We start from the raw sequence: 115,343 nt of genomic DNA on the forward strand, positions 1-115,343 counted from the left end.
TAGTCTTAGGAATTTGTATCAAATTATATGGGATTGTAGGACTTGCCTTTTTCTTTTTTTCAAAAAAACCACTTCGCTTGGCAGGATATTTGATTTTTTGGATGTTGTTGGTCTTATTTATTCCCATGATTTTAGGAGGCTGGGATTATGGAATGTCGACCTACCAAGGTTGGAGAGAGGTGTTGACGCACAAAAATGAGTTAAATATAGACATCCGCAACTTACGTACAGATGTCTGCGTGATGGGAATGTTTCGTCGCTGGACAGGGGATAGCACTTTATCTAATTTATGGTTTTTGATTCCATCGATGGCATTGAATGTATTTGTCTTTTTTCAGGTGAAAAAATGGAAGGATTTATCATTTCAATTAAGAATGCTGGCTTTTGTGAGCATTTATTTGATGTTGGCGAGTACAGGAACAGAGTCACCAACCTTGATCATGGCCTTTCCTGGAGTAGGGATTTGGTTTGTATTAGGGGAGAAATCGAGAGCTCGGTGGGTATTGTTATTGATTACATTAATCATTTCTAGCTTTTCACCAACAGATTTATTTCCAAAATGGCTTAGAAATGAATGGATTAATCCATTGGGACTGATGATTTTACCCCTGTTTATAGTGTGGTTAGCTATAGCTTGGGACCTAGTGAAAAAATCACCTACAGAAACACCACATCCTTAATTAAATCAGTTTTTGCGTGTTTGTTGATTAGGTCAATCATTTTCTGTTTAGCCATCATCAGTTCTTTTTTTAAAGGAGCAGAATTGATTTGTAAAAACAGCTTTTGCTGGTGTACATACACTTTCTGGGTACGGGCAGCAATGGGTTTTCCCATGATTTCTTCCCAATGTGCACTCACAAAAGTTTCATCGTATTTTCCCTGTATTTGATACACTTTGAGCATGGCCTCGATTACCTCCTTTAAAGAATGGCTAGATTCTTTGCGAGTGGAGGGTTTAATCCGTTTTGGATAAAAGGGAGAATCCATGTGATAAAAGGTTGTTTTGGAGTTTAAAGTTAGAATTTTTAAGGGGGACTTTCGTCGATTTAGCGGTTTAAATTAATTTTTTTTCATTTTTTTTTAATTTTTTAATTCTCGAAAAAGTACCTAATAAAGGGACATATTTAGATTAAAATATCAGGATAGTACAATAGGCCTACATGTGATATGAAAAAAATGAGAACTTTTTAGATAAACCCGTGTAAAAATTAATTAAGAATTGCATTACTTTTGCCTTTACTGAAAAAAACAGCGGACGCTTAGAAATCTATGAAAACTGCTACGTTGTATTTTCGCGAGTTTTATTTTTAAATAATTCTTTAACCCCAAATTACCAAACTAATGAGTACACAACAACCAAAGCCAGCTGCTAAGCCAGCTGCACCCGAAAAAAAATCTGGCGGAATTTCTGCAGGTTTAATTCTTGTCATTCTATTCGTCATTGCATTATTGATTTTCCAATTCATTATGGGTGATGGCTCTCACTTCGAAGGTGGAACCAATGAAGGTCACCCAATTCCAGGCGATTACTTTGGTATCGTGTACAAAGGTGGTGTGATTGTGCCCGTGTTAATGACTTGTTTCTTGACAGCTTTAACATTCTCAATTGAGCGTTTAGTTACAATTGGTAAAGCAAAAGGAACTGGTGATGTTAACGCATTCGTTCGTGGTATCCAAGCTGCTTTAGACAAAGATGATGTTGAAGGCGCATTGAAAGCTTGCGAAAAGCAAAAAGGTTCAGTAGGAAACGTAACTCTTTCTGCTGTTAAAAAGTATAAGCAATTGATTTCTGATGGTTCTTTAGATAAAGAGCAAAAATTATCAGCATTAAGTAAAGAAGTTGAAGAAGCTACTTCATTGGAATTACCAATGTTGGAGAAAAACTTGACTATCATTGCAACTTTAGCGTCAGTATCAACTTTATTGGGTCTATTAGGAACAGTAGTTGGTATGATCAAGGCGTTCTCTGCATTAGGTAACTCAGGAGGATCAACAGATGCATCTGCTTTAGCAAATGGTATCTCTGAGGCTCTTGTAAATACAGCATTAGGTATTGGTACTTCAGCTATCTGTATCATCGCTTACAACGTTTTCACATCTAAAATTGATGAGTTGACTTACAGCATTGATGAGATTGGTTTGAGCGTTAACCAAAACTATGCTACGCATCACAATTAATATTTGAACCCATGCGGAATGAGTTTTTCATTCTGATTTATTATTTTTTTCACCGTTCAAAATAAAAATTGTTATGCCAAAAGTTAAAGCCAAACGACATAGTGTTTCACTCGATATGACAGCGATGTGTGACGTGGCTTTTCTTCTGCTTACGTTCTTCATGTTAACAGCGAAGTTCCGTCCAGAAGAGGCAGTTACGATTACACCACCATCATCTATTTCAGAGAAAGCTTTGAATACGAAAGATGGTATGTTAACCATCAGTGTTTCCAATGAGGGAGGGGTTTATTTGGCAACTGATGATCAAATGGCTAGGGAATTTATGTTAGAGCGCATGGCTAATCGCTATGGTGTAGCTTTAACAGGCGAAATGAAGAAGAACTACATGAGTTCTGAAATCGTCGGATACCCTGCTGGTGCGATGCGTCAGGTGTTGAATATGAAACCTTCGGAAGCTAAGGATAAAGGATTTGTAAAAGGTATACCTATTGATTCATCTAACAATGAATTATCCTATTGGGTAGGTTATGCCAAATTATCCAATCCCGAGTTGAAGGTTGCAATCAAAGGAGATCAAAATTCGAGCTACAAAGTATTTGCTGATGTAATCGGTACATTACAAGCTCAGAATATTAACATCTTCCAGTTGATTACAGCTCCTGAGAATAAACCAAAATAATTTACATTCTAATTCGAAAAAGAAATGGCAGAAATAGATAGCTCCGGTGGGGGTAAGAAAGGCGGGAAGAAGCGAAGTAAAAAAATGTCAACCAAAATTGACATGACACCAATGGTGGACTTAGGCTTTCTTCTTATCACTTTCTTTATGTTGACGACTACGTTGGCAAAGCCCGTTACCATGCAATTAAACATGCCTGATAAAACGGATACAAAGGAAACTTCACCTGTTAAATTGTCGGAAACACTTACCGTGTGTCCAGATGAGAACAAGGTGTATTACTACCAAGGTATCCCAACTGAAGCAGGCACCAAGTTAGAGGTGACCGATTATTCTGACACGGGAATCCGTAAAGTTATCACGGATTTGAAGGCTAAAGTTGGAAGCAACTTTACTCTGGTAATTAAGCCAACTAAAAAAGCAAAATACCGTAACATGGTAGATATGTTGGATGAATGTGCAATTACTAATAACAAGCGTTATGCATTATTAGAAATTGATCCAGATACAGAAGCCTTAATTAAACGTTCAGGAAAGTAATTTGGTCAAAAGCCTTTTAAATTAATTTTTAAATAACATAAACTATGTCACAAGTAATAAGCCAAGATGCTACATTAGATGACATTATCTTTAAAGATAAGAACCGTGAGTATGGTGCTTTTCTTTTAAGGACAACGTATCCTAAGGTCATCAAGCGGTCTGTATTACTAGGCTCAGCACTTTTTGTTGGTGCATTGTTATTGGCAGCATTCTGGAAACAGTTAACTGCCTCTAATACTGAGAAAACAGAGGTGACAGCCGAAGTAATGAAATTGGACACTCCTCCTCCACAGAAGAAGGTTGAGTTGCCACCGCCACCACCGCCGCCACCACCAAAAGAAATTCCTAAGGTGACGACAACTAAATTCTTACCTCCTGAAATCAAGCATGATGAAGAGGTGACTAAGCCTGAGCCACCACCAGAAGAGGTACGTGGTAATACAGCTAGTGAAACGGTTAAAGGTGAAACGGAGAATTACGAACCTCCTGTAGATCCAGATGCTAAAGGAAAAGAAGAGCCAGTTGAGCCACCAAAACCTGCTGAAGAGGAAATCTTTACAGCGGTAGAGCAACAAGCAGAATTCCCTGGTGGACCTGCGGCTTTCGGACGTTTCTTGCAGAAAAACTTGAAGTATCCATCTGCTGCTCAACGTGCAAACGTAGGCGGTAAAGTATATGTTCAATTCGTAGTAAATACGGATGGATCTATCCAAGATGTTACTGTATTGAAATCTGTAGGATTTGGTTGCGACGAAGAAGCGATGCGTGTAATTAAGTCTGTACCAAAATGGACTCCTGGTAAACAATCAGGTCGTGCGGTACGTTCTCGATTCACTCAGCCGATTACTTTCGTACTTTCCGAATAATCGATTTACTCTTTATTTTTCAGACCTGCTAAGTTTTTAATTTGGCAGGTCTGATTGTTTAACCATTTTCCGTTTTATAACATGGCACGTCCAGTTGCAGTTTGGATTAACGTTTTTTTTCGTTTTTTTGCCGCAATAGCTTATTTCTTGTTAGGCTATTACATTGGATTCTGGTCAGAATTTCAACTCGGTATGTTGATGGACATGCCAACTACTTTTTGGCTTGGGATTTTGTTTATGCTGTACGGTTTATTTCGTATTTGGCGTGCTTTTTTATATGTTAGTGAAACAAAAGATCCAGATTATGGCAATTATGAAGATTAAATATGTAGGGCTAAGCTTGTTATTATTAGCCAGTATTATTTCTTGTAGCAAATCCAAGGACAGTAAATTTTCCGATGGACCAGCACAGGGAGAAATTTCAGTAGCTGTTGATGAATCTTTTCAGCCCTTGTTATTAGCTGAAAAATCCGCCTTTGAAAATAATTATCATTTTGCTAAAATCAATTTTGATTTTCATGCAGAAAATGAAGCTATTGCCGACTTACTAAATGAAAAAGTCCGAGCAGTGGTGGTCACGCGTGATTTGACCGAAAAAGAAAAGGAAATTTTTACGAGAGAAAAAGTGACCTATCGCAGTTATAATTTTGCTGCTGATGGCTTAGCTCTATTGGTTCATCCCCAAAATGTGGATACGCTTTTGTCTTTACCTTCTTTGAAGTCCTTATTAACTGGAAAGAATACAACCTGGGAGTCCTTAGGTGCTAAAAGTCTTCGTGGTGAGGTGGCACTGGTGGTGGATAAAGCGAATTCTAGTAACATTAAATTCTTGGTTGATAAATTTGGCCTTGATATCAATAAACCACTACCAATTTTCGCTGCTGGTTCTAATAAGGCTGTGATTGAATACGTAAAAACACATAAAAATGCCTTAGGTTTAATTGGCTCTAATTGGATTAGTGATGGGGATAATCCAACATCTTTGGGTTTTATTCGTTCTGTTCATGTGATGTCTGTCAGTGAAAAAGATAGCCAATCTGCCACTGATTTTTATCAACCTTTTGGTTATAATTTGGCATTGAAGAAATACCCATTGCGTCGAGATGTCAAGATTATTCTGAAAGAATCACACATGGGTTTGGGTACTGGATTTGTGAATTATGTGTGTGGAGATATGGGACAATTGGTCGTTTTGAAAGCTGGACTAATTCCTCTGACCCGCCCTATCACGATTAGGCAGTATCAAATTAGCCAATAGGCCATATTTAATTGGCATTGTCTAATAAAATATTGAAGAATTATAATTAATTTTGTAGTTCGTAAAAAACTAAACTTTTACGATATTTAATTGAATTATTTCAATTTAAGGCCTGAGAATTATTAAGAATCGCAATTAATTTAAAATTACAATGAAGAAAATGAAATCGTGGATACTGGGTTTGGGATTATTAGTATCCAATGTGGCCTTCGGGCAAACAATCCAAGATGGTTTGCATTTTTTAGATCGTCATCAGCCAAGTAGAGCAAAACAAGTATTTGAATCTTTGGTAGCTGCTGCTCCAACAGGTGAGAATTACTATTTTCTTGGTTATTACTACTTGAATCTACGTGATTGGGATAATGCCAAAGCGGCCTTTGAAAAAGGTAAAGCAGCAGATCCTAAAAACTATTTAAATCAAGTAGGTTTAGCATCTATTTTGGTTGGTCAAAACAATGTTTCAGCTGCCAAAGCTGAATTTGATCGTATCATTAAAGAAACGAAAGAGAAAAATCCTGATGTATTACACCGTATCGCAGAAGCATATGAGATGTTTTATGTTTTAGGTAAAGAAGATAGCTTCAATGCTAACAACAATGATCCAGGTGAGGCTATTCGTTTGATTGATTTAATTCAAGAAAAAACAAAGAAGGTTCCTAATGCAGCTCAGTACATTGTTAAAGGAGATGCATTCTTGATTAAGAATGATGGTGGTAACGCGGTAACCGCTTATGAGCAAGCTTTATTACAAGATCCTAGAAATGTAAAGGCGAAAGTGAAAATCGGTATTGTGTATTTACGTGGTAAAAACTACAAAGAAACACAAGCTCGTTACAAAGAAGCTATTGACTTAGATTCTAACTATGCTCCAGCACATCGTCGTTATGGTGAATACTTAATTGTAGGAAATCAATACAAAAATGCAGCTCGTTATTTCAGAAAATATTTAGAGAAAGCAGAAGCTACTCCTGAAGTGACTTTGGAAACAGCTAAATTATTATTCTTGTCGAAGGATTACGAAGGCGCTATGAAGTTTACTGATGAAGCAGACAAGAAAGGCGTTAAAGATAATGACATCTACCGTATGCGTGGATATGCCAACGTAGAAATGGGTAATTTCCAACAAGGGATTGAAAACCTTGATGGTATGGTGAAAAAAGGTGTAAAGCCATATTTCATGGATGATTTGTACTTTGGAAAAGGATATCAAGGTTTAGGAAAAGATTCAATTGCCTTACTTTACTTGGAAAGAGCTGCCCCTTTAGATACCAACAATAACGTATATTCTATTATTCATGACGTACGTTACAAGCAAAAAAGATATGCTGATGCAGCGAAAGCAGGTATTGGAAGTATCGATTGGAAAAAGAAGAAAAATCAAACAGTAGGTTCAGGTGATTATTTCAAAGTAGCTATGGACTATTATTTAACTTCTGCTTATATGGATCGTGCGGATACCTTAGGTCGTCCAGCAATGGCTATGAGAGCTGATTCTATGTTTGCTAAAGCCATTGAGATTAATGACAAATGGCCTCCATTCTACATTAACCGTGCTCGTGCGAATAACTTCATTGATTATACCGGTACAAAATGGTTAGGAGCTCCTTACTATGAGAAGTTCTTGGCTTCTGTAGAGCAACAAAAAGCAGAAAAAAGTACTCAGTATAAAGAAGATAAAAACCAGTTATTTGAGGCACTTAAGTTCTTAGGTGGTTATCATTTATCTGTGACAAAGGATGAAGCTAAAGTAAAAGAATTATTTACCAAAGCTCAGGAAATTAAGCCAGACGATCCAGATATCAAGGCTTATTTCAATCCAGCTCCAGCTGCTCCAGCTGCGGCTCCAAAAAAATAAATTGAATAAAAAGCTGCTTTATGCAGCTTTTTATTTTTAACTCGATCAACAATCAATTTAGATACATCATGTCATACGCTATCGTAACCGGTGCTAGTAAAGGAATAGGAAAAGAAATAGCTTTAGAATTAGCAGCCAGGGGATATAATTTATTTCTAGTAGCACGCAATGCGCAAGAATTACATCAAGTAAGCGATGAAATCAAATCACACTTTTCATTGGAAGTAGATTATTTACCCTTAGATCTCTCCCAGCCTGGAGCTGTTACTCAGTTATATGAATGGGTCGTGGAAAAACAAGTGGATGTTAGAATATTAGTGAATAATGCGGGTTATGGATTAGTGGGTGCTTTTGAATCATATTCTTGGGAGGAAAACCAACAAATGATGCAAGTTAATATGAATGCATTGGCCGAGGCCTGTCATCGTTTCTTCCCCTTGTTGCAGGGAAAGGGCCAGTCATATATTTTAAATATAGCTAGTTCTACTGCCTATCAGGCTATTCCTTTGATGAGTTTATATGCAGCCAGTAAAGTATTTGTTTTGAATTTTTCTCGTGGCTTATACCATGAATGGAAATCAAATGGAATACAAGTTACTGTAGTAAGTCCAGGTGCAACTTCTACTAATTTCAATGATCGTGCTAATTTGCAAGATAAGGCTAGAAGAGCCGCAGAGAAAGTAGTCATGACACCCAAAGCGGTAGCCCGCTTGGCGGTGGAAGGTTTATTTGCACACAAACCAGAAGTTATTACTGGATTGATTAATAAACTTGGAGCTACGCTTGCTTGGTTAATGCCTAAATCTCTTAGTGAGAAAGTAGCTAAAGGCATTTATGAATAAATGACACTTCGGAAATAAGTTTTGAAGGGCCTATTTGGCCCTTTTTTTATTTGATTTTATTCTATTTATTTTTCGAAAAATGATTCATCTCAACCTATGGGCTTATGATGATTATTTTCTCTTTGATATAGTTCGGAGCAATGATTTTTAAAATATATGTTCCAGCCGGAATTGGAGGTAATTGTAAGCTGATGGGAACTGAACTTGAAGGTAATTTATAATAGACTATTTCATTTCCTAAAAAGTCAAATACTTTAGCCTCTGCCTCGGCTATATCTTCTAAAAGTTCAAGATGCAATATGCCATTTTTAGAAGGATTTGGGTAAATGGAAATACCTTTCATGTTCTCAGGAATCGACATGCTTATCTTCTGGTAAGAAGAAAAGCATATTAAACTTGGTGCTTGAAATAGGTCGTACTGTTTTCTTGCTCGGACTTCAAAAAGGCCCATTTCCTTAGCTTTAATTAATGCCTGATTTTCATTCAACCTTTGATTGTCTTTTTTCCATTCGTATTCATCTGGCTGATCTAAACTGATGGCTTCTAGGAAATATATTCCTGATTTTCTAATGGCTGGAGTTAAAGGGTTCTCTCGTCGATATGTGACCATTTCTTCACTTCTTTTAGACCAACAACCATACTGATTTTGAGTTTTAAGCCAATGGCTTCCAGAATCAATAATGGGAATATTAGGCTCTGTTGAGCCATTTTTCCATAAGTAAGCATAGGCTTTACTTGCCTGTAATTGTATGATTTCACCAGAACAAAACTGCCTAGATGGAATGGCTTTAAGAATGGGAGTGGGTTCTTCTGGATAAAGATAGGTTAGAACGGAATCACTTGAGACGGACCAACAACCATATTGATTTTGTACTTTCAATCCATACCATCCTATCTTTTTTATGACGTTTGTTTGCCTTGTCTCTCCATTATTCCAAAGATATCCTTGGTAGTTGGAAGTTGCTTTTAATTGTATAGAATCACCTTCACAAAAACCAAGTGCAGGCCAAGCTATAATAGTCGCTTGTTTTGGGTTTTCATGAACTTGAATTGTAAAAGGTTCTGACCAATCAGACCAACACTGATTGTCTTGGCTAACCTGAGCTTGGAATTTAAAAAGACCAGGCTGGAAGGCTTTATACTCGATATGTGGATTATTTTCGCCTGTTTTCCATCGGACAAATGGGTATGGTTTGTCCATTTGAAGAAGTGTGCTATCGAGCAGACAAAGTGATTTTTTGGTGGCTATGATGGAAGAAACGGTAGGGGCAATGCGTACCTCAATATACAGAATTTCACTTCGGTAGAAACAAGTATTTTGTTGAATGATGGCTTGGTATTGCCCGGCTTCCAGTGTTTGGTGTAAAATAAATGCTTCAGAAAAAAAATGTCCATCTTTTTCCCATCCCACAAATTGATTTTTATAAAGATGATCTAATTCAATTTGAGCAATTTGATCTTGGCAAATATAACGATCAAAGTTTTTGATAATGGTGAAATTAGGTCTTTTTAATACAGGGATTGTTAAATTAATTACATTACTATTCGGATCTGAGCACCGTATTTGTACAAATAATTCAAAGCTTGCATCTACAATCCATTCTGAGCCTTGAGCTCTTAGGTGTTCGGGCCCATATTGGTTGAAATACATGACATTTCCTGGACAACCTTGTACTTGAATTTTATAGGCATTTTGTTGGCATAAGGGTTCCATCGTATAACTCATTTCATGCCAAGTAGGAACCGGCTTCTCTGGAGTACCTTCTTCCAAGGCATCATTATTCTGAGGAATAGGCGCACCTTCATCAGGTCCAATTTCTGGTAAACTTACCAATGTAGTATCCTTGGGTAAACTAGGTGTTTGGACACTATCTTGGGGATTCAGTAAGACCTGATTTTCCCATTGAATATATATTGAATCTTTAGCAATGCAATTGGATTGATCTTTAACCAAGAGTTTGATATAGGTAGAGGATCGAAATGGACCAATACTCGGGTTGCTAGCTTGATTGTCAGTAATGGGTGTATTGTTGGAGCTCGTCCAAATATAACTATAAGGAGGATTACCTCTAATGGCTGTCGTATACAGTGTGGTATGATATAATTCATCTCCCTTCAGTTGCTTATTTTCTCCGGCATCGGCCAAAAGGGAGGGATAAACAGTTACTCGAATGGCTGTTTTAGGACTTTCACACTCATTGATTTTCTGAGAAACCCATCGGGTAATTTCTAGGGCATCTTGACTCAAATTAGTGGTTTGACTAACATTTATGGAGGTAGCTGTACTGATGGTCGTTTTATCGCTTGAATTAAGATACCATAAATTATTACTTCCTCCTGAAGCCTTAAAGGTGATAACAGAACCACTACATACTTGCGCTGGTGTGCCTGTGTTGCTAGGAGCAGCTGGTACAGGGAATGCCTGAGCCGAAGTGCCAGTAGATGGAAGGCTCTCACACCCATTTTTGAAGCAAGTGGCTTTAAAAAGAAGAGCTGAGGCATCAGATAAGTTGACCGTTAAACGGGCTCCTTCACCAATCTTTTGTCCTTGGGCATCATACCAATAAGTGCTATATGGAGAACAGCCGGTGGAATTTATGGCAATTGGGCTATCCATGCATCCTTTATAAAGGGAGGAAGCATGACTTGGTATTGGGGTGTTTTTTATTTGTAAACTTACTTCAGAAGAAGTTCTTGGGCAGGTGCTTGACTGATTTTCATTGTTTAATGAGCCTTCATTGTCATTGTTTGAACTTATGGAGAAATTGATTCTCACTTTGATTTTTTGACTATTCAATCCCATCATCGCTTGGGAGATAATTAATTCCTTGCTCTTTGTTCCACTAAAATTGGCATCATCTACTAAATCTTCAAAAGGGCCACCATTGATGGACCTTGTCCATTGGTAAGTTTGAACTTGTGCCAAAGACGTACTTGGAATTTGAGGAATTAAAGTGCCAGAACCTCGCTCACAGATGCTCGGATTTAGAATGGATGTAATACTATGTAAAGTAATACTAGCTTCTTGCGAATACACTTGGCAGGCATTTTTACTAAGCTTTACTCGGTATAAAGTACCCGAGGGATGTAGCGTTCCTCCGCTGGGATATATTTGATATTGGGGACTGCTTGCTCCTGAAATAGGACTGAATTGACTATCGCTTGGTCTTTTCTTCTCCCATTGATATTGATCAGCATCACTTGTAACGATCATTCGTATACTATTTCCATCACAATCTGATTGTGAGGAAGGCTGAGATTGAATGATTGGACATTGTCCATGAATTTCCCAGACAATACAAAGAAGAAGTAAATGGAAATATGGCCTTTTCATTTTGAACTCATGGAATGTGAGTTCAAATCAGAAAAAAAAGTTTGTTACCAAGAAGCATAGTCTGCCCGAACAAGCTTACTTATAAACTTCTTGGCAAAAAAAATACGCAAGCAATTGTAAGTCAATAGCTTGCGTATTTATCAAGTTTTTGGCAATTATATATCGCAGATCTTAACAGCTTGCTCTAAAGATGCCATTTTATCAGCTCGGGCAGGAATGAATTCCTGTCCAATAAAGCCCTTGTAGCCTGTATCATATATAGCTTTAATAATCGCTGCATAATTCAACTCTTGGCTTTCATCAATTTCATTTCTACCTGGAACACCGCCAGTATGGTAATGAGAAATATATTGATGATGTTTTTTAATAGTAGCGATTACGTCCCCTTCCATGATTTGCATGTGGTAGATATCGTATAGCAATTTAAATTTGTCAGAACCGACCATTTCACACAATACAGCACCCCATTCTGTGTGATCAGCTTGATAATCTTTGTGATTTACCTTAGAGTTGAGTAATTCCATGGAAATCGTTACATCATGACGCTCTGCTGTTTTCATGATGCGCTGTAGGCCTTTTTTACAATTTAATAAGCCTTGTTCGTCACTCATGCCATCGCGGTTACCCGAAAAAGTAATTAAATTTTTCACACCCACTTTAGCTGCTCTTGGGATTAAATCCTCATAAAATGCAACCAATTGATCATGGTTTTTGACTTTATTGAAGAAATTGGGAAGCCCCATTCCTTCTGGATATTTGCCCCAACCAATAGCGGCAGTCATATCATGCTTTTTTAAAATATCCCACTCTTCGGGACCCGTTAATTCAATGGATTGTAAACCAATTTTTTTGGCATTGATGACGAGGTCTTCAAAAGGAATTGCCTGATAACACCAGCGACATGCCGAGTGGTTTACTTTACCTTTTAAATCAAATCCAGCTTGCTTATCAGCTTCTGTAAAACGGTGTTCCATGGAATTACCTAAGAAACCTAGCCCCGCCAATCCTGCGGAGTTTTTTATGACATCTCTTCTTGTAAATGTAGTTTTCATCGTAATGGTTTTTCTTAATTAAATAGTATTAACCTTGCCAAGTTCCAATTAACATACCGGTTTCTTCCAATACTTTTAAATTATATTTCAAGGCAATTTTTTTGTATTTGACTAAATCGATAATCGTACCAATCAACAGAAATCCTCCAGTAAAAAAATAGAGAAGACCTAATCCAATTCGATTGGTGACAAATCGCTGAATACCAGCAAATCCTACAAAACCCATGAGCGTACACAATAGAATTAATAATGTATCTCTTCTTCTAGCTAGGTAAATACCTAAAAATTGCTCTTGTTGACTATCACTTAAGTCATGCAATTTTTGTTTCACGGCAATCATTTCCTCCATTTCTAATTGTGAAATTAAGGGCAAAAATCTAGGGTTCATAAGCCTGATATTAATGTAGGGTTGTCAAGAAGTTGGACACAAAGTATTTGGACCAATCCAAGATTAATTGTGGTAATATACCGAAAAGGATGCTTAATATACCAAGACTGAACAAACTAAATATTTCTAAGCGATTTAAATCGGGTAATTTCCAATCAGAATTAAATACCTGGGTCTTACCTAAATAGACTTTTTGGAAGGTCCATAAAAAATATCCAGCACCTAATAAAATACCAAATGCTCCTAAAACGGCCCAAGCTGGATGAATGTAGGGACTAGTAAATGCTCCTAATAGACTGAAAAACTCGCCGATAAAACCGGAAAAACCTGGTAAACCTAAAGAGGCAAAAATGGCTATTCCTGAAATTAAGGTAAATCGGGGCATTAATGTTGCAATACCTGAATAGTGGTCTATTTGTCGATCGTGCGTTCTTTCATACAATACCCCAACTACTAAAAATAACAAGGAAGAAAGTATACCATGCGATACTAATTGGTAAATTGCCCCTTGCCAACCTTCGGCATGGAAAGAAGCAATTCCCAATAACACAAATCCCATATGGGAAACGGAGGAATAGGCTACTAATTTTTTCAAGTCGCTCATAGCTAGAGCATTATATGCTCCATATATGATGGAGATGGCGCCGAGTGCCGCCATGATATTAGCAGATTCCAAGGCCTCTTTAGGGAAAAACGGTATCGCTGTTCTTAACCAACCATAAGCTCCAATTTTTAATAAAACACCTGCTAATAAAACAGAAATAGGTGTGGGGGCTTCAACGTGTGCGTCTGGTAACCATGTATGTAGGGGAACCATGGGTAATTTGATGGCAAATCCTATAAATAGTAGCCAAAATCCCCACATTCGGGCACTCATCCCATTGAGCAACCAACCCGAATTAGGATGTAAAATACTAGTTGTTTGACAATTATTGACATCACTTAATGCCTGCATGTCAAAGCTATGTACTAAATCGTAGTTGGCAATTTCTTTATTTGCAATGGCAGTTTGAATGTTTTTCAGTGCTTCCAAATCAAAGTTTTGCCCCTCTTGAATTAAACCTAAATGCTTAGCTGTTTCATAAGGATCAATGTAGGCTAAACTAATGCCTAACATGACTATGAGAATAAAAAGCGAGCCAATTAGGGTATATAAGAAGAACTTGATGGACGCATAGTTTTTCCTTGGTCCTCCCCAAATACCAATGAGAAAATACATGGGCAGGAGCATAAACTCAAAGAATACATAAAAAAGAAATAGGTCTCTAGATAAAAAGCAACCCATTAAAGCAGCATTTAACAATAGGACTAAAGAGAAATAGGCCCCTTTTTTTTCCTGTATGCTATGGGAGTTTATGATGGCTAAAAAGGAAATAAAACCCGTTAAAGCAATAAGTAAAAAGCTTAAACCATCTATTCCTAAGGAATATTTGATGACAAATTCTCCAAGTGAACCAAGAGGTAATTGTATCCATTGCAATTCCTCTTTCCATTGGAAGCTAGTGGCAGACTGGTCAAATTCCGTTCCAGCATAGATTAAGGCGAACAATTGAATGACTGAAATTCCAGTTGCCCAATGTTTGATTCCATTTTCCCATTTCACTATAGCGGCCACAAGGGAGCCAATTAATGGTAAAAGAATAATACATGATAGTAGCGGTAAACCCATTATTTCATTTTAAAGGATTTTTACATCCATATGTAAAGTAAAAATAGACCAAATGTTAAAAATACCAATATCCAATATTGCTGAACTTTTCCTGATTGCCATTTACTTAGTAATTGGCCAGAGAATTGGCTCATTCTTGTGCTGAACCCTACCAGAATTCCATCCACCAAGGATTGGTCTATCCATGCAATGATATGACCAGTGACCACTTGTAATTGTGCTAAGCAAATCAAAAACCGATCTAATAAAAGACTGTCAATAATATTTGTCCAACGGGCTTTCCAAGGGATGAATTGGAATATGCTAGGCCAAAAAGCTGGCCAGAACTGGTAATTTTTTGATGGTACCCAATGTCTGCTTAACCAGGTTAAAGTGATACCCATTACCCAACCACAAACTGTTATGACTAACCAAAAGCCAGGAACATCAATTATTTTTATTTGAAACCAATGTAATAGCCAAGAATCTTCGGCATGTAAGACCTGGGTGCTGGTCCAGAAAAACAAACTGAATAAAGCCAAGAAAAGCACAGGGACATGTTGGGCAATATCCTGTTTTTCAGGTTTTTCTAAATCTAGTTGGGCTCGATTTTTACCCAAGAAAATCAGGTAGAATTGTCGACTGATATACCAATTACTTAAGAACATACCTACCCCTAAACAGGCAAGTAAAGTCCAATAGATGGGATAAAATGGACTGTTTTGTGCATTTTCCCAAAGGAATCCAGCTAAATTCTCTTTACTGTAAAATCCGTTAGTGAATGGTAAGCCCATGAGTCCTGCGGCAAAAACACCATATCCAAGAGCCGTCCAAGGTAGTACTTTTCTTAGTCCACCCATCTGGTTTAAACTTTGGGCATCCAGGTGATGGCTAGATTTTTGATGGTGTAAATAATGAATAACCGAGCCAGCTGAGAGAAATAAGCCTGCTTTGAAAATACCGTGCACCACTAAATGTAACAAGGAAGCGTCAGAACCCATACCCATCCACATCAGGCCCAATTGAGAAATGGTTGAGTAAGCTAATGCTTTTTTTATGTCATTTTGGAACAGGGCAAAAACGGCGCCACTGACTAGAGAAATGGCCCCAAAGGCTGCCATAAAAAGGTGGGTATCTTCACCCGTTATCGGATAAATTTTAATTCCTAAATAAACTCCGGCAGCCACCATAGTAGCGGCATGAATTAATGCCGAAGCAGGTGTCGGTCCTTCCATAGCATCCGGAAGCCAAGACATCAATGGGAATTGGGCTGATTTTCCAATGGCGCCGGCTAATAAGGCGATTCCAATGGCAATTGGGGCTGGGCCTACTGAACCAATCTGCATACCAGAAAATTCCATGGTATTAAAATGAATCGACAATCCTATTAAGCCAATGAGTAAACCAATATCCCCAAAACGATTTAATAAAAAAGCTTTTTTAGCAGCTTGTATGGACACATTCTTTTGATACCAAAAGCTGATTAACAAGTAGGAACAAGCTCCAACCATTTCCCAGGAGGCATAAAATATCCATATTTGATCAGCAAATAACAAGCCAAACATAGCGGCTGCAAAAAGGTGCAAATACAAATAATATCGGGCTAAATTAGCTTCATCCTTTAGGTAAGAACTGGAGAAAATTTGTACAAAAAAGGCTACTAGTGCCACCAATAAAGCTACCAATTGGGCGGAGGAACTAGCTTCAAAACTTGCCCTAAATACAGTATCTCCTAAAGTAAACCAATCGATATGAATGGATGCTTGATTTCCATTTGATTGAAAAACAAAATAAGCTAATCCAATGAATTGGACTAGAGATAAAAGAATAGAAAAAGTAGCAATTAAGCTTTTGGGAATGTTAGAAATAATGGCGATGAGCATGGCCGAAATCCAAGGAAAAAGGAGGAGGCCAATAAATAAGGGGGTTAAGCCCATCGGGTTACACGAGTTTAATGTGCAAATATACAGTTCTTTGTTGTTTAACCGCCACTCACTGGTGGAATTAGGGCAATTTCCATGCCTTCTTGTAAGATAAAATTAGCTTCTGGAAAATGATGTTCAGCGGCAATACGTAAAGAAGGAAGATTGGCTAAGGATGGATAGTTGGATTTTAACTGGTCTAAAAGCTGAGAGGCAGTTAGTATTTTATCGGTACTTACCACAATTTCTTTATTTTGAAGCAAATCCCTAGTTAAACCAAAAAGGAGAATTCGATAGTTTGGCATTCGTTTGAGGTCGATTTTGTACCTTTGTGTATAATACAAATATATTGGATATTTCTCAAAGCTTACCTTCATCCCGCCCTATTCTCTATGATAATCATGGGAGAGAAATGACCTATCTGCGATTGGCCGTTACGGATCGATGTAATTTGCGTTGCTTTTATTGCATGCCTGAGGATGGAATTCATTATTTGCCTGAGAAACAATTGTTGACTTGGGAAGAAATGTTGCGTATTGTGCAACAATTGTATGTCCTTGGATTAAGAAAAGTTAGAATTACCGGAGGGGAGCCATTGATAAGACAAGGGATTATGGAATTCCTTGAAAAGCTTAGTCGGCTTGAGGGATTAGAAGTTTGTTTGACTAGCAATGGTGTTTTGTTGGATAAACATATACCCCAATTGCAAGCATTAGGTATACGGTCCATCAATTTGAGTTTGGATTCATTGGATAGGCAACGCTTTCATCAAATTACACGTCGAGATGATTTTGATGTCGTTTATTCCGCTATGATGCGATTAATTGAAGCTGATTTTAAGGTGAAAATTAATGCTGTGGTGATGGAAGGAAAAAATGATCAGGACATTATTCCATTAGCTCAATTAACTGAAAAATATCCTATTTCAGTTCGGTTTATAGAGGAAATGCCCTTCAATGGATCAGGGAAAGGTCCTGCCGTGTTAAAATGGGATTTTATCAAAATTGCGGACCATTTGAAAGCGCATTTTGGAAATATGCCAGTCATGGATGCAGCTTATGGGGAAACGGCATTGCGATATCAAATACCAGGATTTAAAGGAGATGTAGGGGTCATTGCGGCGTTTAGTCGGACTTTTTGTGGCACATGCAATCGAATCAGGTTGACTGCTATGGGAGAGGTAAAAACCTGCTTGTATGATGATGGGGTTTTTGATTTAAAAGCATTTATTCGACAAGGTGTTAGCGACGAAGAAATTAGACAAACTTTCATTACTTTATTTGGGAATAGACCCAAAGATGGTTTTGAGGCAGAAAAAAATAGAAAAGGAATTATAAACGAGTCTATGACGAGTATTGGGGGTTAGTTATGAAAACAGTAAACGATATTTTCAAAGGTTTTGATCAATTGCAGGTATTGGTCATTGGTGATTTAATGATCGATGCTTACACTTGGGGAAAGGTGAGTCGCATTTCTCCAGAAGCTCCAGTGCCTGTAGTTCAAGTTATTAAGAAAGAAGCTAGATTGGGTGGAGCAGGAAATGTGGTGATGAACATCGCAAGTTTAGGAGCTAAACCTTGGGTAGTTTCTGTAGTGGGTGATGATGAAGCAGGAGCACAATTAAAATCCTTATTGGAGAAGGAAGGGATTTCATTAAGTGGGATTGTGGAAGAAAAAGGAAGGACTACTTCCATTAAAGAAAGAATTATAGCTGGTTCTCAGCAATTATTACGTGTTGATTCAGAAACAGATAAGTCTGTTCAATTGGAGAGTTCAAAGGCCCTTTTAGAGAAGGTAAAAGCGTGTATCAAGGAAGTAGATGTTATCATTTTTGAAGATTATGACAAGGGGGTGTTGAATGAGCCATTCATACAAGAAGTGATTACTTTGGCTAGAAAGCAAGGGATTCCTACCGTGGTAGATCCCAAGAAGCGCAACTTTTTTAATTACCGAGGAGCAACCTTATTTAAGCCAAATTTGCATGAATTACGCGATGGTTTAGGCCTGTTTCCGGAAGATTTGGAAGGTCAAAAATTAGTAGAAACAGTTCATCAGTTTAAAGAAAGTCAAGGTTTTGATGGGGTATTTGTCACGCTTTCTGAAAAAGGAGTCTTGATGGATTTAGCACAAGAGCAAGTACGAATACCAGCTCACATTAGAAAAATTGCAGATGTGTCTGGTGCTGGTGATACAGTGATTTCTATTGCTGCTTGTGCCTTGGCTTTGGGATTACCAGCAAGACAAATAGCTTCCTTAGCCAATTTGGGTGGAGGCCTAGTTTGTGAGTCCTTAGGGGTAGTCCCTATTGATAAAGAATTATTGAAAAAAGAGGCAGAAAGCCACTTGATGTAAAGCTGCTTTTTTACAACGCTGTCAAGGTTTCAAACCTTGACAGCGTTTGTCAAACGGAGTGTTTTTTGAATTATTGTATCAAGAAACTTATAAGTTTATTCTTTAACCCAAGCGGTGAATTCTATTTCCACTTTATACTGCGGCGCAATTAATGCCGAGATTTCATAAATGCCAGTGGTGGGTTTTACTGCTCCAAAGAAATGAGCATGTGCCTTGGCAATATCTAAGTTTTTGGAAATATCTGTGGTGAAAATACGTGTTCTCACTACATCATTGATGGAAGAACCCGCTTCTTCTAAGACTACCGCGATTCGTTCGATGATATTATAGGTTTGTGCATATAAATCATCCTCTTTTACTTTGTCGCCATCAATCAAGGCTACTGTACCCGAGATTTCTAATAAATTTCCTGTTTTTACTGCACGACAGTAACCAAATACGTCTTCAAATGGAGAGCCACTTGATATTGAAATTCTATTGCTCATTTTTTTTAATTAGGTGAGATACTTTTTCCCAAATATCTTTCTTGGCATGTCGAACAACCTCGCCAATAATAATAACTGCGGGATTGCGAAGGTCTTCATTTTTGGCCAAATTTTCAAGTTCTCCAGCGATGCCAAGACCTACTTTTTGTTGGGACATAGTACCATTCTGAACAATAGCTGCAGATACGTGTGCTTTCCCAGCCTCTTGACAAATTTTCGAAATTTCAGCCAATCGATGCATACCCATCAATATAATGATGGTAGCAGTTGATTGTAAACCAAGCTGTAAATCATTACTTAATGAACCATCCGATTTTGTGCCAGTCATGACCCAAAAACTTTCATTTACTCCTCTGATTGTCAATGGAATATCGGCTGCACCAGCGGCCGCATAGGATGAGCTAATACCTGGGATATAGGCCGTTATTAGACCAAATTGCTTGGCATATTCTATTTCTTCTTGCCCTCTTCCAAAGACAAAAGGGTCACCTCCTTTTAAGCGAACAACATGCCCTAGTTCATATGCCTTTTTAACGATGAGCGCATTTATCGCATCTTGCGAATGACTTTCTCCTGCTTTTTTTCCAACAAATATTTTTTCACAGCCCTCAGAACAATGCTCCAATAAGCTAGTATCTACTAATGCATCAAATAAAACTACTTGAGCACTTTGTAAAGCTTTGATAGCTTTTAAAGTAATCAATTCAGGGTCACCAGGGCCTGCCCCTACTACGCTGAGTTTAGGTTGCGGTTCTAATGATTTAAATCGACTTAATTGTTGGATCATCTTAATTACTTGCGATAGATTGGCGGAATAAACTGGCAGTTTCTAAAAAGCTCAAAGCTTGCTGTGCATAGGCTTTAGCAAATGCTTCGCTAGGTTCATGTTGGTTGATCTGAAGCACTAATGCAGCAAAGCTTTCAGCTTGTAAATCAAAATCACCTGTTTGTACATAGTGTTCATCGAATTTGGTAATGACGGCATTCTGGGTAGAAACTTGTACACTCTTATCTAATAATAAAGCTTTGGCAGCAGAAACAAATACACTGTATGCATGATAAATAGCATCTGCCCAGCGCTTATCTTCTAAGGCATTTTTACACCAGTCATATTTTTCTTCGGATTCAAATAACAAAGTCGCTACTAAATCAATGATCACACTGGCACATTCACCCACGCCGATTTCTGTATGAAAAGCTTCTGCCGCACCCCAATCAATAAAATCGTCATCAACCAATGTTTGTAAATCAGCGATTGGCTTCAACAAGGTGTAGAAATATTTTTCTCCCTGACGGTCATAGTATTGGTGGAAATATTCCCCTTCTAAAGCATTTTCTTCATAGTTGTTTAGGACTACGCGTAACACTTCAGGCCCTCTTTTTGATGGTACTTTAATCACTTTATCAGCAATTTTACCTTCTCCATTTCCTAAAGTGGCTCCTCCTAAAAGAACCTGAAGTGCAGGAAGTACTCGCTTATCAGGAGCTTTTAATGATGATCCATGAAATCCAATACTGGCCATACTGTGTTGTCCACAAGCATTCATACAACCAGAAATTTTGATTTTCATTTGGCTGTCATGAATTAACTCAGGAAAATCTTGCGAGATAACTTCTTCTAATTTGGACGTAATATTGGTAGAATCTGAAATGGCCAAATTACATGTATCTGTACCTGGGCAAGCTGTTATATTCGCTACGGAATTGGCTCCAGGAGAAGCTAAGCCATGCTCTTTTAAGACTTGGTATACATATGCCAAATTTTGTTGAGGAACAAATTTGAACAATAAACCTTGATTAATTGTGATGCGAACATCATCTCCAATATATCCTTCCAAAGCTTGCATGATACTTCTGGAAGTATCACTGGAAATATTACCATTTAGAATGCGAACATACACACCAAAATAGCCGGCTTGTTTTTGTTCAAAGGTATTGGAACTTAACCAAGTCTGGTACTCAGCAGAACCATCCTCGGTATGGTCTGATAATTTTGTTGGAATAGAAACTTCCCAAACACCATCCTTAGGGATTTCTACTATTTGATTCTTTAATGCTTTCGTTTCCGCATTGACTAAATCCATGAATGCCTCAAATCCAATCTTTTGAATTAAAAACTTCATACGAGCTTTATGACGAGAGTTTCTTTCTCCATGACGGTCAAAAACCCGCAATACAGCTTCCATGAATGGAATGATTTTATTCTCAGCTAAAAACTCATAGGCAGTATAAGCTAACATCGGTTGAGCACCTAAGCCTCCACCTACGACCACTTTAAATCCCTTTTCACCTTGTTGGATTTTAGGGATAAAGCCCATATCATGCAAATATGCTAGGGAAGTATCTTCGTCGGTATTAGAAAAAGAAATTTTCACTTTTCTTCCCATTTCTTGACAGATCGGGTTTCTTAGTAAATAACGGAAAGCCGTATCAGCATGAGCACTTACATCAAATAGTTCCAATGGATCTATTCCCGAGGTAGGAGAGGCTGTGATATTTCTAACAGTATTGCCACAGGCTTCACGTAATGTAATATCGTCTTGTTCTAATTTAGCCCATAATTCAGGAGTGCGATCTAAAGAAACAAAGTGAATTTGAATATCTTGACGCGTTGTTAAATGCAAATTTCCAGTAGAATATTCGTCCGAAATAGCAGCAATACGTCTCCATTGATTAAACTTGATTTTACCATAAGGAAGTTTAATGCGGACCATTTGTACCCCTTGTTGTCTCTGGCCATAAACACCACGAGCCAATCGTAAGCTACGGAATTTCTCTTCATGAATCTCGCCAGCTCTGAATTGAGCAATTTTGTTAGCAAGGTCAATGATGTCTTTTTCTACTATAGGATTCTCTATTTCTGAGCGGAAGCTTTGCATAATGGCATTTGTTTAATCTGATATACTCTATATAATATATAGATTTTAGGCAAAATTACAAATTCAACGCTATTCGACCAAAGATTTTTCAATCGAATGTAAAAAACTTTTACCGAGTAAACTTTGAAAGTAATCGACTATTTGGTGTTTAACATTGCTGTTGATGTAAAGAATTTTCCATTTCTGAAATTCATGTTGCTTGCAGGTATAAATCATTTCTAGAAGTGTCGTCAATTTAACTTGAATTCAGAATAAAATAGAAAGGATGTGATTGCCTACTTCCATTCTTCAAAAGAATTGATTAGTTTTGCCCTCCCAAACAGAGGGGTGTCCGAGTGGTTGAAGGAGCACGCCTGGAAAGTGTGTATAGGTCTCAAGCTTATCGAGGGTTCGAATCCCTTCCCCTCTGCTAAAAAGGCAAATCTAATTCAGATTTGTCTTTTTTTATTTTCATAAAGTCCACCCTTCACTTGAAATGAATACATTTGTTCCGTTAAATCCGCTGAACAATGTATATCCAGCCAATCAATCAGGTAACAGATTTAGGTGAAATCGTCGACTTCATTCAAAGATTTAGTTTTGGAACGATCATTTCCGTGGTAAATGGTCGACAGGTAGCCACTCACTTGCCTTTTATTTCTCATTTGAACAATAATAAGATTGTTTTACGAGCTCATTTTGCCAAAGCGAATGAACAATGGAAGCACTTAGAAGCACAAGAGAGTTTGGTGATTTTTCAAGAGCCTCATGCCTATATCTCACCCAAATATTACGAAAAAGAGCAGAATGTTCCGACTTGGAATTACATGACAGTACATCTATATGGTCAGGCCAGATTAATAGAAACCTTGGAAGAAACAAAAGCCATTTTAGAAGAAAGCATCAATTTCTTTGAGCAAGAATATAAAAAGCAATGGGATGGTTTATCAGAAGCGTATAAATTGAACATGATGCAGGGAATCGTCGCGTTTGACATGGAAATTTCTGAAATTCAAGCCAAAAAGAAAATAAGTCAGAATAGATCTGAGAAAGAAAAAGCGCAAATTGCTCAAGCCTTGTCGCAAAGTACTTCTACCCATGAACAGCTAATTGGGGAGTATATGAAGAAGTAAGTAATAGAAATTAGCATAGGGTTTTATTTTCAATTCCTAGTTCATGAAGAGTCAAGTGAAAATATTATTGGTGGAAGATGATCCTCGGATTTGTCAGAATATCCACGACTATTTTTTTCAAGAGGGTTACTTAGTGGAAATAGCTAGAGAAGGTTTGACCGCTCAGAAATTGATGGAAGAAAAGGTTTATGATGCTATTGTTTTGGATATAAATTTACCCTATAAAGATGGATTAACACTTTGCAGGGAATTTAGACAAGTTAATTCGCATACACCTATTTTGATGTTAACGGCATTTGACGACCTTGATGATAAAATGCATGGATTTGAGGTAGGGGCTGATGACTATTTAACTAAACCATTTTTTATGCGGGAGGTGATGGCCCGAATCAAAGCCTTATTGAAACGTTCAAAAAATCAGCCAATTCCTGAATCAGTCAGTATCATTCAGATGGAGGATTTAACTATTGATTTGGGGACACAGTCGGTCAGTCGAGGAAAAACCCCTATAAACCTGACACCCAGAGAGTTTAATTTATTACTTAAATTGGCAAATGCCAAAGGTAAATTAGTCACAAAAAGAGAATTGAATCGAGATATTTGGGGAGGCTCTTTGGATGAAAACAACAATACCATTGAAGTGTATATTAACTTTCTTAGGAAGAAAATAGACAAACCATTTGCGACTAACTTAATCAAAACCAAAGTGGGTTTTGGATATTACTTAAGTTCACATGAGCATTAGACAAAGGATCTTAATCTACTTTTCTGTTTTATCTATCACAGTGGTAGGTGTTACATTTCTATTGCTTTTTACGGTATTCAAAAATTATCGAAAAGAAGAGTTTCAGCAGCGAGTAAAAGATCATATTTTCTCTACCATGGGAATCTTAGCCGAAGTAAGGGAACTAGATCAGGATATCATTCAATCCATGGGAGAATTGACAGTTAATAAATTATTTAGAGAAAAGACCTTACTTTTTGATGCTCAAAAAAAACTAATTTATTCTAGTATTGACGATACCAAAATCGAGTTTTCTACTGAATTATTAAATGAATTAAATTCCAAGAGACCAATCATAGAAACTGTCGAAGGAGATTTAGATGTAGTTGGAGTTACTTTTAGAATTCGAGGAAAGCAATTTTATGGAATTTCTAAGGCCTACGATAAATTCGGTCATTCAAAATTGGACTTCTTAAAAAATATCTTGTGGGTATTCTTTGTATTAATATCTGCTTTAATCTTAATCAGTTCCTTTATCCTATCTAAACAGATAACACAGCCTATTATTCAAATGGCAGCGGCGTTGAAAATCATCAACATGGAAACGCCTCAGAGTTTATTACCCATTCCTGAAAACAAAGATGAGATCTATTTATTGGCACAAAGGTTTAATGAGCTAATGCGTCGTTTGCAAAATTCTTTTGCTTTTCAAAAACATGCGGTACACCATATTTCACACGAATTAAAAACTCCTATTGCTATTTTGGTCAGTAATTTGGAAAACTTGGAAAAGGAAAAGGATCCAGCTCTATTGTTAAAAGGGATTCAAAACCAAAAAGAAGACACCCAGCTTTTGGGTGAAATGATTAATGCCTTGTTAGAAATAGCAAAAGTTGAAACTCATGCGAATTTAAGCTTTCAGCGAATCCGTTTAGATGAAATAGTATTTGATGCATGTTCGGAAGCCAAAAAGTTATATCCTCAGTTTAAGTTTGATATAAACATTCATCCTGAAATTGAGCAAGAAGACAAATTGCTCATCGAAGGAAATGTTCGTTTGATTCAAATGGCCGTTCAAAACCTTTTATTAAATTGTATTCATTATTCCACGACGAATAAAGCTGAAATTATGTTTCAGTTTCAATACGGCGAACTGAAAATTCTCTTTTCTAATGAAGGGCCCTCCATCTCATCTTCCGAAGTCCCTTTCTTATTTCAACATTTTTTTCGAGGTACCAATAGTCAAGGAAAACGAGGTTTTGGATTGGGCTTGGTATTAGTGAATAAAATCATGCAATTGCATGGGGGTAAAATAGATTATCAAGTAGATGCGAATTCTCGCAATGTATTTTCACTTCACTTTCCTGTAAAATTAAATTCATAAATAATTGATATCCAGCTAATTGTCTGTTTAATTTTCGTTTTAAGTTCATTTTAAGTCTAATCTTTTCAGTTTTGTGGACATAAAAGATTAGCTATGTCCTACTTTAAAATTAACAGCCTTTTTTTGATGCTTTTGCTGGCTTATAGCGGTAAGGCACAATCAGATACTTTGTCGATCTCCATAGCTCAAGCTGATAAGGTTTTTTTAAGTACGAATTATCAACTATTGGCTACTTCCTTGAACATAGACGTTCAAAAGGCTCAGGTGCTACAAGCATCCTTATACCCCAATCCAGTTTTAACCCTCGACATGAATGCCATTGATCCGGAAAACAATAAGATTTTCCATTTGGGTAATTCAGGTCAACAAAGTATTCAATTGGAGCAATTGATTTTATTGGGAGGGAAAAGGAAAGCACAAATTGATTTGGCAAAAACCAATGTAGAAATGGCTGAGTTCGCTTTTCAGGATTTGATACGTCAATTGAAATTTGAATTACACACGGGCCTCTATTTATTGAATCAACAGCAAATCTTGATCGGTAAGTACAGTAAGCAAATGGCCATGGTGGATAATATAATTAGCACCTATGAATATCAGGCACATAAAGGAAATATTCCTTTAAAAGATGTCGTCCGTTTAAAAGGTGTTTATTTAAATCTAAGCAATGAACGCGCTTCTATTTATGGTGATTATTTTCATCAATTATCTAAAGTTCAGACATTACTTCAAACCAAAAGCATTGTAGTTCCCAAAGTAACCGACGCGGATATTCAAAGTTTTATTCAGCCATTTGATGTACAATTATTAATTGATCAAGCATTGGAAAATAGACCCGATTTATTATTGGGTAAAAAAGATGCTGTTTTTGCTGAACAGTATTTTACCCTTCAAAAGAAATTGGCGAAACCCGATATCACCTTGTTTTCTTCTTATGACCAAAGAGGTGGCGCTTTTCAACGCCAAGTGAATTTGGGGCTGGCTATTCCTTTGATGTTTTGGAATAAAAATCAAGGAAATATCAAATCGGCTGAGACGCAAATCAAAGCGAAACATTTGTTTGTCGAAGGGCTTAAAAGCCAAGTAATTGCCGAGGTTCAAAATACCTATTGGCAGTATAAACAAACGGTAGCTGAGTATTTAAAAAATAATAAATTATACGATGAGGACTTTGAAATAACGCTGAAAGGTATGACTGAAAACTTCCAAAAGGGGAATGTAAGTTTGATTGAATTTGTGGATTTTTTCGAATCCTACAATAATGCCCTTTCTGAAATCTCCCGGATTAAAATGCAATTGGCTACTTCAGCCGAACAAATAAAATTAAGTACAGGTAAAGAATTATTCTAGATATGAAAAATGTAGTATTGATGGCTATTGCAGCCACTTTTCTGATGCTTTCTTGCAATAAAGAAAATACAGAATCTGATAAAGCCGTGGCATTTCGCTTGAGTGATACCATGATGGCCCGATGCGAATTTTATACCGCTGATTTCCAAGAGGTGAAAAATGAAATTCGATTGTTTGGGAAAATTCAGGCAGACAATAACAAACTCGCTCAAATTTATTCCATTGTGGGAGGTAATGTTATTAAAATCAATGCTGAACTAGGGGATTATGTGAAGAAAGGTCAAGTGTTGGCTGTTATTCGAAGTGGTGAAGTAGCAGGTTATGAGCGTGATCGATTGGATGCTTTAGGAGACGTGGCTGTGGCGGAGAAAAATCTTCAGGTGGCTCGCGACTTGTATAAAAGTAAATTGTCTTCCGAAAAAGACGTGGTTTCAGCAGAGCGGGAATTGGATCGACAAAAGGCAGAATTGGTTCGTATCAATGAAGTTTTCAGTATTTATAATTTGAAAAAAGGCTCTATTTACAATGTGACGGCTTCTATGAGTGGTTTTATTGTTCAAAAGGAGATTAGCCCAAATGAGCAGATTCGTCCTGATAAATCGGATGCTTTGTTTTCGATAGCTGAGATCAACGAGGTTTGGGCTATGGCCAATGTCAATGAAAGTGATATTCCTAAGGTTCAAGTAGGATATGAGGCGGATGTGCGCACCTTGAGTTACGCGGATGAGGTGTATAAAGGGAAGATTGATAAAATATTTTCGGCCATTGATCCTGAAACGAAAGCCATGAAAGTGCGCGTTAGAATTCCCAACGCGACCTACAAATTAAAGCCAGAAATGAATGCCATGGTGGATGTTCGATATTCTGAACATGATCAAATGATTGCTGTACCTTCTTCTTCGGTCATTTTTGATAAGAGTAAAAATTGGGTGATGATTTTTAAAGATCGGGCCAACATTGAAACTCGTCAAGTAGAAGTATACCGTCAGTTAGGTAATATTTCCTACATACAGCATGGATTGCAAAAAGGAGAAAAAGTGATTTCTAAGAATGGAATGCTCATCTATGATGCATTGAACGATTAAGTTTTTGCAGATAAGAAATGCGAATTAGCACCATCGTTTTATTGGTTTTTTCTGTTGGGACCCGCATATTGGCTCAATCGGATTCTACACAGAGGAAAATGAGTCTACATTTTCAGCAAACAGCTGTATATCAGTATCATGCCGCTTTTGATGCTTTGTATTCGGGAGAAAATAGCTTACAAAATAGAGAAGAAGGGGCTCTGTCCTTAACCTCCACCTTGTTTTTGGATGTTCCATTATGGAAAGGAGCCAGTTTTACCTTTAATCCAGAATTGTCGGGAGGAAAAGGACTTTCCCAAGCAAAAGGTTTGGGAGGTTTCACCAATGGGGAAACATTTAGAATAGGAAATCCAGAGCCAGTGGTTTATGTGGCAAGATTGCTTTTGGAACAGAATTTTGAACTAGCTCATCTTCGAAATTTGAAATTAGTGATTGGGAAATATGGCTTGTCGGATTATTTTGATTTTAACGCTTACTCGCATGACCCAAGAGCTCATTTTATGAATTGGTCTTTAATGAATCAAGGAAGTTGGGATTATGCGGCTAATACCCGCGGCTATACTTCAGGAATTTATGCAGCCTATACAACTCCGAATTGGGAAGCGCGCGCCTCATTTTCTGCTGTACCTACTTCCGCCAATGGTCCTGATTTGGATTATCAATTCGATAAGGCCAATGGAATCAACGTAGAATTGACCAAGCCCTTTCAAATGACATCATCTTGGACTGGTATTTTTCGGGTGCTTGGATACCGTAATCAGGCAGCTATGGGAAATTATGATCTGGCCAATATGCGCTTTGGAATGCCCGATATTACTTCGACAAGAAGTCCTTTCAGGACTAAATATGGTTTTGGTTTAAATGCTGAATTAAGCTATTCAGATGTATTGGGAGTATTTGCACGTTACGGATGGAGTGATGGGAAAAATGAGACTTGGGCCTTTACCGAAATTGATGAATCCATTTCTTTGGGTTTTCATTTTTGGGGTAAATCATGGAATAGGAAACAGGATTTTGCTGGAATTGCCTGGGTGGCCAATGGTCTTTCTACTTCACATCAAAAATATCAGGAATTGGGAGGTAATGGTTTTATGATTGGGGATGGGAAGTTGAATTATGGTCTTGAAAATATTTTGGAAGCATTTTACAGTTTTCAAGTTCCGCATAGTCCGTTTACCCTTTCACCAGATTTTCAATGGGTGATTAACCCTGGATATAACATTGATCGTGGTCCACTGACTGTTTGGGGACTTCGAGTACATACTGAATTATAATATCATAAGCTTATGAACAAGTTCATTAAAAATATACTGGCATTCTCTTTAAAGAATCGTTTTTTTACCTTTTTCTGGGTTAGTCTTTTAACCTTAGGGGGTGTGGTCTCGTACTTAAATATCCCAATTGAAGCCTTTCCTGATGTGACCAACACCCAAATTATTGTGGTAACGGAATGGAATGGTAGAAGTGCAGAGGAGGTAGAACGCTTCGTGACAACTCCCATTGAAATATCAATGAATAGTGTTCAAAGAAAGACCAATGTACGGAGTATCACCATGTTTGGTTTGTCTGTAATAAAAGTCATATTTGAAGATGATGTAGACGATTTTTTTGCACGCCAACAAGTCAATAATTTACTGAGAACAGTCAAGCTCCCTGACGACGTAGAGCCTGATGTGCAACCTCCCTATGGTCCAACAGGTGAAATTTTTCGCTACACCTTGCAAAGCAAGGATCGTGATTCGAGGGAATTGCTGACTCTTCAAAATTGGACGATTGACCGGCAATTAAGAGCTGTACCCGGAGTTGCTGACATTGTCGCTTTTGGAGGTAGAGAGAAAACGTACGAGATAGCGATTGATCCGGTAAAACTGCAAAAATATGATTTGACGCCCTTGGAATTATTCAATGCCGTATCCAAGTCGAATCTTAATGTAGGGGGTGATGTCATTGAAAAAAATGGCCAAGCCTTTGTAGTGCGAGGCATAGGTCTATTAAAAACGACAGCAGATATTGAGAATACCATTGTTGATAATAATAATGGGAATCCCCTTTTGGTAAAAAATGTGGCATCCGTTATTGAGAGTAATATGCCTAGAGTAGGTCAAGTGGGTTTAAATGACAATGATGATGTGGTGGAGGGAATAGTGGTTATGAGAAAAGGTGAGAATCCCTCAGAAGTGTTGGCACGTTTAAAATTTAAAATTGATGAGCTGAATTCCCGCGTTTTACCATCCGATGTAAAGATGGTCACATTTTATGATCGCGATAATTTAATGGCTTATTGTACCAAAACCGTGATGCATAATTTATTGGAGGGGATTATTTTAGTGACGGTGATTGTATTTGTTTTTATGGCTGATTGGCGAACTACACTGATTGTCTCCATCATCATTCCTTTGGCTTTATTATTTGCATTTTTCTGTTTGAAATTAAAAGGAATGAGTGCCAATTTATTATCTCTGGGTGCTGTCGATTTTGGTATCATCATTGATGGGGCTGTGGTGATGGTGGAGGGATTATTTGTAGCATTAGATCATCGAGCTCAAAAGATAGGAATGCCAGCTTTTAATCGATTGGCTAAGATGAGCTTGATAAAGAAAACCGGTACAGAATTAGGAAAGGCTATTTTCTTTTCAAAACTAATTATCATATCCGCCTTACTTCCCATTTTTTCATTCCAAAAAGTTGAGGGTAAAATGTTTTCACCTTTGGCATATACGTTAGGTTTTGCTTTATTGGGCGCATTGATTTTTACTTTGACATTGGTCCCTGTTTTGAGCTCGGTATTGTTAAATAAAAATGTTAGAGAAAAGCATAATTTCTTCATTGATTTTATCAATAAAATAGTTGGTAAGGCCTTTCATTGGACTTTTACTCATAAAAAAATCACTTACTTATTAGCAGGTTCATTATTTGCCTTGTCAATATTTTCTACCAGGTGGTTGGGGTCTGAGTTTTTACCTCCATTAAATGAAGGCGCCTTATGGGTGGAGGCTAAATTGCCCATGAGTTCATCTTTGCCAGAAACCGTAAAAATGGTTACGACGTTGCGCAATGAACTTCGAAAATTTCCAGAAGTGAATGGGGTATTGTCTCAAGTTGGGCGAAGTAATGATGGTACAGATCCGAGTGGGTTTTATTATGTACAAATGCAAGTGAATTTGAAGCCTAAAGAAGAGTGGGGAAGAAAGTTGACAGTAGATGGCTTGGTGAATGAAATGGATAAGCAATTGAAAAATTTCCAAGGGATTAATTATAATTATTCTCAACCAATTATCGATAATGTAGCGGAGGCAGTTGCCGGTATGAATGCTTCCAATGCTGTTAAAATTTATGGAGATGATTTAGGAAAATTGGATGAGTTGGCGAATCAGGTATTGGACCAAATCAAAGATGTGGAAGGGGTGAAGGATGTGGGAATATTGAGAAATGTTGGTCAGCCAGAAATCAGTATATTATTGGATGAAGAAAAAATGGCCATTTATGGCGTAACGAAAGCTGATGCTCAAGCCGTAATTGAGATGGCGATAGGAGGTAAGACGGCCTCTTCAAAATATGAAGGAGAAAAGAAGTTTGATATCCGAATTCGTTTTTCAAAAGAATACCGTAAAAACGAAAATGACATCATGTATTTGATGATTCCTACAATCAAAGGGACTAAAATTCCTTTGAAGGAAATAGCGGTGCTAGAGAATTCCACTGGCCCTGCCTTTATTTATCGAGATAATACCAAGCGATTTATAGGAGTTAAGTTTTCAGTAAGAGATAGAGACTTGGGGAGTACCATTGCTGAAGCTCAGAAAAATGTCTTGAAAAATGTGAAATTACCTGTTGGGTATACCATCGGTTGGGCGGGCGAATTTGAAAATCAAGTGCGTGCCACAACCCGATTGGGGCAAGTAGTTCCTATTAGCTTAATTTTGATTTTTGTCCTATTATTCATCATGTTTGGCAATGCCAAAGACGCAGGCTATGTCCTGATTAATGTGCCTTTTGCAGTCATTGGAGGGATTTTTGCCTTGCACATCACAGGTATTAATTTTGGTATTTCGGCAGGAGTGGGTTTTATTGCCTTGTTTGGTATTTGTATACAAAATGGGGTGATTTTGATTTCAGAGATTAACCAACAAGCCAAAGAGCTTCCAGACTTGGCAATAGCCATTCAACTATCAGTTCGAGCGCGTACACGCCCCGTCGTGATGACGGCTTTAATGGCTGCCATAGGATTATTACCAGCAGCTTTGAGCACAGGTATAGGATCAGAAAGTCAAAAGCCTTTAGCCGTTGTTATCATAGGAGGACTAGTTACTGCTACGCTATTCATTCTTTTGGTATTTCCATTGATTTATCATTCGGCTTTGAGAAAACGCCATTATGTTAGATCAACGAAGTCGAACCTGAAATCAATTTAAGTGCAGACAAATAAGGTTTTTTATTTGGTGAAATTCGTTTACATTTATGCCAATTAATTAACCTATTTGAAAATGAAAAATAAGCATAACGATGGCTTAAATCGGAGGGATTTTCTTTCGAAAGCCAGTTTGGCCTTTGGATCAATCATGATTGTTCCAAGGCATGTGCTAGGAGGTAAACGACCAGATGGAAGTTCTTATCTAGCTCCTAGCGATGTACTTAATTTAGGATTTATCGGTACCGGTAAACAAGGACGTGGATTGTCGAACTCCTTTTTGTCCACAGGACAAGTGAGAATAAGCGCAATAAGCGAGGTTTATCAAGCAAAGGCCAATTTATTCTTGGACCGAGTTAAAGAAAATTATGCCAAGAATCCTACTTGGGGAGCCTATTCTACCATTCCAGTTTATCAGGATTATCGTGAATTATTAGCTTCTAAAAATGTGGATGCTGTTGTAATTGCAACTCCAGACCATTGGCATGCAGCTATGGCCGTTCGAGCTGCGGAAGCTGGGAAAGATATCTATTGTGAAAAACCTTTGTCTCTCACAGTGAAGGAAGGTAGAGCCATGGTAAATGCAGCTCGCAAGCATAAGCGTGTATTTCAAACCGGTAGTATGCAGCGTTCTTGGCCGGAGTTTCGTCAGGCAGTAGAATTAATACGTAATGGCTATATTGGAGAAATAAAATCCATCAAGGTGAATGTAGGACCTCCACCTGAAGCCTATCGTTTGCCTGCACAATCCATTCCCGAAGGATTGGATTTTGAAAAATGGCTTGGACCCAATGAGGCTGTTGCATTTAATTCAGAACTAGCTCCACCGATTACACAAGATGTATTTCCTAATTGGAGAAAATACAAGGAGTTTGGAGGAGGCGGTATGACAGATTGGGGGGCACATATGTTTGATATCGTTCAATGGGCTTTAGACATGGATCAATCTGGACCTGTTAAAGTAAGTGCACCCAATGGGAAAGATCAACCCTATTTAACTTATACCTATGCCAATGGAATAACGATGACACATCAAACTTGGGAATGGAATAGTGGTGTAGAGTTTGTGGGTACAGAAGGTACTTTACGCAGCGCTAGAAAGAAACTAGAAACGTCTAAGCCAGAGTTGAAAGACCGGGTTATTGGACCAAATGAAAAGCATGTGTACAAAAGTGAAAACCATTACATTGACTTTATTCAAGCCATCCGCAATAGAACTATGCCAATTTGTGATGTGGAAGTAGGTCATCGTACAGCTTCGGTATGTAATATTGGAAACATTGCCTATGCGGTAAATAAATCATTGGAATGGAATCCGAAAACGGAAAAATTCAATGATGCAGAAGCCAATGCTTTATTGGGTAGAAAATTGAACAAAACTTGGGGAATAAAATTATAAACTATGAAAATGAAAAAGATTGTATTGACCGTATTGTTAGGCCTATTGGCTTGTCAGGTAGGATTTTCTCAAAAAGGGAAATGGGTTGAATTATTTGATGGCAAAACCTTGGATGGATGGAAGGCCAGCGAAAGACCGGAGTCCTTCCGAGTAGAGGATGGAAATTTGGTGGTGGAAGGGCAGCGTGCCCATTTGTATTATGATGGGGCTTTTAATAATCACGATTTTAAAGATTTTGAGGTTCAAGCTCGCATTATGACCTTCCCGGGAGCTAATTCTGGATTGTATGTTCATACCGATTTTTTACCCGGAGATTGGCCAAAACAAGGTTATGAAATTCAAGTAAATAATTCCCATACTGATTGGAGAAGATCAGCTAGTTTGTATAATGTAGTTGATTGCGCCGAAGTGTATGTGAAAGATAATGAGTGGTATGATATGGTAGTTACTGTTAAGGGAAATAGAATTGTAACTAAACTCAACGGAATCACTGTGGTGGATTATACTCAGCCAGCTGTTCCTTTAAGAAATAAAGGTCAGGAATTGAGACTAATAAAAAATGGGACCATCGCTATACAAGCACATGATCCCAAATCTAAAGTAATGTATAAGTCGATTAAAGTTCGACTACTATAAATCTACTGCTTCACCATAGGCCGCTTCTGTTGCACCTTTAAATGCTTCAGAAATGGTCGGGTGAGGGTGTACTGACTTCATGATTTCATAAGCAGTACTTTCTAATTTACGAACGACAACCGCTTCAGCTATCATTTCGGTTACGTTGTAACCAATCATGTGCGCACCAAGCAATTCACCGTATTTAGCATCATAGATCACTTTCACAAAGCCATCGCGAGCACCAGCTGCGGTGGCTTTTCCTGAAGCTACAAATGGGAATTTTCCTACTTTGATATCGTATCCAGCTTCCTTTGCTTTCTTTTCTGTCATACCTACTGAAGCAATTTCTGGAGTACAATAGGTACATCCAGGGATATTGGTATAATCTAATGCTTCTGTTTTGTGACCTGCAATTTTTTCTACACAGATGATACCTTCGGCAGAAGCTACGTGAGCTAAAGCAGGACCAGGAGTAACATCACCAATAGCAAAATAACCTGGCATGTTGGTTTCATACCATGCATTTACAGGGATTTTGCCTTTGTCAACGATGATACCAACTTCTTCTAAACCAATGTTTTCTAAGTTCGAAATTACACCAGCTGCAGATAACACGATATCACATTCGATTTCTTGATTTCCGGTTGGGGTTTTAATGGAAACTTTGCAACCCTTTCCTTTGGTATCTACTTTCTCTACACTTGAATTAGTCAAGATGTCGATACCCATTTTTTTGTATTGTTTAGCCAATTCTTTGGAAACATCCTCATCTTCTACTGGAACTACATTAGGAAGGAATTCCACGATGGTTACTTTAGTCCCCATGGCTGCATATACATAAGCAAATTCAACTCCAATAGCTCCAGAACCAATGATTACCATAGAATCAGGTCTTTTGCTAAGGCTCATTGCTTTGCGGTATTCAATTACTTTTTCTCCGTCAATGGGGATGTTAGGTAAAGCTCTAGCTCGTGCACCGGTAGCAATCATCACGTTTTTAGCTTCGTAAATAGTGGACTTACCATCCGCATCTGTTACTTCTACTTTCTTTCCAGGCTTGATTTTTCCAAAACCCATGATTACATCGATTTTGTTTTTCTTCATCAAAAACTGAACGCCTTTACTCATGCTATCGGCAACTCCGCGTGAGCGTTGAATAACTGCCGTAAAATCAGCTTCAGCACCTTTTACGGTGATACCATAATCAGCAGCATGTTTGATGTATTCAAAAACTTGAGCAGATTTTAAAAGAGCTTTCGTAGGTATGCAACCCCAGTTTAGACAGATTCCGCCTAGAGATTCTTTTTCCACGACTGCACATTTTAAGCCTAATTGAGAAGCTCGTATCGCGGCTACATACCCTCCCGGGCCTGATCCTACCACGATTAAATCGTATTGTTGCGCCATTGTATTGCTTGAATTAAATGAATTTGTCCGCAATTTAGCACAAAAGCGGGTATATTTGTAGCTTAATTACACATTTAGGTATGACAAAAGACAGGTTCAATGACCTGAAAGCCAGAATAGAGGCTTTAAGGAGGTATCTTTGACTACGATCACAAAAAATATTTGATTTCGGAACTGGAAACAGTGACCATGGATCCCGAGTTTTGGAATAATCCAGAGAAAGCAGAAAGTACCATGCGAGAAATGCGGGGCTTGAAATTTTGGACGGAAGGTTTCGATAAGCTCAATACTTCTATGGAAGATTTAGAAACCATTTGGGAGTTTTATGAATCTGGCGATGCAACAGAGGTTGAGGTTGATCATGAAGGGGCCAAATTAGAAGAAAAACTAGAAGCTTTAGAGTTTCGTAAAATGATGTCGGAAGAAGGTGATCAAATGAGCGCCGTCTTAGAAATCAATGCTGGAGCTGGAGGAACTGAATCACAGGATTGGGCCAGCATGCTCTTGCGTATGTATACCATGTGGGCAGAAAAGAACGGATTCAAAGTTCGCTTGGTGGATTCCAATGATGGAGATGTAGCAGGTTTAAAATCTGTAACTATTGAAATTGAAGGCGAGTTTGCCTATGGAAATTTAAGGTCTGAAAATGGAGTTCATCGTTTGGTTCGTATTTCCCCATTTGATTCCAATGCTCGCCGACATACATCCTTTGCTTCCGTGTATGTTTACCCATTGGCTGACGATTCTATTGAGATTGATGTGAATCCAGCAGATATCGATTGGGATACATTTCGGTCAGGAGGTGCCGGAGGTCAGAATGTCAATAAAGTAGAAACGGCTGTTCGTTTAACTCACCGCCCTTCTGGAATTATTATTGCTTGTCAGCAAGAAAGGTCACAACTGCAAAATAAAGAAGTGGCTTTACGTTTGTTGAAATCGAAATTATATCAGATTGAGATTGATAAGCGAAATGCGGCTAGGGCAGAAGTAGAGGCAGGCAAGAAAAAAATTGAATGGGGTTCTCAAATTCGAAGTTATGTGTTGGATGATCGACGGGTGAAGGACCACAGGACCAATTACCAAACTTCCAATACGGATGCTGTTCTAGACGGCGAGATTAATGAGTTTATTAAATCTTTCTTGATGGGGAATTAACTAGAGGAGTTTTTGAGAAATTCGACTTATTGATTTGATATTTTGATTTGGCATATAGATTTGACATTTAGATTTGACAACTTTTAAAAAGTTGTCAAATCTTATGAATCTTATGATTAAACCTTACAGCCAAATCTTTTAGCCAAATCCAATTGTCAATTAAAATTACCAATTGGCCTTATTTTTCAGATCTAACTTCTTGGTTATTTTCTTCAAGTTGCTGAAGAAATTCAACTAACTTATCTTTTGCTAAAGAAAGAGCTAATGCTATCGCATAAGATTTAATAGCCCCGCCAATGAATGAACCACCTTCTTTAGCTTCTGATTTAGTTTTTTTCTCTGAGCCAGATAATAGTGAATACAATAAGTAGGAACCTAGTAAAACTCCACCTATGATTAAGGCTTGACTGCCTTTTTCTTTGATTTGTTGTTTAATTTCACCCACCTCTACTGAAAGTTCTTTTTCATAGATCTCTGCTTGGGCGATTAAATCTTCTTTTTTACTTTTTGCTCGGCTCATGATTCGATCTCTTCTTCGGTTGCTTGGGTGTCATCTTCTTCAACTTCTTTCTTTTTCTGTTTTTTGAGATTGCTCAATAAAATTAAACTGACAATCGTACTGAAGCCAGCCACTATCAGATAACCTATATATGCACTTTTTAACCAATCGTTTAAAAAGTTTGCCAAGCCCATTAAGGCAAAAAACAAGGTAATTAACACCGCAAATGCGGTCAAGAAAAAAGTGAATATTCGAGTCAATAGTTCTTCGATTCGTTCTTGGATGTCTAATTTCACCAATTCGAATTGTGTCTTGAGGTAATTACTCAAGAGGTCGATTAACCTATTGTTATCGAAAAATCCCATTTACTTTTGTTTTAGTTTAGCCTCAATCGAATGTTGCGTATGAGGTACTAAACGCAATCTTTCTTTGGAAATTAATTTTCCACTTTCCACACAAATGCCATAAGTACCATTTTTAATTCGCATAAGTGCCTTTTCTAGGTTACCTGCAAACTTTTGCTGACGAACAGCCAATTGGTTCATATTCTCTTTTTCAGCAGTATCGGCGCCATCTTCCATTACTTTAGAATTGCCTGCTGTATCATCTGTGCCAGGATCATTTTTTTTACTTAACGTTTCTCTCAGATACGTCAACTCGGCTTTTGTTTCTTCTAGTTTTTTAAGGATAATATCTTCAAACTCCTTTAATTCTTCTGCTGAATACCGTTGCTTTTCTTCGTTTCCCATGTTCTAAATAATGCTTAATCTGAATGTTGAATAAATATTTTGCTGTTGCAAGTATTTGTTAATCAGTGATTTAGTTTCGTTTCTTTTAATGGTAGCACAAATATAAATTTATCTAATTGAAATAGATAATTATTATATAAAATTGAATTAAATTTTTAAGATAGTAGATTCTTTTTCCATTGGTTTAGTCCTCTGATAGCCAGGAAGATAAACAAGATATATAGCACGCCGGTTCCCCATAATGCTTTCTGAAAATACATCAAAACATAGATGATGTCAATGATGATCCAAAGAATCCAATTTTCTATTTTTTTATTTATAGCTAACCAAGTTCCAAAAATACTTAGGCCTGTTAGTGTGGCATCTAAATAAGCAAAAGAAACTAAATTGCTTAGACGAGAATGTAGAAAGCCAACCACCAAGCCATAGGTTAAGGCAAATAGGACTCCGCCAAAAATTAGGCGATTACTGCTTTTTTCAGCTTTCCAATTTTGCTCTTCTTTTCTCCATTGAAAAAAGCCATAAATTCCCATAACTATAAAAAAGCCTTGTAATTCCATATCGGAATACAAGCCATTTTGGTAAAATAGTATACCAAAAAGCAGAGATCCTAAAATGTTCCAAATCCAAGCTGATAAATGCTGTTGAATGGAAAAATAGACTCCTAATATCGAGCAAAAAATTCCGCTAAATTCCCAGATATTGTCTTGAATCCATTGAATGATCATATTTTAGGCTTATTTTTTTCAAAGTAGGCACAAAAATGGCTGATCTGGCAAGTAGGGCACATAGGTTTTCTTGCCAAACAAATGTATCGACCATGTAAGATTAACCAATGGTGAGCGCGTGCAATGACTTCATCGGGTAAGTTTTTAACTAAGATTTGTTCCACTTTTAGTGGGGTGGTCGCAGTTTGTGGTACCAAACCTAATCTTCTGGATACTCGATAAACATGCGTATCTACGGCCATTGCGGGTTGGTTGTATATCACTGAAGCGATGACATTGGCTGTTTTTCGTCCTACTCCTGGTAGGGTCTGTAGATCTTCTAAAGATTCAGGGACCTCTCCTTGGAAAGAATCCATTAATTTTTGTCCCAAACCCAATAAATGTTTGGCCTTATTATTGGGATATGATACTGATCTGATGTAGTTGAATATTTCATCTACACTAGACTCTGCCAATTCTTTAGGACTTGGAAATCGATTAAATAAAGCTGGCGTGACTTGATTGATGCGTTTGTCAGTACATTGTGCAGACAATACTACCGCTACTAATAATTCGTAGGGATTACTGTAATGTAATTCTGTTTCTGCTTCTGGAAAAGAGCTCGAAAAATGATCTACAAATGCTTGAAATCGTTCTTTTCTTTGCATGAAAATGGCTTTCTACAAAGGTAAGAAAAATTTTAAGGCAGGATGCCCATCCATTAGGATTGAATGGGCATCTGATGCTTTGAGTAAGCTAAAATAGCTTCGATGGTTCTACTAGGGGGTTCTAGTAATGCATTGTCTAGTGACAATTTGACCTTTTGGAGGGAAGCCAATTCCGATTGGTCTTCCAAGCTTAAAACGGTTGAAAACCCTGGCTGGGGTTCGTAAAGGGTTTTGACTAGGTCATTTGGGGTAAAGTTTTGCGTCATAGGCATTCTCTTGTTTTTCTAGCATTTTTCTTAGGTTGATTAATGCATATCGCATTCTACCTAAGGCCGTATTGATGCTAACTTGAGTTTGTGCCGCTATTTCTTGGAAACTTAATTCTTCGTAATGACGCATCACAAGGACCTCTCGTTGTTCATCAGGCAGTTTTTTAATTAATTCTCTGATATTAACGATTTGATCCTCTTTTAATTGTATCTCCTCTGCAGAATCTTCTGCAAACTCAAAACTATTGAATACTTTTGATCCATCTTCTAAGACAATTGTCGGATACCTCTTATCTCTTCTGAAATAGTCGATGGCCAAGTTATGGGCTATTCTTACTACCCAGGGCAGAAATTTACCCTCTTCATTGTAGCGGCCCGACTTCAACACGTCGATTGCTTTAATATACGTTTCTTGCATAAGATCTTCTGCGATGTAGCGATCTTTAACAATTAAATAGAGGGTCGTGTAAACTTTTGATTTGCTTCTTTTAACCAACGTTTCAAACGCTTGGTCGTCGCCTTGGATGTACGCTGATACCAACGCTGCATCGTTAACTTGATTTTTGATCATAAAAATTCAAAATTGTTAACGTAGAGTTTTATCTCATGCAGGGTCTCCTATTGTTTGGTTGGCGAATTGATTTCGCTTCAAAAGTAAATAAAAGTTTTATAATTCAAAATCCTTCAAGCAAATTGATATAAAATTTTTAATATTAATTTTTCTCATTTCAAGGTTAAAAGAGTTATGCAAGCATCATTTTTTTAGTAGATTTGTCAAACAAACCAAAATGTAAACCCAATGAAAAAATTAAAAAATATTGCCATAGGACTATCGTTGGCATTTTTTGCTTTTACAGCTAATGCGCAGACTGCTGTTACCGATTATGCTGGTAATTATAAATTACAAGATAATCCATATGTGAAGTCAGTGAAATTGACATCTAAAGACGGAAAATTAGTCATGTCTGCAGAAGGTTTTCCAGATACTGAATTAGCAGCAGGTAAAAAAGCTGACGAATTTATTTTAGAAAGCATGGGTGCAACCATCACATTTGAACGTGTGAATGGTCAAGTGAGTGTAATTAAAATTGACGCACAAGGACAGGTTTTAGCTGGTCAAAAAGAAGCGGCAAAATCAGCAGGAGATGAATATGCTGGTTCTTTTAAAATGGCAGAAAATGAGTATGTAAAGAAAATTTTGATCGCAGCTAAGGAAGGAAAATTATTTTTATCTTCTGATTCAGGTGGTGCTGAACCAGCCGAATTAAAGCCATCTAAAGATGCTGATGTATATACAGCAACCATCCAAGGTTATGATGCAGATATTATCTTCTCTAGAACCGATGGAAAAGTAGCTGCCATCAAATTATCTGTTGGAGGTGGTGCAGTTGTATTGACTGGACAAAGAGACTAATTGAGATTTATTTCTCATCAAAAAGGGCAATCCATCGATTGCCCTTTTTTTATTGTCAGCCTGGCAGCTATATCTTGTAGCGTTTTCGATTAATACCTTGATAGCCAATAAATTAATTCGATTCTATCTTAGAAAATTGATATATCTCAATTTTATTTCTTGATGTAACGCAAGATGATTTCCCTTAAATATCCTCAATTTTGTATCACAAGGAACAGGAAATCAGCAAAGGCTGATTAGCTGATGATTAGCTAGGTGTTCTTACGAATGCCTAACCGCTTTTAATCGAGAATGATGAATTTTTTGGGTTCAATCATTTTAAAAGGATGTTTTTGTTGTTTAAGGGACGCTTTAAATAACAGAAATATCCTGAATCAATTGTCTTTTATATAGTTGAATCGTGTTTTCTAATCCATAATACAAGGCATCACTAATTAAAGCATGCCCAATGGACACTTCATCCAAGGGTTGAACATTGGCTTTAAAAAATGCTAAATTTTCCAAGCTTAAATCATGACCTGCATTAACTCCCAAGCCTACTTGATGGGCTCGAAAAGCAGCTTTTCGATAGGATGCAACAGATTGAGTAGGGTTATTAGGGAATTCTTCTGCAAAAGGTTCCGTATATAACTCTATTCGATCAGCCCCCGTGGTTTTTGCCGCCTCTACCATTTCTATAATTGGATCAACAAAAATCGAAGTGCGAATGCCTGCTGCCTTAAATGGAGCAATTAATTGAATCAATAAATCTTGATGTTTGACCGTGTCCCAGCCATGATTGGAAGTAATCTGACCCAGGGCATCGGGAACTAAGGTGACTTGCTCAGGTTTAACAGCAAGCACTAATTCAACGAACTTTGCTTCCAAAGGATTGCCCTCAATATTGAATTCCGTTTGAATGACTTTTTTTAAGGCATAAACATCGGCATATCGAATGTGTCTTTCATCAGGTCTTGGATGTACCGTAATTCCCTCAGCTCCGAATCGCTCACAATCTAAAGCCACCTGAATTAAATCCGGATTGTTACCTCCCCGAGAATTTCGGAGAGTAGCGATTTTATTAATATTTACGCTTAGTCTAGTCATGACATAAAAAAGGCCGGATAAACCGGCCATTTTATTAAATTAATTGATGCTTGGCCAAATATTCTGCAATCTGCACGGCATTGGTCGCTGCTCCTTTTCTTAAATTATCAGCCACAATCCAAAGATTTAAAGTATTAGGCTGGGTCTCATCACGTCGAATTCGTCCAACGAAAACTTCATCCTTTCCATGAGCCGTGATTGGCATAGGATATAAGAAGTTTTTAGGATCATCTTGTACAATCACTCCTTCTTCTTGTGCCAATAAACTTCTCACTTCATCTAAATCAAAATCGTTTTCGAATTCAATATTGACAGATTCTGAGTGACCACCAATGGTAGGAATACGAACAGTAGTAGCCGTTACCTGAATGGAGTCATCCATCATAATTTTTTTGGTCTCATTGACCATTTTCATTTCTTCTTTGGTATAACCATTATCCAAAAACACGTCGATATGCGGTAATACGTTTAAGTCTATTTTGTGTGGATAAACCTTGTCATATTCTGTTTTACCAGCACGCTCATTGAATAATTGATCCACGGCAGCTTTACCTGTACCAGTCACGGATTGGTAAGTAGAAACGACTACACGCTTGATTTTATATTTCTTGTGCAAAGGATTCATCACCACTACCATTTGAATGGTCGAGCAATTTGGGTTTGCAATGATTTTATCCTCTGGTGTTAATGTCGATGCATTAATTTCAGGAACCACCAATTTCTTGCTTGGGTCCATTCTCCATGCCGAAGAATTATCTACAACAGTAATTCCGGCTTCAGCGAATTTCGGTGCAATAGCTAGTGATGTACCTCCGCCAGCTGAGAAAATTGCTACGTTGGGTTTCATGGCAATAGCTGTGTCATAACCAACAACCTCATACTCTTTACCTTTGAAACTTACTTTTTTGCCGATTGAGCGCTCCGAAGCTACCGGAATTAATTCGCTAACCGGGAAATTTCTTTCCGCCAATACTTTCAAGATTTCGCCGCCAACTAAGCCTGTGGCGCCCACTACTGCAACTTTCATTGTATAATCGTTAAAATTGATAATTCCATGCTAATCCCATTGAAGCCCCTGAGCTTCCATGAGAATTGATTTGCAAACTGATTTTACTATCTGCTTGCGCTAATTCATTGTAGCGTTTCAAAGCTTTCTTGAAATGCTTAATGCTCACTGTACCCAAGTATAAGTTAAGGACAGCTGCACTTCCAACTACTGACCAATAAAAGCCATCAGATACCTGTCCTTTACTCAAAAAAGTGTACACAGAAAATCCTGTGGTAAAAGCAGAAATAATTTCTACACTTCTTTTTTGACGTTTATAAGTCAAAAATTCATAACTCACTTCTGGGTCTCTTGCTTCCAATAAGGGAATTTGCAAGGCCAGTGGACTTTCAATGATTTGCCTTTTATAGGTAAATTTTTTATTCCATCCTCCTTCTGTCTGTTCTATAGGATATAAATGAGGTTTTACTTCTTCTTGCCCAAATAATGTCAGGGTCAATAAACAAAAGGAAAACGACAGTAAAAGCCTGATTTTCACAGAAAAAAGTTTAAAGGAACGCAAAATTAGGGCTTATATCTCGAACAAGAAAGGATTTTTTGGACTAATTCAATGAATGGTATAAACTCTATCAGAGCTAATGACCACATCCAAAGGAATATCAAAAGCATGTAGGTCATCGATTTGCTCAACAGGTCCTTCCAAGCTTAGTCCAATTTTCAAACAATCAGGTGAACATTGTGCTAAAAATCGATCATAAAAACCTTTTCCAAATCCGACACGATGTCCTTGCAAATCAAAGCCCAAAAGCGGTACTAGTATGACTTCAATCGCTGAAGGTTTGACTTTTTCAGCAGATTTAGGATCGGGTTCCTTGATTCCCCAAGCAGATGAAATCCAAGAGGTCGAATCATTCACTAAATAAGCGCTCATTTTTCCATCTCCTTCCACTCTAGGGAAGGCCAATTGAAATTCATATGGAGCTTGGATAATCGTTTCATGAATTACTTGTGTATCCACCTCACGCTTTCCTTTAATGGATTGAAAACTAAGAACTAAAGTCCCCTTAGCAATGGATGAAAGGTAGTTAAGTACACGTTCATGCAATTGTTCATTACGCGTTTTCCATTCTTCCTGAGTCAAGGATTTTCGAAGGGCAAGGTGATTATTTCTTATTTCAAGTTTTTTCATATATCGACAAGAAACAAATTAGGAGAATAATGGCTTAAAATCAAAAGAAAAGCGCCAGCTAAATAAATCAGATTAATTGGATCGGGAAGGTGATGACATTACGATTTCAGCCCAAATTTTACTATTTTTGCCTCAATTTTGCCTAGCATATACTATTAAATCCCCTTTATACGTGAAATTCAAGGAATACAAAAATTTAGATTACGCGCAAGTTGCCGATGAGATTTTAAATTTCTGGAATCAAGAACAGATTTTTGAGAAGTCGATTTCCACACGTGCTGGTCATCCAAGCTTTACTTTTTATGAAGGTCCTCCTTCTGCTAATGGTACTCCTGGGATTCACCATGTCATGGCGCGCGCTATCAAAGATATTTTTTGTCGATACCAAACACTGAAGGGTAAACAAGTAAAACGCAAAGGCGGTTGGGATACCCATGGTTTGCCTGTGGAATTGCAAGTAGAGAAGGAATTAGGTATAACCAAAGAAGATATAGGTAAGAAAATCAGCGTCGAAGAATACAACCAAAAGTGCCGTGAAACAGTCATGAAATTTACGGGACAATGGAATGATTTGACTGAAAAGATGGGCTATTGGGTGGACCTTGAAAATCCTTATGTAACCTATCAGACGCCTTATATAGAGAGTGTTTGGAATTTGTTAAAGCGCCTGTACGACAAAGGCTTGCTTTATAAAGGCTACACCATCCAGCCATATTCACCTGCAGCAGGAACAGGCTTGTCCTCTCACGAATTGAATCAACCTGGTTGCTACCGTGATGTGAAAGACACCTCTTTGACAGCTCAGTTTAAGGCCATTCAGAATCAAAAATCACAATTTTTGTTTGAATTAAGTCAAGGTAATCCGGTCTATTTATTGGCTTGGACTACTACTCCTTGGACTTTACCTTCTAACTCAGCTTTGACTGCTGGGAAAGGGATAACTTATGTCCTTGTTAATACTTTTAATCCATATACTTTTTTACCTGTTCATGTGGTTTTAGCCAAAGATTTGGTAAAAAACTATTTTAATGCAACAGCTGAAAATGGGGATTTTGAAGCCTATGTAGCTGCTGAGAAAAAACCTCAAGCTATACCTTATCAAATCATAGGAGAATGTAAGGGAGCGGATTTAGAAGGAATAGAATACGAGCAATTAATGCCTTATGTACAACCTGCTACTCCAGCTTTCCGAGTTATTTTAGGGGATTTTGTGACCACTGAAGATGGAACTGGTATGGTTCATACAGCTCCGACTTTTGGTGCAGATGACTTCCGAGTTGCTCAGCAAAACGGTATTCCTGCCATCATGGTTTTGGATGCCAATGGCAAAGAAGTGCCTTTGGTGAATCGTCAGGGACAATTTGTAGAAGAAGTAAGTGATTATGCATTGGAGCCTGTTAAAGAAGCCTATCTGACAGAGGAAGAAAAGGAACAAGCAAGAATCAAACAAGGAAGAGATAAGTATTTATCCGTGGATGAGCGTATCGCCATTCAATTAAAAACGGAAAACAAAGCATTTAACGTACAAAAATTTGATCACCCATATCCACATTGCTGGAGAACGGATAAGCCTGTTTTATACTATCCTTTAGATTCTTGGTTTATCAAAACCACCGCTGTAAAAGATAAATTGATTGCTTTAAATCAAACCATTCAGTGGAAACCTGAATCCACCGGGACAGGCCGCTTTGGGAATTGGTTAGAAAATTTAGTGGATTGGAATTTATCGCGTTCGCGTTATTGGGGTACACCATTGCCGATTTGGAGAACGGAAGATGGTTCTGAAGAAATTTGTATTGGTTCTTTGGAGCAATTGACTTCTGAATTGGAAAAGGCTTTAAGCTCAGGAAAATTAAATGCTGATCAAGTCAAAGGAAACCAAGACTTTTTAGCTGCCATTCAAGCCGGCACAGCAGATCTTCACCGACCTTTTGTGGATCAAGTATATTTAGTGAGTGCTTCTGGTGCGGTATTATCTCGTGAATTAGATTTGATCGATGTCTGGTTTGATTCAGGTGCTATGCCCTTTGCTCAATGGCATTATCCATTTGAGAATCAAGAAGTATTTAAAGAATCTTATCCTGCTGATTTCATTTCGGAAGGGGTGGATCAAACCCGTGGTTGGTTCTTTACTTTACATGCTATTTCTAGCATGGTAGAAGATTCCGTGGCCTTTAAAAATGTTGTTTCTACTGGTTTGGTATTGGATAAAAATGGAAATAAAATGTCCAAGCGTTTGGGCAATGCCATTGATCCATTTGATACCTTGAAAAAGTATGGTGCCGACCCAACTCGTTGGTATATGATTACCAATGCTCAACCTTGGGATAACTTAAAATTCGATTTGGCTGGAATTACCGAGGTAAGAAACAAGTTTTTCGGCACTTTAACCAATACGTATAATTTCTTTGCTTTATATGCTAATTTGGACGGTTTTGATCCTGAAACAAATACCTTAGACGAGGCTAATTTAACAGAACTAGATCGTTGGGTATTATCTAAATTAATGCATTTAATTCAGGAAGTCGACGAAGCCTATGCCACTTATGAGCCTACCAAGGCTGGACGTGCCATCCAGGATTTTGTTTGCGACCATTTATCCAACTGGTACGTAAGACTTTCAAGAAGAAGATTCTGGAATCCAGAATCAACCGAGAAAGGAATAAACCCAGACAAGCAAGCTGCATATCAGACTTTGTACACCTGTTTAGAAACAGTAGCTCAATTGATGTCACCCATTGCACCATTTTATGGAGACTGGTTATTCAAAAATTTAAGTAATAAAGAATCTGTACACTTAACGGATTTTGTTCCAGTAAATCCTGCTTGGGTAAATCCGGAATTAGAAGCATCCATGGACTTGGCTCAACGCATTTGTTCTTTGGTTCACTCCATCCGTAAGGTGCATAAATTGAAAGTTCGTCAGCCATTGGCCCAAGTTTTAGTGCCTGTTTTACAAGAACAAGTTCGTGATCAAATTCGTCGAGTAGAGGATTTGATTAAATCAGAAGTGAATGTCAAGCAAGTTAATTATTTGGACGATGCCGCTGGGGTATTGAGTAAAAAAGTAAAACCTAATTTTAAGGCCTTGGGTCCTAAATTTGGTAAAGACATGAAGTTAGTAGCGGAGGCGATTAGCTCCATGACGGCGGAAAATTTACACGTGTTAGAAGCTCAAGGCTCTATTTTATTGAGTAATTTTTCCATTGAATTAGCCGACGTTGAGATTTTAACGGAGGATATGCCAGGCTACTTAACAGCCAGTGAATCAGGTTTAACCATTGCTTTAGATAGCCAATTAAGCCCTTCACTCGTACGTGAAGGTATGGCCCGCGAATTTGTAAATCGTATCCAGAATCTCAGAAAGGAGTCTGGATTTGATGTGGTGGATAAAATCAATATTGACGTATTAAAAGGTGATGTAGCATGGGAAGAAAGTATTCAGGAATTTGGTTCATATATCTGTCAGGAAGTTCAGGCTTTGAGCATTAATTGGAAAGATTCTTTGGATCAAGCCTCTGAAATTTCTATGGATGATACAACTTTATCAGTCAAAGTGACGGTTCATAAATAAGAAGCTATGGTATTCAATTCCTTGCAGTTTTTAGTCTTCTTTGGAATTATTACCAGTGCTTATTTTTTATTACAACCTAAGTTTCGTTGGTTCCTACTTTTAGCGGCCTCCTGTTATTTTTATATGGCATTTGTGCCCATGTATCTAGGTATATTGGGCTTTACTATCATCATCGATTATTTTGCAGGAATATACCTAGAACGCTTTCAAGGGCTGCAAAAAAAGCTTTTTTTAGCTGTGAGTTTGGCAGCGAACATAGGTGTTTTGGCCATTTTCAAATATTATCATTTCATAGACCAAAATGTAGTTTGGCTATCCGAGCAAATGGGTACGCACGTACAGCTTCCCGTGTTGGAAATGATATTACCCATCGGTTTGTCTTTTCATACCTTTCAAGCCATGAGTTATACCATTGAGGTGTACCGTGGACATCAAAAAGCAGAAAGAAATTTTGGGATTTACAGTTTGTATGTCATGTTCTACCCTCAGCTGGTAGCTGGACCAATCGAACGGCCTCAAAATTTATTGCATCAATTTTATGAAGTACACCGCTGGGATTGGAACCGAGTAAAATCAGGTTTGCTGCAGATGGCTGCAGGTATTTTCAAGAAAGTGGTGATTGCCGACCGCTTGGCTTTATTGGTAGATCCCACCTACGCGCATCTCCAAGATCAATCTAGTGGAGCCTTGGTACTGGCAGCTGTTTTTTATTCCTTTCAAATTTACTGTGACTTTTCTGGTTATTCCGATGTGGCTATTGGTGCTGCCCGTGTCATGGGTTTTAAATTGATGGATAATTTTAATGCCCCTTATTTTGCTAAATCCTTACCTGAGTTTTGGCGCCGCTGGCATATTTCACTTTCTACTTGGTTCAAAGATTACGTGTATTTTTCTTTAGGAGGAAATCGAGTTTCTGTTCCCAAATGGTATTTCAATATCATGGTAGTATTTGTACTGTCTGGTATTTGGCATGGAGCCAGTTGGAATTTTGTGATTTGGGGAGCATTACATGGTATTTTTCAAGTCATTGGATTGAGTATCAATCGAGTATTTCCTAGTTTAGCTGCGGAAGCACAAAAGCAAGTTTGGATTCAATGGGCTTACCGATTATTCACTTTTATTTTGGTGACTTTCGCCTGGGTGTTTTTTAGATTAAACCATTTTAGTGAAGTAAAGCTATTCTTTCAAACGCTCTTACATGGTAAATCAGACAGTTTACCTCTTGACCTAAACGTACCTGAACTTGCGCTGTCCTTGGGTTTAATTATCTCTTTATGTTGGTGGGAATATAGACGAAAAATTTTAGGTCGAATTCAGAACTGGCCCTTTTTATTCCAGTTTAGTTTATTGGCATTGGCCATTTATTTTTTAGGAGTATTTAGTTTGAAACAATTTATCTACTTCCAATTCTAACATGCGCAAACTGATAGCTTTTATCGTCTTGATTTTCTGTTCCGCTGTTCTCATAATCAGCAGTTCAGAAAAAGGTATGCACATGATTACTCAAGGTAGATATGCACGAAGTGATGCTTGGGGTGCAGATAAATACCGTTTTGGGGATCTGTATGGGATTTCATACTTATCAGATTTTCGCATTGAAAAAGATACTCATTTATTGGCTTTACCTGCATTAAAGGATTCGGTATTTCGCGACTATGACTTGACCATTTTAGGAGATAGTTATTTATATAGTTCCTTTCAAGTTCAAGCTGCTTATTTCAATCGGGTGAATTCTGTTCAGTTATATCGATGGTCAGATAGTCAACAACATTTAATTCCTGCTAAGTCAAACAAAAAGCAAGTCTTATTGATCGAATGTGTGGAAAGAAATATGTGGGACCGAATGAATTTGGCTGATGCTAGATTGCGACTTGATGTCCACCAAGAAAAATTATTGCCTATTGCAAAAACTAACAAGCAAATACTCATCGATCAGTTAGACCAATTTGATGCTGGTGTAAGAAAGGCTATTTATCATCCAACTTTGGAATCAAATTTGGATTTTGTCTTGTTTAATGTTGGTTATTTGGGTTGGATCAAAGAAATCAAAGCTGATTTCACATGGAAGGTTTTGGGCAGGACCAATCCGGATGTCCAAGTTTCACAAGATGGTAAATTTCTGTATTTGTCAGAAACAATCCATCCGAATAAAAGAGGGTCATCTTTTCGTCCCATTGAGCAGAAAGAAATTGATTTAATGGTAGGACATCTTCAAGAAATTGAATCGTATTATTTGTCGCACGGGTATGATCAAGTGATTTTTTCTTTGATTCCCAATCCAGTGGCTGTCCTCGAAACGGAAGCGAAAGCCACTAATTTAGCCATACAAAAAATTGTTCAGCACCCCCAATTAAAAGTTAAAATAGTAGATCCTAGCTGGTCATTGAAACAACAAGCTTCCTTGAATTTTTACCCATCAGATTCTCACTGGAATTTACGGGGTGCACAAATTTGGTTGAATGGCTTCAACCAAGAGCTCAATAAACTGCCTTAGTTATTTCGGAAACTGATTTTTATCTAGTTTAGGTAATAAGTTCAAGGCGTTTTTATAGTACACTTTTTTCAATACTTCATCGGGTAAACCTAAGCCATAAATACGCCAAAAAGCATGTCTTTTACGGTAGTATGGAAAGTATTCATCATCTGTTTCTAATAATCTAAAATAGGTGTAATACTCAGAAGTAGCCCAAATATCCTTTCCGAATAACACGCGATCCTGGTATTGAATCATGAATTTACGGGCATTTTTAGGTTGTCTACCTAATTCATGAATTACCGCCCCAATTTCTGTGTACATGTTGGGATATGTATCTAATAAACGTCCCAATTCCGCTAAATCATTTCCTCGCCATGCTAAGTGTGCTGCAATGAATTTGGTTTTCGGGTGTTTGCGGATAATATCAGTAAGTTCATCCATCACAACTTGCCAAGAAGGATATTTTGAAGCTGGACGAGCTCTTCCTGGGAATTGTTTTAATTCTAACCAACGTTCATTGGTTTTATCATGTACATCAAAAAATGAAATTGGTTCACCCGTATGAATTAAAACGGGAATATTCAATTCACCACATTTAGCCCAAACTGGATCTAATCTAGGGTCATTGGTGGATAATCTGTTGCCTTTGGAATCTTTAACTTCTAGACCTAAATCTTTATAAATTTTTAAGCCCATGGCTCCTGCTTTCACTTCTGCTTCTAAAGCCGCCACAGTCTTGACTGTCCAATCTGGACTATCAATATTGGCAAAACTTAAATTGGTAAAAACAACGACCCTGTTATTGGTTTTTTCTCTCCCGGCGCGAGCAGATTCTGATAAATATGCCGTTCCAGCAGCTATATCAGCTCCACGTTGAGAACCTTTGCCACTAAGGTTCACCATAACCCTCATGTTCAGACTATCCATTTGTTTCAATAGATAAGCCAAATCCTGATTGGGCATGTTAAATTGGTGATTATGAATATCAATGAAGGGATATTTCGCTTGTTTAATCTGATGTTCTGGCACTTTTAATGTAGAAACGGGGTCATACTCTTCAAAACTCATGGTTTTTTCTTGAGCGAACAAAGAAGTACTTATAAGCAATGTGCAGAACAATAGGTGTTTCATGGAATCAATTATTTTAACGAATCTATTCAATTCTGCTCAAATACAGCGCATTTCATTTAAAATTTTGAAAAGGATTCGGGGTATTTCGGTATATTCGAACTTTTATGAAATACCTCTATCCCATACTTTTAGTTTGCTTGCTTTCCAATTCTCTGTTTGCTCAGGAAAATGGGAAAAAAGGTAAGAAAGAAAGCTCCGCTTTTTCTCCTTCACGAGCAGAAGAGTGGATGGCGGAAGGCATGCGCCATTATTTGAAAGAAGATTATGATGAGGCCATATTAGTATGGGAGCAGCTTTTAGCTGAAATGCCTCAAGAGGCTTCAATTTCCTTTTATTTAGCTAAATGTTATCTGGCACAAGGCAAAGCCATCAATGCTTTGAAATACGCGCAAAAGGCCAATGAGCTTTCTCCTTATTCCTTGGATTATGGATTACTTTATGGGGATTTATTATTGCAAGAAAGGAAGTCTAAAGAAGCAATTGCCTGTTTTCTGAAACTGATACAATATGATTCTATGCAGCCTGATGTGAATCTTCGATTAGCTCAGGCATACCTTTGGAATAATCAAGGAGATGAGGCTTTAAAGGCCTTGAAATCAGCAGAACCATGGATAGGTGATTTTCCTGAAATCATCCGAACGAAGCAATACATTTATTTGAAAAATGAACAATGGGAGGAGGCTATTCAGGAAGGAGTAAGTTTTGTAGCCAATAACCCAGAAGAGCCATTATTCGCTTGGGAGCAAATGGAATATTGGTGGCATTTGAGTACCTGGAAAGGAGCTAAGTCTGCCTTAGAGCAATTATCGGCAGATTTTCCTAATGATGGCCAAGTAGCATTATTGAATGCCAATGTACGTGTTCATGAAAAGAATTTTGCAGAATCACTTTCCTTTTTGGACCGTTGTTTAGCAGATTCAGACATGCATATAGAGTTGTTTAGTCAGGTTACTTTACAAACGTTTGAATTAATGTCTGGTCAGGGAGATTGGGACAAAGCTTATGCCTTTTTACAAAGAGCAGTGGCAGCTTTTCCTAAAGAACCTCGATTTGTGGCTATGCAAGGCGATTTATGGATGAGTATTTCCAAGTTTCAAGAAGGTCAAAAAGCTTATATTAAGGCAGCTAGGAATGGGGGAGGGAAGTTTGAAGTTTGGACTAGAATTATTCAATTGGATTTTGAGATGAACGCCTTGGATAGTGTTCAAGTACATGCACAAGAAGCTTTAGAAGCCTATCCGAATCAAGGCTTTTTATGGTTCCAAATGGGTTTTGCCCAATACATGCAAGGGAAGAGTAAAGAAGCTCTAGCATCATTCGAATCGGCTAATCCCTATGTTCAAGAAAAAGATACTTGGTATGTACAGTTGTTCGCTTTGATGGGAGATGCCTATCATGCCACGGGGAATTACCGCGATTCTGATATGAGTTTTGAAAAGGTATTGGCCAAAAGCCCGGAGGAAGAACATGTTTTAAATAATTACAGTTATTATTTGTCGTTAAGAAAGGAAAAACTCGACAAAGCCGCTAAAATGGCCAAATTGCTAACAGATAAATTTCCTAAAAATGGGACTTATTTAGATACTTATGCTTGGGTATTGTACCAGCAAAAAGAGTATGCCAAAGCCTTACAATATTTGGAATTAGCCCTGAAAGATGAAAAGCAAAACAGTTCCACCGTTTGGGAACATTATGGAGATATCTTGTTTCGCCTAGGGAAATCGGAGGAGGCAGTCAAGGCCTGGGAAAAAGCAAAAAGTCTAGAAGGTGCCAGTCCTAATTTATTTAAAAAGATTGAGAAGAGGCAAATTATCGAAAATTGAGATAATTTTGTGTCGTAAAAAAAATCGCATGCCATATTTAAGCCACGGGAAAAATATTTTACTTTTTGGTTTATTCATCCTTTTTCAATCTTGCGGGAAAAAAGTTGTGAATACACCTGTTGAATCCGTGGCCCTTAGTGATAGCATCATGGCTAAAGATACTTCAGTAATCGTAGAGAAAAAGCCTGAAGTAGTGGAAGAGCAGCCTGTTGTAGAGGAACCTAAAGTGGCTACTGAGGATTTGAATTTTAATTACTTAAAAGCGAAATCTAAAGTACTTTGGAAGACCAATTCCAATTCAGATACCTACACGGTAGATATTCGAATGAAGAAGGATAGTATAATCTGGATGAATATTTCGGTTTCCATGATTACAGGTGCTACGGGTCTTTTTTCTAAAGATCGAGTTCAGTTTTTTCATAAAATCAATAATGAGTATTTTAATTTGACCTACGACAGTTTAAGTACCAAAATGGGTTTTAAGATTAACTATGAAATCTTACAATCTTTAATTGTAGGAAATCAACCATTCAAGAAGAATAATTCGAGAGTCATTCGGGAAAATGAAAACTATATATTGAAACAAGATGAAGGTCGAATTCAAATTGATAATTATGTAGGGCCCAACAGAAAATTGAAAAAACTTTTAGTAAATGATGGGCCTACAGAAAATAAATTGACTTTGGATTATGAAGATTTTGCGGCAATCAACCAGTTTTTGTTTCCATTTTCGAGTCAAATAACCTTAGATGTCAAGGACAAGGACAATAAATTGGTTAAAACTCTCATTAGTATTAAGTATTCAAAAGTAGAATTGTTAGATAGTCCCTTGGAATTTCCTTTTAAAGTTCCTGCCAAATACCTCAACAAATAAATCCTAAAACCTTGAAATACATTGCTTTTCTATTCTGTTTATTGCTTACTTTTTCCTTGGATGCCCAAGTGGATAAAAGAGAGCAATTGGAGCGTCAAAAGAAGGAAAATTTAGCCAAGATTAAAGAATTAAACAGCATCATTTCTCGTACCTCCAAGAAGAAGAAAGTTTCTTTGGGGAAATTAAACGTTTTGAAAGAGCAGATTGGGGTGCAGAAAAAGCAAATTGGCATTTTGAGTGAAAATCAAAAGCTTTTGGCACAAGAAGCGAATAAACTCCGCCAAGAAAGCGACATTCTAGCTGCCAAATTGAAAAAATTAAAGCGGATGTATGCTCAAATGCTATTTGAAGCACAAAAGACGTCTACCGTTTATAATAAGTTAAGTTTCTTATTGCTTTCTTCCAACCTGGGGGAATTTACTCGCCGTTTCGACTATTTGCGCCAATTTACCAGTAACCGAAAAGCCCAAGCCCATAAGATTTTTCAAACTCGTCAGGATTTGATGTCCAAAGAGCAACAAGTGATTTTTAAGAAAACAGAAGAGAAAAAGGTGTTGGTAGAGAAGGAAAAGGAGAAAAAGAATTTGGAAGTACTCAAAACCAAAGAGGATAAAGTCGTTACTGTCTTAACACAGCAAGAAAAGAAATTACGCATTGAATTAGAGCGCAAGAAATTGGCAATTCGGAAATTGGATAATTTGATTGCGGGAATTGTGGCTAGAGAAATTCAAAAAAGTCAGGAAAGAGAAAGACGTCTGCGTTTAGCCCAGCAAGCCAGGAAATTGGAAGTTAACAAACCGTCTTTACCCACTTTGAAGGGAGATGGGACTTTACCAAAATACTCAGAGAAGTCGAGTAAGGAAGATGCCAAATCTGAGACGAGAGTAGAAACGGCTGAGGACAAAAAAGAGCTAGCCAAGGCCAAGGTGGCAGAGAAAGTTGAAGTGGCAAAAGCTGAGCCATTAGAAAAGAATATATATTATATGAATGCGGAGGAGGCCAAATTAGCTAGTTCATTTGGAGCTTTGCGCGGCAGAATGCCTTTCCCTGTACCTTCGGGTTTCATTTCCGATCACTTTGGGGTACATAAACATCCTATCTTAAAAGGTGTGATGATTAATAATAATGGTATCGATATTCAAACAGCCCCGGGATCTCCTGTACATTCTGTTTATGAAGGAATCGTTCAGTCAGTGGTGAATATACCAGGTATCAATATGGTCGTAGCTATACAGCATGGAGACTATTTCACTGTTTATTCTAAGTTGGATAATGTTTCTGTTTCCACCGGACAACGTGTTCGTACTGGACAGCGAATTGGCAGTGTGGCATCAGATGATGATGGTACAGCAGAAATCAATTTTCAAGTATGGAAAAATACCATTCGCCAGAATCCTGAGCAATGGTTGAGAAGGTAATTAACTGAATTTGTAGGCAACTCTCAACTGGATATTACGTCCTTGGTCATCTGTATAATAGCGGAACCTATTTAAGTAATCCCGATACGATTCATTTAGTGCATTGGTAATGCGTATTCCAACATCCAATTTATTGAATTGATATCCCCAATTGAGTTGCACTAATTGATATCCAGCTGGTGGCTCAACATAGTCAGATCCTGCTTCTACACGGTTTTGTCGTGATACTTGAGTTAAGCCAGCACTGATGTATTGTTTGTTATGGTTGAATTGATATCGGATCAAGTATTCAAAGCGATCAGCTGGAATGTTGACCATGTATTCTTGGTTTTTGGTATTAAAGGCTCTTACCAAACTAGTTTTATGTTGCAAGGAAATTTTGGGATTGATGTGATAGGATATTTGGCCATCTAATCCATTGAATCGCGCATTGATTTGTTCATAAGTAAAGCCAGGGAAAATTCCTCGAAGCGTTACCACATACACAGCTTGGCCATCATTCACCATGGGGCGTAAATAAATAAAATCTTGAATATGGTTGCTGTATAAACCTAATTCGATGTCCCATTTCTCTAAATTATATTGGGTATTTAGACTTAGGTTGGTTGCGGTTTCCCCTTTTAAATTAGGTTGCCCAATTTCATAGGCTGCTGCACCATGGTGAACACCATTAGAAAAAAGTTCATTGGCTCCAGGCGCTCTAAAGGCTCTAGCTAAAATGAAGTGGCTTTCTAGATTATCAGTCCAGTGGTATTTTAAGCCTGCGCTACCAGATAAGCCTGTAAAGTTCTTTATATCTCGATCAATGATGAAAGAGTAATTTTTGATAGGACGGTGGGTTACAATCTGCTTTTGATCTAATCGAAGACCTAATTCCAATTCCCATTTTTCTTTGACCATTCTTTCAATGGCAAATAATCCCAAGTTATTTTGTTCGTAATTGGGTAAAAGACTGGTAATCAAAGTAGGAGAGTTTACTCGATTACCGGAAGTGATATTGTCTTGAAGGGAGAAGGTTAGACCGAATTGCCCTTTCCATAATTGACTAGAATATGCCCCATCCAATAAAAGTTCTCCATTCCAGGTACTTAGTTGAAAGCTTAAAGTATTGATGTTTTTACCAGCACGAAGGACATCTAGCTCTAATCGCTCATCCGTTTGATGAGCCAAGGTGAATCGTAATGCGTAGTTTGGTGAAACTTGATAAAAGCTTTTAAACTTTAATAAATCATGAATGACGTCTTGGTTTGGTCGATCTATATTACGAATAAACTCAGGTGGAGTAAATTGCTCTAATGGTCTAGACAAGGCAATGGATCTTTCTAAATCATTCACGTTTCCAATATGAGAACCCAAGAAGATACCCAAAACAGTATGGAATCTACTATAGAATAGATCGGCTCCAAACTGCCGTGATTTATAGCCTATTTGACCAGAAAAATTTTGCTCTTGTACACCAGTATTGGCCAAATAATAATTAGCCGAATGAATGTTTCCTCCATTTTTGATGGTTCCTTGTACACGCCAACCCCATCCTTTGGCTCCAACGAAACCACCCTCTAGACTTCCAGAACCAACCCATTGGCGGCCATTGGTGAAGTAAATACTTTGCAGCTCACCTTTTATGCCACTGGTATCTGGGAGTGCGTTAGGTTCTAACATAACAATACCACCTATAGCATCTCCGCCATACCTTAAACCAGCAGGTCCTTTTATCACTTGAATATTTTTGCTGACAAATGGATCAACCTCAGGAGCATGTTCACTACCCCAATTTTGACCTTCTTGGCGTACACCTTGATTGAGGATGATCACCCGACTGGAGTGCATTCCGTGAATGACAGGCTTAGAAATGGTGCTACCTGTTTGCAGGCTTTGCACACCTGATATGCCCTTAAGCATTTCTCCCAAATTAAGACCATCTCTTTCTTTTCTTTCCTCTGAACTCAAGGATCCGCGCATTTGAGCGCTAGTTTCATTTCTTTTGCCACTGACCACCACCTCTTGCAAATGTTCATCATGCGTATGAAGTGCAATATTTTCCTCATGTTGATCAGTCAGATTAACTTTGATTTCTACTGGATCATAGCTACTCATCTCACAAACCAAAGTATAGGAACCTGGACAGATTTTCTTAATGGAGAAAAAACCTAAGGAATCGGTTTGAACAGCGAAATTGGTGCCTTTCAAATAGACATAAGCACCTTTTATTTTTTCACGATTTTCGATGGAGGATACTTTTCCTTGAAGTGTGCAAAAACAGTTTTTCTGCGAATAAGATTCGTGAAAAAGCAGAAGCAAGAAGAAAAATAATACTAGTGATTTTAATTTCATGCGCATACCATCTTTTTCAGATGGGGATTTAAATATACACTCATTTTATTTTTTAGCCCAATTGCATAGGTAGATAACCGATGATTGAGCTTTTTGGGACGACCATTTAGAGGGTTACAGCGATAATTTTTTTTAATAATAATTTGTTTTGTTTAATCTTTTTATAAATTTGTTAAACAAAACAAACACAACGTTTATGACAGCTCTTGAATTTACGTATCAGGTTGGAAGCTTTTCTAAGTTTTTGAAACCCTTTGCATTACGTTTAACAAAAGATCTGGATGATGCCAACGACTTGGTTCAAGATACCTTGGTGAAGGCTTATTCCAACCGTGAAAAGTATGCAGAAGGTACCAATCTAAAAGCTTGGTTGTTTACCATCATGAAAAACACATTCATTACCCAGTACCAGCGCATGGTACGTCGAAATACCTTTATTGATACCACTGAGAATTTACACTTCATCAACTCACAAGAATCTTTGCAAACCAACGGAGCTTTGTCCGAGTTTGTGCGCGAAGATTTAGAAAAAGCTTTAAACCAAACGGATGAGATGTATCGATTGCCATTTTTAATGTATTTCAGAGGTTTTAAATACCATGAAATCTCGGAAGAATTGGACTTGCCTATTGGCACAGTAAAAAATCGAATTCATATTGCTCGTAAGGAATTAAAGAAAAAATTGCACATGTACGCTTAAAATTTCAGAATTGATTAGTTTTTTGGTTAACAGAAGAAACAAGCAAAAAGTCAGATTTTATCTGGCTTTTTCTTTTAGGCATCACAGGTCTTTTCAAAAGATGGTTATATTTGTTTAGGTTCGATTAATTGGATAGGATGAAAAAGAAAAAGGTAATTGTAATTGGTGCAGGTTTTTCAGGAATTTCAGCGGCTACCGCTCTAGCTGACCGTGGATATGAAGTGGAGGTATTGGAAAAGAATGCAGAACCTGGGGGACGTGCCCGTGTTTTTAGGGAAGCTGGATTTGTTTTTGATATGGGTCCAAGCTGGTATTGGATGCCAGATATTTTTGAAACATATTTTGGAAAATTTGGCAAAAAACCTTCCGATTACTATGAGTTGAAACGATTAGACCCATCCTATTCTGTTATTTTATCAGACTCTGAGGTAATTGATATTCCAGCAGATTTGGATGGAATTAAGGCCTTGTTTGAATCATATGAAGAAGGAGCTTCCAGCCAATTGGACAAGTTTTTAAATCAAGCAGCCTATAAATATCGAGTGGGAATTCAGGATTTTGTTTGGCGTCCATCCGTTAAAATCACCGAGTTTCTAAGTGCAAAACTACTAGTTGATGCCATCCGCATGGATGTCTTTTCTTCATTTTACAAGCATATTCGTAAGTTTTTTAAGTCGAGCACCCTTTTAAAATTGATGGAATTCCCCATCCTATTTTTAGGAGCCATATCGCAAAATACACCAGCGATGTATAGTCTGATGAATTTTGCCGAAATAACCATGGGAACTTGGTATCCCATGGGAGGTATGCACCAAATTGTAAATGGAATGGTGGCTTTGGCAGAGGAAAAGAAAGTGAAATTTACTTATAACGCGGAAGTGAAGGGCTTTGAAATTGTTAACAAACATGTTCGGGCGGTAAAAACAGCGAAAGGTTTAATTGAGGCAGATATGGTGGTAGCTAGTGCAGATTACCATTGGATAGAACAATTGTTGGGGGAGGATTTTAGAAATTATTCCGAGGAGTATTGGGATAAACGTGTTATGGCTCCTTCGTCTTTGTTGTTTTATTTAGGTATTTCCAAACGTCTACCCAAACTAAAACATCATAATTTATTTTTTGATCGCGACTTTTCTGTGCATTCACATGAGATTTACACGGATCCATCCTGGCCATCAGATCCTTTATTTTATGCCAGCGCTCCTTCTATTACAGATCCATCAGTAGCGCCAGAAGGTTGTGAAAATATCTTTTTGTTGATTCCTGTTGCCCCTGATTTAGAGGATACAGAAGTATATAGAGAAAAGTATTTCCTTCAATTAATGGACCGTCTGGAAGCTTATTGTGGCGAAAATATTCGGGATTTTATTGTGTATAAACGCTCTTATGCTCACCAAGATTTTATGTCTGATTATCATGCCTTTAAGGGAAATGCTTATGGTTTGGCCAATACCTTAATGCAAACAGCTATATTAAAACCTAGTTTGAAAAATAAAAAATTGGATAATCTCTACTATACAGGTCAGTTGACCGTACCTGGACCAGGCGTTCCTCCTTCCTTAATTTCTGGTTTAGTGGTTGCTAATGAAGTAGATAAATCCCTAAGAAAATAGCATGACCCAGATAGATTTATATCAGCGTGTTTCTTTGGCTTGTTCCAAATTGTTAACTAATGCCTATTCCACTTCCTTTTCATCAGGAATTAAGACCTTATCTAGTCGCTTTCATGATCCTGTTTATGCGATTTATGGATTTGTTCGATTGGCAGATGAAATTGTAGATACCTTTCATAATCACAATAAAAAAGTCTTATTTGAGCGATTTAAACAGGACACTTATTGGGCTTTAGAAGAAAAAATAAGTTTGAATCCAATTTTGGAATCCTTTCAACGAGTTTATCATGAATACGGTATGGAGCAAGAATTAGTGGATGCATTTTTGTATTCCATGGAACTTGACCTATTTGAAACTCAATATGATGAAGCAGGATATAAACGATACATTTACGGATCGGCTGAGGTGGTAGGTTTAATGTGTTTACATGTTTTTTGTCAAGGAGATAAATCCCAATACTCCACCTTAAAATCAGATGCATGTGCCTTGGGTTCAGCATTTCAGAAAATCAATTTTTTGCGTGATATCAAATCAGATTTTGAAGAGAGGGGAAGGGTGTATTTTCCGCATATCGACTATCTGACTATGACGGAAAAGGATAAAAAGGAAATAGAAGCGGATATACAATTGGATTTTGATGCAGGATTGCGTGGAATCAATCGATTGCCAGAGGAAGCTAAAAAGGGTGTACTTTTAGCCTATTTGTATTATACCCAGTTATTTGAGAAAATAAAGAAGGCACCTCTAGAGCTAATCAAAGAAGAGCGTGTCCGTGTACCTGATATTCAAAAGTTATGGATATTTATCAAAATGAAGTTTGGTATAGAGTAATACTGGATTAGAGAATTGCTTATTAACAAAAATGTCAACCCCTAGAGGTTGACATTTTTGTTGTTCCCAAAGGGGAAATTAGTTTTTAGAACCTGTAACTGCTCCAGCCGCCTTTTTAGCATTTTGTGCTTCTTGCATTGGGTTGGCTTGTCCAGCACCATAGTTTCTAGGTTGTGCTTTAAATAATTGAACTCGCGTAGGTTGAACCGGTTCACGTGGGAATGAATTGTCGTCCGTATCAATATCTGCAATTTCATAATAAGGATCTAAGGTCCATTTAGCCACTTTCTTGCTTGTTGGGATAATCTTTTTCGCTTGAACATCATTCAAACGCCAGATTTCTGCAGGGAAACGCATTACTTCTTCGCTTCCATCTTCAAAAGTCAATTTAACAATTACTGGCATGGGTAAACCACCTTTATTTTTAAAATTAACCACATAGAAATTCTTTCCTTCAGCTACCAATTTGCGCTCTTCATCGGATAAAGATGATAGGTAATCTTGGTATTTTTTCTTCTCTGCATCCGAAGTCGCAAAACGATCATAGCTATTGTAGAAGTCCTTCATGTCAGGTTCTTTCTCCACAACTGTTTCTTTGATATCTGTTTTATTGCGGATATTCGAAATAGTCTCTCTTTTAGCTGTAAAATCTGCCTTGTCTTTTGCTTTTTTGGCAATAGGATCTTGGTTATCAATGCCATACCAATCCACTGTTTCAATCGACTGATTAACTGGCTCCGTTCCGTAGAACCATCCTCTCCAGAACCAATCCAAATCCACTCCAGAAGCATCTTCTAAGGTACGGAAGAAATCGGCAGGGTAAGGTTGCTTGAATGCCCAGCGACGAGCATATTCTTTGAAGGCATAATCAAATAATTCACGACCCATCACCGTCTCGCGCAGAATATTTAAAGCCGCGGCTGGTTTAGCATAGGCATTGTTTCCAAAGTCCATGATGTTTTCAGAATTAGCCATCACTGGAACTTGATTCTTTGAATCCAAACGCATGTAAGGGACAATACTTTGAGCTTCACCACGTCTGGCTGGGAAATTACGATCCCATTCTTGCTCCGCTAAATATTGGCAGAACGTATTTAAACCTTCATCCATCCATGACCACTGTCTTTCATCTGAATTGATGATCATTGGGAAGAAATTGTGTCCAACTTCATGAATAATAACCCCGATCATACCATTCTTAACATTTTCTGAATAGGTACCATCAGCTTCCGGACGACCACCATTGAAAGAAATCATAGGATATTCCATGCCACCACCTAGGGTAGCATGACAAGAAATAGCTACTGGATATGGATAGGCAACTGTTCTTTTAGAATAAGAACGTAAGGTATGCGCTACAACCATGGTGGAATATTTTCCCCAAAGTGGATTACCTTCTTTCGAATAATAGGACATTGCCCACACTTTTTTACCTTCTACGTCCACTTGCATTGCATCCCAAATGAATTTACGGGAAGCCGTAAAGGCAAAGTCACGTACATTGTCTGCCTTGTAAATCCAGGTTTTTTTCCCAGAAGGTTTTCCTTTTTCAGCTGCTTCAGCTTCTTCTTGATTGACGATTTCAACCGGGCGAGTGGCCGTTTTAGCTTTATCCCAACGTTTTAATTGGTTGGCGGTCATTACTTGGTTGGGATTCAACAATTCTCCACCTGCACCCACAACCATATCATTGGGTGCTGTGATAGCTACTTTATAGTTTCCAAAGTTCAAAGTAAATTCCCCTTGACCCAAAAACTGCTTGTGCTGCCAGCCATATACGTCGTTGTACACCGCCATTCTTGGGAACCAATGCGCAATGAAATAATTGGCATTGCCATCTTTAGCAAAAAACTCATATCCTGATCGACCGTAGTATTCTGTGATTAAATAATTCCAGTCAATAGCAAAGCTTACACTTGCCCCTGATTTTACGGGTGTAGGCAAGTCGATACGCATCATAGTTTGATTAATGGTGTAGCGTAAAGCATTTCCTTTGATGTCCTTTACTGCTGTGATTTTATATCCATAACTTTTTGGATCTGTTAGTTCTTTAAATGCAGAGGCTGATATACCATTTTTGATATCACCCGTTTTGGTGGTGCTCCCAGCTGCGCCTTTTTCAAAAAGGTTTTGATCTAGCTGCAACCATAAATAAGGTAATTCATCAGGCGAATTGTTGAAATATGTAATGGTCTCAGAACCAGTGATTTTTCTATTGATATCGTCTAATTCGACTTTGATGTCGTAATCTGCGCGTTGTTGCCAGTAATCTTTACCGGGTGAGCCACTTGCAGTACGGTAACTGTTGGGTGTAGGCAGAATGGATTCTAATTGTTCGAATCGATTGTTAGCATTGTAAGTTCCAGCTGCTGATTGGCCAAAAACAGGACTAGCAAAAAGTCCTAATAATAGGAAGAGGAATAGTTTTTTTGTCATTGATGAGCTCTTTTTTCTCAAAAATAGAAAAAAGATTTTACTCTTTCTTCATCAATTAGAAAGCCATCCTGGATTACTCGATAGGACGGACTAAAAAAAAAGACAGATAGCTATTTTAGTCTTGGGTAGATTTTGTAGTTTTGAAGCTTATAGATATAAATTAAACTGTTGAACCATGAGTGTGATTATAGGCCAAAAAGAATATTTCAAAGGCATCGAAAAAATTAAATTTGAAGGAGTAGACTCAGATAATCCTTTAGCATTTCGTTACTATGATGAAAATAGAATAGTAGCGGGTAAAACCATGAAGGAGCACCTTCGTTTTGCTATTGCATATTGGCACTCATTCTGCGGTGACGGTTCTGATCCGTTTGGACCAGGTACACATCATTACCCATGGGATGTAGCTTCTGATCCACGTCAACGTGCGGCGGATAAAGCAGATGCAGCATTTGAATTCATTACTAAAATAGGAGCTCCGTTTTATTGCTTCCATGATGTGGATGCCATTGATCAATCTATGGATCCAAAAGAGTTCAGCAGTCGGGTTGAATTTATCTCAGACATCTTTGCTAAGAAACAAGCAGAAAGTGGTGTACAATTACTTTGGGGAACGGCTAATTTGTTTTCTAATGAGCGCTATATGAATGGCGCTTCTACCAATCCTAACTTTGAAGTAGTAGCACATGCGGGTGCTCAATTGAAATCTGCTATAGATGCAACCATTAAATTAGGTGGTCGTGGATATGTATTCTGGGGAGGTAGAGAAGGATATATGTCTTTATTGAATACGGATATGAAACGTGAGCGTGAACATTTTGCACGTATGTTACATACTTGTGTGGAATACGCTCGTAGAAATGGATTTACAGGGAAGTTCTTCATTGAACCAAAACCATGTGAGCCAACGAAGCATCAATATGATTATGATTCTGCTACTGTGATTGGATTCTTGAGAGAGTTTGATTTATTGTCAGAATTTGGTTTAAACCTAGAAGTAAACCACGCAACTTTAGCGGGTCACACTTTTGCTCATGAATGCCAAGTGGCTTCTGATAACGGCATGTTGGCTTCTATGGATGCAAACCGTGGCGATTATCAAAATGGTTGGGATACTGATCAGTTTCCTACCGATATTTATGAGTGGGCTGAAGCCATGGCTATTGTTTTACGTCAAGGTGGATTAGCTGGCGGTGGTATCAACTTTGATGCGAAGCGTCGTAGAAATTCAACGGATGCGGCTGATTTATTCTATGCTCACGTAGGTGGAATGGATACCATTGCTCGCGCTTTATTGATTGCGGATAAAATTTTGACTCATGGAGAAATGGATCGCTTGAAAGCAGCACGCTATGCTAGCTTTGATTCGGGTAAAGGAGCAGAATTCGAGCAAGGAAAATTGAAATTGGAAGACTTATATCAAATTGCTACCGAAATTGGTGAACCAGCTTTGATATCAGGTAAACAAGAATATTTAGAAAATTTATTGGGCAGATTTGTCTAACAAAATGAAAAAAATACTCTTTTTATTGCTGTTGATATACAGCAATCTACAAGCAGCAGGGCCGAAAGACCCTGCTCTTTTTTCAAGTGCCAAGCCCTGGGCTTATTGGTGGTGGCCAGGTAATGCTGTTTCTGAAAAAGGAATTACGCATAATTTGGAAGCCTTCGCCAAAGCAGGTTTTGGAGGTTTGCACATCATTCCCATTTATGGAGCCAAAGGATATGAAAAGCAATTTTTGAATTATCTAAGTCCTGAATGGAATAATAAATTGGCCTTTGTTTTGAAGGAATCCAAAAGATTACATTTGGGTATTGATTTAACTTTAGGAACGGGATGGCCCTATGGAGGTCCTCAAATTGGTATTACTGAAGCCGCCAAAGCCTATAAAATTCAAACGCTGAATTTGTCAGCGGGCGAAACAGTGGCCAACATTTCAGCCACATTGGATAAATTCCCTAATTCCCAATTAGTGTCCATTACCGCGTATGAGGGTAGTAATTTTCAAGAAGACTTATGGCCAATATATCAACAAGGGAAACTATCTAATTGGAAAGCAAAAACATCTAACTCGGTTATTTATCTGATTTATCAAACCTTAACCCAACAAAAAGTAAAGCGTGCGGCACCTGGTGGAGAAGGATGGGTGATGGATCATTTTTCACAAGAGGCTTGGGATGTGTATAAACAACCATTTGCTTCCGTCCTAAAAAAATCACATGCACCTCTAAGAGCTATTTATACGGATTCTTATGAAGTGTATGGTGCAAATTTTAGCCCACGTATATTTGAGGAATTTAAACGAATCAATGGCTACGATCTTCGTCATTATTTACCGGTTTTAGCCTCAGCTAAAGCAGAGAATGAATTTCAAAATCAAGTGTGGGCTGATTATCACCGTACTTTGGCTGATATGTTACTCAATCAATTTACTAAACCTTGGTCCAAATGGATCAAAAGCCAAGGTTTCTTAAGTCGTGATCAGGCACATGGTTCTCCGGGAAATTTGATTGATTTATATGCTTCGGTAGATATTCCAGAGACTGAATTTTTTGGTAGCAAGCCTTATACCATTCCGGGGTATCGTATTGATCCAGATTATGATAGTGTGCGATTTGGCATACCTGATTTGAGAAATATTAAATTAGCTTCATCTGCAGCTGATATCATGGGTAAAAAGCTGGTTTCTTGCGAAACAGCTACTTGGTTAGGAAATCACTTTAAGGTTTCCTTATCCCAAGTGAAACCTATTATTGATGAAGTTTTTGTAGGTGGCGTGAACCATGTTTTTTACCATGGAGCTACTTATTCTCCTCCTGAAGTGGCTTGGCCAGGTTGGTTGTTTTATGCGAGTACCAACTTTAACCCTCAAAGTCATTTTTGGGGTGCTTTACCTGAGCTAAATAAATACATCGAAACATGTCAAAGCATGTTGCAGAAGTATCCGACAGATTCTGACTTGCTTTTGTATTTTCCCATGGAAGATATTTGGCACCAAAGAAATGCATCTGGTAAAACACATGCCTTGGATTTACATGCAAATAGTCGAGATTGGATGATTCAGACTCCTTTTGGGAAATGGTCTAATGCCTTGCAAAATCGTGGTTTTCAAGTGGATTATGTGTCTGATTATTTACTAAGTACCTTGCAGGTTGTATCCCCTAAAAAATGGAAGGCTCCTTCAGGAAATACCTATAAAATGTTGTTGATTCCTCCAAGTACGCATTTGTCTTTAGAGACAATGGAATTGCTATCAACTTGGGTAAAACAAGGAATGCCAGTGTATTTTTTAGAGCATATTCCTTCAGTGGCTAGTACTTGGAATTATACGGAGGAACAAAAAGAGCGCTGGAATAAGGCTAGAGAAAGTTTTCTCTTAAGAGTTTTATCTGATCCTGCCGATGCACTAACTCGTCATGCGGTAACAAAAGAGACTCTAGCTGAACAAGGGCTTTCTTTTATTCGTAAAAGAACAGAAAATGGTTTTGCCTATTTTGTAAGCAATTTATCGAATCAATTTACAGAGGGTAATATTTCACTGGCTAAATCTAGTGCGAGTATAGAAATTCTGAATCCTTTAACTCAAGAAGTTAAGAAAATTAAATTGCCAAAATCAAAGCTACTTTCTCTTGTGTTAGCACCTGGTGAAAGTCGGATTATCCGTACTTCAAATACGTTTAAGGGAGGAGCTCTAACTGCATTAATTGAGAAAAGTGAAGTTGTCATTCAGCCTAGTAGTAAGATTCAAGTGGATTTTGTTCAAGGTGCACCCGCTTTGCCCAAGTCTCAGCAATTGGATGAGTTGAATTATTGGACTAAAGAATCCTCCACGCATCAGTTTAGTGGAACCGCGAAGTATTCCTTTGATTTTGCAATGACAGCGGAAGAACTTAAATCAGCCAAGGTCCTTCATTTCGATCAAGTGCGTGACTGGGTCAAGGTGAAATTGAATGGAAAAGATTTGGGAATAGTTTGGTCTATTCCATTCCAAATAAGCATTCCTTCAGGAATATTGAAAGAAGAGAATCATATTGAACTGGAAGTAACGAACGTGTCAGCCAATCGAATTCGGCAATTGGATAAAGAAGGGGGTAAATGGAAGAATTTCTATGAAATTAATTTTGTGGATATTCGCTATAATCCATTTGATGCATCCAACTGGCCAATTACGGATAGTGGACTTCAAGGAAAACTATATTTCAGCAATCGATGATAGTCCCAGTAGAGCATTTAGTTCAAAAGATGTACTCACTACGTCATGAGGAGAATGCGCATTGGATGAATAAATACATGCGGGAACAATATCCCTTTATAGGTATAAAGAAACCTCAAAGGAATCAGCTATTGAAAGAATGGTATGCCCATGAAGGAAAAGGCTTAGATTGGTTTCAAGTTTCCAATGAACTATTTCGATTAAAGGAAAGAGAATTTCAATACATCGCTTTGGATTATCTTCTGTTTGAGAAAAAAAATTGGGACGAACGTATTCCTCAATTGGTAGAAGATTGGATAGGAGATCAATCTTGGTGGGATGTAGTGGATGTTTTAGGACCGCATGTGATGGGAATTTATATAATGAAACATCCAGAACAACGAGATTGTTGGATTCAGCGGTGGATGGCCTCAGGTAATTTTTGGTTGCAGCGGGTTTGTTTGTTATTCCAATTGACCTACAAAAAAAAAACGGACCTTAATTTGTTAGGGATTTTAATCCAAGACCTGTCTAAAGAGAAAGAGTTTTTTATCCAAAAAGCCATTGGCTGGTCATTAAGGCAATATGCCCGGGTGGACGGTTTTTGGGTCAAGGACTTTGTTTTATCCCATGAATTGGCACCGTTGAGTAGGAGAGAAGCGCTCAAGCATTTATAAAAAAAGCCTTGTCGAGATAGTGAGTCCGACAAGGCTTTTTATTTTTATCCATTCAAAACTTTTAAGCTTTATTCCTTTTTTTCATCAAGGCCAATTCGTGTGCAGTATCGTAATAACTACGCAAATTCGACCAATCGAAGGTGTCGGAAATACTCTCCACCCGGTTTCTTTGAGTAATTCTTTCTCTTTGAGACTGCTGTGTGAATTTGAATAAATTGTTGGCCAACTGCTCCACAGACTCTTGATATGTTTGAGACTTGCGGTTGACAACACTAACACCCCATTGTTCATAATCACGCATGATTTGCATGATATAATCCCCGAAACCTGATAAATCAGAAGTTACAGTAGGTACACCTCTAGCCATACATTCTAGTGGAGTGTAGCCCCAAGGCTCATAATAGCTTGGGAATACTCCTAAATGACAACCACGAACGAATTGACTGTAATCTAATCCAAATAAGGGGTTTGTTGAAACAATAAAATCTGGATGATAAACAATTTTAACTTTGTCATCCGGGTTATTCAATAAATTAGTTCTGTGCAAATTTCGGATGATATCATCTTCTTGTTTCAATAAGTGGGTGACCACTTTAGGCCTTGAAGTAGACTTCCAAGTTTGAACAGTTCTTCTTAAACGAAGTCGCCAGTATTCATCCACAAAATTATTTAAATCAGGCAGTTGCAAATTGTTGGAAGAAGCAGCCGCTAAAAATAATTTTTCTCCTACTTCTTTTTCTATGGCTGAGCAATTTTCTCTGATTTCATCCAAAACAGCTCTTGAATGTAATACTTCAGGGTCAATGGAATGATAAGGCTGCTTGGTCACAAAGAACATGACCACAGTCTTTTTGGAACCAGAATCCTTCATTTTTTGATTTAAGGAAGCAAGTGCATCCAATGTAAGGTCATAGCCTTTATTGCTGTATTCAAATCTACCTGAGGTAAATAAGTATAAAGTTTGATCTAGGTCAAAAGCTTGACTTTGGAAAAAATGTCCCATGACAAATTCAGAAAGATTCTGTTTGTACTTGGAATGCAAATTTTGGTGTTCGTGTAATGCCGCGAAACGTTGAATGTTTAATCCATTCGGTAGGATGAGTTCAGGAATTCGACCTAAAAAATATTGACATTCCTTGGCTGTAATGTCACTAACTGTGGTTAGAACATCTGCTTTTTGGGCAGCTTGTCTTTCAAAGCTTGCTTGTGCCTCAATGCCATAATTGACGGCCTCTTTGTACCAGTCAAAGGTGTCGATGACGTCATAGAAATTGGGTACATTGCCAGCTAAGTACCGCCCAAGCATGGTCGCATGCGTAGTGAAAACAGTTGAAATCTTAACTTTTTCTTTCTTTAAATCAGGTAAGCAAGTGGAGGCCATCCATTCATGAAAATGAACGATTAGATCTTTTTTATTTTGATTTTCCTGAGCCCATTTACTGATGAAAAGACGAATTAATTCTCCCAAGGCAATGGTTTGATTCACCAATTCTTCTACGCCTAAAGTAGAAATCTTGTGGTTTTCCCAAATTCGACCTTTGATCGCATTGATTTGATCATAGATAGAAGCTATATCAAAAAGGATGATTTTGGGTTTTCCGGTTATCAACCAATTTCCATAATGAACTTGGTAGCCTTGTTCTCTCATCCACAAAATAGCTCTTTCCATGGGAGTGTCTTCTCCTACAGGTAAAGCTTCAAATTCTGCAGCAGCCGTTTGGGGGAAATAGGGGCCTAATAATGCATAATCTTCACCCCATTTTTCTACCATCGAGGGTACTTTGGTACGTATTACGGTATATATACCTCCAACCTGATTACATGTTTCCCAAGCTACTTCAACTAAGAACTTCTTTTTAACTACGGGCTTTCTTGTTTTAACTTCGTTCGTCATAGTGAAAATGATTTAAGACATGTAAGAGGCACTTTCAATTACTTCCGTTTTACCATTTTTGGTAATAGTGAAATTAAAGCCTTTTTGGATAGCATAAGCGCCATATTCCCCTTTTTTATTCATGGCTAAATAGCCAACTTGAAATTCTTGATATTTATATCGCTTAACAATACGCATAATTGCCTCTTCGCAAGCTTGTTGTGGACTTTTACCTTGTCGCATGAATTCCACAATGAGAAATGAACCTAAGGTTTTCATAACAAATTCTCCAAGTCCTGTGGCGCAGGCTCCACCCACCTCATCGTCGCAAAATACGGCCCCACCTATGATGGGGGAGTCGCCAACCCGACCGTGCATTTTGAAAGCCATACCACTTGTGGAGCAGGCCCCTGCAATTTCGCCAGCTTTTCCTAATGCAAGTAAACCAATGGTGTCATGTCGTTCGATATTAACTTTTGGCTCATATTTGGCTTGTTTTTTCCATTCTAACCAAGCTTTCTTTGATTTTTCAGTCAATAAATCTTGCTTCTTGAATCCCTGAGATAAGGCAAATTCCAATGCTCCAGCTCCGGAGAGCATGACGTGAGGTGTTTTTTCCATTACAGCTCTAGCCACAGAAATTGGGTGCATGATATGTTCCAAAAAGGTAACTGAACCAGCATTACCTAAATGATCCATGATGCAGGCATCCAAGGTCACATGACCGTCTCGATCAGGATAACCTCCATAACCCACCGTTGTTTCATTAGGGTCAGATTCGGGTACCCACGCACCTGCTTCTACACCATCCAGCGCTTTACCTGTTTCCATGATTTTTTGGTAACCAGCTTGGGTTCCTTTTTCATTTTTCCAAGTAGCAATGATGATAGGTTCTGGGACGGTAGCTTGTTGTTCTAATAATGCCGGACTCGCTAGTCCTAACATTCCAGTAGTTTGTAAAAATGATCTTCTTTTCATTCAAATTTTATGGCCTCGCCCTCGTAAGAAATAATTTTGTTTGTTGATTGAATAACAAATGTGTAAAATTGTCTTTCCAAAGTAAAAAAAAATCTTTGAATTTTCATCTTCAAATTCGTGCCCAACGCATCAATGAGACAATTTAAATCCTTTTTCCCTTTAATCGTAACCTTGATTTGGACTTATGCACTGCATACCAATTGGGGAACCTTACCCCCGATGGGTAAATTGTTAAGTCCTTTCCATGGTTTCTGGGTCAATGCAGAGAAAGCAGATGCTTCAGAACAAACAGAAGAGAACCTACAAATCCCCGGACTAAATGAGCCAGTTCAAGTCTTGTACGATGAAATGGCGATACCTCATGTTTTTGCTAAAAACGACCATGACTTATATTTGGCACAAGGATATTTGACTGCCAAAGACCGTTTATGGCAAATGGAATTTCAAACTCATTTTGCAGGCGGCAGAATTTCTGAAATTGTGGGTTCCAAAGGAATGGCTTCCGACCAATTTCAACGCCGTATGGGAGCAGTTTATGGTGCAGAACAGTCATTAAAAGGTATGGTAGAAGATCCTTTGGCGAAAGCGTCCTTAGAGGCTTATACAGCTGGGGTGAATGCGTACATTGAAAGTTTAACGGATAGAACTTTACCTTTGGAGTACAAATTGTTGAATTACCGACCAGAAAAATGGGAGCCTTTAAAAAGTGCTTTATTTTTAAAGAATATGTCATTTGTTTTGGCATCTGGGACTGATGATTTAAGAATGACCAATATTTTAAGAAAATATGGTCGAGAAGTAGCGGAACATTTATTTCCCAATTATCCATTCGAAGAAAGTCCTATTATTCCAGAAGGAACACCATTGGATTTCAAACCATTACCTATTCCAGCTGCGCCTGCAGATTTTATTGGATTAGGAAGCACAATGAAAACTCCGGAAAAAGACCCAAACACGGGTTCGAATAACTGGGCGGTAGCTGGCAACAAAACTATTTCTGGTATGCCAATTTTGGCCAACGACCCGCACTTAACCTTGTCTTTGCCATCCATTTGGTATCAAATGCAATTGGTAGCTCCAGGGATAAATGTCTATGGTTCCACCATGCCAGGTTCACCAAATGTCATTGCTGGTTTTAACAAGAACATCGCTTGGGGAGTTACCAATGTGGGTTCCGATGTGATGGATTGGTATCAAATCAAATTCAAGGATGCTTCCAAAAAGGAATATTGGCACGATGGCAAATGGAAAAAAACTACCATGCGCATTGAGCGATTTAAAGTAAGAGGCGAAGATGATTTTGTGGATACTGTATTTTTTACTCACCATGGTCCAGTCGTTTATTTAAGTCACGAAAAACCATTCCGTTCGAATATTCCAGTAGGACACGCATTAAAGTGGATAGCCTTAGAAAAATCGAGTGAGGTTTCAGCCTTTTATCAACTGAACCGTGCGGCTAATTACGATGAATATAAAGCTGCAATTACTCATTTTTCTGCTCCTGCGCAAAACTTTGTATTCGCTAGTAATCAAGGGGATATTGCACTTTGGGTGAATGGTAAATTCCCTTTGAAATCAATTTTACAGGGTAAATATTTATTGGATGGCACGGATCCAGCGGCAGATTGGAAGGGCTATATACCCCATGATCACGATCCTCATGTAAAAAATCCTCCAAGAGGATTTGTAAGTTCAGCTAACCAGTTTTCAGTGGATAAGAACTATCCTTATTATTTGGGATGGCAATTTGCCCCTTCGGAACGAGGAAGAAGAATTAATGAACGCTTAACTGCCATGAATAAAGCAACTGTCGATTCCTTGCGAGGATTGCAAAACGATAATTTCAACATTCGAGCTCGTCGATTATTACCCTTATTATTACCTCACATTAGCAATCCCACTCCTCAATTGGCAGCGGCTTTGGATGTGCTTAAAAAATGGGATTTGCAAAATTCCAAAGAGTCGATAGGAGCCACCATTTTTGAAAATTGGGTGATATTATTGCAGTCCTCACTTTGGGATGATGAATTCAATGCGGATGAAAAGGCCCCAATGAATATTCCAACAGTTGATCGTACGCTGAAATTAATCATTGAAGAGCCGGGGGCAATTTGGTGGGATAACGTGAAAACCAAAAACAAAAAGGAAAGTATGGCTGATATCATTCGTGCCTCTTTTCAAGCAAATATAGACAGCTTAACCAAGCTTCATGGTCCTTTAGGGACTGATTGGGTTTGGTATAAACATAAACAAACGGGTGTTAGACACTTAATACCAGGTATGGATGCATTGAGTAGATTGAACATCCCGATTGGTGGTGGAGGGTCTATTGTAAATGCCTCAACGACCAAAACGGGTCCATCGTGGAGATTGGTAGTGGAATTATCCAAATCAGAAAACCCAAATGCTTATGGAGTTTATCCTGGCGGTCAGTCTGGAAACCCTGGTAGCTCTCACTATGATGATTTAATCGATACTTGGGCCAAAGGAGAATTAAGGCCGCTTTTATTTTTGAATCAAGCGGACCAAAAAACCAATCGAATTCGTAAAAAATTGATTTTAACTAAGTAATTATGGCACAACGTAAAATGAATACAACTTTTGCCCTCACAGTAGTGCTCATCATGGTTATAGTAGGCGCTATTGTTCAAACATATTTGCCATGGTATTCCATGGGGATAGCCTTTGGTATTATTTCCTTCTTTTTAGCATTGCCAAGTAAATCAGCCTTTTTGATTGGTCTAGGTTCAGGTTTTGTATTGTGGGCATTCGCTGCAGTGTGGATGGACAGTCAATTCCCAAGTACCTTACCTTCACGGATGGCCCAAATTTTACCTGTGGGCGGAAGTGTAGTAGTTTTATACTTGCTGACTGGAGTATTTGGTGGATTAACAGGAGCTTTATGGTCTTGGGCAGGTTCAAAATTGAGAGGAAATCATTGAAAATTGTAATTTTTTAGGACAACTGAATAAGACCTTGTATCTTTACGTCCTAGTCATTTTTAAACATTATACCCCGTGAAAAATCTTCATTATGCTTGGTTAGTAGTTTTAACTTTTGCCATTGCTTATTTGTACTTTAAACCATCAGGTTCTTCAGCAGGAATTGGTGCGACAACCACTGACGGAAAGAGAATCGTTTTTGTTAATTCAGATTCATTGTTGAACAATTATCAATTTTACAAAGACGCTCAAAAAGAGTTTGAAAATAAAGGATATCGTTTGCAAGTTGATTTAGGTCAAAAAGAACGTGCACTTCAAGGTGAATTGCAAGCTATCCAACAACGTGCTTCTGCTATGACTCAAGCAGAATTGCAAGCAGCAGATATGACTTTGAAAAAGAAAGGAGCTGAATTGCAACAATATAGCCAGCAAAAACAAGCTGAGTTAGGTCAAGAACAGGCTAAGAAAAACGAAGAGTTATACAATAACATTCGTGAATATATCACTAAAGTGAACAAAGAGAACAAATACGAATTCGTTTTGGGTTATTCTAAATTAGGTGGCGGTATTTTATTTGCTGATGCCTCTGTAGATGTGACTCAAAAAATGATTGAAGGTTTGAACAAAGAATACGCTGCCAAAAAAACAGGTAAGTAATCTTTTAAACTCGAAAAAGCCACGCAGTGAATCTGTGTGGCTTTTTTATTTGTATTATTATGGCAAGAGAAAAAATTCAAAAGAAAGTTGAAATCCAGAATAGAAGGGCTTCTTTTGAATATGCTTTTTTGGAAACCTGGACAGCAGGATTGGTTTTGACGGGTACGGAAATAAAATCCATTCGTCAAGGTAAAGCCAATCTAACAGATGCTTATTGCCTTTTTATGCAAGATGAATTGTATGTGAGAAATATGCATATTTCCACGTATGAGGAAGGAACGCATTTCAATCATACACCACTTAGAGATCGCAAGTTATTATTGTCAAAAAGAGAGCTGAAGAAGCTTCAAAAGGAATTAAAGAATGTGGGTTTGACCATCATACCCACCCGTTTATTCATCTCGGATAAAGGATATGCCAAGTTGAACATTGCATTGGCAAAAGGTAAAAAGAGTTTTGATAAACGAGAAGATATTAAAGAAAAAGATGTCAAGAGAGAAATGGCTCGGCAATTGACTTAAGCTTTATTTCGAAAGCGTTTAGCAATTTTTACGGCCGCCATAATGAGTATACCAAAGAGGGTAAAACCCAATAAGCCATAAAGCCAATCCAGGCTATTTTTCCCTACCACCAAAAAGACCACCGATACCAATAAAATGGTCGCAATCTCATTGAATAGGCGTAGTTGTGGCCCAGAAAACATGAAATTCTGCTGCCGAAATTGATAGACAATGTGACGACAATAAAAGTGGTAGATGGTGATTCCAACAACAAAGGCTAGTTTTAGGTGTAACCAGGTATGCTGAGTAAATCCATCCCACCATTGGAAGTAAACCAAACTAAGTCCTGTTATCCAGGTTAAAAACATGGCAGGAATCATGATAGCATTGAATAATACCTTCTGCATTTTTTCAAATTGCGTGGAAAGAATACTGCGTTCGGGCTCCTGTTTATCCTGAGATTCAGCATGATATACCAATAGACGGGGTAGATAGAACAATCCAGCAAACCAGCTAACCACAAATATAATGTGCAGCGATTTTATAATTGGATAGATCATGGTCTTTGGTAGCGTTTGAAAAAACTATTGACTTTTAACTGAATGACGCCAAAGATAGCTTCTTTAAAAATATTGGCGGACATTTTACTTTCTCCTTTTGTACGATCGGTGAAAATGATGGGAACCTCCACAATCTTGAAGCCATATTTCCAGGTCGTGAATTTCATTTCTACTTGGAATGCATAACCAATGAATTTGATTTCGTGAAGAGGAATGGTTTCTAGTACTTGTCTACGGTAACATACAAATCCTGCCGTAGCATCTTGGATGGGCATGCCAGTAATAAATCGAACATAAAAACCGGCAAAATACGACATCAAGACACGCCCAATTGGCCAATTGACCACATTAACACCATTGATATACCGTGATCCAATAGCCATGTCTGCACCTTGATCACAGGATTGATATAATCGAACTAAATCATCAGGATTATGAGAGAAATCAGCATCCATTTCAAAGATGTAATCGTATTTCTTTTCAATACAGTAATTGAATCCCGCAATGTAGGCAGTGCCTAATCCCAATTTCCCTTGACGTTCAATTAGGTGGATTCTTTCAGGGAAAGTTGATTGAATTTGTTTTACTACTTGAGCAGTCCCATCTGGAGAGCCATCATCTACAATTAATAAATCGAATAAGGGCTCCAGGCTCATCACCTTTTCGATAATGGCTTGGATGTTTTCTATTTCATTGTAAGTCGGGACGATGACAATCCTCGAATTCATAAATTTATTTTTTTGGGTAGCAAAAACATTCAGTAATATGGTCGTTAACTAGGCCCGCAGCTTGCATAAATGAATAGCAAATAGTTGGACCAACGAATTTAAAACCGTGTTTCTTCAGGGATTTGCTCATGGCTAATGAGAGTTCCGTACTGCTAGGCAATTCTTGATGACTGAAGAAGTGGTTTTGTATGGGGGTGAAACTCACAAATTCCCAAATGTAGCGGTCAAAGCTACCAAATTTTTCCTGAATTTTGATAAATGCTTGCGCATTCATTTTAACAGCCTGAATTTTTAATCGATTTCGGATAATTTTTGGATTTTCAAGACATTCCTGCAGTTTTTCATCGGTCCATTGGGCAATTTGATGAAAATTAAAATGGTCAAAAGCCTCTCTGAAATCCTCTCTTTTTCGCAATATAGTGATCCAGCTTAATCCAGATTGAAAACCTTCCAATATCAGTAATTCAAACAATTTTTGGTCATCATGAAGAGGAACTCCCCATTCCGAATCATGGTAAGTTATATAAAGTGGGTCGGAAGAAACCCAGGCACATCGAGTAGGATTCGTCATTATTCTGGAATTAGGCTGCAAGCAAGTGAAATTATAAGGATTTGCCTTGTTAAAAACTGATAAATTCTAAAAATCTGAATTCTATTTTAAGAAGGCCCAAAATCCTAGGAATTATTTTTTACCTTTGGCATTAGATAAGGGTGTGTAATCTTTTCTAAAAGATTGTCACTTAATAGGGAATTTGGTTTAAGCCAAAACTGTCCCCGCAACTGTAAGTTTTTGTAAAAACATTTATCCATCAAAAGCCACTGGAATTTCTGGGAAGGCAGATAAATGATGAAAACGAGTCAGGAGACCTGCCTTTTTCAATTCTTGATGTCGCATTACGGAGGATGAGACGAGATCGAGCGTTCGAGTATTTTTTAAATTTTATAGCCGAGAGGCTAAACATCATGTTTTATTTTAAATCGCAATGCTTGGCATTGGGGGCGATTTTATTCCCTTGCGCCGTAGTATTTGCTCAGCAATCTGCTGAATCATCATTGTTGTCTGAGGTACAGGTAAGTGCACCAAAGTATCCTCAAAAATTAAGTCAAACTGGCAAAGTGATCAGTTTGATAAGTCGAGCCCAACTTGACCAAATGACAGGTAAAAGTTTGGCTGAAGTGCTGCAAAGTCAAGTGGGAATTTCAGTAAACGGAGCGCGGAGTGCACCAGGATCTAATCAAGAAATTTATGTTCGTGGAGCTAACACAGGCCACGTCTTATTATTGATTGATGGTTTTCCTGTCAATGATCCATCGCATATTTCACAAGTGATGGATTGGAACTTGTTGGATATCAGTTCTTTGGAGCGGATAGAAATTTTGAAAGGAGGACAGTCCACTTTGTATGGCTCAGATGCCATGGCTGGGGTAATCAATTTAGTGACTCAAAAAACCAGTACAAAGCAAGTGCAAGGAAATGTTCAAGTGCAAGCAGGAACTATTGGAGAGTTGAATACGACGGCACAAATACGAGGGTCAATTGCTAAGAATCAGTGGAATGTTCAGGTTCGAGATTTTGTAAGTCAAGGGTATTCTGCTGCGAAAGACACTGTTGGAAATTATGAAAAAGATGGATTTCGACAGCAACAAGTACATCTTGCTTGGTCGCGACCTATGGGTCAAAAGTCATGGTTAGAGGTTTATTATCAGTGGAATGGTAATAAGAGTAATTTAGATGCGGGCCCATTTGTCGATGAAAGAGATTACACAGCCAAGGCAAATTCAAGCTCCATTCGTTTACAATATCAATATAGAGGATTGAATACCAGTTGGTATTTACGTGCATTCCATGAAATCATACACCGTGAATTTAAGAATGACTCCACTTTCATTGCAGCGAATGCCTGGACAAATTTTTCATTTTCTACATATCATGGTAAAAGTCAAGGGCTTGAATGGTATGGAAAGTGGTCCTTGGGGAATGAATTTGTATTGTTAGCAGGAACGGAATATCGATACCAGAATACTTCACAATCGGATTATTCAATTAGCGCTTTTGGAAGGTATGATTCACCATCTTTAGCTCCTGAAAAAGCCAATCAATCCATTTGGGCGACTTATGCTACGCTACAAAAGAATTGGCAAATGGGAGGAATAGAAGTAGGTACACGTTGGAATAAATCATCCAACTTTGGAGATTTTACTACTTTTAACATCAACCCATATGTGTTTTTGTCGACAGAATGGAAATTATTTGCCAATGGTTATACAGGATTTAAGGTACCTTCTCTTTATCAATTGTATTCACCTTATGGGAATAGTGCATTGAAACCAGAATTAGGGTCAACTATTGAATTGGGTATTTCTTATTTGAATGCTGATTGGTCGGCGAGGGTTGTGGGGTTTCAGAACCAGGTAAGAGATGGTATTGTTTTTCAATCTAAGAATGTAGATCCTTATGGTCAATATGTGAATGTATCAAAGCAAAGTACTCAAGGGCTAGAATTAGAGGGAGCTTACCGTAGGGGGGCTTTTAATTCTTCCTTGAATTATACCTTTTTAGATGGTTCAATGACGAATAAGTTTGCTGGAAAAGATAGTACCTATTCTTCATTGATTAGGCGGCCAGCACATGCCTTAGTATTGAATTTTGGACTTCGTTTAACCAGTCATTGGCAGGTTTCTTTATTGCACCATTGGCAGGCAAGAAGAACAGATTTTGTATATGATGAAGCATTGTTTTCAGTCGTAGCTAAGGAATTAAGTCCTTATGTTTGGGCAGAATTACAAAGTAGTTTTGAATTGAATAAACACTTTCATGTCAATTTAATCATTAAGAATCTGTACAATCAAAAATTTATTGAATCTTATGGTTACGCGACCCAGCCATTGAATGCTGTTTTGGTGTTAAAATATAGGTGGTAGAACCAACGCTGTCAAGGTTTTAAACCTTGACAGCGTTAGGCAAATTTATCTTTTTTTCGCTTTTCAAGAAGGCGTAAAACTGATAAAATGTTCAAGATATCAATGAATTGATATCTTGAACATTAATCCAATAAATTGAAAGATTTATTAATATAAAATTGGCAATTTTACCAACGTTGTCAAGGTTTTAAACCTTGACAACGTTAAAGATTTTAAGGCTTAAAACGTTCATAAACATCTTTGCCAGAAACGGGATCTTTACCAAATAGTTCAATGTAATTTACGGAAGGCATGAATTTGCTTTCATCCACACTAACAAATACACGTTTTAGTACTTGCAGTCTACCATTGATGGGGAAAAGGGCAATAGGTGAGCCTTTGGGGTCAAGCTTTACAACAAATTTTCTTTTACGGTAAGCTAAAAAATAGCCTTCATAAGAAGGTTCTGTTTCGCTACTTATTCTATTTGTGTAAAGACCATATGCCAAGGTTTTTTGAATGGAAGATAATTCTTCTTGTTGACCTTTTTCAGCATATCGAATCCAATAGGTGTGAACGGGGTTTTTGGCATTCAAAGCTTTACTTGCTGTTAAATTGGCATCATACACCACCACATTCGTATTTGAACTACGCTGAATGTAGAACAAGCGAATTGCGCTTTCTGGAGGAGTAGGAAATGTTTCCCGTGCAGCTAATGCAGGTAGTGTACCCCATATTAGCCACAGGAAAATGCGAATAAAAGCAGAAGGTAGGTTCAATGTAAAGCCTCGATGATAAGAGAAAGGATTATTGTTTTTCCATTTTTTCAACGATTTCTTCTGAAATACCTACGCAAGAAAATCCTCCATCATGGAATAAATTTTGCATGGTTACTTTGCGAGTTAAATCGGAAAATAAGGTAATGACATAATCAGCACATTCATCAGCTGTGGCGTTACCAAGAGGAGACATCTGATTTGCATATTCATAGAATGCATTGAAACCGCTAATTCCTGTACCTGCTGTCGTTTTAGTAGGTGATTGAGAAACGGTATTAATTCGAACACCTTTGGCTTTACCATAGTGGTAGCCATAAGAACGAGCAATCGATTCTAACATGGCTTTTGCTTGAGCCATATCTGTATAATCTGGGAATGAACGTTGTGCCGCAATGTAAGAAAGGGCTACTACAGAACCTCCTTGAGCAATAGCATCTTTTTTCTGAGCTACTTGAAGCATTTTGTGGAAGGAAAGAGCCGATACATCCAATGATTTTAAAAACCATTCGTAGTTCAAATCTCCATACTCACGTCCTTTACGGATATTGGTACTCATTCCGATGGAATGAAGAACGAAATCGATTGGGCCACCTAAAAATTCGATGGACTCATCGTATAATTTTTCTAAGTCTTCAATCGAAGTAGCATCTGCACCGATTACTTTAGCACCGCATTTTTCGGCTAGGTTATTGATTTCGCCCATACGCATAGCGAGTGGTGCATTGGTCAAGGTGAAAGTGGCTCCTTCTTCGTGAGCTCTTTCTGCAATTTTCCAGGCGATGGAATCTTCATTTAATGCGCCAGAGATAATACCTCTTTTTCCTTTTAGTAATTGATATGCCATAAGAAGCGATCTAGATCGATTGAAATTTTGTGATTTTGCTTCCAAAGTAACGAATTTTTTCTCAGAATAGAATGGATTTATCCATCTCAAATAGCATTCTATTTGCTGAATGGGTTGTTATTTAGAAAATTATGCGTAAATTGCAGAGGAAATTTAAGAAATGAAGAGGGGTTTTTAATCCCTCTTTTTGTTTTCAATTGAAAAAGCATGGGTGATTTATCAGAGAAAATTAGGGAATGGTTGTTGGCTTACGTGGGAGAGGGTCCTATTTTTTTAGTGGATTTACAAGTTTCTCCAGGTAGTAAACGTAGTCTAGTTACGATATTGGTTGATACTTTAGAAGGAATATCCATTGATGAATGTGCCTTGTTGAGCCGTAAATTGGCTCATCATATCGAAGAAAATGCTTGGATTGAGGAAGCCTACAATTTAGAGGTATCTTCTCCGGGTTTAGATTTTCCATTAACGCAAGGTTGGCAGTTTCAGAAAAATATTGGTCGCAAGGTCAAAGTTTGGATGAAAAAAGAAGGGCAAGTAGAGGGGGCATTGCTGGCTTATAAGGAAGATTCAATAGAGATATTAACAGAGAAAACGCTGAAACATCGCGTGATAGTGGCTAAGGAATCTACTTGGTTTCCTTTGGCAGAAATAGATAAAATTAAAGTACAAGTGTCATTTCAATAAAAAAAGAGAGATAGCAATGAACAGTGTTGAATTAATTTCGTCATTTGCAGAGTTTGCTCGGGAAAAGAACATTGATAAGCCGTCGATGATTGCGGTTTTGGAGGATGTGTTTCGTACCATGATTCGTAAGAAATTTGGTTCCGATGAAAACTTCAATGTGATTATCAATCCCGAGAGTGGCGATTTAGAGATGTGGCGTACACGTGAAATCGTGGACGATAATTCAGAAGATATTTGGGATTTTGATAAAATTCCATTGTCAGAAGCGAAATTAATCGAGCCCGATTTTGAGATTGGTGAAGAGGTAGCTGAATTGATTAAACTAGAGGATTTCGGTCGTCGTGTGGTTCAAACAGCACGTCAGACTTTGATTCAAAAGATTAAGGATATAGAGAAGGAAAGTCTTTATGATAAATATAAAGATTTAGTAGGGGAATTGGTGAGCTCAGAAGTATATCAAATTTTGGGTCGTGAGTTAATCTTATTAGATAGCGAAGACAATGAATTGATTTTGCCAAAAACAGAAATGATTCCCAAGGATCGTTTCAAAAAGGGTGAAACAATCAAAGCGATTATTCATAAGGTGGAAATGGCAAATGGTACACCTCGTATCATTCTTTCCCGTATTTCACCTGTATTTTTGGAGCGTTTGTTTGAACAAGAGATTCCAGAAATTTATGATGGTACTATCACAATTCGTAAGATTGTTCGTGAACCAGGTGAGCGTGCAAAAGTAGCTGTTGAGTCCTATGATGACCGTATTGATCCTGTTGGAGCTTGCGTGGGTATGAAAGGATCACGTATTCATGGCATTGTTCGTGAATTGCAGAATGAAAATATTGACGTGATTAACTTCACTGACAATTTAGAGTTATTGGTAGCTAGAACTTTAAGTCCAGCTAAATTAAACTCAATGACCATTGATAAAGAGCGTAAGCGTATTTCGGTATTCTTAAACTCGGATCAAGTTTCCATGGCGATTGGTCGTGGTGGTCAAAACATTAAATTGGCAGGAAAGTTAGTGGGATATGAAATTGACGTCTTCCGTGATGTTCCTAAGGACGAACTAGACGAGGAGGATGTAGAATTGAATGAATTCTCTGACGACATTGACGCTTGGATTTTGGATGAGCTACATAAAATTGGTTTGGATACAGCCAAGCAGGTTTTAGCTTTATCTAAAGAAGAATTGGAGCGTAGAACGGAGTTGGAAGAGGAGACGATCGAAGATATCTTATCGATTCTTCGTGCTGAATTTGAGTAAGTTGTAACACATTGAATGAATTATAGTATTTTGTAATTTTTATGGCAGAAGAAAAGACAATGCGATTGAGCCTTGTAGCAAAACAAATAAACGTGGGGACGTCTACGATCCTTCAGTTTCTTTCTGCTAAGGGTCACAAAATTGATAATAACCCAAATGCCAAATTAAATTTTGAGCAGCTTAGCTTATTGGCTAGAGAGTATGATGCGAATCATATTTTGGAAGCCTCTGAAGCGCCTAAAAAAGCTGTTGAAGAAGTAGTTGCGCCTGAACCTGTTGTGGTTGTGGAGAAAAAACCTGAGCCAGCCCCTGTCGTAGAGGTTGTTGCTCCAGCTCCAGAACCCGTTAAAGTTGTTGAAGTTCCCGTAGTGGAGGTTGTGAAACCTGAACCCACTCCAGAAGAGGAACCTAGACCAATGGGTTTAAAAGTGTTGGGTAGAATCGATTTAGACAAGAAAGGCCATCCTATTGCGCCAAAGCCAGTTGAGAAACAAGTGGAGGCGCCGAAAGTAGTAGAAGAAAAAGTGGTAGAGCCTATTGCTCCAGTAGTACCTGAGGCAAAAGTAGAGCCCATCCAAGAAGTGGTTGAGCCTGTTAAAGAGGAAATTAAGCCTGCAGTAGTTCCTGTGGCAGCAGTTGTTCCTCCTGTAGTAGAATCAACAACTCCTGATATTGAGTTAATTGAAGCAAAAGGTGAGACTTTGAAGGGTCTTACAGTGCTAGGTAAAATTGAATTACCTACTCCAAGTGATCGCTCTGGTGATAAAAAACACAAGAGAAAACGAATCATTAAAGAAGAAAAGAGACCTGTTTCCAATGATACAGCGAATCGTCCGGCACCAGCAGGAGGAGGCGACTTCAAGAAAAAGGATTTCGGAAAGAAACCAGCAGCCCCAGGTGCTAAACCAGGAGGACCCAAGGAAGAGCTTTCTGATAAAGATATTCAAGAGCAAATTAAGGCTACCATGGCTCGCTTGCAAGGTGCAACCAACAAGCAGAGTTTTGGAGCAGATAAGAGACGTGTTAAGCGTAGAGAGCGAGCAGAAGCAGATGAAGCTCGTCAATTAGCTGAAGACGAAGAATCAAAAATCTTAAAAGTAACTGAATTTATTTCAGCAAGTGATTTAGCTTCTTTGATGGATGTATCTGTCAATGAGGTGATTTCAACTTGTATGAGTTTAGGTATGTTCGTTTCGATTAACCAACGTTTGGATGCCGAAGCGATTACTATTATTGCTGATGAGTTCGGGTTTGAAGTGAGTTTTATTTCGGCAGAAGAAGAAATTGATGCTGTTGAAGTTGAAATCGAAGATGATCCAGCTGATTTAGTTCCAAGAGCACCGATTGTAACCATCATGGGTCACGTAGACCACGGTAAAACATCTTTATTGGATTATATCCGTCGGGCTAAAGTGGCAGCTGGTGAAGCAGGAGGTATTACCCAACATATTGGTGCTTATTCAGTTCAAACAGAATCAGGTAAGAAAGTTACTTTCTTAGATACACCAGGTCACGAGGCGTTTACTGCCATGCGTGCTAGGGGAGCTAAAATTACTGACGTTGTAATTATTGTTATTGCGGCAGATGATTCTGTGATGCCTCAAACAAAGGAAGCTATCAACCACGCAATGGTAGCTGGAGTACCAATCGTATTTGCTTTCTCTAAAGTAGATAAGGATGGAGCCAATCCAGATAAAGTTCGAGAGGAATTAGCGGCTATGAATATGTTAGTGGAAGATTGGGGCGGTAAATACCAATGTCAAGAAATTTCTTCTAAATCTGGATTAGGTATAGATGATCTTTTGGAAAAGGTATTGTTGGAAGCGGAGTTATTGGATTTAAAAGCAAATCCAAATAAAAAAGCAGTTGGTTCTGTTATTGAAGCAGAATTAGATAAAGGCCGTGGATATGTAACTACGCTATTAATTCAAGCTGGAACATTGAATATTGGTGATATGATGTTGGCTGGAGATAATTATGGTCGTGTTAAGGCTATGTTTGACCACCACGGTAATAAAATTAAAAAAGCAGGTCCTTCTACACCAGTTCAAGTATTAGGTTTGAATGGAGCTCCTCAAGCTGGAGATAAGTTACTTTGTTTAGAAAATGAGCGTGAAGCTCGTGAAATTGCTAACAAGCGTGAGCAAATTTTACGTGAGCAATCATTACGTACTAGAAAACACATTACTTTAGAAGAGATTGGTCGCCGTAAGGCAATCGGAACTTTCCGTGAGTTGAATGTGATTGTAAAAGGTGACGTGGACGGTTCCGTAGAAGCTTTGTCTGACTCTTTATTGAAGTTATCTACAGAAGAAGTACAGGTTAGAATTATTCATAAAGGGGTGGGTCAGGTTTCTGAATCTGATGTGGCTTTGGCTTCTACCTCGGATGCTGTGATTATAGCATTCCAAGTTCGTCCATCGGTGAATGCCCGTAAATTGGCTGAAGCTGAGCAAATTGAAATCAGAAACTACTCCATTATTTACCAAGCGATTGATGAAATCAAGGCTGCAATGGAGGGAATGTTAGCTCCTACCTTTGAAGAAGTCATTACTTCGAATATTGAAGTGCGTGATGTATTCAAAATTTCTAAAATTGGTACAGTTGCAGGTTGTTACGTATTGGATGGAACGGTGAAACGTGCTAATAAGATTCGTGTCATTCGTGACTTTGTAGTGGTTCATGAAGGTGAAATTTCAGCCTTGAAACGTTTCAAAGATGATGTAGCTGAAGTTAAGTTTGGTTACGAATGCGGTTTATCCGTTAAGAACTTCAATGACCTAGAAGTAGGAGATACCATTGAATGTTACGAAATGAAAGAAGTTAAGCGAACTTTGAAATAAATAGTAATTTCAATACATGGGATAAAACAAAAGGCCGATTCGAAAGAATCGGCCTTTTGTTTTAAAAACTTGCTGTGCTGTAAGAATCTTATGATAATATTTGTTTGATATTAGCTGTCTTAAGGAACACAATTACCAACGAAATAAATAGTCCAAAAAATAAGAATCCAAAAGTAATTAAACTTCTTTTTGGTTCAGATTTTTCAAGGGCAATCTGAGCTGGCTCCAACACTTTAAAAACAGGTGTTTCTCTTTGTATTTTAACGGCTGCATCAGCCATTTGAGTACTAATGCTTGAATAGATGTTAAAAGCTAAATCAACTTCATATTGTAATTTTTTTTCTTGGTCTTTAGCTACCTGTAAAAAAGTATTCCTATGCTGGTCTTTGTATGTTGATAATCTACTCAAAGCATTGTCATATGTTTTTCGAGATTCTTCATGACGAGCTTGCAGAAATTTTAGTTCTTTTCTTGCTTTTTCAGTTCGGTAATTGGTAACGTATCTAGTTAAATAAGTTTGAGTAAAACTAGTTAAAGTGGCAGCAGCTACAGGGTCTGTTAATTTAACAGTTATAGTTACCATTCCATTCTTTTTGTCTGTCTCAGCTGAAATTCTATTTTTCAAATTAAGTATTCCAGCTAATTCTTTTTTATTTAATTTGATTAATTCGGACGATAAACCTTCTTTTGGGAGAGCAGTGCCCATTTCATCTACATTATTTTCTTCAGATTTAGAAGCAAATAATTGAATAGGAGGTAATTCAGGAGAAGTAATTAAATAGTCATATACGCTTAACCATTTCTTCCGTTTTTGAACATAAATATTACTTTTTAGAGCTTCTTGAAGAAAAGGAGTACTCTGTAGTACACTAGGATAAATTTCTGGTCTAATGACATCTACTCCTGATCCGCTGCCTAAATCAACTCCTGCTAAACCAGCCAAGGATTTAAGCCCACCAAGATTGCCCCCTCCTGACTTTGAATCTATTTCGGGTAATAGTTTTACAGTGGAGACATATTCGTTAGGTTGAGTTAATGAGTATACTGCTCCAAGGGAGGTAAATATTACAGTAGTAATAATAATTAAAATATAATTTGATTTTAATGCTTTTATGATTTCTCCTATATTAATGGAGATTTCGTCCTGACTATCCATTAAATTATTTGTATCGTTTCCTTCTCTCATTAATTAGGCCTATTTAGATAATTGATTAACCAATGTAATGATGGTAAAAGTGAATGAAGCTAAACTAGAAGTTAAACCGATTACTTCAGCTGTTGTTAATCCCTTTTTTGCCCCTGGAGGTATACCTTCTACAATTATTTCTGAACCTGGAAGTACTTTTGGATATATTTTAAAGAATAAGAATTTCTTAGTTTTACTTGAAATTCCATTGGGATTTTTAACGTAAACAAGTTTTTTTATGGCATTTGAAGCAAACCCCCCTGCTTCAGATATGTAATCGTCTAAAATATATTTTTCTTTATAAGTTACTGAAATGGGATTTTGTACTGCTCCAGAAAGCTTAACAGTTTGATTTATTCTCGGAATGAATAGAGAATCCATTGCCATTAAATACATGTTATTCTTGGAATTAGGATTTTGCATAATTTCCTTTAAATCAATACCAACTACTTCTGAATTTCGGTAAAATTGTGCACCTTCTAAAAATGCACCATCTTTAAGTCCTCCAGCTAAATCAGCAAAATCAGAAATTCTTTTATTATTATTTTTCAATGCATAAACCCCTGGATAATTGACCATTCCTTGAATGGAGATATATCGCTGGTCTTCATAGTCGGGAGATCTACGAATAGACAAGATATCAAATGGAGTTAGGGTAAACTGATTTCCTTCATCGGAAAGTTGAAGATTTCCGTCGATATTAAAAGTTTTAATATCAATTTTCTCATCGGAAATATTTCCAACACCATGAGTTACAACCCTTCGAGCTAATTCTAATTTTGAATAACTGGCTCCATCTTTGAATCCTTTTGCCAATAAAATTAAATCACCCACTTTCATTCCCTCCTTAAATTCGAACTCACCTTCTTGATTCACCTCACCAAAAACACTGACAGTTCTTTTTTCTTTTAAACTTGAAACGGTAAATACTTTGATAATATCTTCTCGCTGAAGTGGTACATCGGCCATTTCACCACGTAAAATTCTTCCTAAATCAATGGAAATAATTTGAGGTTCAAAATTTTCTTGTCGGCGGGTAATCGTAGCTCTATTTAAAAAAGCATCTTCTCTTGTTCCTTCAGCTCTTTTGATTAATTCTTTTACGGTATTAACTCCAGATTCCAAGGCATACATTCCGGGTCTGAATACAGCTCCTTCAATTTCTACTCTATTTTCAAATCTTTCTATAATAGCACCAATAACGTATTTATCGCCATTTTGAGGTAAAAAACTTGAAACTTCATCTTGAGTAATATTCAATAGTTTTAACTCTCTAGATGTGTTACGGGTGACAGGAATCGAATAAGTATATGCCTTGTTGGTAAATCCACCAGCAAAGCGTAATACATCCTTCAATGTTTCTCCCTTGATTGTTTCGAATATCATAGGTCGCTTTACTTCACCAATGAGTTCCACTCGGGTTTCATAATCCGAAATACGGATAATATCTTGATCTTGTAAATGGATGTTATCCTTTTGGTCAGCCTTGAGCAAAAAGTCATATAAGTCTAAAGTTCGAATGACTTTATTAGCCCGGATAATTCGAATATTTCTATAAGAACCATTGGTACTGGGCCCGCCAGCTAAATATAATGCATTAAAAACAGTGGCAAGAGAAGATACCGTATAACTTCCAGGAAACTTTACTTCACCAGTTAAAGTAACTTTGATACTTCTTACGTTTCCTAAAGTAACTTGTGCAGATGATCCGCTTCCTGGTTTATTTAATCCTTGGTATAATTGACGAAGCCTTCCAATGATTCTATTGGATGCAGCCTCTATACTTAAGCCATTGACATAAATTGGGCTTAAATTTAAGATTTTTACTGTTCCTTCTGTACTAACTTTAACTTTGAAATTATCTAACACATCCCCAAAAATATCAATATTTAGCTCGTCTTCAGGACCCAATAAGTAATTGCTTGGAGTGGCTATTTTAAGATCAGGTTCGAAGTTTAATGATTCAACATCAAATAAATCAGACCCAAAAATCTCTTTTTCTAAAGCTAATGACCTTTTTAATTGTAACTCTTTATACAACTTAACTAAACTATCATTATATACATTTAAGGGTTGAGCAAGAAAAATTCTTTCTTCCGTTGTGAAAATTTGCTCCTCGATCGATTTTTTACCATTAGAATTTTTATTAACGTTGAGATCGTCTTTGTTCGAAGTATTTTCTTTCGAATCAATACCGTTTTTATTTTCCTCTTTTTTCGATTTACTCAATTTCCCATTGGTTACTCTTTTTCCTGGGTTTTCCTGTGCTTCAAGTTTATTTCCTGTTTTTGAATTCGAGCTATTGGTAAGATTATTTATCTTTTCTCTCATTTTTGCAATGTCGGAAGCTGTATATCCTTGAGCTATTGCTGCTTTTTCAATTTGTGCTTCAGACATTCCACTTGCTTGAGCCTTTTGATAAAAAGCTGCAATTTGATCCTCTGTTAAATCTTCTACATTCTTTTTGCCTTGTGTTGTTGTTTGGGCAAATGCTGCATGATTAACAAAGCAAAATAAAAGCAATATGACGAATAGGAATTTTTGTCGTGTTTTTTCTAATAATTTCATAGAGGGATGAAAATGAACTTCTATATTTTACAAATTTAAGTCTTTTTTTATTAGAGAAGGCCCATTTAAATTAGTATTTACTTAAAGGTTTTTTGTTTAAAATTTCGGACAAGCCAAAGTTCTTTTAATTTTTAGATAAGGTTTTTTCAGGGATATATCCCAATCAAATAAGTAGGCTACCGAAATCTCATGGGCTCCTCCTGAAGGTAAGCCCAGTTTTGAAATGGTTAAATCATAAGAATATCCTACCGAGAAATTATCTTGTCGGTAACCAACCAAAGCCACTATGGATTCCCGACTATTCATGATTCCATCACTACTTTTTTTAATAGGTACTCCTCGGTACCAAGCTCCCAATACAATAGGTGAGAGGGTTAGGTAAGCTCCTACATCCAACTGATCAAAAGTACCTTGATGCTTGTAATTCAATACAGGACTGATGCTTTTTTCTGTATTTCTAGCTCGATATGAATTTTGCTCAAAATAACTATCCTCCAACTTTATTTTCGTTCCAACCTGAATACTGAATTTCATAGCTACAGGTGAGTTGATGGTAGAAGTTCTACTAGAAAGTGATTGATTAGGAGTATTTAAATGATGTACCGATAAGCCCACCCAAGAGTTTCTTAGATTTAACATGGTGCCAGTTGAAAAGTCCAAGTAATTGGTAGAAGCCCCATTTTTTTCCCAATTTTTTAAAATAGGGTCATCGCTATTTTGGCTTATACTCCCATTGACAAACTGATCTCCAAAAATTAAATTGGAATAATCTAATCCTCGATTGACATAGGAGCTTTGAATACCGACCGATATGGAACTTTCTTCTGCCAAATTAATGTGATAGGCATACTGTAAACCAATCGAAGTCGTTTGAAGATTTGAAAATTGCTTATCGGTGGTCATAACCAAGCCTACGCCACTATTGATGCTAGAAAAGTTGATATCAGCTGTTAAAGAGGAAAATTGGTAACTTGAACTAAGATTAGGCCATTGGTTACGGTGATTGAAATTAACCTTTGACGTATTATTAATACCTGCAAATGCTGGTGAAATTAATAGCGGTGCAGAGTAAAATTGAGAAAGCTGTGGATCTTGTGCAAGCATTTTCACAAGGCCCATGAAAAATGCGCCTAATAGGTATAATAAATTACGGTATGATCCGAGTTTACGTCGCATAGCCTAGCAATTTAGTACTTAGCTTTTCAAAAACCAATATTTTACGTTATTTTGTGCTTAATACACATACTTGCCTACCTCTTAAATGATTAAAAAGTATCTGTTCCTTTTTCTGGTTTGGCTAGTTTCTTTCCGTGCTTTTTCGGATCCAAAAATTGTTTTTCGCAATAATTGCCTTACTCAATGTGCTAGTTGTGAAAAAGGGTCAAATCCAGATATGGCGACAGTCTTCGAATTGACGGAGCATTTTCCCACTGGTACCACTTTTACATGGGATTTTGGAGAACCTTCTGCGCCTGGGGATAAGAAAAGTTCGGCTACCGGAGTGCACCAATATTGTTCTCCAGGAACATATACTGTCAAAGTAACTATTCAAAGCCCCCTTCCGAATACCCCTCCTTTGATTTTAACTGAAAGGGTTATTATTGGACAATTACCCAACATCTATTTAGGGAAGGATACTTCGGAAGTAAAAAAAACGATTTGTTTAGGTCAAGAACTCGTTTTGAATGCATTTCAAAAAGTAGGTAGACCTTCCTATCCCATTGAAGTTTTGTGGTATCCCAAAGGGCAAACTACGGACACCATCAAAGTTAGAGAATCAGGTTGCTATTCCGTGAAGATTACCGAACCTCAATCTGGATGTTCTGCCGAAGCGAAAATGCAAGTGGAAATTTGTGGCGAAACTGATCCCAATCAAGTTTTATTAAAAGCTCCACCAGCTTGGTATTTTGGAAGTAGTGCAGGGGTAAAATTTGAAAATCCGGATAATCCAACGCCCACAACCGGCCGTATCAATGTACCAAACGGTGTGGCTGTCATGACAGATCCTACCAACAGCATCATTTACTATACGGACGGACAAAAGGTTTTTGATCGAGATAATAATCCAATAACTTATACCAAAGATCCTTCGGTATTAATCAATGGGGATATTACGAATTCTCAAGGAGTGACTACCATGCCCAAAACGTCCTGTAAGGGATGTCAATCTGAGTATTATATCTTCACATTGAAGAAAAATGCAGCCAATGAAAATCAGATTTATTACAGTATTGTGGATATGAAGCTAAATAAAGGTAAGGGAGGGCTTTCTGTAATCAATCAATTGTTGAGTCCAGTTCCCAGTACCGAACGTTTAGTTGCCTCCCAAGGTGGATCAGGTTTTTATTGGTTGATTTCTCAAGATGCCAATAGCAATACCATCCGCACTTTCAAGGTTTCAGATGCAGGAATTTCTGCTCCAACCATTACGAGCCCATCGGGATCAACCAGCCTGACTAGTTCCGCGGGGTATACCAAAATCTCTACAGATTGGAGTAAAATGGCGGTTGTTGTACCGGGTCCGCCAACCAACAAATTGGATTTGTTTGATTATGATGCTTCAGGAGATGGAAAACCTACCTATCTGACCACACTTAACTTAGGGGCTTCACCACCTACTATTTATGGTGTGGAATATTCCCAAGATAAAAAAGTGCTGTATGTATCTATGCAAGGAGATGGTCGTGCAATTCATTCTCAAATTTTGCAATTTAATATTTCCACCAACAATGCCGATACCATTTTGGCATCCAAGAAAGTACTTTTAGATACGGTAGCTAAAATAGGAGCTTTGCAAATTGATCCTGTATATAATACCATCATTTTCGTTGCTATCGAAGGGAGCTCTACATTAGGTAAAATCACACAAACCAATGGATTGTTGTCAAGTACAGACACGTTAAAAAGAGCCAAATATGAACCTAATGCGGTTACTTTTCCTACCAACGTAACTAGTCAATTAGGCCTTCCTCCTTCCATTCCTTCACCACCAAATCCGAGTAGTCCGCCGAGCATTAAGCAATCCTGTGATGGAACGACTTTTAGTTACAAGGTTGATAAAAAACTTTGTGATCCGATGAACAATGACAAAATTGTTTGGAAAATTTATAAAACAACTTTAGATCCTTTTCCCACAAGCACGGGCTTAACGGTGCCTTTGAACCCTGCTGGGACACTTTATTATTCGTATGAAGGGGATGTCATGAAGCATAAATTCAAAGATGCTGGTAAATATGTGATAACTGCGTCTATTTCTAATGTTTGTGTGAAGGATTTTCTATTGGATGCGCAGGAATTTGATATACAAATCATGGAGCCTCTGAGCTTAAAAGAAGAGTATAATAGTATTTGCAAAGACAATGCAAAAGTCAAATTAGATAAGCTTCCACCCCAAAAAACCTTGACTTTCGAATGGAGTTCAAAAGACAAGACTCCAGAAATAGTAGTTCCTAAACCTGGAGGTTCTTATGAAGTAGTAGTAACAGACACGGCTACTGGTTGTTCGGTTACGAAGAAAACGCAAGTCAATTTCTTAAGCAATGAGTATTTCTTTCCTAAAAAGGATTATTTCATTTGTATGGATGAAGTGAATCCTCAAACCATCTTACAAATAGCTGGGAATAGCCGAGATTTTACTTTTGCCTGGACTCCTAATTCCGCCATTATTAGCCCCTTGAATTTAAATTATGCTAAGATCAATCGAAATGGTACCTATCAGGTCGAAATCAAAGATGCTGATGGTTGTTTAACATCCAGTACCTACGCGGTACCCGATAAATGCGAACCATTGATATTTGCCCCATCTATTTTTACGCCCAATGGTGATGGAAAAAATGATACCTTCAATCCAATTCCTAAAAATCCAGCAAGAACCCAGATTGTGAATGTTCAAATATTTAACCGCTGGGGAGAAATGCTTTTTTCAAAGCAAAGTTCTAATTCAGCAGAATTATCGTGGGATGGAAAATTCAATGGACAATTAGTTCCTCCCGATACTTATGCCTGGGTAATTCAATACCAATCTACTCCCGAAAATTTCCCAGAAAAAGGAATTATGACCATGCGAGGAGCCGTGGTAGTGGCGTATTAAATCAGTTAATTGATAAAGATTTTTAGGGGACAATATGGAAGGAATCTCATTCGTTCTTTTTCAAAATGTCTGAAAAAAAACAACGCTGTCAAGGTTCCAAACCTTGACAGCGTTAAGCATTTTAAACAAAATTTTAATAAGCTCTCACTTCAATTCCTTTCATGAAATTGACGAATGCTTTATTTACAACTTGATTTCCTCCAGGGGTAGGGAAATTACCCGTAAAATACCAATCACCTAAATGATTTGGACAAGCAACATTTAAGTTGTCCACTGTTTGGTAGATCACTGAAACTTCTGCTTTGATATTTTTAGGACGAACAATGTCTGCGATTTTATTGGAGATTTCTTGGTCCGTAAATGGAGCATAAATGGCCTTTACAAAGTTTTCTGTGTGGGCTGTGCCATTTTCTAAAGCAACCAAACACTTCAAGTTTACTTCATCTAGAATACTTTCCAATCCTCGCTCTTTTAAAAGTGCTAAAGCCGCTCTAAAAGCAACAAATTCTTTCATCTTCGACATGTCAATACCATAACAATCTGGATATCGAATCTGTGGAGCAGAAGAAACAATCACTATTTTCTTAGGAGATAATTTATCCAATAAACTCAAAATGCTTTTTTCCAAAGTCGTACCTCTTACTATGGAATCATCAATCAAGACCACGGAATCAACCCCTTTATTAATCACCTCATAGGTCGTATCATACACATGAGAAACCATGTCGTCTCTTTGTTCATCACTGGTAATAAACGTACGTACCTTGACATCTTTTGAAATCAATTTCTCAACTCTTGGGCGGAAAGTTAACATCTCTTCCAATTCCTTTTCAAATAGGATACCACCCATAATGGCCTGCTTTCTCTCTTTCGCTAAATGGTCTTCTAAGCCATCAATCATCCCTAAAAATGCAGTTTCAGCCGTGTTAGGGATGTAGGAGAATACAGTATTTTTCAGGTCATTGTTTACCTCTTCTAAAATTTGAGGAATCAATAATCGACCTAATTTTTTACGCTCTGAATAAATATCTGGATCTGAACCTCGGGAGAAATAAATGCGCTCAAAGGAACATGATTTTTGTTCTAAACGATCAATGAAAGGGGCTTCTTTTACTGAACCATCCATGTCAATAACCAAGGCTGAACCAGGAGTTATTTCTTGAATCTGGTCATACGCACAATTGAAGCTGGTTTTAATGGCCTGCTTTTCAGATGCCACTACTACCACTTCTTCATCCATGTAATAATATGCTGGACGAATTCCTGCTGGATCACGAGCTACAAAGGATGCTCCATAGCCAGTTAAACCCACCATGGCATAGCCACCATCAAAATCTTTGCAAGAACGTTCTAAGACCCGCACTAAATCAATTTGCTCAGCAAGAATATCCGATAATTCGGGATTTTCATATTGGTCGCGGTATTTCAAAAATTGTCTTTGGTTTTCTTCATCCAAAAAGTGACCAATCTTCTCCATCACCGTCACTGTATCTACTTTCTCCTTTGGGTGCTGCCCTAAAGAAACTAATTTGTCAAATAAATCATCTACGTTGGTCATGTTGAAATTACCCGCCATCACCAAATTGCGACTTCTCCAATTACTTTGACGTAACATCGGATGACAGTTTTCTATTTCATTTTGTCCATGTGTACCATAGCGTAAATGGCCTAATAATACTTCTCCAGTAAAAGCCACATTTTCTTGCCACCAAGCTGCATCATGACTCGGGTCAATGCCCGTTTCACGTTTCACATCTTTGGCTAATTTTTGTGCTTTCCTGAATTTCTTGTTGATTTTTCCGAAGATATCGGCTACTGCTTGTGGCTCTACTGAGCGGTACCGACTGATGTATCGGTTTCCTGGGTTAACATTGATTTTGATATTGGCGACTCCTGCTCCGTCTTGACCTCGATTGACTTGTTTTTCCATCATCAAGTACAATTTGCTTAGGCCATAGGTCGGCGTTTTGTACTTGTCCAGATAATACTGAAAAGGCTTGCGCAATCGAATAAGGGCAATTCCACATTCGTGCTTTATTGAATCAGACATTTGGTATGCGTTTCAGAAGAGGTTTTTACTCAAAATCGAATACAAAACTAAGTAATAAAAATGATGGCTCAACGGAAATGTACATTATTTATTTCCTTATTTCAAGAAATTCCAAATAGCCGTAGGGGCCAAGAAACTACTTAATATAAATACCACCAATACCGCGTAAACCCACATATTTCCTTTTTCGTTCCAAATAATCACTTGATCATCTTGCGTATTTTTCTTGAAATAGAGTTGGTAAGGAATCTTTAAATAATAGAAAATTCCCAAAGCTGTGGTAAAAATAGCCGTTACCAATAAAACCAAGGTTAAAATTTGAGAGCTATTTTGATATTTTTCCCATAAAAATGAAAAATAAGTAACCTTCGCAATGAAGCTTCCAGCAGGAGGTAAGCCAGCTAAAGCCACCATTCCAATCAATAAAAATAAAGATGCTAAGGGTCTACTTTTAGCCAAGCCACTCCATTTTTGTAAGTCACTGGATTGATAAGGGCTAGAAGGAGCTTCATCAATTAAATAAAATACTAAAAGGGTACTCAGTCCATATATCAAAGAATAGAATAATAGAACTTCGGTGGCTTGCTGAATAGGAAATAACCAAGCCATGGCCATAAAACCTCCATGAGCAATACCTGAATAGGCAAGTAATCGCTTTGAATTTCTTTGTCCCAATGCACCTAAATTTCCTACCAATAAAGTTAAAATAGCTAAAAAAGCTATGGGTACTTCCAATGATAGAGGTATAAAATGCAACAACCGAATCCCCAAAAATGTAACTGCAATTTTAGGGGCCGTTGATATCCAAGTCATCCAAGAGGCTGGTAAACTCTCAATCACATCAGGGCTCCAAGGGTGAAATGGTACCCAAGCTAATTTGAATAGGAGGGAGCTAGCCACCAAGGTGAGTGCTAATCCTACTATATATGGATCTGAAGTAGATAATCCTCGACTAAATTCAGGACTGTTGATGTGCATCGTTCCCGTGATGCCATATACGAAGGAAATTCCATACAATAAAAGGGCTGTACTTGCCAAACCAAATAAGACATAGGGTAATATAGCTATGGAACCTTCAGCATCTTTTCGTATACCTACTAGCAAATAGGTCCCTAAGGAAATCCATTCAATACTCAAGAATATACTGAGCCAGTGACTACTAATGGAAACCAACAATGCACCAGCTAAAACGGATAAAAAACCCATTTTTTCTTCAAACTGGAAGCTTTTTTGTTGGGCTTGATTAACTAAAATTAAAATGATAGCCAAAAATAGAAGCAAAGCATTGATGGAATTACTTCCGGCATTAATCCAAAATAAAGAAAAAGAGGCATATCCTGACATGCCCGTGTACATGCGTTGAATGGCCAGGACAAAGGCTAGTAACAAACCAATTTGGGTAATGAAATACCGCCAAGAAGTTGAAAATTTAGTTGTTTTTCCGTGAAGAAATAACTCAGCAAAAATCCCAACTAAAATCCAAACACAAAGAAGCAACTCAGGTATCATCAGGTAAAGTCCTTGGCTGATACCTTCAAGTTTTTGTGGTAGGGATTGCAGTATTTCAGGGGAAAACATAGCGTAAACTTACGGCTTTTTGCCTATTATTTTTTGACTTAAATAATACGCTGTGGGATTATTTTCCAATTTGACCATTTCTTCAGGACTTCCTTCAAAACAAATTTGACCACCTGCTTCACCTCCATCAGGTCCTAGATCAATGATATGGTCAGCGCATTTAATCACTTCCATATTATGTTCAATAATAATAACACTATCTCCTTGCTCCACCAAATCATTCAGGGCTTTCAACAATTTCTTGATATCATGAAAGTGTAATCCCGTAGTAGGTTCATCAAAAATGAACAAGGTTTTTCCTTTGTTTGGATTTCCTTTTCCTAAAAAACTAGCCAATTTCACACGTTGGGCTTCACCTCCAGATAAGGAATTCGACGACTGGCCTAATTTGATATAGCCGAGTCCAACTTGAAACAATGGATCAATTTTTTCCGCGATTTTAGGTGTTTTGCTTTTGAAAAACTCTACACCTTCCTCCACTGTCATGTCCAGAATTTCGGCAATATGCTTGTCCTGGAATTTTACATCCAATATTTCTTGTTTAAACCTGCTGCCCTGACATGATTCACAGACCAATTTAATGTCGGCCATGAATTGCATTTCAATGGTAATTTCACCTTCACCTTGGCAAGTTTCACAACGGCCCCCTTCCACATTGAAAGAGAAATGAGAAGGTTTATATCCCCTTGTTTTGGCTAAAGGTAATTCAGCATACAGAGCACGTATGGCGTCATAGGCTTTGATGTAGGTGACTGGATTAGAACGTGAAGATTTACCAATGGGCTGTTGGTCTACCATTTCCACACCTGCAATCTGCGAAACACTCCCTTTTAATTCTTTGAATTTACCTGTTTCTTCAGTACCCAATTGCAATTGGCGCAATAGGGCAGGATATAAAATCTTACGAATCAATGTCGATTTACCTGATCCGCTGACTCCAGTAACCACTGTCAAAATCCCCAATGGAATCTTGACAGATACATTTCTTAAATTATTTTCACTGGCTCCTATGATTTCAATATGGGCCAGGCTCTTTCTTCGGAAACTAGGAATTTCGATGCGATCTTTTCCTTGCAAGAATTGCATGGTATGACTGCTGAGGTCATGTCTTGTCAAGGCTTCTTCTAAATTTCCTTGGAACATCAGCTCTCCACCATGTCGACCAGCTTCTGGACCAATATCAATGATTTGATCTGCCGCCCTCATGATATCTTCTTCGTGCTCTACAACAATAACTGTATTGCCCATTTGTTTGAGCATCAGTAAAACCGAAATTAGTCTTTCCGTATCTCTTGGGTGCAAACCAATACTTGGTTCATCTAAAATGTACATGGAACCAACCAAGGCACTTCCTAATGAGGTGGCCAATTTAATGCGTTGAAATTCACCACCAGACAAGGTAGAGCTCAGTCGGTTTAGTGTTAGATACCCTAAACCTACCCGATTCATGTAGTCCAATCGATTTTTAATTTCAATTAATATACGGCGGGCGACTTGTTGGTCTGCTTCACTGAATTGTACTTCATCAAAAAAGCTTTTGACCTTAGATATGGGCCAAAGTACCATATCAATGATGGAATGGCCATGAATTTTAACATAGGCCGCATCTTTTCGTAACCTTGATCCTAAACATTCAGGGCAGTTTGTCTTGCCTCGGTAACGTGAAAGCAAAACACGGTATTGGATTTTATAGGTTTCTTTTTCTAAATGGTCAAAGAATTGAGTTAATCCGGCAAAGTATTTATTTCCTGTCCAAAGTAACTGTTTTTCTTTGTCCGTCAGGTCTTTATAAGGACGATGAATTGGGAAATCAAAGCTCACTCCATTGCGAATCAATGGGTAAAGCCATTCACTCATACGTTCACTTCTCCAAGGCGCTATGGCCCCTTCATAGATAGAAAGTTCTGAATCAGGAAAAACTAAATCAGGGTCTAAGCCTAATACTTTTCCATAACCCTCGCAGTTTTTACATGCGCCGTAGGGATTATTAAAAGAGAATAGATTGAGACTTGGTTCTTCAAAAGCGATGCCATCCAATTCAAATTTGTCGGAGAAAACTTTTCTATTTTGACCTTCTAATTCAACCCAACAAATCCCTTCTCCTTCAAAATAAGCCGTTTGAACTGAATCGCCTAAGCGAAATTGAGTTTCTTCATCATCGGCCTTACTAATTAGGCGATCTACCAATATGGCCAAATCGGACGAATTTTTATCTATTTTTTTCAATAAAACATCGTCTTCCACCAAGTCTTCCAAATTCAAAATATCATCGCCTAATTTTAAACGCGTATATCCTTTTTGAATTAAAAGCTGACATTCATTCTTCAAACCACGTCCTTCATGACGCAGCAGGGGAGCCAGGATAATGACTTTCTTTTGAGGGAATTGCATAATCCAATCCACAATGACCGAAACAGAATCTTTTTTAACTTCTAATCCAGAAATAGGAGAATAGGTCTTCCCGATTCTGGCAAAAAGTAATTTGAGGTAATCGTAAATTTCGGTGGTTGTACCAACAGTGGATCTTGGGTTTTTGGTATTGACTTTTTGTTCAATGGCAATGGCTGGTGAAACACCGCGAATATAATCTACGGCAGGTTTTTCCATACGGCCTAAAAACTGACGGGCATAGCTATTGAGACTTTCCACGTACATACGTTGGCCTTCTGCAAAAAGCGTATCAAAAGCCAAAGAAGATTTTCCTGAGCCAGATAATCCTGTAATAACCACTAATTGATTACGAGGAATGGCGACATCCAAATTTTTTAAATTATGGACACGGGCACCTTTGATGATGATGTGTGTTCTAGGGTCTAAATTTTCTATTCCCTGCTTAGCTACCAAACTCGAATTCGGATGATTCATATAACAAAATTATCCTTTAATTTTGTTAATCGTATTTTCAACATCATAATCCACGGATTTTTTCGTTTTTACTCAAAAAAATATTCATGAAACATATATTCTTACTTTGTTTTTTAATCTGTGTCGGTGTGGTATTTGAGTCTCAGGCTCAAGATCCCGTGGTTATCAAAGAAGATGGTGCCAAAGGTGATTTGGATGTTGAACCCGATGTGAGCGAGTTAACCTTTCGTCAACGTTTACATTTCGGAGGTGGATTGTCAGGTTTGAGTTTTGGAAACCCGACCAGTATTGGTGTTTCACCCATGGTAGGCTATCAATTGGCCAATAATACCATAGCTGGTGTAGGTTTGACTTATCAGTATTATTCTGTCAATTATGGAGGAAATATTGGAAAACTAACTAGTAATCTCTTGGGAGAGCGTATTTTTATCAGACAGTATATTCCAACTTTGACAGCCTTATTAGGTCAAAGTTATTTAGTAGGTCAAGTGGAAAACTATTCCAATTTATCAGATAGCAATGCCAGTAATTATTATGGATATTCCAATCCTGTTTTAGTGGGGATAGGGATAGGTTCTAAGTTGGGAATTAACCTATCTGTTATGTATGACTTAAATTATAGCTCATCTTCGGGTAAAGTATCTCCATATGGTTCCGCATTAGTAGTTCAAGTGGGAGGTTTTTTCTTTTAATTTCCAAAACATTTTTAAGATTTAAAGGTATACTAGCTTGAAATAGGCTATGCTGAAAGAATCTGAGAATTTTCATTTTTTTAATGATGATTCTCAGTTTTTTTCTCGCATAAATGCTTAATTTCGAACTAATGTTTTACCCTAATCATCCAACCTTACAATGACTGAACCTCTTTTGGTTGAAGACCCCAACCGATTCGTACTTTTCCCAATTAAACACAACGATATTTGGAAGTTTTATAAACAAGCGGAAGCTTCTTTTTGGACTGCAGAGGAAATTGATTTACAACAAGATTTAGCGGATTGGAAGAAAATGAATGACGGAGAACGTCATTTTATTTCCCATGTATTAGCATTTTTCGCTGCTTCTGACGGAATTGTGAATGAAAATCTAGCCAACAACTTTTTGAAAGAGGTTCAATATGCGGAGGCTAAATGTTTTTATGGTTTTCAAATCATGATGGAAAACATTCACTCGGAAACCTATTCCTTGTTAATTGATACCTACATTCAAGAACCAAAAGAGAAAGATCGTTTGTTGAGAGCTATCGAAACTATCGATTGTGTTAAGAAAAAAGCGGAGTGGGCATTGAAATGGATTGAGAGCGAAAGCTTTGTGGAGCGTTTGATTTCATTTGCTGCTGTGGAAGGTATCTTCTTTTCAGGATCATTCTGTTCCATTTTCTGGTTAAAGAAACGTGGTTTAATGCCAGGTTTATCGTTCTCTAATGAGTTGATTTCTCGTGACGAAGGCTTACACTGTGATTTTGCGTGTTTATTGTACACCGATCACATAAAAAATAAAGTATCTCAAGAGCGTGTTTATGAAATTATCACGAATGCGGTAGAGATTGAAAAGGAATTTGTAACAGTAGCATTACCTGTTTCCTTGATCGGTATGAATGCAGATTTGATGTGCCAATACATTGAATTTGTAGCAGACCGTTTGTTGGTTTCACTTGGATGCAAGAAGTTTTACAATGCCACGAACCCATTTGATTTCATGGAAATGATTTCTTTACAGGGTAAGACTAATTTCTTTGAAAAACGTGTGGCTGAATACCAAAAATCAGGTGTTATGTCAGATAAGGACACCATGTCTTTCAGCTTGGACGAAGATTTTTAGTCGATATATCTTTTAATTCAAATGAAATGCCTCTCTTTTGGGAGGCATTTTTTTTACCATCTTTCCAAAATCATCGGAATAACTAAGCCTATAACGATTCCTGAAATGACGAGCACCCATGAAGACATTTTGATTTTGCTAAGTCGAATTAACAAACTTGAAATGATTAAAATACTGATAACTACTACGATTTGACCTATTTCTAAGCCTATATTAAAGGCAAATAAGGGGCCAACGATGGAGCTTTCTTTTCCTAATAGGCTTTGTAAGTAATTGGAAAAGCCTAAGCCATGTATTAATCCAAAAATACCCACCAACACGTATTTTAAAACAGAATTCTCTTGTCTTTTAAGTCCAGAATCTTTGAAACTGAAATTTCCGATGGCAGAAAGTAAGATGGTACAAGGAATCAAGAATTCAATCCAATGCATGGAAACATGAATCCAACCTAAGGTAGCTAAAGCCAGCGTCAAGGAATGGCCTAAAGTAAAAGCTGTGATAAGAAAGAAGAGGTTTTTACTGTCGGAAAATCGATAAATGCAGGTAAGAGATAGGATGAAGAGTAAGTGATCTAAAGCTTGAATATTTAATATATGCTGAAGTCCAAGAGTTAAATAGGTATTAAAATAGGTCATTATTGCGTGGTTTTTGCGTAAAATTATTGAAATTCAGGAAAATAATACCAATCGACCTATTTAAATATGTCTAGTTTTGACTACATCATTGTGGGTGCAGGAACAGCAGGTTGTGTTTTAGCCAATCGCCTATCTGCCAATCCCAATAATACGGTTTTATTAGTAGAGGCAGGGATTAATAACCGTGATCCTCGAGTGGAAATGCCTTCTGCTTATTCCTTGCTGCAAAAGAGTCATTTGGATTGGAATTTTTACACGGAACCTCAAGCCATGCTAGGGGGGAGAAAAATTTACCAACCAAGAGGAAAAACCATTGGAGGAAGTAGCGCCATCAATTGCATGGCTTATATCCGTGGCAATGCGGCTGATTTTGATGATTGGGCGGCAGGAGGATGTGCAGGTTGGTCTTACAAGGACTTATTGCCTTACTTTAAAAAATCAGAAAGAAATACATTTTTTAAGAATGAATACCATGGTCAAGATGGACCCGTAACTGTCAGTAATGCGGTACATATTAGTCCTTTTGGTAAGGCATTTGTGGAGGCTTGTCAAGAGGTGGGTATTCCTGAAAATATGGATTTTAATGGAGAAAAGCAGGTCGGGGCGGGTTATTTTCAATTCAATATCCAAGATGGTGTGCGAAGTTCAGCTGCTAAAGGCTTCATAGAACCCGCATTGAAAAGACCTAATTTAAAAATCATCAGTCAATTTCATGTAGCCTCTTTGCTAATTCAAGGAGAAACTGTAGTTGGAGTTCAGGGCTATTATCGGGGAGGAAAGAATTTGACAGAATACCGAGCCAGTAGAGATGTTATTTTGTCAGCTGGATCTTTTCAAAGTCCACAAATCATGCTTTTGTCGGGCATAGGAGATGAAGCTTACTTAAAATCTTTTGGCATAGCCTGTCGACATCATGTAGCCCAAGTGGGTCAAAACCTTTCGGATCATGTGTTTATTAATATGAATACTCGAGCCAATACACAAGGTGAATCCTATAATATGGCATTGAATTTGAAGAATTTTGCTACTTATTTGATGAGTCATCAAGGTCCATTGTCATCTAGTCCATTAGAAGCCTGCGCTTTTTTTGATTCTGTACATCAATCTCCAAGACCTGATTTGCAATTTCATTTTTCCTCTGCTTGGGCTTATGATTTGTATGATAAAAATAATCTGCCATTGTCGGATGGATTTACGGTGTTGCCCACTTTGTTGAAACCTAAAAGTAGGGGATATGTCGGCTTACGTTCGTCTAATCCATGGGATGCACCATTGATTGACCCACAGTTTTTGACTGATAAGGGAGGAGAGGATTTAGCCACTTTGGTGAGAGGAGTTAAAATGGCCAAAGATATCATGTTATCCCAGGCCTTTGCACCCTTACGTTTACAGGATCAAGTTAATTATCCAATTGGATCGGATTGGTCGGAGGAATTTATTTTGGCACATATTCAGAAGGCGTTGGAATGTGTCTATCATCCGGTGGGAACCTGTAAAATGGGAAATGATCAAGACGCGGTGGTTGATTCATCGAATATGCGCGTACGTGGTTTGAAGGGACTTCGAGTAGCGGATGCATCGGTGATGCCGGAATTAGTAGCTGGTAATACCAATGCTGCTGTCATGGCCATTGCTGAAAAAGCTGCAGATTTGATTTTAGATTTTGATTTTGAGTAAGAAAATGCTGAATATTGTTTTTATGTTTAAAACACGAATTATGAAAAACCTATTATTAACATTCGCGTGCTTTTGCACGACCTTTTACCTTATGGCACAGAAAGCTGATGTGAACTCTTTGAGAGAGGCGGAATTGAATCGATTTAAAATTATGGTAGCCCAAGATGGTGCAGGATTAGACAAAGTATTGCATAAAGACTTGGTCTATATTCATTCCTCGGGAACCCAAGATACAAAAGCTTCTTACATTGAATCCATCGTTTCTCAAAAAACCATTTATGCGATCATTGAACCAGAAGAATTCACGCAACGTGTGTATGGAAATATTGGTATCAATACGGGTATAGTTAATGTAACTAATAAAAAGGATGGAGCCTTTTTACCTGTCAACCGTTTGAAATTTACCGATATTTTTATCTTTGAAAATGGCCGTTGGCAAATGCTTTCTTGGCAATCCTTGAAGATTAATAAGTAATTCGCAGTTCTTCTGCGAATGCTTCCAAAGCTTGATAAATGAGATTTAATTCCTCATTTTTTATGCAATAAGGAGCCAAAATATATAGTGTATTTCCTAGGGGTCTTAATAAGATCCCTTTTTTTATGAAATATTGGTAGGCAATATCACGGAGCGGGTGCATGTAGCCAGTGGCTTCTCCAACCTGTAAATCCAAGGCTAGGATGGTTCCCTGTTGCCGAATATTGTGTAAAATTGGATGATTGCGCTGTGAATCAGCCCAATGTTTATGCGCGAGCATGATTCGTTCAATATTGACCCAAGTTTCTTCTTTTTCCATTAAGTCCAAACTTGCATTAGCCGCAGCACATGCCAGTGGATTGGCCGTGAATGAGTGGGAGTGAAACAAGGTCTTTTTGCGGTCGTTGGACAAAAAGCTATCAAATAATTCATTAGAGCAACAGGTTACTCCCATGGCCATCATGCCTCCTGTAAGGCCTTTTGATAGACAAACGATATCTGGTTTTTCTTGCAAATAATCCATGGCAAACCATTTTCCCGTCCTGCCAAAACCCGTCATGATTTCATCGGCTATGCATAATAAACCATGCTGATGGGCTAGTTGGATTAATGTATCTAGAGTGCTAGGCTCATACATCAGCATTCCACCGGCACCTTGAACCAAAGGTTCAAAAATAAAGGCGGCATATTCATCAGGAGCTGAGGCTAATTTGGATTTCATATCCTCAATACAGGCTTCTGGGTTATTCGGTTGGGTAATGAATTCCACTTCGAAAAGCATGTCTTGGAAGGGAGCATTGAAAGAGCTGGGAGCTCCCAAACTCATAGCACCGAAGGTATCTCCGTGGTAAGCGTCTTGTAAAGCTAGGATTTTTCTTTTTTTGGTATTTCCTTGATTGTGGAAAAATTGCAGTGCCATTTTGATACCTACTTCCACGGCCGTACTTCCATTATCGGAGAAAAATACTTTTTGGAAATGCTTCGGCAAATGTCCTAGGAGTCTTTCCGACAAAGTAATGGCTGGTTCATGGGTGAATCCAGCAAAAATTACTTGTTCTATTTTAAGAGCTTGTTCGTAAATCTTTTGGGCCATGTAGGGATGCCCATGTCCATGGATGTTTACCCACCATGAACTGATTGCATCCAAGTATTTTTCTTCATTTTCTCCATACAACCAGCATCCTTCTCCTCTAGTAATGGGAATGGAAAAGGGTTCTATTTGGTGTTGAGTGAATGGGTGCCAAATGACGGCTGCATCCCTTTGAACGTATGAATTATAAATGGACTTGTTGGGCATAATGATCTATAGCAGCTTCATTGATGGATTGCTCTTCATTGACGCGTAAAAGTAAAGGCAATTGCGTGTAATTGAGAATAAATTTTTCTCCAGATGTATTTTCTGGACCATTAAATACAATACCTAAAACAGGTATGTCTTTTTGTTTTAGCAATTCAAAACTCAATAAAGTATGGTTGATGCTTCCCAAATAATTTTTGCTGACTAAAATAACAGGAGCATTGAAGGATTTTATTAAGTCGATGTTGGTTTGTTGATCGTTGATAGGGACCATTAAACCTCCAGCTAATTCAATCACCAATGAATTTGAGCTTTCGGGTTTTTGGAATTGGTTTAATTCAATGGTAATTCCATCCAATTCTGCGGCAGTATGAGGAGACAGAGGTTGGCTTAGTCGGTAGGTAGAAGGCCAAATCGTTAATTTGGGGTGTTTTACCCATTGCTGAATCCAATAGGCATCTCCTTGGTCCAAATCTCCAGATTGAATAGGTTTCCAATAATCGGCCTTGAGGGCTTTCGTTAAGATAGCGGAAACAACAGTTTTTCCGATTTCTGTTCCAATTCCAGCTACGATGATAGTCTGACTCATATATTTGATTCTAATAATTGAATTAAATCAAGCATGTCCTGTTCTTGTGTAAGGGCACTTAAGGTAATCCGAATGCGTTCTTCACCCTTAGGAACAGTTGGATATACAATTGGTTTTAATCCGAAGCTTTTTTCTTGTGCTATTTTGGCTATCCGCCTGACTTCTTGATTGCCTGGAACGATGAACGATTGAATGGCACTTTGACTTTTTCCCCAATGAGGATGTGAACAATGTTTTTGAAAAAAGGCGATGTTTTTTTGTAGTTTCTCCCGAAGTTCATCCTGTTGTTGGATGAAGTGCATGCTTGTAATTAAAGCAGAAACATGAGCTGGGCTAGGGGCTGTGGAATATATGAAGGAGCGTGCAAAATTAATGAGGTATTCCCTTAAAGCTTGAGAACCTAAAACCACGGCACCAGCATTTCCCCAAGCCTTACCAAAAGTTATCACACGAGCGAAAACTTGATCGACAAGGCCTAGTTCCTGGACTAATCCAGCACCTTTATGCCCATATACTCCACCTGAATGGGCTTCATCAATGATTAATTCGAAATCGTAATTTTGTTTTAGTTCAACTATTTGTTGAAGCGGAGCTTGATCACCATCCATAGAATAAATGGATTCTACCACCACCCATTTGGTTTGATTTGGGTATTTAGCCAATTCAAGGGCTAATTCCTTACAGTCGTTGTGTTTAAATATGACTTTTTTACCTTTCCCTAAACGAATACCATCGATGATGCTGGCATGTAGAAGTTGATCACAAAATACCACATGATCTTCTTGGCTGATGGAAGAGAGTAAGCCTAGATTGGCTTCAAACCCAGACCCAAAGAGAAGAGCGGCTTCCGCTTGGTGCATTTGAGCACAGTCATTCTCAAATTTTTCGATGAGTGAATTATTGCCAGATATTAGTCGAGAACCGCTTGCTCCATTGATGGGAATTTGTCCATTATTTTGAGCTAAGAAATTTTCAAAATCTTTGATAATCAATTGATTTAGATCTTGATTTTTGGCGAGACCGAGGTAATCGTTTGAGCAAAAATCGATGAAATGATCCACGTGTTGAAGGCTGCGTAAAAGGCCATTTTCGCGACGGATTTCTAATTGATCCAATAAATATTGTTGGATGTTGCTCATGATATTCAGGCAATAAAAGTACAAAAATAATGAGCCCTAGCGGGTAAATACTAAAGATATCCCCCAATTTTGTCCAAAATATTGATTAAACGTGTAAAAAACTTAGAAAAGGCTTGACAAATTCAGCGATGTGACGTAGTATTGCACTGCGCTTCAATATCGTAAGCGCTCTATTCAATATTCCAGATTCCATTCCATCTATTGTTTGTTTCAAAATTTTGTAGATAATCTGCTTTTAGGCATATCACAAAATCCTTTTGAAAAGGAATCGGGACTGTTATTCATTTAAGATTCATCATTTCCCATTTTATGGAAGAGAAACCGATCAGGAGAGTAAAAAAAGTACAAGAAGATTTACCTGCTACTGAGCGCCCGAAAAGGCAAAGAATTAAAAAAACTGGAGAAGATCAAGATGCTTCAACACCTAGTTTTCAACTAGATGATGCTGCACCTGTTGTCAATACACAACCAGAACAAACTACAACACCTGTTGCCACACAAGTAGAAGAACCCATTGAATACGATGCCATCATTCCTGCGGATGAATTTTTGGTAGATACTTCATTTGTTACTGGTGAAGAAAATGGGGCTGAGGCTCGTTCGGCACAAGGAAGTCCAGAAGATTTAAAGAAATTGCCTAAAGAGGAGGCGCCTGTTACTCCACAGCCACATTTCAAACGTTCGAATTACAATCAAGTTATCAAGGAATTGGATGGTTTGATTGAAAATGAGGGAGTTTTAGAAATCATGCAAGAGGGGGGATACGGATTTATGCGTTCTTCTGACTACAATTACTTAGCTTCTCCAGATGATATTTATGTATCACCTTCACAAATCAAAATGTTTGGTTTGAAAACAGGAGATACCATTAAAGGGAGTATTCGTCCACCTAAAGAGGGAGAAAAATATTTTGCTTTATTAAAGATTGAAACAGTTAATGGTAAGACCACGGATGAAATTCGTGATCGCATCAACTTTGAATATTTGACCCCTTTATTTCCAGAAGAAAAGTTGAATTTGTCTACTTCGGCAGATAATTATTCTACACGTATTTTGGATTTATTTGCCCCAATTGGTAAAGGGCAGCGTGGTATGATTGTGGCACAACCAAAGACCGGTAAGACAGTCTTATTAAAGGATATTGCCAATGCCATTTCTCGTAACCATCCGGAAGTTTATTTGATCATTTTATTGATTGATGAGCGCCCTGAAGAGGTAACGGATATGCAACGTTCCGTACGTGCCGAGGTAATATCTTCTACTTTTGATGAGCAAGCGGAGCGTCACGTGAAAGTAGCTAGCATTGTTTTGGAAAAAGCAAAACGTATGGTAGAATGTGGCCATGATGTGGTTATTTTATTGGATTCAATCACTCGTTTAGCCAGAGCGTACAATACCGTGGTACCTTCTTCTGGTAAGATTTTATCAGGTGGTGTGGATGCCAATGCTTTACATAAACCGAAGCGTTTCTTTGGTGCGGCTCGTAATGTGGAGAATGGAGGTTCTTTAACCATCATAGCTACCGCATTAATTGAGACTGGATCAAAAATGGATGAGGTGATTTTTGAAGAATTTAAAGGAACGGGTAATATGGAATTACAGTTAGATCGTAAATTGTCTAACCGTCGTATTTATCCTTCTATTGATGTTACGGCATCGGGTACCCGTCGTGAAGACTTATTAATGGATCCAGCGGTATTACAGCGAGTTTGGATTTTGCGCAAGCATATGTCGGATATGAATTCGGTGGAGGCTATGGAATTCTTGCAACAACAAATGAAAGGTACCAGAACGAATGAGGAGTTCTTGGTATCGATGAATCGATAAGATGACTATACTGCCTAAGGAATTATTTTCTTTGGAAAAAACCAATCACATACAGCCTGTCTGGTTTGTAGGTCATGGTAGTCCAATGAATGCATTGGCTGATAATCCTTTTACGCAACATTTAAATCAATTAGGAAAGACCGTTTTGGAGCAAAATACTCCCAAAGCGGTCTTAATTATTTCTGCCCATTGGTTAACCCGAGGGACTTTTGTACAAGCTAGTGCAAAGCCTAAAATCATTTATGATTTTGGGGGATTTCCTCCAGCATTGCACACTTTTCCTTATCCTGCTGTAGGAGATTCGGAAGAGGCTAACTTGTTGGCTACTCACAGTGGAAAGATTCATGCAACAACTGAGTGGGGCTTAGATCATGGGGCATGGACTGTTTTATGTCATTTATTCCCTAATGCGGAACTTCCTTGTTTTGAGGTTTCTATAGATTATGGACAGCCTTTGGAATACCATGTCAGTTTAGCACAAGAATTACAGTTTTTGCGAGAAAGGGGTGTTTTGATATTAGGTAGTGGGAATATCGTTCATAACTTAAGAGCAAGTATGGCCAATTTGGGAAATGGACGTGAAGCTTTTGGCTATGATTGGGCACAGGAATTTGATGCTTGGTCAAGTCAAAAAATCCAAGATAAGGATTTGAAAGCCTTAATAAATTACGAAGGAGCACCGGGTGGGATGGAATCAGTTCCAACACCAGACCATTATATACCGATGTTATATTCCTTGGCTTTAGCTAGAAAAGGAGAAGATGTCCATTTTACCTATGATGAATTGGTTTATGGAGGGATTTCTATGCGTTGCTTTGAAATCAAATAAATATTACGATTTCCAGTTTGTGAAAGTCTGCTCAATAATGTGGCAGGCTTTTTTTATGTCCAATTCGCTAATACAAAGAGGAGGAGCTAGACGGATTTTATTTCCATGAGTGGGTTTTGCCAATAAGCCGGATCGCATCATGGATAAACAGATTTCCCAAGCGATTGGGCTTTCCTCATCCGTATTGATTTCAATGGCACAAAGTAGACCTTTTCCTCGTACGTCTCGAATGAGTGGACATTTTTGGGATAATTCCTGTAAAAAGCTCATCAATTGAAGGCCTCTTATTTGGGCATTTTGGACTAAATGCTCATCTTCTAGGATATCAATGGCCTCGGAAGCAATTGCACAGGCAAGGGGATTCCCTCCAAAGGTAGAACCGTGCTCTCCTGGTTTTAGCGTTAGCATAATTTCATCTCGACAAAGCACGGCCGAAACAGGCATGAATCCACCGGAAAGAGCTTTTCCGAGAAGTAATATATCGGGTTTTACATTTTCATGATCACATGCTAGCCAAGCGCCAGTTCTACCTAAACCAGTTTGAATTTCGTCAGCAATGAATAAAACATGGGCAGCTTGACAAAGGTCAAAGGCCTTTTCTAAATAGCCATCATCCGGTAAAATGACGCCTGCCTCACCTTGAATGGGTTCGACCATAAAACCTGCTACATTGGGGTTTTTTAGAGCAGATTCCAACGCAGATAAATCATTGTAAGGAATTTTGATGAATCCAGGTAAAAATGGCCCAAAGTTGGTATAGCTTTGTGGATCATTGGATGCTGAGATAGCGGCTAGGGTTCTACCCCAAAAATTCCCTTCTGCTACAATGATTTGAGCTTGATTACTAGGTATTCCTTTTACTTCATAACCCCATTTACGGGTTAGTTTGATGGCAGACTCTCCGGCTTCAACACCTGTATTCATGAATAAGACTTTGTCGTATCCAAATAAATCAGCAAGCTTTTTTTCAGCTAAGCCTAGTTGGTTATTATGAAAAGCTCTTGAACTTAAGGTTAATTGTTGTGCTTGTTTCATCATGGCATCCAATAATCTCGGATGGCAATGACCTTGGTTGACAGCACTATAAGCAGAAAGGAAATCAAGGTATTCATTTCCATCCACATCCCAAACCAAAGAACCTTGACCTTTTTCTAAAACAACAGGAAGTGGGTGGTAGTTGTGAGCGCCGTATTTTTCTTCTAAATCAATGAATTGTTGGCTGGTCATGGAGAAATGTGGTTGTTGTTAATTGGAACTGGATTTGATTGTACTTACTTGTGGTCTTTGCTTGGTATTAATTAGTTTGAATTGAATTTGGTTCTATTCGGATGGTTTGAATTTGGTTATTCTGCTCAGATTTGACAACTTTTAAAAAGTTGTCAAATCTAAGTGCCAAACTTTAATGCAAGATCTAAATGCTAAACCTTAATGTTAAATCTCAAATCTCATTTTATAAAACAAAGGTTCCATTTTAATTGCTAAAATGGAACCTAAAACTTGATATTCTTAATCAGTTAATTGAATTTATAATAATTCATAAATCCCTGCGACTCCTTGTCCACCACCAACACAGGCAGTGACCATCCCGTATTTTTGATTTCTACGTCGCATTTCATTGAATAACTGAATGGATAATTTAGCGCCAGAACATCCTAGTGGGTGACCTAAGGCAATTGCACCACCATTAACATTCACACGACTAGGATCTATTCCTAGGGTTTTGATAACAGCTAATGATTGCGCAGCAAAGGCTTCATTAAGTTCAATTTGGTCAATATTGTCTAAAACTAATCCTGCCTTTTTTAAGGCAATAGGAATTGATTCTACTGGGCCAATTCCCATCAAGCTTGGTTCTACACCTGCCGTGGCATAGCTGACCATTCGGGCTATTGGCTGTACATTTAATTCTTTGAGGAATTTTTCAGAAACGACCATAACAAATGCCGCTCCATCGGATGTCTGAGAAGCATTTCCAGCGGTTACTGTTCCACCCATCGCAAAAACCGGTTTCAATTTTGCTAATGCTTCTAATGTTGTATCTGCTCTTGGTCCTTCATCTTGACTGACAATGGAAGTACGCGTCTTTTTCTTTCCTTCTTTGGCATCGAAATAATTTTCTGTTACACTGATTGGAACAATTTCCGAAGCGAACCTGCCATCTTTGATAGCTGCTAAGGCCTTAATGTGCGATTGATACGCAAAGTTGTCTTGCTCTTCCCGCGTAACTTCATATTTTTTACTTACCGCCTCAGCCGTTAATCCCATACCAATGTAATAATCGGGATGTTCCGAAGCAAGGTCATAATTCAAAACCGTTTTATGACCTAACATAGGTAACATAGTCATGGATTCTGTTCCTCCAGCAATGACACAGTCGGCCATGCCTGAACTCACTTTTGCTGAAGCTAGCGCAATCGCCTCTAGGCCAGAACCACAATAGCGATTGATGATAAATCCTGGTACATTTTTAGGCAATGACAAAAGAGATATGTATCTCGCCATTTGCATTCCTTGTTCTGCCTCAGGTATAGCATTTCCTACAATAAGGTCATCTACCCGACTAGGGTCTAAGTTCGGAATCTGAGCTACAAGATGCTTTATAACTTCAGCAGCTAATGTATCAGGGCGAACGGTACGAAAACCTCCTCTATTGGCTTTGGCTACAGCTGTTCTGTAACCAGCAATGATATATGCGTTCATAATCAATTGATTTTGAATGGATTAATTTCTTGGTGGTTTTCCACCGTTTAATAGACTACTGATACGTTCTAATGTTTTCTTCTCTCCTGAAAGTGACAAGAATGCTTCTCTTTCTAGATCTAATAAATATTGCTCTGTCACCAATTGAGGACTATCCAAATCACCGCCGCAAATGGCATAAGCTAATTTGTTGGCAATTAATGAATCGTGTTCAGAAATATAATTTCCCATTTTCATGCTGAATATTCCTGCTTTGAAAAGTGCTAAGCCTTGTTTTCCTTCTACCCAAACATCCGAACGTTGTTGTTTTTGAACATATCCTGCATCTGCTAAAGCTAAAGCTTCTTTTTTGGCTTCGGCAATGAGTTGACTACGGTTCAAAACGATACGATCAAAAGGACGTATGTAATTCATTTCTTTTGCCTCATAAGCGGAAGTACTAACCTTTGCTGTTGCGATATTCATAAAGGCCTGTTGCAGTCGATTTAATTCAACATCTCCAGCTTGACGAGCATCTCCCATGCGCATGGCCATTTCTTTGGTTCCACCACCTGCAGGAATTAAACCTACACCAACTTCCACTAAGCCCATGTAAGTTTCTGCATGTGCCACTAATTTATCTGCATGTAAGCTGATTTCACAACCACCTCCTAATGCTAAAGTATGAGGAGCCACCACCACTGGAATGGATGAATAACGTACGCGCATCATGGTGTTTTGGAATACCGCAATCATGTTGTTGACCTCATCAAATTCTTGATTAGCTGCAAACATGAATAACATACCCAAATTAGCCCCAGCAGAAAAAGCTTCAACACCTTCGTTCCCAATCACCAATCCACGGTAGTTTTTCTCAGCTAGATCGATGGCCTTTTGAATTCCCTCCAAAACACCTTGACCCATGGTATTCATTTTCGAATGAAATTCTAGGCATATGATTTCATCACCTAAATCAACAATGGTAGCATCGTCGTTTTGATATACAATCTTATCGGGCTTTAAGCTGCTTAGGAAAATTTGGTTTTCTATTCCCTCAATAGCTCGGTAATTTTTTGAGCTAAGGTCATAGTATAAACGTTTTCCTCCTTCATTTTTATAGAAAGTGGTGAACCCATTTTTTACCATTTCTAAGACCCAATCCGCTGCCTCCATGCCATTTTCGTGCATCATGTCTAGGCCTTTTTGTACCCCAAGTGCATCCCAAGTTTCAAAAATGCCCATCTCCCAACCAAATCCTGCACAAATGGCTTGATCTATTTTTACCAAATCATCTGCAATTTCTGGGATTCGATTGGATGCATAACGGAAGCCATCTAAAATGGTTCTTCTGTAAAATTCACCAGCCAAATCTTTGCCAGAAAGAAGTATTTCAAAACGCTTAGGTAAAGCGTCAATGGCTTTGGAGCGATCTAATGTTTCGAAGGATACTTTTTGAGCAGCTCTATATTCAAATGTTTGCAAATCAAGGCTCAAAATTTCTGTTTTACCTTGAGCATTTTTTATTTTTTTATAAAAACCTTGTCCCGTCTTATCTCCCAACCATTTGTTCTCCATCAATTTCTGGAGCATCTTGGGTAAGATAAAAATATCTTTGCTTTCATCATTCGCTACGGCTTTGTATAAATTATTTGCTACATGAACCGTTGTGTCCAAACCTACTACGTCCGATAAACGGAATGTTCCTGATTTTGGACGCCCTACCACTTTAGAAGTAAGTTTATCAACCTGCTCCACGCTAAGACCTAATTCTTCCACCACTTTCATTGTTTGCATCATGGAATAAACTCCAATCCGGTTGGCAATAAATGCTGGGGTGTCTTTACATAGTACAGTAGTTTTTCCTAGATTAGTTTGACCAAATCCCAATAAGAATTGAATG

General features: G+C 38.0%; 93 protein-coding genes, 1 tRNA gene and 1 riboswitch (2 of these 95 cut by a window edge). Of the genes, 50 read left to right on the forward strand and 44 right to left on the reverse strand.

The annotated features are described in order from the left end of the window. A protein-coding gene (locus tag G9H60_RS05540) for a glycosyltransferase family 87 protein (protein WP_223143097.1) crosses the window boundary here: on the forward strand, positions 1–680 show its 3' portion. 490 nt of this gene lie to the left of the window's left edge; the window shows 680 of its 1,170 coding nt (coding positions 491–1,170); its start codon lies off the left edge, out of view; its stop codon occupies positions 678–680. Here G9H60_RS05540 and G9H60_RS05545 read toward each other — a convergent pair. Then, on the reverse strand, positions 658–987 hold the full coding sequence (locus G9H60_RS05545; protein ID WP_223143098.1) for a DUF721 domain-containing protein: 330 nt from the start codon (positions 985–987) through the stop codon (positions 658–660). The genes G9H60_RS05540 and G9H60_RS05545 overlap by 23 nt on opposite strands. A 354-nt stretch (positions 988–1,341) precedes the next feature. Here G9H60_RS05545 and G9H60_RS05550 point away from each other — a divergent pair, with 354 nt between their 5' ends. The 8 genes from G9H60_RS05550 (at position 1,342) to G9H60_RS05585 (ending at position 8,218) form a co-directional block, all read left to right on the forward strand. Continuing rightward, positions 1,342–2,178, forward strand: coding sequence for a MotA/TolQ/ExbB proton channel family protein (locus tag G9H60_RS05550; RefSeq protein ID WP_223143099.1), 837 nt, complete (start codon positions 1,342–1,344; stop codon positions 2,176–2,178). A 73-nt stretch (positions 2,179–2,251) separates the two neighbouring features. After that, positions 2,252–2,857, forward strand: a complete 606-nt coding sequence (locus G9H60_RS05555; protein WP_223143100.1) for an ExbD/TolR family protein — start codon at positions 2,252–2,254, stop codon at positions 2,855–2,857. Positions 2,858–2,941: 84 nt separating this feature from the next. Beyond that, positions 2,942–3,397: an ExbD/TolR family protein gene (locus tag G9H60_RS05560; protein WP_317164319.1), complete on the forward strand. Its 456-nt coding sequence runs from the start codon at positions 2,942–2,944 to the stop codon at positions 3,395–3,397. 44 nt (positions 3,398–3,441) lie between these two features. Further along, positions 3,442–4,263 (forward strand): energy transducer TonB, encoded by an 822-nt coding sequence (locus tag G9H60_RS05565; RefSeq protein ID WP_223143101.1) that lies wholly within the window; start codon positions 3,442–3,444, stop codon positions 4,261–4,263. Positions 4,264–4,344: 81 nt separating this feature from the next. Then, positions 4,345–4,587, forward strand: a complete 243-nt coding sequence (locus tag G9H60_RS05570) for a hypothetical protein (RefSeq protein WP_223143102.1) — start codon at positions 4,345–4,347, stop codon at positions 4,585–4,587. After that, positions 4,577–5,521: a PstS family phosphate ABC transporter substrate-binding protein gene (locus G9H60_RS05575; RefSeq protein ID WP_223143103.1), complete on the forward strand. Its 945-nt coding sequence runs from the start codon at positions 4,577–4,579 to the stop codon at positions 5,519–5,521. The genes G9H60_RS05570 and G9H60_RS05575 overlap by 11 nt, the downstream gene beginning before the upstream one ends. 151 nt (positions 5,522–5,672) lie before the next feature. Then, on the forward strand, positions 5,673–7,376 hold the full coding sequence (locus G9H60_RS05580) for a tetratricopeptide repeat protein (protein WP_223143104.1): 1,704 nt from the start codon (positions 5,673–5,675) through the stop codon (positions 7,374–7,376). 68 nt (positions 7,377–7,444) lie between these two features. Beyond that, on the forward strand, positions 7,445–8,218 hold the full coding sequence (locus G9H60_RS05585; RefSeq protein WP_223143105.1) for an SDR family NAD(P)-dependent oxidoreductase: 774 nt from the start codon (positions 7,445–7,447) through the stop codon (positions 8,216–8,218). Positions 8,219–8,312: 94 nt separating this feature from the next. Here the strand turns inward: G9H60_RS05585 and G9H60_RS05590 are convergent, their stop codons facing one another. The 6 genes from G9H60_RS05590 to G9H60_RS05615 form a co-directional block, all read right to left on the reverse strand. Further along, on the reverse strand, positions 8,313–11,432 hold the full coding sequence (locus G9H60_RS05590) for a T9SS type A sorting domain-containing protein (protein WP_223143106.1): 3,120 nt from the start codon (positions 11,430–11,432) through the stop codon (positions 8,313–8,315). Between the two features lie 275 nt (positions 11,433–11,707). Next, positions 11,708–12,604, reverse strand: coding sequence for a hydroxypyruvate isomerase family protein (locus G9H60_RS05595; protein WP_223143107.1), 897 nt, complete (start codon positions 12,602–12,604; stop codon positions 11,708–11,710). Between the two features lie 28 nt (positions 12,605–12,632). Further along, positions 12,633–12,992, reverse strand: a complete 360-nt coding sequence (locus tag G9H60_RS05600) for an NINE protein (RefSeq protein ID WP_130925851.1) — start codon at positions 12,990–12,992, stop codon at positions 12,633–12,635. A gap of 10 nt (positions 12,993–13,002) precedes the next feature. Continuing rightward, a complete protein-coding gene (locus tag G9H60_RS05605; protein WP_223143108.1) occupies positions 13,003–14,661 on the reverse strand; it encodes a complex I subunit 4 family protein in 1,659 nt (552 codons plus the stop codon). Between the two features lie 20 nt (positions 14,662–14,681). Then, positions 14,682–16,577: an NADH-quinone oxidoreductase subunit 5 family protein gene (locus tag G9H60_RS05610; RefSeq protein WP_223143109.1), complete on the reverse strand. Its 1,896-nt coding sequence runs from the start codon at positions 16,575–16,577 to the stop codon at positions 14,682–14,684. A gap of 44 nt (positions 16,578–16,621) precedes the next feature. After that, on the reverse strand, positions 16,622–16,867 hold the full coding sequence (locus tag G9H60_RS05615) for a MoaD/ThiS family protein (protein WP_223143110.1): 246 nt from the start codon (positions 16,865–16,867) through the stop codon (positions 16,622–16,624). 80 nt (positions 16,868–16,947) lie between these two features. Between G9H60_RS05615 and moaA the strand changes: the two genes are divergently transcribed. Continuing rightward, on the forward strand, positions 16,948–17,928 hold the full coding sequence (moaA, locus tag G9H60_RS05620) for a GTP 3',8-cyclase MoaA (RefSeq protein WP_223143302.1): 981 nt from the start codon (positions 16,948–16,950) through the stop codon (positions 17,926–17,928). A 2-nt stretch (positions 17,929–17,930) separates the two neighbouring features. Next, positions 17,931–18,914 (forward strand): bifunctional heptose 7-phosphate kinase/heptose 1-phosphate adenyltransferase, encoded by a 984-nt coding sequence (locus G9H60_RS05625; protein WP_223143111.1) that lies wholly within the window; start codon positions 17,931–17,933, stop codon positions 18,912–18,914. A gap of 95 nt (positions 18,915–19,009) precedes the next feature. Here G9H60_RS05625 and G9H60_RS05630 read toward each other — a convergent pair whose 3' ends face one another. Genes G9H60_RS05630 through G9H60_RS05640 form a run of 3 tightly spaced genes read right to left on the reverse strand, consistent with a single transcriptional unit; the run spans position 19,010 to position 22,278 of the window. Further along, entirely contained in the window at positions 19,010–19,399 is a 390-nt protein-coding gene (locus G9H60_RS05630; RefSeq protein ID WP_223143112.1) for a RidA family protein, read from the reverse strand. Beyond that, a complete protein-coding gene (cobA, locus tag G9H60_RS05635; protein ID WP_223143113.1) occupies positions 19,389–20,186 on the reverse strand; it encodes a uroporphyrinogen-III C-methyltransferase in 798 nt (265 codons plus the stop codon). Before cobA ends, G9H60_RS05630 begins: the two co-directional genes overlap by 11 nt. A gap of 1 nt (position 20,187) precedes the next feature. Then, complete coding sequence (locus G9H60_RS05640; RefSeq protein ID WP_223143114.1) at positions 20,188–22,278, reverse strand: nitrite reductase; 2,091 nt, start codon at positions 22,276–22,278, stop codon at positions 20,188–20,190. A gap of 321 nt (positions 22,279–22,599) precedes the next feature. On the opposite strand from G9H60_RS05640, the gene G9H60_RS05645 reads away from it, so the two are divergent. The 10 genes from G9H60_RS05645 (at position 22,600) to G9H60_RS05690 (ending at position 34,376) form a co-directional block, all read left to right on the forward strand. Continuing rightward, positions 22,600–22,687, forward strand: a tRNA-Ser gene (locus G9H60_RS05645). 100 nt (positions 22,688–22,787) lie between these two features. Then, a complete protein-coding gene (locus tag G9H60_RS05650; protein WP_223143115.1) occupies positions 22,788–23,390 on the forward strand; it encodes an FMN-binding negative transcriptional regulator in 603 nt (200 codons plus the stop codon). A 43-nt stretch (positions 23,391–23,433) separates the two neighbouring features. Then, positions 23,434–24,135 (forward strand): response regulator transcription factor, encoded by a 702-nt coding sequence (locus G9H60_RS05655; RefSeq protein WP_262899959.1) that lies wholly within the window; start codon positions 23,434–23,436, stop codon positions 24,133–24,135. Further along, positions 24,125–25,498, forward strand: coding sequence for a HAMP domain-containing sensor histidine kinase (locus tag G9H60_RS05660; protein WP_223143116.1), 1,374 nt, complete (start codon positions 24,125–24,127; stop codon positions 25,496–25,498). The genes G9H60_RS05655 and G9H60_RS05660 overlap by 11 nt, the downstream gene beginning before the upstream one ends. A 93-nt stretch (positions 25,499–25,591) precedes the next feature. Further along, the gene (locus G9H60_RS05665; RefSeq protein WP_223143117.1) at positions 25,592–26,848 is read left to right on the forward strand and encodes a TolC family protein; all 1,257 of its coding nucleotides are present in this window, start codon (positions 25,592–25,594) and stop codon (positions 26,846–26,848) included. A gap of 2 nt (positions 26,849–26,850) precedes the next feature. Further along, positions 26,851–27,933 (forward strand): efflux RND transporter periplasmic adaptor subunit, encoded by a 1,083-nt coding sequence (locus G9H60_RS05670; protein ID WP_223143118.1) that lies wholly within the window; start codon positions 26,851–26,853, stop codon positions 27,931–27,933. Between the two features lie 98 nt (positions 27,934–28,031). Continuing rightward, positions 28,032–29,207, forward strand: coding sequence for a carbohydrate porin (locus tag G9H60_RS05675; protein ID WP_262899960.1), 1,176 nt, complete (start codon positions 28,032–28,034; stop codon positions 29,205–29,207). A gap of 12 nt (positions 29,208–29,219) precedes the next feature. Next, positions 29,220–32,345 (forward strand): efflux RND transporter permease subunit, encoded by a 3,126-nt coding sequence (locus G9H60_RS05680; protein ID WP_223143120.1) that lies wholly within the window; start codon positions 29,220–29,222, stop codon positions 32,343–32,345. A 72-nt stretch (positions 32,346–32,417) separates the two neighbouring features. Continuing rightward, the gene (locus G9H60_RS05685; protein ID WP_223143121.1) at positions 32,418–33,740 is read left to right on the forward strand and encodes a Gfo/Idh/MocA family protein; all 1,323 of its coding nucleotides are present in this window, start codon (positions 32,418–32,420) and stop codon (positions 33,738–33,740) included. A gap of 9 nt (positions 33,741–33,749) precedes the next feature. Then, positions 33,750–34,376: a 3-keto-disaccharide hydrolase gene (locus G9H60_RS05690; RefSeq protein ID WP_223143122.1), complete on the forward strand. Its 627-nt coding sequence runs from the start codon at positions 33,750–33,752 to the stop codon at positions 34,374–34,376. Here the strand turns inward: G9H60_RS05690 and lpdA are convergent. Next, a complete protein-coding gene (gene lpdA / locus G9H60_RS05695; protein WP_223143123.1) occupies positions 34,371–35,765 on the reverse strand; it encodes a dihydrolipoyl dehydrogenase in 1,395 nt (464 codons plus the stop codon). The genes G9H60_RS05690 and lpdA overlap by 6 nt on opposite strands. Positions 35,766–35,845: 80 nt before the next feature. Here lpdA and prfB point away from each other — a divergent pair. Then, a protein-coding gene (gene prfB, locus G9H60_RS05700) for a peptide chain release factor 2 (protein ID WP_223143124.1) occupies positions 35,846–36,920 on the forward strand; the annotation gives its coding sequence in 2 pieces (ribosomal slippage) (positions 35,846–35,905 and positions 35,907–36,920; 1,074 coding nt in all). Between the two features lie 178 nt (positions 36,921–37,098). Here prfB and G9H60_RS05705 read toward each other — a convergent pair. The 6 genes from G9H60_RS05705 to G9H60_RS05730 form a co-directional block, all read right to left on the reverse strand. Next, the gene (locus G9H60_RS05705; protein ID WP_223143125.1) at positions 37,099–37,440 is read right to left on the reverse strand and encodes a hypothetical protein; all 342 of its coding nucleotides are present in this window, start codon (positions 37,438–37,440) and stop codon (positions 37,099–37,101) included. After that, positions 37,437–37,784, reverse strand: a complete 348-nt coding sequence (locus G9H60_RS05710; RefSeq protein WP_223143126.1) for a phage holin family protein — start codon at positions 37,782–37,784, stop codon at positions 37,437–37,439. The genes G9H60_RS05705 and G9H60_RS05710 overlap by 4 nt, the downstream gene beginning before the upstream one ends. Then, positions 37,785–38,168: a TraR/DksA family transcriptional regulator gene (locus G9H60_RS05715; RefSeq protein WP_166374506.1), complete on the reverse strand. Its 384-nt coding sequence runs from the start codon at positions 38,166–38,168 to the stop codon at positions 37,785–37,787. 155 nt (positions 38,169–38,323) lie between these two features. Continuing rightward, positions 38,324–38,896 (reverse strand): nicotinamide riboside transporter PnuC, encoded by a 573-nt coding sequence (pnuC, locus tag G9H60_RS05720; protein ID WP_223143127.1) that lies wholly within the window; start codon positions 38,894–38,896, stop codon positions 38,324–38,326. Then, the gene (nth, locus tag G9H60_RS05725) at positions 38,893–39,543 is read right to left on the reverse strand and encodes an endonuclease III (RefSeq protein WP_223143128.1); all 651 of its coding nucleotides are present in this window, start codon (positions 39,541–39,543) and stop codon (positions 38,893–38,895) included. The genes pnuC and nth overlap by 4 nt, the downstream gene beginning before the upstream one ends. Positions 39,544–39,783: 240 nt before the next feature. Then, positions 39,784–40,383: an RNA polymerase sigma factor gene (locus G9H60_RS05730; protein WP_223143129.1), complete on the reverse strand. Its 600-nt coding sequence runs from the start codon at positions 40,381–40,383 to the stop codon at positions 39,784–39,786. A 228-nt stretch (positions 40,384–40,611) separates the two neighbouring features. Between G9H60_RS05730 and G9H60_RS05735 the strand changes: the two genes are divergently transcribed. Then, positions 40,612–41,226 carry a hypothetical protein gene (locus tag G9H60_RS05735; protein WP_223143130.1) on the forward strand — a complete coding sequence of 205 codons (615 nt, stop codon included), beginning with the start codon at positions 40,612–40,614 and terminating at the stop codon, positions 41,224–41,226. Positions 41,227–41,577: 351 nt separating this feature from the next. Here G9H60_RS05735 and G9H60_RS05740 read toward each other — a convergent pair whose 3' ends face one another. The 4 genes from G9H60_RS05740 to G9H60_RS05755 form a co-directional block, all read right to left on the reverse strand. Then, positions 41,578–42,312: a pyridoxine 5'-phosphate synthase gene (locus G9H60_RS05740; RefSeq protein ID WP_223143304.1), complete on the reverse strand. Its 735-nt coding sequence runs from the start codon at positions 42,310–42,312 to the stop codon at positions 41,578–41,580. Between the two features lie 34 nt (positions 42,313–42,346). Then, complete coding sequence (locus G9H60_RS05745; protein WP_223143131.1) at positions 42,347–43,339, reverse strand: aspartate-semialdehyde dehydrogenase; 993 nt, start codon at positions 43,337–43,339, stop codon at positions 42,347–42,349. A gap of 10 nt (positions 43,340–43,349) precedes the next feature. Next, the gene (locus tag G9H60_RS05750) at positions 43,350–43,856 is read right to left on the reverse strand and encodes a hypothetical protein (protein ID WP_223143132.1); all 507 of its coding nucleotides are present in this window, start codon (positions 43,854–43,856) and stop codon (positions 43,350–43,352) included. A gap of 69 nt (positions 43,857–43,925) precedes the next feature. After that, the gene (locus G9H60_RS05755; protein ID WP_223143133.1) at positions 43,926–44,507 is read right to left on the reverse strand and encodes a 5-formyltetrahydrofolate cyclo-ligase; all 582 of its coding nucleotides are present in this window, start codon (positions 44,505–44,507) and stop codon (positions 43,926–43,928) included. A 172-nt stretch (positions 44,508–44,679) separates the two neighbouring features. On the opposite strand from G9H60_RS05755, the gene ileS reads away from it, so the two are divergent. Genes ileS through G9H60_RS05770 form a run of 3 tightly spaced genes read left to right on the forward strand, consistent with a single transcriptional unit; the run spans position 44,680 to position 50,575 of the window. After that, positions 44,680–48,081 (forward strand): isoleucine--tRNA ligase, encoded by a 3,402-nt coding sequence (gene ileS, locus G9H60_RS05760; protein ID WP_223143134.1) that lies wholly within the window; start codon positions 44,680–44,682, stop codon positions 48,079–48,081. 6 nt (positions 48,082–48,087) lie between these two features. Then, positions 48,088–49,494 (forward strand): MBOAT family O-acyltransferase, encoded by a 1,407-nt coding sequence (locus G9H60_RS05765; RefSeq protein WP_223143135.1) that lies wholly within the window; start codon positions 48,088–48,090, stop codon positions 49,492–49,494. Position 49,495: 1 nt separating this feature from the next. Continuing rightward, positions 49,496–50,575, forward strand: a complete 1,080-nt coding sequence (locus G9H60_RS05770) for a hypothetical protein (RefSeq protein ID WP_223143136.1) — start codon at positions 49,496–49,498, stop codon at positions 50,573–50,575. Here G9H60_RS05770 and G9H60_RS05775 read toward each other — a convergent pair whose 3' ends face one another. Further along, positions 50,576–51,688, reverse strand: a complete 1,113-nt coding sequence (locus G9H60_RS05775) for an amidohydrolase family protein (protein ID WP_223143137.1) — start codon at positions 51,686–51,688, stop codon at positions 50,576–50,578. It lies immediately after the preceding gene. Between the two features lie 104 nt (positions 51,689–51,792). Here G9H60_RS05775 and G9H60_RS05780 point away from each other — a divergent pair, with 104 nt between their 5' ends. From G9H60_RS05780 to G9H60_RS05790, 3 genes are read left to right on the forward strand one after another with little or no spacing between them, the layout of a single operon-like run. After that, positions 51,793–53,511: a tetratricopeptide repeat protein gene (locus G9H60_RS05780; protein WP_223143138.1), complete on the forward strand. Its 1,719-nt coding sequence runs from the start codon at positions 51,793–51,795 to the stop codon at positions 53,509–53,511. 28 nt (positions 53,512–53,539) lie between these two features. Then, on the forward strand, positions 53,540–54,385 hold the full coding sequence (locus G9H60_RS05785; protein WP_223143139.1) for a DUF4292 domain-containing protein: 846 nt from the start codon (positions 53,540–53,542) through the stop codon (positions 54,383–54,385). Between the two features lie 11 nt (positions 54,386–54,396). Beyond that, complete coding sequence (locus G9H60_RS05790; RefSeq protein ID WP_223143140.1) at positions 54,397–55,803, forward strand: murein hydrolase activator EnvC family protein; 1,407 nt, start codon at positions 54,397–54,399, stop codon at positions 55,801–55,803. On the opposite strand, the gene G9H60_RS05795 is transcribed toward G9H60_RS05790, so the two are convergent. Continuing rightward, positions 55,804–58,143, reverse strand: coding sequence for a TonB-dependent receptor (locus G9H60_RS05795; RefSeq protein WP_223143141.1), 2,340 nt, complete (start codon positions 58,141–58,143; stop codon positions 55,804–55,806). A 190-nt stretch (positions 58,144–58,333) separates the two neighbouring features. Here G9H60_RS05795 and G9H60_RS05800 point away from each other — a divergent pair, with 190 nt between their 5' ends. The 3 genes from G9H60_RS05800 (at position 58,334) to G9H60_RS05810 (ending at position 61,282) form a co-directional block, all read left to right on the forward strand. Further along, positions 58,334–58,837, forward strand: a complete 504-nt coding sequence (locus G9H60_RS05800; protein ID WP_223143142.1) for an RNA polymerase sigma factor — start codon at positions 58,334–58,336, stop codon at positions 58,835–58,837. 137 nt (positions 58,838–58,974) lie between these two features. Then, complete coding sequence (locus G9H60_RS05805; RefSeq protein ID WP_223143143.1) at positions 58,975–60,450, forward strand: phytoene desaturase family protein; 1,476 nt, start codon at positions 58,975–58,977, stop codon at positions 60,448–60,450. Between the two features lies 1 nt (position 60,451). After that, positions 60,452–61,282 (forward strand): phytoene/squalene synthase family protein, encoded by an 831-nt coding sequence (locus G9H60_RS05810; protein WP_223143144.1) that lies wholly within the window; start codon positions 60,452–60,454, stop codon positions 61,280–61,282. 78 nt (positions 61,283–61,360) lie between these two features. Here G9H60_RS05810 and G9H60_RS05815 read toward each other — a convergent pair whose 3' ends face one another. Continuing rightward, positions 61,361–63,718, reverse strand: coding sequence for a M1 family metallopeptidase (locus G9H60_RS05815; RefSeq protein WP_223143145.1), 2,358 nt, complete (start codon positions 63,716–63,718; stop codon positions 61,361–61,363). A 175-nt stretch (positions 63,719–63,893) separates the two neighbouring features. Here G9H60_RS05815 and xylA point away from each other — a divergent pair, with 175 nt between their 5' ends. From xylA to G9H60_RS05830, 3 genes are read left to right on the forward strand one after another with little or no spacing between them, the layout of a single operon-like run. Then, complete coding sequence (xylA, locus tag G9H60_RS05820) at positions 63,894–65,222, forward strand: xylose isomerase (protein ID WP_223143146.1); 1,329 nt, start codon at positions 63,894–63,896, stop codon at positions 65,220–65,222. 4 nt (positions 65,223–65,226) lie between these two features. Beyond that, positions 65,227–67,932, forward strand: coding sequence for a glycosyl hydrolase (locus G9H60_RS05825; protein ID WP_223143147.1), 2,706 nt, complete (start codon positions 65,227–65,229; stop codon positions 67,930–67,932). A 29-nt stretch (positions 67,933–67,961) separates the two neighbouring features. Beyond that, positions 67,962–68,588, forward strand: coding sequence for a DNA alkylation repair protein (locus G9H60_RS05830; protein ID WP_223143148.1), 627 nt, complete (start codon positions 67,962–67,964; stop codon positions 68,586–68,588). Between the two features lie 61 nt (positions 68,589–68,649). Here the strand turns inward: G9H60_RS05830 and G9H60_RS05835 are convergent, their stop codons facing one another. Both G9H60_RS05835 and G9H60_RS05840 read right to left on the reverse strand, forming a co-directional pair. Beyond that, positions 68,650–70,482 (reverse strand): glycosyltransferase, encoded by a 1,833-nt coding sequence (locus tag G9H60_RS05835; protein ID WP_223143149.1) that lies wholly within the window; start codon positions 70,480–70,482, stop codon positions 68,650–68,652. Between the two features lie 12 nt (positions 70,483–70,494). Next, positions 70,495–71,439 carry a N(4)-(beta-N-acetylglucosaminyl)-L-asparaginase gene (locus tag G9H60_RS05840; RefSeq protein WP_223143150.1) on the reverse strand — a complete coding sequence of 315 codons (945 nt, stop codon included), beginning with the start codon at positions 71,437–71,439 and terminating at the stop codon, positions 70,495–70,497. A gap of 132 nt (positions 71,440–71,571) precedes the next feature. On the opposite strand from G9H60_RS05840, the gene G9H60_RS05845 reads away from it, so the two are divergent. The 4 genes from G9H60_RS05845 (at position 71,572) to smpB (ending at position 75,559) form a co-directional block, all read left to right on the forward strand. Then, positions 71,572–74,010 (forward strand): penicillin acylase family protein, encoded by a 2,439-nt coding sequence (locus G9H60_RS05845; protein WP_223143151.1) that lies wholly within the window; start codon positions 71,572–71,574, stop codon positions 74,008–74,010. A 2-nt stretch (positions 74,011–74,012) separates the two neighbouring features. Continuing rightward, positions 74,013–74,381 carry a hypothetical protein gene (locus G9H60_RS05850; protein WP_223143152.1) on the forward strand — a complete coding sequence of 123 codons (369 nt, stop codon included), beginning with the start codon at positions 74,013–74,015 and terminating at the stop codon, positions 74,379–74,381. 75 nt (positions 74,382–74,456) lie between these two features. Beyond that, positions 74,457–75,038 carry an OmpH family outer membrane protein gene (locus tag G9H60_RS05855; RefSeq protein ID WP_109323934.1) on the forward strand — a complete coding sequence of 194 codons (582 nt, stop codon included), beginning with the start codon at positions 74,457–74,459 and terminating at the stop codon, positions 75,036–75,038. A gap of 59 nt (positions 75,039–75,097) precedes the next feature. Beyond that, a complete protein-coding gene (gene smpB, locus G9H60_RS05860) occupies positions 75,098–75,559 on the forward strand; it encodes an SsrA-binding protein SmpB (protein ID WP_109323933.1) in 462 nt (153 codons plus the stop codon). Here the strand turns inward: smpB and G9H60_RS05865 are convergent. The 3 genes from G9H60_RS05865 to G9H60_RS05875 are packed head-to-tail and all read right to left on the reverse strand — an operon-like array spanning position 75,556 to position 77,397. Then, entirely contained in the window at positions 75,556–76,098 is a 543-nt protein-coding gene (locus G9H60_RS05865) for a CopD family protein (RefSeq protein ID WP_223143153.1), read from the reverse strand. The two genes, smpB and G9H60_RS05865, sit on opposite strands and share 4 nt — an antisense overlap. Next, positions 76,095–76,826 carry a polyprenol monophosphomannose synthase gene (locus tag G9H60_RS05870; RefSeq protein WP_223143154.1) on the reverse strand — a complete coding sequence of 244 codons (732 nt, stop codon included), beginning with the start codon at positions 76,824–76,826 and terminating at the stop codon, positions 76,095–76,097. The genes G9H60_RS05865 and G9H60_RS05870 overlap by 4 nt, the downstream gene beginning before the upstream one ends. 4 nt (positions 76,827–76,830) lie before the next feature. Then, positions 76,831–77,397, reverse strand: coding sequence for a DNA-3-methyladenine glycosylase I (locus G9H60_RS05875; RefSeq protein WP_223143155.1), 567 nt, complete (start codon positions 77,395–77,397; stop codon positions 76,831–76,833). Between the two features lie 121 nt (positions 77,398–77,518). Next, positions 77,519–77,715, forward strand: a riboswitch (cobalamin riboswitch). 74 nt (positions 77,716–77,789) lie between these two features. Here G9H60_RS05875 and G9H60_RS05880 point away from each other — a divergent pair. Continuing rightward, positions 77,790–79,748, forward strand: coding sequence for a TonB-dependent receptor plug domain-containing protein (locus tag G9H60_RS05880; protein ID WP_223143156.1), 1,959 nt, complete (start codon positions 77,790–77,792; stop codon positions 79,746–79,748). 212 nt (positions 79,749–79,960) lie between these two features. Here G9H60_RS05880 and G9H60_RS05885 read toward each other — a convergent pair whose 3' ends face one another. Beyond that, a complete protein-coding gene (locus G9H60_RS05885; RefSeq protein WP_223143157.1) occupies positions 79,961–80,557 on the reverse strand; it encodes a DUF4833 domain-containing protein in 597 nt (198 codons plus the stop codon). Further along, positions 80,535–81,350 (reverse strand): enoyl-ACP reductase FabI, encoded by an 816-nt coding sequence (locus G9H60_RS05890; protein ID WP_223143158.1) that lies wholly within the window; start codon positions 81,348–81,350, stop codon positions 80,535–80,537. Before G9H60_RS05890 ends, G9H60_RS05885 begins: the two co-directional genes overlap by 23 nt. A gap of 207 nt (positions 81,351–81,557) precedes the next feature. Between G9H60_RS05890 and G9H60_RS05895 the strand changes: the two genes are divergently transcribed. Genes G9H60_RS05895 through infB form a run of 3 tightly spaced genes read left to right on the forward strand, consistent with a single transcriptional unit; the run spans position 81,558 to position 86,141 of the window. Beyond that, entirely contained in the window at positions 81,558–82,034 is a 477-nt protein-coding gene (locus tag G9H60_RS05895; protein WP_223143159.1) for a ribosome maturation factor RimP, read from the forward strand. Positions 82,035–82,050: 16 nt separating this feature from the next. Continuing rightward, positions 82,051–83,298, forward strand: a complete 1,248-nt coding sequence (gene nusA, locus G9H60_RS05900) for a transcription termination factor NusA (RefSeq protein ID WP_109323922.1) — start codon at positions 82,051–82,053, stop codon at positions 83,296–83,298. A 41-nt stretch (positions 83,299–83,339) separates the two neighbouring features. Next, positions 83,340–86,141, forward strand: coding sequence for a translation initiation factor IF-2 (gene infB, locus G9H60_RS05905; protein ID WP_223143160.1), 2,802 nt, complete (start codon positions 83,340–83,342; stop codon positions 86,139–86,141). Between the two features lie 88 nt (positions 86,142–86,229). On the opposite strand, the gene G9H60_RS05910 is transcribed toward infB, so the two are convergent. The 3 genes from G9H60_RS05910 to G9H60_RS05920 form a co-directional block, all read right to left on the reverse strand. After that, positions 86,230–87,327, reverse strand: coding sequence for a Wzz/FepE/Etk N-terminal domain-containing protein (locus G9H60_RS05910; RefSeq protein ID WP_223143161.1), 1,098 nt, complete (start codon positions 87,325–87,327; stop codon positions 86,230–86,232). Positions 87,328–87,336: 9 nt separating this feature from the next. Then, positions 87,337–89,895: an SLBB domain-containing protein gene (locus G9H60_RS05915; protein WP_223143162.1), complete on the reverse strand. Its 2,559-nt coding sequence runs from the start codon at positions 89,893–89,895 to the stop codon at positions 87,337–87,339. Between the two features lie 96 nt (positions 89,896–89,991). Next, positions 89,992–91,071 carry a PorP/SprF family type IX secretion system membrane protein gene (locus tag G9H60_RS05920; protein WP_223143163.1) on the reverse strand — a complete coding sequence of 360 codons (1,080 nt, stop codon included), beginning with the start codon at positions 91,069–91,071 and terminating at the stop codon, positions 89,992–89,994. 217 nt (positions 91,072–91,288) lie between these two features. On the opposite strand from G9H60_RS05920, the gene G9H60_RS05925 reads away from it, so the two are divergent. Next, positions 91,289–93,985 (forward strand): T9SS type B sorting domain-containing protein, encoded by a 2,697-nt coding sequence (locus tag G9H60_RS05925; RefSeq protein ID WP_223143164.1) that lies wholly within the window; start codon positions 91,289–91,291, stop codon positions 93,983–93,985. 133 nt (positions 93,986–94,118) lie between these two features. On the opposite strand, the gene G9H60_RS05930 is transcribed toward G9H60_RS05925, so the two are convergent. The 3 genes from G9H60_RS05930 to uvrA all read right to left on the reverse strand — a co-directional run bounded on the left by G9H60_RS05930 (position 94,119) and on the right by uvrA (position 100,478). Continuing rightward, entirely contained in the window at positions 94,119–96,035 is a 1,917-nt protein-coding gene (locus G9H60_RS05930; RefSeq protein WP_223143165.1) for an amidophosphoribosyltransferase, read from the reverse strand. A gap of 96 nt (positions 96,036–96,131) precedes the next feature. After that, a complete protein-coding gene (locus tag G9H60_RS05935) occupies positions 96,132–97,544 on the reverse strand; it encodes an NADH-quinone oxidoreductase subunit N (protein ID WP_223143166.1) in 1,413 nt (470 codons plus the stop codon). Positions 97,545–97,622: 78 nt separating this feature from the next. Next, a complete protein-coding gene (gene uvrA, locus G9H60_RS05940) occupies positions 97,623–100,478 on the reverse strand; it encodes an excinuclease ABC subunit UvrA (RefSeq protein WP_223143167.1) in 2,856 nt (951 codons plus the stop codon). A gap of 86 nt (positions 100,479–100,564) precedes the next feature. On the opposite strand from uvrA, the gene G9H60_RS05945 reads away from it, so the two are divergent. Next, a complete protein-coding gene (locus G9H60_RS05945; protein ID WP_223143168.1) occupies positions 100,565–101,170 on the forward strand; it encodes a hypothetical protein in 606 nt (201 codons plus the stop codon). Positions 101,171–101,330: 160 nt separating this feature from the next. Further along, complete coding sequence (locus G9H60_RS05950; RefSeq protein WP_223143169.1) at positions 101,331–102,296, forward strand: ribonucleoside-diphosphate reductase small subunit; 966 nt, start codon at positions 101,331–101,333, stop codon at positions 102,294–102,296. A gap of 53 nt (positions 102,297–102,349) precedes the next feature. Here G9H60_RS05950 and G9H60_RS05955 read toward each other — a convergent pair whose 3' ends face one another. Continuing rightward, a complete protein-coding gene (locus G9H60_RS05955) occupies positions 102,350–102,931 on the reverse strand; it encodes a HupE/UreJ family protein (RefSeq protein WP_223143170.1) in 582 nt (193 codons plus the stop codon). A 66-nt stretch (positions 102,932–102,997) separates the two neighbouring features. Here G9H60_RS05955 and G9H60_RS05960 point away from each other — a divergent pair, with 66 nt between their 5' ends. Both G9H60_RS05960 and G9H60_RS05965 read left to right on the forward strand, forming a co-directional pair. Then, positions 102,998–104,608, forward strand: a complete 1,611-nt coding sequence (locus tag G9H60_RS05960; RefSeq protein WP_223143171.1) for a GMC family oxidoreductase — start codon at positions 102,998–103,000, stop codon at positions 104,606–104,608. A gap of 91 nt (positions 104,609–104,699) precedes the next feature. Then, positions 104,700–105,083 (forward strand): nuclear transport factor 2 family protein, encoded by a 384-nt coding sequence (locus G9H60_RS05965; protein ID WP_223143172.1) that lies wholly within the window; start codon positions 104,700–104,702, stop codon positions 105,081–105,083. Here the strand turns inward: G9H60_RS05965 and bioA are convergent. Genes bioA through G9H60_RS05980 form a run of 3 tightly spaced genes read right to left on the reverse strand, consistent with a single transcriptional unit; the run spans position 105,073 to position 108,108 of the window. Then, positions 105,073–106,380: an adenosylmethionine--8-amino-7-oxononanoate transaminase gene (gene bioA / locus G9H60_RS05970; protein WP_223143173.1), complete on the reverse strand. Its 1,308-nt coding sequence runs from the start codon at positions 106,378–106,380 to the stop codon at positions 105,073–105,075. The two genes, G9H60_RS05965 and bioA, sit on opposite strands and share 11 nt — an antisense overlap. Then, a complete protein-coding gene (gene bioD, locus G9H60_RS05975; RefSeq protein ID WP_223143174.1) occupies positions 106,358–106,969 on the reverse strand; it encodes a dethiobiotin synthase in 612 nt (203 codons plus the stop codon). Before bioD ends, bioA begins: the two co-directional genes overlap by 23 nt. After that, entirely contained in the window at positions 106,966–108,108 is a 1,143-nt protein-coding gene (locus G9H60_RS05980) for an aminotransferase class I/II-fold pyridoxal phosphate-dependent enzyme (protein ID WP_223143175.1), read from the reverse strand. The genes bioD and G9H60_RS05980 overlap by 4 nt, the downstream gene beginning before the upstream one ends. 309 nt (positions 108,109–108,417) lie before the next feature. Between G9H60_RS05980 and rho the strand changes: the two genes are divergently transcribed. Continuing rightward, positions 108,418–109,935 (forward strand): transcription termination factor Rho, encoded by a 1,518-nt coding sequence (gene rho, locus G9H60_RS05985; protein ID WP_262899962.1) that lies wholly within the window; start codon positions 108,418–108,420, stop codon positions 109,933–109,935. A 1-nt stretch (position 109,936) separates the two neighbouring features. Then, positions 109,937–110,764: a dioxygenase family protein gene (locus G9H60_RS05990; RefSeq protein ID WP_223143176.1), complete on the forward strand. Its 828-nt coding sequence runs from the start codon at positions 109,937–109,939 to the stop codon at positions 110,762–110,764. A gap of 3 nt (positions 110,765–110,767) precedes the next feature. On the opposite strand, the gene rocD is transcribed toward G9H60_RS05990, so the two are convergent. From rocD to G9H60_RS06005, 3 genes are all read right to left on the reverse strand, one after another. Beyond that, the gene (rocD, locus tag G9H60_RS05995; RefSeq protein WP_223143177.1) at positions 110,768–111,991 is read right to left on the reverse strand and encodes an ornithine--oxo-acid transaminase; all 1,224 of its coding nucleotides are present in this window, start codon (positions 111,989–111,991) and stop codon (positions 110,768–110,770) included. 297 nt (positions 111,992–112,288) lie between these two features. Continuing rightward, the gene (locus G9H60_RS06000; protein WP_223143178.1) at positions 112,289–113,464 is read right to left on the reverse strand and encodes an acetyl-CoA C-acyltransferase; all 1,176 of its coding nucleotides are present in this window, start codon (positions 113,462–113,464) and stop codon (positions 112,289–112,291) included. 21 nt (positions 113,465–113,485) lie between these two features. Beyond that, on the reverse strand, positions 113,486–115,343 hold the 3' portion of the coding sequence (locus G9H60_RS06005) for a 3-hydroxyacyl-CoA dehydrogenase/enoyl-CoA hydratase family protein (RefSeq protein ID WP_223143179.1). 548 nt of this gene lie beyond the right edge of the window; 1,858 of the gene's 2,406 nt are visible here — the last part of the coding sequence; the start codon falls outside the window, past its right edge — the gene reads right to left on this strand; it ends in the stop codon at positions 113,486–113,488.

This window comes from Aquirufa aurantiipilula, from assembly GCF_019923745.1.
Lineage (GTDB): Bacteria > Bacteroidota > Bacteroidia > Cytophagales > Spirosomataceae > Aquirufa > Aquirufa aurantiipilula.

Coding starts and splice junctions, on each gene's coding strand:
- nusA (WP_109323922.1), top strand. CDS start 82,051: ATGAACAGTGTTGAATTAATTTCGTCATTTGCAGAGTTTGCTCGGGAA.
- G9H60_RS05835 (WP_223143149.1), bottom strand. CDS start 70,482: ATGACGAACGAAGTTAAAACAAGAAAGCCCGTAGTTAAAAAGAAGTTC.
- G9H60_RS05595 (WP_223143107.1), bottom strand. CDS start 12,604: ATGAAAACTACATTTACAAGAAGAGATGTCATAAAAAACTCCGCAGGA.
- G9H60_RS05655 (WP_262899959.1), top strand. CDS start 23,434: ATGAAGAGTCAAGTGAAAATATTATTGGTGGAAGATGATCCTCGGATT.
- G9H60_RS05785 (WP_223143139.1), top strand. CDS start 53,540: ATGCCATATTTAAGCCACGGGAAAAATATTTTACTTTTTGGTTTATTC.
- G9H60_RS05810 (WP_223143144.1), top strand. CDS start 60,452: ATGACCCAGATAGATTTATATCAGCGTGTTTCTTTGGCTTGTTCCAAA.
- G9H60_RS05780 (WP_223143138.1), top strand. CDS start 51,793: ATGAAATACCTCTATCCCATACTTTTAGTTTGCTTGCTTTCCAATTCT.
- G9H60_RS05955 (WP_223143170.1), bottom strand. CDS start 102,931: ATGACCTATTTTAATACCTATTTAACTCTTGGACTTCAGCATATATTA.
- G9H60_RS05565 (WP_223143101.1), top strand. CDS start 3,442: ATGTCACAAGTAATAAGCCAAGATGCTACATTAGATGACATTATCTTT.
- G9H60_RS05615 (WP_223143110.1), bottom strand. CDS start 16,867: ATGCCAAACTATCGAATTCTCCTTTTTGGTTTAACTAGGGATTTGCTT.
- G9H60_RS05715 (WP_166374506.1), bottom strand. CDS start 38,168: ATGGGAAACGAAGAAAAGCAACGGTATTCAGCAGAAGAATTAAAGGAG.
- G9H60_RS05570 (WP_223143102.1), top strand. CDS start 4,345: ATGGCACGTCCAGTTGCAGTTTGGATTAACGTTTTTTTTCGTTTTTTT.
- uvrA (WP_223143167.1), bottom strand. CDS start 100,478: ATGAATCATCCGAATTCGAGTTTGGTAGCTAAGCAGGGAATAGAAAAT.
- G9H60_RS05930 (WP_223143165.1), bottom strand. CDS start 96,035: ATGTCTGATTCAATAAAGCACGAATGTGGAATTGCCCTTATTCGATTG.
- nth (WP_223143128.1), bottom strand. CDS start 39,543: ATGCAAAGAAAAGAACGATTTCAAGCATTTGTAGATCATTTTTCGAGC.
- G9H60_RS05765 (WP_223143135.1), top strand. CDS start 48,088: ATGGTATTCAATTCCTTGCAGTTTTTAGTCTTCTTTGGAATTATTACC.
- G9H60_RS05895 (WP_223143159.1), top strand. CDS start 81,558: ATGGGTGATTTATCAGAGAAAATTAGGGAATGGTTGTTGGCTTACGTG.
- G9H60_RS05550 (WP_223143099.1), top strand. CDS start 1,342: ATGAGTACACAACAACCAAAGCCAGCTGCTAAGCCAGCTGCACCCGAA.
- G9H60_RS05865 (WP_223143153.1), bottom strand. CDS start 76,098: ATGATCTATCCAATTATAAAATCGCTGCACATTATATTTGTGGTTAGC.
- G9H60_RS05870 (WP_223143154.1), bottom strand. CDS start 76,826: ATGAATTCGAGGATTGTCATCGTCCCGACTTACAATGAAATAGAAAAC.
- G9H60_RS05675 (WP_262899960.1), top strand. CDS start 28,032: ATGAGTCTACATTTTCAGCAAACAGCTGTATATCAGTATCATGCCGCT.
- bioD (WP_223143174.1), bottom strand. CDS start 106,969: ATGAGTCAGACTATCATCGTAGCTGGAATTGGAACAGAAATCGGAAAA.
- G9H60_RS05740 (WP_223143304.1), bottom strand. CDS start 42,312: ATGACTAGACTAAGCGTAAATATTAATAAAATCGCTACTCTCCGAAAT.
- G9H60_RS05920 (WP_223143163.1), bottom strand. CDS start 91,071: ATGCGACGTAAACTCGGATCATACCGTAATTTATTATACCTATTAGGC.
- G9H60_RS05880 (WP_223143156.1), top strand. CDS start 77,790: ATGTTTTATTTTAAATCGCAATGCTTGGCATTGGGGGCGATTTTATTC.
- G9H60_RS05585 (WP_223143105.1), top strand. CDS start 7,445: ATGTCATACGCTATCGTAACCGGTGCTAGTAAAGGAATAGGAAAAGAA.
- G9H60_RS05830 (WP_223143148.1), top strand. CDS start 67,962: ATGTACTCACTACGTCATGAGGAGAATGCGCATTGGATGAATAAATAC.
- bioA (WP_223143173.1), bottom strand. CDS start 106,380: ATGCCCAACAAGTCCATTTATAATTCATACGTTCAAAGGGATGCAGCC.
- infB (WP_223143160.1), top strand. CDS start 83,340: ATGGCAGAAGAAAAGACAATGCGATTGAGCCTTGTAGCAAAACAAATA.
- lpdA (WP_223143123.1), bottom strand. CDS start 35,765: ATGGCGCAACAATACGATTTAATCGTGGTAGGATCAGGCCCGGGAGGG.
- pnuC (WP_223143127.1), bottom strand. CDS start 38,896: ATGATCATTCAATGGATTCAAGACAATATCTGGGAATTTAGCGGAATT.
- G9H60_RS05560 (WP_317164319.1), top strand. CDS start 2,942: ATGTCAACCAAAATTGACATGACACCAATGGTGGACTTAGGCTTTCTT.
- G9H60_RS05960 (WP_223143171.1), top strand. CDS start 102,998: ATGTCTAGTTTTGACTACATCATTGTGGGTGCAGGAACAGCAGGTTGT.
- G9H60_RS05805 (WP_223143143.1), top strand. CDS start 58,975: ATGAAAAAGAAAAAGGTAATTGTAATTGGTGCAGGTTTTTCAGGAATT.
- G9H60_RS05690 (WP_223143122.1), top strand. CDS start 33,750: ATGAAAAAGATTGTATTGACCGTATTGTTAGGCCTATTGGCTTGTCAG.
- G9H60_RS05745 (WP_223143131.1), bottom strand. CDS start 43,339: ATGAAAGTTGCAGTAGTGGGCGCCACAGGCTTAGTTGGCGGCGAAATC.
- G9H60_RS05555 (WP_223143100.1), top strand. CDS start 2,252: ATGCCAAAAGTTAAAGCCAAACGACATAGTGTTTCACTCGATATGACA.
- G9H60_RS05605 (WP_223143108.1), bottom strand. CDS start 14,661: ATGGGTTTACCGCTACTATCATGTATTATTCTTTTACCATTAATTGGC.
- G9H60_RS05825 (WP_223143147.1), top strand. CDS start 65,227: ATGAAAAAAATACTCTTTTTATTGCTGTTGATATACAGCAATCTACAA.
- G9H60_RS06000 (WP_223143178.1), bottom strand. CDS start 113,464: ATGAACGCATATATCATTGCTGGTTACAGAACAGCTGTAGCCAAAGCC.
- G9H60_RS05935 (WP_223143166.1), bottom strand. CDS start 97,544: ATGATACCTGAGTTGCTTCTTTGTGTTTGGATTTTAGTTGGGATTTTT.
- G9H60_RS05730 (WP_223143129.1), bottom strand. CDS start 40,383: ATGATCAAAAATCAAGTTAACGATGCAGCGTTGGTATCAGCGTACATC.
- G9H60_RS05875 (WP_223143155.1), bottom strand. CDS start 77,397: ATGACGAATCCTACTCGATGTGCCTGGGTTTCTTCCGACCCACTTTAT.
- G9H60_RS05925 (WP_223143164.1), top strand. CDS start 91,289: ATGGCGACAGTCTTCGAATTGACGGAGCATTTTCCCACTGGTACCACT.
- G9H60_RS05890 (WP_223143158.1), bottom strand. CDS start 81,350: ATGGCATATCAATTACTAAAAGGAAAAAGAGGTATTATCTCTGGCGCA.
- G9H60_RS05630 (WP_223143112.1), bottom strand. CDS start 19,399: ATGAGCAATAGAATTTCAATATCAAGTGGCTCTCCATTTGAAGACGTA.
- cobA (WP_223143113.1), bottom strand. CDS start 20,186: ATGATCCAACAATTAAGTCGATTTAAATCATTAGAACCGCAACCTAAA.
- G9H60_RS05945 (WP_223143168.1), top strand. CDS start 100,565: ATGAAACATATATTCTTACTTTGTTTTTTAATCTGTGTCGGTGTGGTA.
- rho (WP_262899962.1), top strand. CDS start 108,418: ATGGAAGAGAAACCGATCAGGAGAGTAAAAAAAGTACAAGAAGATTTA.
- G9H60_RS05610 (WP_223143109.1), bottom strand. CDS start 16,577: ATGGGCTTAACCCCCTTATTTATTGGCCTCCTCCTTTTTCCTTGGATT.
- G9H60_RS05950 (WP_223143169.1), top strand. CDS start 101,331: ATGACTGAACCTCTTTTGGTTGAAGACCCCAACCGATTCGTACTTTTC.
- G9H60_RS05795 (WP_223143141.1), bottom strand. CDS start 58,143: ATGCGCATGAAATTAAAATCACTAGTATTATTTTTCTTCTTGCTTCTG.
- G9H60_RS05815 (WP_223143145.1), bottom strand. CDS start 63,718: ATGACAAAAAAACTATTCCTCTTCCTATTATTAGGACTTTTTGCTAGT.
- G9H60_RS05910 (WP_223143161.1), bottom strand. CDS start 87,327: ATGAGAGAAGGAAACGATACAAATAATTTAATGGATAGTCAGGACGAA.
- G9H60_RS05660 (WP_223143116.1), top strand. CDS start 24,125: ATGAGCATTAGACAAAGGATCTTAATCTACTTTTCTGTTTTATCTATC.
- smpB (WP_109323933.1), top strand. CDS start 75,098: ATGGCAAGAGAAAAAATTCAAAAGAAAGTTGAAATCCAGAATAGAAGG.
- G9H60_RS05580 (WP_223143104.1), top strand. CDS start 5,673: ATGAAGAAAATGAAATCGTGGATACTGGGTTTGGGATTATTAGTATCC.
- G9H60_RS05625 (WP_223143111.1), top strand. CDS start 17,931: ATGAAAACAGTAAACGATATTTTCAAAGGTTTTGATCAATTGCAGGTA.
- G9H60_RS05665 (WP_223143117.1), top strand. CDS start 25,592: ATGTCCTACTTTAAAATTAACAGCCTTTTTTTGATGCTTTTGCTGGCT.
- G9H60_RS05640 (WP_223143114.1), bottom strand. CDS start 22,278: ATGCAAAGCTTCCGCTCAGAAATAGAGAATCCTATAGTAGAAAAAGAC.
- G9H60_RS05845 (WP_223143151.1), top strand. CDS start 71,572: ATGAGACAATTTAAATCCTTTTTCCCTTTAATCGTAACCTTGATTTGG.
- G9H60_RS05800 (WP_223143142.1), top strand. CDS start 58,334: ATGACAGCTCTTGAATTTACGTATCAGGTTGGAAGCTTTTCTAAGTTT.
- G9H60_RS05775 (WP_223143137.1), bottom strand. CDS start 51,688: ATGAAACACCTATTGTTCTGCACATTGCTTATAAGTACTTCTTTGTTC.
- G9H60_RS05650 (WP_223143115.1), top strand. CDS start 22,788: ATGTATATCCAGCCAATCAATCAGGTAACAGATTTAGGTGAAATCGTC.
- G9H60_RS05915 (WP_223143162.1), bottom strand. CDS start 89,895: ATGAAATTATTAGAAAAAACACGACAAAAATTCCTATTCGTCATATTG.
- G9H60_RS05590 (WP_223143106.1), bottom strand. CDS start 11,432: ATGATCGTTACAAGTGATGCTGATCAATATCAATGGGAGAAGAAAAGA.
- G9H60_RS05710 (WP_223143126.1), bottom strand. CDS start 37,784: ATGGGATTTTTCGATAACAATAGGTTAATCGACCTCTTGAGTAATTAC.
- G9H60_RS05680 (WP_223143120.1), top strand. CDS start 29,220: ATGAACAAGTTCATTAAAAATATACTGGCATTCTCTTTAAAGAATCGT.
- G9H60_RS05705 (WP_223143125.1), bottom strand. CDS start 37,440: ATGAGCCGAGCAAAAAGTAAAAAAGAAGATTTAATCGCCCAAGCAGAG.
- G9H60_RS05770 (WP_223143136.1), top strand. CDS start 49,496: ATGCGCAAACTGATAGCTTTTATCGTCTTGATTTTCTGTTCCGCTGTT.
- G9H60_RS05980 (WP_223143175.1), bottom strand. CDS start 108,108: ATGAGCAACATCCAACAATATTTATTGGATCAATTAGAAATCCGTCGC.
- xylA (WP_223143146.1), top strand. CDS start 63,894: ATGAGTGTGATTATAGGCCAAAAAGAATATTTCAAAGGCATCGAAAAA.
- G9H60_RS05670 (WP_223143118.1), top strand. CDS start 26,851: ATGAAAAATGTAGTATTGATGGCTATTGCAGCCACTTTTCTGATGCTT.
- G9H60_RS05990 (WP_223143176.1), top strand. CDS start 109,937: ATGACTATACTGCCTAAGGAATTATTTTCTTTGGAAAAAACCAATCAC.
- G9H60_RS05600 (WP_130925851.1), bottom strand. CDS start 12,992: ATGAACCCTAGATTTTTGCCCTTAATTTCACAATTAGAAATGGAGGAA.
- rocD (WP_223143177.1), bottom strand. CDS start 111,991: ATGACCAGCCAACAATTCATTGATTTAGAAGAAAAATACGGCGCTCAC.
- G9H60_RS05545 (WP_223143098.1), bottom strand. CDS start 987: ATGGATTCTCCCTTTTATCCAAAACGGATTAAACCCTCCACTCGCAAA.
- G9H60_RS05965 (WP_223143172.1), top strand. CDS start 104,700: ATGGCACAGAAAGCTGATGTGAACTCTTTGAGAGAGGCGGAATTGAAT.
- G9H60_RS05850 (WP_223143152.1), top strand. CDS start 74,013: ATGGCACAACGTAAAATGAATACAACTTTTGCCCTCACAGTAGTGCTC.
- G9H60_RS05755 (WP_223143133.1), bottom strand. CDS start 44,507: ATGAAAAAACTTGAAATAAGAAATAATCACCTTGCCCTTCGAAAATCC.
- G9H60_RS05840 (WP_223143150.1), bottom strand. CDS start 71,439: ATGAAAAGAAGATCATTTTTACAAACTACTGGAATGTTAGGACTAGCG.
- G9H60_RS05735 (WP_223143130.1), top strand. CDS start 40,612: ATGAAAAAATTAAAAAATATTGCCATAGGACTATCGTTGGCATTTTTT.
- G9H60_RS05685 (WP_223143121.1), top strand. CDS start 32,418: ATGAAAAATAAGCATAACGATGGCTTAAATCGGAGGGATTTTCTTTCG.
- G9H60_RS05575 (WP_223143103.1), top strand. CDS start 4,577: ATGAAGATTAAATATGTAGGGCTAAGCTTGTTATTATTAGCCAGTATT.